Annotated in this window: 91 protein-coding genes and 1 pseudogene (1 of these 92 running past the window's edge); 30 read left to right on the forward strand and 62 right to left on the reverse strand. The window is 65.2% G+C overall.

Going from position 1 to position 115,343, the window contains the following annotated elements; all coding sequences use genetic code 11:
* The 4 genes and pseudogenes from ACOQFP_RS06600 to phoU all read left to right on the forward strand — a co-directional run.
* Window positions 1–157: pseudogene (locus tag ACOQFP_RS06600) on the forward strand (acyl-ACP desaturase); the annotation flags it as partial.
* A gap of 93 nt (window positions 158–250) precedes the next feature.
* On the forward strand, window positions 251–1,390 hold the full coding sequence (dusB, locus tag ACOQFP_RS06605) for a tRNA dihydrouridine synthase DusB (RefSeq protein WP_421583830.1): 1,140 nt from the start codon (window positions 251–253) through the stop codon (window positions 1,388–1,390).
* 118 nt (window positions 1,391–1,508) lie between these two features.
* Window positions 1,509–3,506, forward strand: a complete 1,998-nt coding sequence (locus ACOQFP_RS06610; protein WP_421583831.1) for an LCP family protein — start codon at window positions 1,509–1,511, stop codon at window positions 3,504–3,506.
* A 66-nt stretch (window positions 3,507–3,572) separates the two neighbouring features.
* On the forward strand, window positions 3,573–4,247 hold the full coding sequence (gene phoU / locus ACOQFP_RS06615; RefSeq protein ID WP_206487977.1) for a phosphate signaling complex protein PhoU: 675 nt from the start codon (window positions 3,573–3,575) through the stop codon (window positions 4,245–4,247).
* Between the two features lie 159 nt (window positions 4,248–4,406).
* On the opposite strand, the gene pstB is transcribed toward phoU, so the two are convergent.
* The 6 genes from pstB to ACOQFP_RS06645 form a co-directional block, all read right to left on the reverse strand.
* On the reverse strand, window positions 4,407–5,183 hold the full coding sequence (gene pstB / locus ACOQFP_RS06620) for a phosphate ABC transporter ATP-binding protein PstB (protein WP_206487975.1): 777 nt from the start codon (window positions 5,181–5,183) through the stop codon (window positions 4,407–4,409).
* Between the two features lie 37 nt (window positions 5,184–5,220).
* Window positions 5,221–6,129: a phosphate ABC transporter permease PstA gene (gene pstA, locus ACOQFP_RS06625; protein ID WP_206487972.1), complete on the reverse strand. Its 909-nt coding sequence runs from the start codon at window positions 6,127–6,129 to the stop codon at window positions 5,221–5,223.
* A 3-nt stretch (window positions 6,130–6,132) separates the two neighbouring features.
* The gene (gene pstC, locus ACOQFP_RS06630; RefSeq protein WP_206487969.1) at window positions 6,133–7,170 is read right to left on the reverse strand and encodes a phosphate ABC transporter permease subunit PstC; all 1,038 of its coding nucleotides are present in this window, start codon (window positions 7,168–7,170) and stop codon (window positions 6,133–6,135) included.
* 90 nt (window positions 7,171–7,260) lie between these two features.
* A complete protein-coding gene (gene pstS, locus ACOQFP_RS06635; RefSeq protein ID WP_421583832.1) occupies window positions 7,261–8,361 on the reverse strand; it encodes a phosphate ABC transporter substrate-binding protein PstS in 1,101 nt (366 codons plus the stop codon).
* A 203-nt stretch (window positions 8,362–8,564) separates the two neighbouring features.
* Window positions 8,565–9,488 carry a mycothiol synthase gene (mshD, locus tag ACOQFP_RS06640; protein WP_421583833.1) on the reverse strand — a complete coding sequence of 308 codons (924 nt, stop codon included), beginning with the start codon at window positions 9,486–9,488 and terminating at the stop codon, window positions 8,565–8,567.
* On the reverse strand, window positions 9,489–10,250 hold the full coding sequence (locus ACOQFP_RS06645; protein ID WP_206487963.1) for a winged helix-turn-helix transcriptional regulator: 762 nt from the start codon (window positions 10,248–10,250) through the stop codon (window positions 9,489–9,491).
* Window positions 10,251–10,379: 129 nt separating this feature from the next.
* Here ACOQFP_RS06645 and ACOQFP_RS06650 point away from each other — a divergent pair, with 129 nt between their 5' ends.
* From ACOQFP_RS06650 to ACOQFP_RS06670, 5 genes are all read left to right on the forward strand, one after another.
* A complete protein-coding gene (locus ACOQFP_RS06650) occupies window positions 10,380–11,159 on the forward strand; it encodes an LmeA family phospholipid-binding protein (protein ID WP_206487961.1) in 780 nt (259 codons plus the stop codon).
* Window positions 11,156–11,575, forward strand: a complete 420-nt coding sequence (locus ACOQFP_RS06655; protein ID WP_206487959.1) for a thioredoxin family protein — start codon at window positions 11,156–11,158, stop codon at window positions 11,573–11,575. The genes ACOQFP_RS06650 and ACOQFP_RS06655 overlap by 4 nt, the downstream gene beginning before the upstream one ends.
* Window positions 11,576–11,826: 251 nt before the next feature.
* Window positions 11,827–12,318 carry a DUF4395 domain-containing protein gene (locus ACOQFP_RS06660; RefSeq protein ID WP_206487957.1) on the forward strand — a complete coding sequence of 164 codons (492 nt, stop codon included), beginning with the start codon at window positions 11,827–11,829 and terminating at the stop codon, window positions 12,316–12,318.
* 47 nt (window positions 12,319–12,365) lie between these two features.
* The gene (locus ACOQFP_RS06665) at window positions 12,366–13,202 is read left to right on the forward strand and encodes a sulfurtransferase (RefSeq protein ID WP_206487955.1); all 837 of its coding nucleotides are present in this window, start codon (window positions 12,366–12,368) and stop codon (window positions 13,200–13,202) included.
* A 1-nt stretch (window position 13,203) separates the two neighbouring features.
* Complete coding sequence (locus ACOQFP_RS06670; RefSeq protein WP_206487954.1) at window positions 13,204–13,509, forward strand: DUF1416 domain-containing protein; 306 nt, start codon at window positions 13,204–13,206, stop codon at window positions 13,507–13,509.
* 77 nt (window positions 13,510–13,586) lie between these two features.
* On the opposite strand, the gene ACOQFP_RS06675 is transcribed toward ACOQFP_RS06670, so the two are convergent.
* Window positions 13,587–15,116, reverse strand: a complete 1,530-nt coding sequence (locus ACOQFP_RS06675) for a cutinase family protein (protein WP_421583834.1) — start codon at window positions 15,114–15,116, stop codon at window positions 13,587–13,589.
* Window positions 15,117–15,464: 348 nt separating this feature from the next.
* Here ACOQFP_RS06675 and ACOQFP_RS06680 point away from each other — a divergent pair, with 348 nt between their 5' ends.
* Window positions 15,465–16,106, forward strand: a complete 642-nt coding sequence (locus tag ACOQFP_RS06680; RefSeq protein ID WP_206488755.1) for an FABP family protein — start codon at window positions 15,465–15,467, stop codon at window positions 16,104–16,106.
* A gap of 208 nt (window positions 16,107–16,314) precedes the next feature.
* Here ACOQFP_RS06680 and cydC read toward each other — a convergent pair whose 3' ends face one another.
* The 6 genes from cydC to ACOQFP_RS06710 form a co-directional block, all read right to left on the reverse strand.
* Complete coding sequence (gene cydC, locus ACOQFP_RS06685) at window positions 16,315–17,925, reverse strand: thiol reductant ABC exporter subunit CydC (RefSeq protein ID WP_421583835.1); 1,611 nt, start codon at window positions 17,923–17,925, stop codon at window positions 16,315–16,317.
* On the reverse strand, window positions 17,918–19,618 hold the full coding sequence (gene cydD / locus ACOQFP_RS06690) for a thiol reductant ABC exporter subunit CydD (RefSeq protein ID WP_421583836.1): 1,701 nt from the start codon (window positions 19,616–19,618) through the stop codon (window positions 17,918–17,920). The genes cydC and cydD overlap by 8 nt, the downstream gene beginning before the upstream one ends.
* A complete protein-coding gene (gene cydB, locus ACOQFP_RS06695) occupies window positions 19,615–20,652 on the reverse strand; it encodes a cytochrome d ubiquinol oxidase subunit II (RefSeq protein WP_341243969.1) in 1,038 nt (345 codons plus the stop codon). Before cydB ends, cydD begins: the two co-directional genes overlap by 4 nt.
* 9 nt (window positions 20,653–20,661) lie before the next feature.
* Window positions 20,662–22,119 carry a cytochrome ubiquinol oxidase subunit I gene (locus ACOQFP_RS06700; protein ID WP_206487945.1) on the reverse strand — a complete coding sequence of 486 codons (1,458 nt, stop codon included), beginning with the start codon at window positions 22,117–22,119 and terminating at the stop codon, window positions 20,662–20,664.
* A 131-nt stretch (window positions 22,120–22,250) separates the two neighbouring features.
* Entirely contained in the window at window positions 22,251–23,117 is an 867-nt protein-coding gene (locus ACOQFP_RS06705) for an aminodeoxychorismate lyase (RefSeq protein WP_421583837.1), read from the reverse strand.
* A gap of 34 nt (window positions 23,118–23,151) precedes the next feature.
* Entirely contained in the window at window positions 23,152–24,450 is a 1,299-nt protein-coding gene (locus ACOQFP_RS06710; protein WP_421583838.1) for a dicarboxylate/amino acid:cation symporter, read from the reverse strand.
* 110 nt (window positions 24,451–24,560) lie between these two features.
* Here ACOQFP_RS06710 and ACOQFP_RS06715 point away from each other — a divergent pair, with 110 nt between their 5' ends.
* Both ACOQFP_RS06715 and ACOQFP_RS06720 read left to right on the forward strand, forming a co-directional pair.
* Window positions 24,561–25,682 carry a YgfZ/GcvT domain-containing protein gene (locus ACOQFP_RS06715; protein ID WP_421583839.1) on the forward strand — a complete coding sequence of 374 codons (1,122 nt, stop codon included), beginning with the start codon at window positions 24,561–24,563 and terminating at the stop codon, window positions 25,680–25,682.
* 341 nt (window positions 25,683–26,023) lie between these two features.
* A complete protein-coding gene (locus tag ACOQFP_RS06720) occupies window positions 26,024–26,218 on the forward strand; it encodes a DUF3073 domain-containing protein (protein ID WP_082073787.1) in 195 nt (64 codons plus the stop codon).
* Between the two features lie 88 nt (window positions 26,219–26,306).
* Here ACOQFP_RS06720 and purM read toward each other — a convergent pair whose 3' ends face one another.
* The 10 genes from purM to purL form a co-directional block, all read right to left on the reverse strand.
* Window positions 26,307–27,407, reverse strand: coding sequence for a phosphoribosylformylglycinamidine cyclo-ligase (gene purM, locus ACOQFP_RS06725; RefSeq protein ID WP_206487937.1), 1,101 nt, complete (start codon window positions 27,405–27,407; stop codon window positions 26,307–26,309).
* A gap of 93 nt (window positions 27,408–27,500) precedes the next feature.
* On the reverse strand, window positions 27,501–29,153 hold the full coding sequence (locus ACOQFP_RS06730) for an ABC transporter ATP-binding protein (RefSeq protein ID WP_421583840.1): 1,653 nt from the start codon (window positions 29,151–29,153) through the stop codon (window positions 27,501–27,503).
* Complete coding sequence (locus ACOQFP_RS06735) at window positions 29,150–30,118, reverse strand: ABC transporter permease (protein WP_421583841.1); 969 nt, start codon at window positions 30,116–30,118, stop codon at window positions 29,150–29,152. Before ACOQFP_RS06735 ends, ACOQFP_RS06730 begins: the two co-directional genes overlap by 4 nt.
* Complete coding sequence (locus ACOQFP_RS06740) at window positions 30,118–31,113, reverse strand: ABC transporter permease (RefSeq protein ID WP_206488754.1); 996 nt, start codon at window positions 31,111–31,113, stop codon at window positions 30,118–30,120. The genes ACOQFP_RS06735 and ACOQFP_RS06740 overlap by 1 nt, the downstream gene beginning before the upstream one ends.
* 100 nt (window positions 31,114–31,213) lie before the next feature.
* Window positions 31,214–32,854: an ABC transporter substrate-binding protein gene (locus ACOQFP_RS06745; protein WP_421583935.1), complete on the reverse strand. Its 1,641-nt coding sequence runs from the start codon at window positions 32,852–32,854 to the stop codon at window positions 31,214–31,216.
* Between the two features lie 140 nt (window positions 32,855–32,994).
* Window positions 32,995–34,557 carry an amidophosphoribosyltransferase gene (gene purF, locus ACOQFP_RS06750; protein WP_206487932.1) on the reverse strand — a complete coding sequence of 521 codons (1,563 nt, stop codon included), beginning with the start codon at window positions 34,555–34,557 and terminating at the stop codon, window positions 32,995–32,997.
* 138 nt (window positions 34,558–34,695) lie between these two features.
* On the reverse strand, window positions 34,696–35,082 hold the full coding sequence (locus tag ACOQFP_RS06755; protein WP_421583842.1) for a sterol carrier family protein: 387 nt from the start codon (window positions 35,080–35,082) through the stop codon (window positions 34,696–34,698).
* Between the two features lie 19 nt (window positions 35,083–35,101).
* A complete protein-coding gene (locus ACOQFP_RS06760) occupies window positions 35,102–35,698 on the reverse strand; it encodes a CPBP family intramembrane glutamic endopeptidase (RefSeq protein WP_421583843.1) in 597 nt (198 codons plus the stop codon).
* Window positions 35,695–37,422, reverse strand: coding sequence for an alpha/beta hydrolase (locus tag ACOQFP_RS06765; protein ID WP_421583936.1), 1,728 nt, complete (start codon window positions 37,420–37,422; stop codon window positions 35,695–35,697). Before ACOQFP_RS06765 ends, ACOQFP_RS06760 begins: the two co-directional genes overlap by 4 nt.
* 101 nt (window positions 37,423–37,523) lie before the next feature.
* Entirely contained in the window at window positions 37,524–39,815 is a 2,292-nt protein-coding gene (gene purL, locus ACOQFP_RS06770) for a phosphoribosylformylglycinamidine synthase subunit PurL (RefSeq protein ID WP_421583844.1), read from the reverse strand.
* A 103-nt stretch (window positions 39,816–39,918) separates the two neighbouring features.
* Here purL and ACOQFP_RS06775 point away from each other — a divergent pair, with 103 nt between their 5' ends.
* Window positions 39,919–40,683, forward strand: coding sequence for a nucleoside phosphorylase (locus tag ACOQFP_RS06775; RefSeq protein ID WP_421583845.1), 765 nt, complete (start codon window positions 39,919–39,921; stop codon window positions 40,681–40,683).
* Between the two features lie 195 nt (window positions 40,684–40,878).
* On the opposite strand, the gene ACOQFP_RS06780 is transcribed toward ACOQFP_RS06775, so the two are convergent.
* The 4 genes from ACOQFP_RS06780 to purS form a co-directional block, all read right to left on the reverse strand.
* The gene (locus ACOQFP_RS06780; RefSeq protein ID WP_206487923.1) at window positions 40,879–42,168 is read right to left on the reverse strand and encodes a M18 family aminopeptidase; all 1,290 of its coding nucleotides are present in this window, start codon (window positions 42,166–42,168) and stop codon (window positions 40,879–40,881) included.
* A gap of 75 nt (window positions 42,169–42,243) precedes the next feature.
* Window positions 42,244–42,594 (reverse strand): VOC family protein, encoded by a 351-nt coding sequence (locus tag ACOQFP_RS06785; RefSeq protein ID WP_421583846.1) that lies wholly within the window; start codon window positions 42,592–42,594, stop codon window positions 42,244–42,246.
* Between the two features lie 36 nt (window positions 42,595–42,630).
* Window positions 42,631–43,308 carry a phosphoribosylformylglycinamidine synthase subunit PurQ gene (gene purQ / locus ACOQFP_RS06790; protein ID WP_206487916.1) on the reverse strand — a complete coding sequence of 226 codons (678 nt, stop codon included), beginning with the start codon at window positions 43,306–43,308 and terminating at the stop codon, window positions 42,631–42,633.
* A complete protein-coding gene (gene purS, locus ACOQFP_RS06795) occupies window positions 43,305–43,556 on the reverse strand; it encodes a phosphoribosylformylglycinamidine synthase subunit PurS (RefSeq protein WP_128646288.1) in 252 nt (83 codons plus the stop codon). The genes purQ and purS overlap by 4 nt, the downstream gene beginning before the upstream one ends.
* A 100-nt stretch (window positions 43,557–43,656) precedes the next feature.
* Here purS and ACOQFP_RS06800 point away from each other — a divergent pair, with 100 nt between their 5' ends.
* Window positions 43,657–44,295: an MBL fold metallo-hydrolase gene (locus ACOQFP_RS06800; RefSeq protein ID WP_421583847.1), complete on the forward strand. Its 639-nt coding sequence runs from the start codon at window positions 43,657–43,659 to the stop codon at window positions 44,293–44,295.
* Between the two features lie 90 nt (window positions 44,296–44,385).
* On the opposite strand, the gene thiM is transcribed toward ACOQFP_RS06800, so the two are convergent.
* Window positions 44,386–45,195 (reverse strand): hydroxyethylthiazole kinase, encoded by an 810-nt coding sequence (thiM, locus tag ACOQFP_RS06805; RefSeq protein ID WP_421583848.1) that lies wholly within the window; start codon window positions 45,193–45,195, stop codon window positions 44,386–44,388.
* 32 nt (window positions 45,196–45,227) lie between these two features.
* Between thiM and ACOQFP_RS06810 the strand changes: the two genes are divergently transcribed.
* Window positions 45,228–46,046 (forward strand): DeoR/GlpR family DNA-binding transcription regulator, encoded by an 819-nt coding sequence (locus tag ACOQFP_RS06810; RefSeq protein ID WP_206487910.1) that lies wholly within the window; start codon window positions 45,228–45,230, stop codon window positions 46,044–46,046.
* Here ACOQFP_RS06810 and ACOQFP_RS06815 read toward each other — a convergent pair.
* Window positions 46,043–47,560 carry an FGGY-family carbohydrate kinase gene (locus tag ACOQFP_RS06815; RefSeq protein WP_421583849.1) on the reverse strand — a complete coding sequence of 506 codons (1,518 nt, stop codon included), beginning with the start codon at window positions 47,558–47,560 and terminating at the stop codon, window positions 46,043–46,045. The genes ACOQFP_RS06810 and ACOQFP_RS06815 overlap by 4 nt on opposite strands.
* A 403-nt stretch (window positions 47,561–47,963) precedes the next feature.
* Here ACOQFP_RS06815 and ACOQFP_RS06820 point away from each other — a divergent pair, with 403 nt between their 5' ends.
* The 6 genes from ACOQFP_RS06820 to glpD all read left to right on the forward strand — a co-directional run bounded on the left by ACOQFP_RS06820 (window position 47,964) and on the right by glpD (window position 56,313).
* A complete protein-coding gene (locus tag ACOQFP_RS06820) occupies window positions 47,964–48,923 on the forward strand; it encodes a hypothetical protein (protein ID WP_341245209.1) in 960 nt (319 codons plus the stop codon).
* 91 nt (window positions 48,924–49,014) lie between these two features.
* Entirely contained in the window at window positions 49,015–50,514 is a 1,500-nt protein-coding gene (gene glpK, locus ACOQFP_RS06825) for a glycerol kinase GlpK (protein ID WP_421583850.1), read from the forward strand.
* Window positions 50,511–51,368 (forward strand): HAD-IIA family hydrolase, encoded by an 858-nt coding sequence (locus ACOQFP_RS06830; protein WP_421583851.1) that lies wholly within the window; start codon window positions 50,511–50,513, stop codon window positions 51,366–51,368. Before glpK ends, ACOQFP_RS06830 begins: the two co-directional genes overlap by 4 nt.
* Window positions 51,365–52,762 carry an iron-containing alcohol dehydrogenase gene (locus tag ACOQFP_RS06835; protein WP_421583852.1) on the forward strand — a complete coding sequence of 466 codons (1,398 nt, stop codon included), beginning with the start codon at window positions 51,365–51,367 and terminating at the stop codon, window positions 52,760–52,762. The genes ACOQFP_RS06830 and ACOQFP_RS06835 overlap by 4 nt, the downstream gene beginning before the upstream one ends.
* Window positions 52,763–52,819: 57 nt before the next feature.
* Window positions 52,820–54,580: a thiamine pyrophosphate-binding protein gene (locus tag ACOQFP_RS06840; protein WP_206487899.1), complete on the forward strand. Its 1,761-nt coding sequence runs from the start codon at window positions 52,820–52,822 to the stop codon at window positions 54,578–54,580.
* Between the two features lie 50 nt (window positions 54,581–54,630).
* A complete protein-coding gene (gene glpD / locus ACOQFP_RS06845; RefSeq protein WP_421583853.1) occupies window positions 54,631–56,313 on the forward strand; it encodes a glycerol-3-phosphate dehydrogenase in 1,683 nt (560 codons plus the stop codon).
* Between the two features lie 223 nt (window positions 56,314–56,536).
* Here the strand turns inward: glpD and ACOQFP_RS06850 are convergent, their stop codons facing one another.
* From ACOQFP_RS06850 to ACOQFP_RS06860, 3 genes are all read right to left on the reverse strand, one after another.
* On the reverse strand, window positions 56,537–57,238 hold the full coding sequence (locus ACOQFP_RS06850; RefSeq protein ID WP_206492234.1) for a DUF2334 domain-containing protein: 702 nt from the start codon (window positions 57,236–57,238) through the stop codon (window positions 56,537–56,539).
* 55 nt (window positions 57,239–57,293) lie between these two features.
* Window positions 57,294–57,803, reverse strand: a complete 510-nt coding sequence (locus tag ACOQFP_RS06855) for a glutathione peroxidase (RefSeq protein ID WP_374222415.1) — start codon at window positions 57,801–57,803, stop codon at window positions 57,294–57,296.
* Window positions 57,804–57,933: 130 nt separating this feature from the next.
* The gene (locus tag ACOQFP_RS06860; RefSeq protein ID WP_206492232.1) at window positions 57,934–59,328 is read right to left on the reverse strand and encodes a cation:dicarboxylate symporter family transporter; all 1,395 of its coding nucleotides are present in this window, start codon (window positions 59,326–59,328) and stop codon (window positions 57,934–57,936) included.
* Between the two features lie 236 nt (window positions 59,329–59,564).
* Between ACOQFP_RS06860 and ACOQFP_RS06865 the strand changes: the two genes are divergently transcribed.
* Together ACOQFP_RS06865 and ACOQFP_RS06870 are read left to right on the forward strand one after the other, a co-directional pair.
* The gene (locus tag ACOQFP_RS06865) at window positions 59,565–61,058 is read left to right on the forward strand and encodes a sensor histidine kinase (protein WP_241257422.1); all 1,494 of its coding nucleotides are present in this window, start codon (window positions 59,565–59,567) and stop codon (window positions 61,056–61,058) included.
* Window positions 61,055–61,729, forward strand: coding sequence for a response regulator (locus ACOQFP_RS06870; RefSeq protein WP_206492230.1), 675 nt, complete (start codon window positions 61,055–61,057; stop codon window positions 61,727–61,729). Before ACOQFP_RS06865 ends, ACOQFP_RS06870 begins: the two co-directional genes overlap by 4 nt.
* A 476-nt stretch (window positions 61,730–62,205) precedes the next feature.
* Here the strand turns inward: ACOQFP_RS06870 and ACOQFP_RS06875 are convergent, their stop codons facing one another.
* Window positions 62,206–64,341: a S9 family peptidase gene (locus ACOQFP_RS06875; RefSeq protein WP_421583854.1), complete on the reverse strand. Its 2,136-nt coding sequence runs from the start codon at window positions 64,339–64,341 to the stop codon at window positions 62,206–62,208.
* Window positions 64,338–65,222, reverse strand: a complete 885-nt coding sequence (locus ACOQFP_RS06880) for a phosphoribosylaminoimidazolesuccinocarboxamide synthase (protein ID WP_341243427.1) — start codon at window positions 65,220–65,222, stop codon at window positions 64,338–64,340. The genes ACOQFP_RS06875 and ACOQFP_RS06880 overlap by 4 nt, the downstream gene beginning before the upstream one ends.
* A 63-nt stretch (window positions 65,223–65,285) precedes the next feature.
* On the opposite strand from ACOQFP_RS06880, the gene ACOQFP_RS06885 reads away from it, so the two are divergent.
* The 3 genes from ACOQFP_RS06885 to ACOQFP_RS06895 are packed head-to-tail and all read left to right on the forward strand — an operon-like array spanning window position 65,286 to window position 68,571.
* Window positions 65,286–66,689 (forward strand): MDR family MFS transporter, encoded by a 1,404-nt coding sequence (locus tag ACOQFP_RS06885; RefSeq protein WP_421583855.1) that lies wholly within the window; start codon window positions 65,286–65,288, stop codon window positions 66,687–66,689.
* 34 nt (window positions 66,690–66,723) lie between these two features.
* The gene (locus ACOQFP_RS06890; RefSeq protein ID WP_421583856.1) at window positions 66,724–67,941 is read left to right on the forward strand and encodes an MFS transporter; all 1,218 of its coding nucleotides are present in this window, start codon (window positions 66,724–66,726) and stop codon (window positions 67,939–67,941) included.
* Window positions 67,942–67,950: 9 nt separating this feature from the next.
* On the forward strand, window positions 67,951–68,571 hold the full coding sequence (locus ACOQFP_RS06895; protein WP_421583857.1) for a CG0192-related protein: 621 nt from the start codon (window positions 67,951–67,953) through the stop codon (window positions 68,569–68,571).
* Here the strand turns inward: ACOQFP_RS06895 and ACOQFP_RS06900 are convergent.
* From ACOQFP_RS06900 to ACOQFP_RS06985, 18 genes are all read right to left on the reverse strand, one after another.
* The gene (locus ACOQFP_RS06900; RefSeq protein WP_421583858.1) at window positions 68,568–69,623 is read right to left on the reverse strand and encodes an ABC transporter ATP-binding protein; all 1,056 of its coding nucleotides are present in this window, start codon (window positions 69,621–69,623) and stop codon (window positions 68,568–68,570) included. The two genes, ACOQFP_RS06895 and ACOQFP_RS06900, sit on opposite strands and share 4 nt — an antisense overlap.
* Window positions 69,620–71,200: an ABC transporter permease gene (locus tag ACOQFP_RS06905; RefSeq protein ID WP_421583859.1), complete on the reverse strand. Its 1,581-nt coding sequence runs from the start codon at window positions 71,198–71,200 to the stop codon at window positions 69,620–69,622. Before ACOQFP_RS06905 ends, ACOQFP_RS06900 begins: the two co-directional genes overlap by 4 nt.
* Before the next feature lie 4 nt (window positions 71,201–71,204).
* On the reverse strand, window positions 71,205–72,245 hold the full coding sequence (locus tag ACOQFP_RS06910; protein ID WP_206492224.1) for an iron ABC transporter substrate-binding protein: 1,041 nt from the start codon (window positions 72,243–72,245) through the stop codon (window positions 71,205–71,207).
* Between the two features lie 141 nt (window positions 72,246–72,386).
* Window positions 72,387–73,280, reverse strand: coding sequence for a siderophore-interacting protein (locus ACOQFP_RS06915; protein ID WP_421583860.1), 894 nt, complete (start codon window positions 73,278–73,280; stop codon window positions 72,387–72,389).
* 82 nt (window positions 73,281–73,362) lie between these two features.
* Window positions 73,363–74,169 (reverse strand): ABC transporter ATP-binding protein, encoded by an 807-nt coding sequence (locus tag ACOQFP_RS06920; RefSeq protein WP_206492222.1) that lies wholly within the window; start codon window positions 74,167–74,169, stop codon window positions 73,363–73,365.
* Window positions 74,166–75,233 (reverse strand): FecCD family ABC transporter permease, encoded by a 1,068-nt coding sequence (locus tag ACOQFP_RS06925; protein ID WP_421583861.1) that lies wholly within the window; start codon window positions 75,231–75,233, stop codon window positions 74,166–74,168. Before ACOQFP_RS06925 ends, ACOQFP_RS06920 begins: the two co-directional genes overlap by 4 nt.
* On the reverse strand, window positions 75,230–76,294 hold the full coding sequence (locus tag ACOQFP_RS06930) for a FecCD family ABC transporter permease (RefSeq protein ID WP_421583862.1): 1,065 nt from the start codon (window positions 76,292–76,294) through the stop codon (window positions 75,230–75,232). The genes ACOQFP_RS06925 and ACOQFP_RS06930 overlap by 4 nt, the downstream gene beginning before the upstream one ends.
* A gap of 5 nt (window positions 76,295–76,299) precedes the next feature.
* Window positions 76,300–77,571, reverse strand: coding sequence for a lysine N(6)-hydroxylase/L-ornithine N(5)-oxygenase family protein (locus ACOQFP_RS06935; protein WP_206492219.1), 1,272 nt, complete (start codon window positions 77,569–77,571; stop codon window positions 76,300–76,302).
* On the reverse strand, window positions 77,568–77,984 hold the full coding sequence (gene panD, locus ACOQFP_RS06940; RefSeq protein WP_421583863.1) for an aspartate 1-decarboxylase: 417 nt from the start codon (window positions 77,982–77,984) through the stop codon (window positions 77,568–77,570). The genes ACOQFP_RS06935 and panD overlap by 4 nt, the downstream gene beginning before the upstream one ends.
* Window positions 77,984–79,327, reverse strand: a complete 1,344-nt coding sequence (locus ACOQFP_RS06945) for a salicylate synthase (RefSeq protein ID WP_421583864.1) — start codon at window positions 79,325–79,327, stop codon at window positions 77,984–77,986. Before ACOQFP_RS06945 ends, panD begins: the two co-directional genes overlap by 1 nt.
* A 90-nt stretch (window positions 79,328–79,417) precedes the next feature.
* Window positions 79,418–81,310, reverse strand: a complete 1,893-nt coding sequence (locus tag ACOQFP_RS06950; RefSeq protein WP_421583865.1) for an SIP domain-containing protein — start codon at window positions 81,308–81,310, stop codon at window positions 79,418–79,420.
* A gap of 61 nt (window positions 81,311–81,371) precedes the next feature.
* Window positions 81,372–82,445, reverse strand: a complete 1,074-nt coding sequence (locus ACOQFP_RS06955) for an ABC transporter substrate-binding protein (RefSeq protein WP_421583866.1) — start codon at window positions 82,443–82,445, stop codon at window positions 81,372–81,374.
* Window positions 82,446–82,557: 112 nt separating this feature from the next.
* Window positions 82,558–83,835: an Nramp family divalent metal transporter gene (locus tag ACOQFP_RS06960; RefSeq protein ID WP_421583867.1), complete on the reverse strand. Its 1,278-nt coding sequence runs from the start codon at window positions 83,833–83,835 to the stop codon at window positions 82,558–82,560.
* Between the two features lie 106 nt (window positions 83,836–83,941).
* Window positions 83,942–91,567 carry an amino acid adenylation domain-containing protein gene (locus tag ACOQFP_RS06965; protein ID WP_421583868.1) on the reverse strand — a complete coding sequence of 2,542 codons (7,626 nt, stop codon included), beginning with the start codon at window positions 91,565–91,567 and terminating at the stop codon, window positions 83,942–83,944.
* Complete coding sequence (locus tag ACOQFP_RS06970; RefSeq protein ID WP_421583869.1) at window positions 91,568–94,930, reverse strand: non-ribosomal peptide synthetase; 3,363 nt, start codon at window positions 94,928–94,930, stop codon at window positions 91,568–91,570.
* Window positions 94,927–96,579 carry a (2,3-dihydroxybenzoyl)adenylate synthase gene (locus ACOQFP_RS06975; RefSeq protein WP_421583870.1) on the reverse strand — a complete coding sequence of 551 codons (1,653 nt, stop codon included), beginning with the start codon at window positions 96,577–96,579 and terminating at the stop codon, window positions 94,927–94,929. Before ACOQFP_RS06975 ends, ACOQFP_RS06970 begins: the two co-directional genes overlap by 4 nt.
* A 42-nt stretch (window positions 96,580–96,621) precedes the next feature.
* Window positions 96,622–100,170: an amino acid adenylation domain-containing protein gene (locus ACOQFP_RS06980; RefSeq protein ID WP_421583871.1), complete on the reverse strand. Its 3,549-nt coding sequence runs from the start codon at window positions 100,168–100,170 to the stop codon at window positions 96,622–96,624.
* Window positions 100,171–100,293: 123 nt separating this feature from the next.
* Entirely contained in the window at window positions 100,294–100,716 is a 423-nt protein-coding gene (locus ACOQFP_RS06985) for an HIT family protein (protein WP_206492211.1), read from the reverse strand.
* A gap of 68 nt (window positions 100,717–100,784) precedes the next feature.
* Between ACOQFP_RS06985 and ACOQFP_RS06990 the strand changes: the two genes are divergently transcribed.
* Entirely contained in the window at window positions 100,785–101,576 is a 792-nt protein-coding gene (locus tag ACOQFP_RS06990; protein ID WP_206492210.1) for an HAD-IIA family hydrolase, read from the forward strand.
* Here ACOQFP_RS06990 and purB read toward each other — a convergent pair whose 3' ends face one another.
* Together purB and ACOQFP_RS07000 are read right to left on the reverse strand one after the other, a co-directional pair.
* On the reverse strand, window positions 101,577–102,995 hold the full coding sequence (gene purB, locus ACOQFP_RS06995) for an adenylosuccinate lyase (protein WP_206492209.1): 1,419 nt from the start codon (window positions 102,993–102,995) through the stop codon (window positions 101,577–101,579). It lies immediately after the preceding gene.
* A gap of 24 nt (window positions 102,996–103,019) precedes the next feature.
* Complete coding sequence (locus ACOQFP_RS07000) at window positions 103,020–103,643, reverse strand: TetR/AcrR family transcriptional regulator (RefSeq protein ID WP_421583872.1); 624 nt, start codon at window positions 103,641–103,643, stop codon at window positions 103,020–103,022.
* Window positions 103,644–103,710: 67 nt separating this feature from the next.
* On the opposite strand from ACOQFP_RS07000, the gene ACOQFP_RS07005 reads away from it, so the two are divergent.
* On the forward strand, window positions 103,711–104,715 hold the full coding sequence (locus tag ACOQFP_RS07005; RefSeq protein WP_421583873.1) for a threonine aldolase family protein: 1,005 nt from the start codon (window positions 103,711–103,713) through the stop codon (window positions 104,713–104,715).
* Here ACOQFP_RS07005 and ACOQFP_RS07010 read toward each other — a convergent pair.
* From ACOQFP_RS07010 to ACOQFP_RS07030, 5 genes are all read right to left on the reverse strand, one after another.
* Window positions 104,702–105,856, reverse strand: a complete 1,155-nt coding sequence (locus tag ACOQFP_RS07010) for a pyridoxal phosphate-dependent aminotransferase (RefSeq protein ID WP_341243415.1) — start codon at window positions 105,854–105,856, stop codon at window positions 104,702–104,704. The two genes, ACOQFP_RS07005 and ACOQFP_RS07010, sit on opposite strands and share 14 nt — an antisense overlap.
* An 80-nt stretch (window positions 105,857–105,936) precedes the next feature.
* Window positions 105,937–106,773, reverse strand: coding sequence for a DUF559 domain-containing protein (locus ACOQFP_RS07015; protein WP_341243414.1), 837 nt, complete (start codon window positions 106,771–106,773; stop codon window positions 105,937–105,939).
* 155 nt (window positions 106,774–106,928) lie between these two features.
* Entirely contained in the window at window positions 106,929–108,179 is a 1,251-nt protein-coding gene (gene purD, locus ACOQFP_RS07020; RefSeq protein ID WP_206492204.1) for a phosphoribosylamine--glycine ligase, read from the reverse strand.
* A gap of 77 nt (window positions 108,180–108,256) precedes the next feature.
* The gene (locus tag ACOQFP_RS07025; protein WP_421583874.1) at window positions 108,257–110,248 is read right to left on the reverse strand and encodes a glycosyltransferase family 39 protein; all 1,992 of its coding nucleotides are present in this window, start codon (window positions 110,246–110,248) and stop codon (window positions 108,257–108,259) included.
* Entirely contained in the window at window positions 110,245–111,498 is a 1,254-nt protein-coding gene (locus ACOQFP_RS07030; RefSeq protein WP_421583875.1) for a glycosyltransferase, read from the reverse strand. Before ACOQFP_RS07030 ends, ACOQFP_RS07025 begins: the two co-directional genes overlap by 4 nt.
* 144 nt (window positions 111,499–111,642) lie before the next feature.
* Between ACOQFP_RS07030 and ACOQFP_RS07035 the strand changes: the two genes are divergently transcribed.
* The gene (locus tag ACOQFP_RS07035; protein ID WP_206492201.1) at window positions 111,643–112,068 is read left to right on the forward strand and encodes an HIT family protein; all 426 of its coding nucleotides are present in this window, start codon (window positions 111,643–111,645) and stop codon (window positions 112,066–112,068) included.
* Between the two features lie 7 nt (window positions 112,069–112,075).
* Here ACOQFP_RS07035 and ACOQFP_RS07040 read toward each other — a convergent pair whose 3' ends face one another.
* A complete protein-coding gene (locus ACOQFP_RS07040; protein WP_206492200.1) occupies window positions 112,076–112,600 on the reverse strand; it encodes a winged helix-turn-helix transcriptional regulator in 525 nt (174 codons plus the stop codon).
* Between the two features lie 74 nt (window positions 112,601–112,674).
* On the opposite strand from ACOQFP_RS07040, the gene ACOQFP_RS07045 reads away from it, so the two are divergent.
* Window positions 112,675–114,063 (forward strand): MFS transporter, encoded by a 1,389-nt coding sequence (locus tag ACOQFP_RS07045; protein ID WP_421583876.1) that lies wholly within the window; start codon window positions 112,675–112,677, stop codon window positions 114,061–114,063.
* Here ACOQFP_RS07045 and ACOQFP_RS07050 read toward each other — a convergent pair.
* Both ACOQFP_RS07050 and ACOQFP_RS07055 read right to left on the reverse strand, forming a co-directional pair.
* Window positions 114,046–114,702: a response regulator gene (locus ACOQFP_RS07050; RefSeq protein WP_421583877.1), complete on the reverse strand. Its 657-nt coding sequence runs from the start codon at window positions 114,700–114,702 to the stop codon at window positions 114,046–114,048. The two genes, ACOQFP_RS07045 and ACOQFP_RS07050, sit on opposite strands and share 18 nt — an antisense overlap.
* On the reverse strand, window positions 114,699–115,343 hold the final stretch of the coding sequence (locus ACOQFP_RS07055; RefSeq protein ID WP_421583878.1) for an ATP-binding protein. Its footprint extends 1,020 nt past the window's final position; the window shows 645 of its 1,665 coding nt (coding positions 1,021–1,665); its start codon lies beyond the right edge, outside the window; its stop codon occupies window positions 114,699–114,701. Before ACOQFP_RS07055 ends, ACOQFP_RS07050 begins: the two co-directional genes overlap by 4 nt.

Genomic DNA, 115,343 nt, shown 5'->3' on the forward strand with positions numbered 1-115,343 from the left:
GTTCGAGCGCAACGACTTCACCGGCCGCGGGGAGAACAAGCGTGAGGAACTGGCCGCGTTCCTCGAGGACCTCGAGCGTCAGGCCACCAAGTTCGAGGAAATGCGAGATCGCTCCCTCGCCCGCGAACGCGCGAAGGCCGAAGCACGCGCATCGTAGTGTCGATCAGCGACGTGCCCGGTACCGACTTCGGTGCCGGGCACCGCTGTTTTCGACCCTGATCTCCATCCCTCCGTTCCAAAGGCACTTCTCATGACCCTGCACATCGGCTCACTCGAGTTGCGCAGCCCAGTCGTCCTCGCCCCGATGGCAGGCGTCACCAATGTCGCGTTCCGCACCCTGTGCCGCGAACAGGAACTCGAGCGAGCAGGCAGCACGTCCGGGCTGTACGTCTGTGAGATGGTCACCGCACGCGCGCTGGTCGAACGGCAGCCCGCGACGATGCACATGACGACGTTCGGCCCCACCGAAACTCCCCGATCGCTTCAGCTCTACACCGTCGACCCGGACACCACGTACGCCGCGGCAAAGATGATCGTCGACGACAATCTCGCCGATCACATCGACATGAACTTCGGCTGTCCCGTTCCGAAGGTCACCCGCAAAGGCGGCGGTGCCGCTCTGCCCTACAAGCGGAACCTGTTCGGTCGGATCGTGGCCGCTGCCGTCAAGGCGACCGAGGGAACCGACATTCCGGTGACCGTCAAGTTCCGAGTCGGCATCGACGAGAACCACCACACGCACCTCGACGCGGGTGCCATCGCCGCCGACGAAGGCGCGGCCGCGGTGGCGTTGCACGCCAGAACTGCCGCTCAGCGCTACTCGGGCACTGCCGACTGGAACGAAATAGCTCGACTCAAGGAACATGTCACAGGGATCCCGGTATTGGGCAACGGAGACATCTTCTCTGCCGCCGATGCCGTCCGCATGATGGCCGAGACCGGCTGCGACGGTGTCGTCGTCGGGCGCGGCTGCCTCGGTAGGCCGTGGCTGTTCGCCGAACTCAGCGCCCGCCTCAACGGCAGGCCCGAGCCGACGCCGCCCACCCTCGGTGAGGTCGCGGCCATCATCGCTCGACATGCCGAACTGCTCGCCGAGCATCACGGAGAGAACAAGGGCCTGCGTGAGCTTCGCAAGCACGTGTCCTGGTATCTGCGCGGGTTCCCCGCAGGTTCGGAGCTGCGCGTCTCGATGGCGTTGGTGTCCAGCCTCGCCGAGCTGGACGACCTTCTGGCACAACTCGATCCGACCGTTCCGTTTCCCAAGGACGCCGAGGGACCCCGAGGCCGCCAGGGTTCACCGGGCGCGGTCTCGCTGCCCGACGGCTGGCTCGACGATCCGGAAGACCTCTGCGTACCCGCCGGTGCCGACCTGATGCACTCCGGCGGCTGAGCCCCAGCTCACCGAGCTCGACCTCGCACGAGGTGGACCATGCCGCTCGAGTCAGTACTATGGCTGGGATTGCCGAGTAGGCAGCGCATGCGTGTAATGGAAGGCCAGGTTCCAATCCGTGGGAGACGATCGAGAGTCGGGCCCGTCTGTGCCCGAGGGTCGCGCCCCGTGGGAGCGCCCACTGTCCTCAATCAGGCAAACCGGCGCATTCGGGCGATCCAGACAGCGCGGCCCCGGCAGCGACACTCCCGCCACACCCGACCAGGAACCAACCCGAGGCGACAGCGGCAGACCGGGCAAACGGTCTCCGCGCAACTCCGACACCGTGTCGGTCGCCGAGTTGGTGGACAAGATGTCCCGATCCGGATCGATTCGGCGGACACGCTCCGACGCGCAGGCCCCCGATCCCCAGTCTCCCGAACCCCGGCCTTCCGAACCCCGGCCTTCCGAACCCCAACCTTCCGAACGCCCGCTGGTCGAGGAACCCACCGAGGTGATCGCGCCGATCACCGACACCACTCCTGCACCTTCCCGAGCCGCGCAGCCGCACGCAGTACCGGAACCGGTGGGTGCGCCCGCCGAGGATCGCCCGGCGCTGACCCGCTTGGCGATGAGCCGAGTGCGACGTCGCCGTCGAATCCGGATGATCGGCCGAAGCCTGGTATCCGTGATCGCGATCCTGTCCGTGACGCTGACGGGGGTGGTCTGGGGCTACCTGCGGAACACCGACCAGGGATTTCTCCAGGTCGCCGCGCTCGATCCGGACTCGACCGACGTCGTCGACGCCGCGGGCCAGTACGGTGACGAGACCTACCTGATCGTCGGCACCGACACCCGTGCCGGTGCCAGCGGACAGCTGGGCGCAGGCACCGTCGCCGATGCCGAGGGATCCCGCTCGGACACCGTCATGCTGGTCAACATCCCCGCCGATCGCAGCCGCGTCGTAGCCGTCTCGTTTCCTCGCGATCTGGACGTGACCCGACCGGTGTGCGAGCAATTCGACAACGACACCAATACCTACACCGGCGAGATGTTCCCCGAGGCATACGGCGACAAACTGAACGCCACCTACGCGCTCGGTGGTCCCAAGTGCCTGGTCAAGACCATTCAGAAGATCTCGGGTCTACGCATCGGGCATTTCGTCGGCATGGACTTCGCCGGATTCGAATCCATGGTCGACGAGGTGGGCGGCGTCGAGGTCTGTACCGCACAACCGTTGATCGACTACGAGCTCGGTGCCGTACTTCCCAACGCCGGTAACCAACATATCAACGGCCGTACCGCGCTCGACTACGTGCGGGCACGCAACGTCGAGTCCGAGGGCAACGGCGATTACGGTCGCATCAAACGCCAGCAGCGGTTCCTGTCGTCTCTGCTGCGATCGGCACTGTCGAACAAGGTGCTCCTCGATCCGGGCAAGTTGAACGGTTTCGTCAACGCCTTCACCTCGGACACCTTCGTCGAGAACGTCAAGACCCAGGACCTGGTGACACTGGGACGCTCGTTGCAGAACGTCGACGCAGGCGCAGTCACCTTCCTCACCATCCCCACCACCGGAACCAACGACTACGGCAACGAGATCCCCAACGACGACGCCATCGGTGCAATCTTCCAGGCCATCATCGACGACGACCCGCTGCCCGGCGAGGAACGCGCGGAACCGGTGACCCCGGAATCCTCGGCCCCTGCCGCCGCACCCGATGCCCCGCTGTTGGCCGTCGACCCCTCGACGGTGTCTATCCAGGTGTCCAACGCCTCCGATGTCGCAGGTATGGCCCAGAGAGCGTCCGACGAGCTCGCGACCTACGGATTCCAGATCCTGACGGTCGGCAACTTCGCCGGCACGGCCGCCCAGACCGTCGTGCGCTACTCCCCGGATCAGGAAGCAGCCGCCGCTACGGTCGCGTCCTCGATCCCGGGTGCCGGGATCGAACTCGCGCCGAGCCTGAACAACGTGGTCGAGGTGGTGCTCGGCTCCGACTACCCGGGATACACCCAGTATCCGGCGGAATTCGGCACCGAGATCGATCCCACCGTGATGGAAGGGACCACCGAAAGCGCGCCGCTTCCGGAGAATCTTTCGTTCACCAATGCCGCCGACGACACGTGCGCCTGACTTCATTCATGCTCCGTTAACCCTCGGGACAGGGAACAGCCCGACGTGACCAACTAAACTTCGGTCATGCGCGTCGCCTACATTGAACAGATGAACGAGCTTGCCGATCTCCTCGGAGAGATGGCGAGCCTGGCTGGTGCGGCCATGGAAAAGGCCACCCAGTCACTCCTCCAAGCAGACCTCGTTCTCGCCGAGCAGGTCATTTCCGAGCACGACAAGATCAGCGAGCTGAGCGCGGTGAGCGAGGAGAAGGCCTTCACGCTGCTGGCTCTGCAGGCCCCGGTCGCAGGCGATCTCCGTTCGGTGGTGGCAGGCATCCAGATCGTTGCCGACATCGACCGCATGGGTGCGCTCGCCCTGCACGTCGCCAAGATCACCCGCCGCAGGCACCCGAACCACGCCCTTCCCGAGGTCGTCAACGGCTACTTCGCCGAGATGGGTCGACTCGCCGTTACGATCGGCGCTTCGGCCCGCGAGGTACTCGAGACCCGCGATCCCGAGCGAGCTGCAAAGCTGCAGGAAGAGGACGAGGCGATGGATGATCTGCACCGTCACCTCTTCACGGTGCTGATGGACCGCGAGTGGAGCCACGGCGTTGCCGCCGCAGTCGACGTGACGCTGCTGGGCCGCTTCTACGAGCGGTTCGCAGATCACGCCGTCGAGGTGGGGCGTCGCGTGATCTTCCTGGTCACCGGAGAGCTGCCGGCCGAACTCGGTCACGACAACATCGCGACCTCGTAAGACCGCCACTGTCGAGTGGCTCTCGGTGCCCTCCGCACCGGAGCCACTCGACATCCGGAACGGAACCGTACGCGGCCGACACGCACCGACACGAGAAAACCCCCGCCTCGCACGGCGGGGGTTTTCTCGTCTCAGGGGGCTGCCTCGAGAGGCCGGTCGCTATCCGAAGCGGCCCGAGATGTAGTCCTCGGTGGCCTTCTGCGACGGGTTGGAGAAGATCTTCTCCGTGTCGTCGATCTCGATGAGCTTTCCGGGCTTGCCCGTCGCTTCGAGGTTGAAGAAGCCGGTCTGATCGCTCACGCGCGCAGCCTGCTGCATGTTGTGCGTGACGATGACGATGGTGAAGTCCTGCTTGAGCTCCTGGATGAGGTCCTCGATCGCGAGGGTCGAGATCGGGTCGAGAGCAGAGCACGGCTCGTCCATGAGCAGCACATCGGGAGACACCGCGATGGCGCGCGCGATGCACAGACGCTGCTGCTGGCCACCGGAGAGGCCGCCACCGGGCTTGTCGAGACGGTCCTTGACCTCGGTCCAGAGATTGGCACCTCTGAGCGAGCGTTCGGCGATCTCGTCGAGTTCCTTCTTGCCGCGACCACCCTGCAGCTTCAGACCCGCGACGACGTTGTCCTTGATCGACATCGTCGGGAACGGGTTGGGGCGCTGAAAGACCATGCCGATGGTGCGACGCACGCCGACCGGGTCGACGCCGCTGCCGTAGATGTCCTCGCCGTCGAGCAGCACCGAACCCTCGACTCGGGCACCGGGGGTGACCTCGTGCATGCGGTTGAGCGAACGCAGGACCGTGGACTTACCGCAACCCGACGGTCCGATGAACGCGGTGACACTGCGCGGCGGAACGGCCAGGGTGACGTCCGAGACGGCGTGGAATTTGCCGTAGTAGATGTTGACGTCTTTGAGATCGAGACGCTTTGCCATGTTCTTCGTTCCTTAGGATTCGCTGGAGTCTGGTGGGTCAGGAGTTCTTGGGCGAGAAGAACTTCGAGACCAACTTGGCACCGATGTTGAGTAGTGCGACGATCAGGATCAGCGTCAGAGCTGCTCCCCACATGCGCTCTGCAGTGAGCACGCCGGTTCCTGCTTTCTGCAGGTCGACCATCATGAGCGGCAGTGACGTCTGCGGCCCTTCGAAGATGTTGAAGTTGATGGCGGTCGCGGATCCCACCAAGATCAGCACCGGCGCGGTCTCACCCATCACACGAGCCAAGGCGAGCATGATTCCGGTGACGATTCCGGACAGTGCCGTCGGAATGACGATCTTGGCGATGGTCTTCCACTTCGGCACACCCAACGCGTAGGACGCCTCGCGGAGGTCCTGCGGGACGATGCGGAGCATTTCCTCGGCCGAACGCACGATGACCGGAATCATCAGCAGAACCAAGGCGAAGGCCACGGCGACACCGGAGCGCTGGAATCCGAACGTCGCGATCCACAGCGCGTAGATGAACAGGGCCGCGACGATGGACGGCACGCCGGTGAGAATGTCGACCATGAAGGTCGTCACTTTGGCCAGCCGCGTGCCTGCCCCGTACTCCACGAGGTAGATCGCGACGAAGATGCCGATCGGGATGGAGATGACTGCGCAGAACAGTCCTTGCAGGAGAGTGCCGACGATCGCGTGGTAGGCACCGCCACCGGCGATGAACTGAGTGATTCCGGCCTGCGAGTTCTGCCACCAGGTCGGCGCGACGACGGCCGACAACCCGCGCGAGATCACGGTGTAGAGGACCCAGACGAGCGGTACGAGCGCGATCAGCACCGACAGACCGACGAGGATCGTCGCCGACAGGTTGGCCGCCTTGCGCCGAGGGCTGACACCCCGGAAAGTGGGTTCCTTGACGGGCTTGTCCATGGTTGCGGTCATGGCTCAGTCCTTCTTTCCGGCGATGGCAGCGCGGGCGCCGGCGTTGACGACAAAGGTCAGGATGAACAACACGAGGCCAGCCGCGATGTAGGCACCGGCCTGCAGCGGATTGTTGAACTCGCCCGCAGCCAACGCGATCTTCGTTGCGAAGGTCGATCCGCCGTCGAACAAGGACCCACTGAATGTCACCTGCGTGCTGCGAATGATGATGTAGAGCGCGATCGTCTCACCGAGCGCGCGGCCGAGACCGAGCATCGACCCCGACACGAAGCCCGACTTGCCGAACGGAATGACCGTGGTCCGCACAACCTCCCAGCGGGTTGCACCGAGCGCGAGTGCGGCTTCGACCTGCCCCTTGGGGGTCTGCACGAACACCTCTCGGGTGACCGCAGCGATGATCGGCAGGATCATCACCGCGAGCACGATGCCACCGGTGAAGATGGTGCCGCCACCGGCGATCGAGACCGACCCGGTGCTGAAGAGCGGGAACCAGCTCAGTGACGAATTGAGCCATTCGGCGAACGGGCTGATGGCGGGCGCCAGCACGTAGAGGCCCCACAGTCCGAAGACGATCGAGGGAACCGCGGCCAGCAGATCGATGACGTAACCGAGCGGACCCGCGACTCGCTTGGGCGCGTAGTTCGTCAGGTAGATGGCGATGCCGAGCGCGACGGGCATCGCGAGAACGAGGGCGAAGAGCGACACAGTGACGGTGACCAGGAAGAGATCGAGAACACCGAACGCCATCGCGGAGGTGTTCGTGGTGTCCCACGCACCGTTGTAGGTCAGGAAGTTGACTGTGTTGTTCGACAGCGCGGGGATCGCACGCCAGAGCAGGAACACACCGACGGCAGCGATCAAGGCGATGATGAAGATGCCCGAGCCCGTAGCCAGGCCGGAAAAGATCCGGTCACCGGGACGAGTGACGGTGCCCGATGTTTTCTTGTCTGACAATTGTGGTTCTTCCGGTTTGTGCGCGGTATCCGTGGTAGCCACGGTAGCCGCGGGGGGGACGCCGGTCATCGAGTGGGTGTCGCTCATACCGCTCACTGTCTCGTCGTGGTGGTCCAGAACGGTCCTGCTTCGACTCGCGAGAACACGCGAGTCGAAGCAGGATCATGTGTCATCGAATCAGCCGATTGCTTCGATGGCGGTGATCAGGCGCTCCTTGAAGGTCTCCGGCAGCGGCACGTAGCCGGCTGCCTCGAGGCCCTGCTGGCCCTCGTTGGCTGCGCTGACCAAGAACGACTTGATCGCGGCCGAGGTTTCGGCGTCGTAGCCGTTGGAGCAGACGATCTCGTAGGTTCCGAGAACGAGGGGGTAGGTATCTGCGGCGTTGCTGGCGTACAGCGCGTCGATGTCGATGACCAGGTCGTTACCCTGGCCCTGGAACTGCGCATCGTCGATGGCCTTGCCTGCGGTCTCGCTGTTCAGCTCGACGGCCCCGTTGCCGAAGTCGATATCGGCCGTACCGAGGCTCTCCTGATCGGCGAAGCCCTTCTCGACGTACGTGATCGAACCGGGGGTGGCTGCGACGGCCTGGGCGACGCCCGACGAACCGTTCGCACCTTCACCGACGCCACCGGCCCAGTCGGAGCTGTGGCTCAGCGTCCATGCCTGCGGAGCCGATGCGCTCAGGAAGCGCTGGAAGTTGTCGCTGGTACCCGAGGAATCGGAGCGGTAGACCGGAGTGATCGCCGTGGACGGCAGCGATACGCCCTCGTTGAGCGCCGCGATGGCCGGATCGTTCCAGGTGGTGATCTGGCCGGTGAAGATCTGTGCGATGACGTTCGGGTTCAGCACCACCCTGTCGACGCCGTCGAGGTTGTACGCCACTGCGACGGGCCCGAAGACCAAGGGCAGGTTCCATGCCGGGTTGTTGTCGCAACGAACGGCGGCCTGAGCTGCCTGATCGTCCTTGATCGCCGAGTCGGATCCGGCGAAGTCGACGAGGCCCGCGACGAACTGGGTGCGGCCGTTGCCGGAACCACTGGTGGTGTACTCCACGGCCTTGCCGGGGCAGACGCTGGAATAGATCGAGGTGAAGTTGGACATGGCGTTCTGCTGAGCGGAGGAGCCTTCGCCGGTCAGCGGAGACTTGCCCTCACACGTTGCCGAGGAGTCGGATGCGCCGTCTGTGGTTGCGACGTTGGCGTCGCTACCGCATGCGGTCAGCAACATGGCACTGATGGCCACCGCACTCATGAGAGCACCGTTGCGCTTGAGGTTCACCTGTTTCCTCCGAAGAATCTTGGGCCGTGTCCACGGCTCGGGGCCGAAGCGCCCGTGCTGTGGCTGTGTGGGTGCCGACTCGAGAACAGAACTCGACACCAGGCGACGTAGGTTGCCACCCACGGAGAAAGGTAGGGGCAGGCGGTGGACGTTTCCCCCCGCTCGGGTTAACGGAAGATGAACACCGAGGTGGATATGTCCGTTTAGACGCTGCGGGCGTACGCGGCGTCCACGTGGTAGTTCTCGAACCCCAGCTTGGTGTAGGTATGCACAGCGGCGGTGTTGTCCGCCTCGACGTACAACATGATCTCGTCCAACCCGCGGCTGTGCAGGTAATGCAGACCGGCCAGCGTCAGTATTCGGCCGAGACCACGGCCTTGAGATTGCGGATCGATTCCCACCACGTAGACCTCACCGATCGACGGCCCGGAGCCCTCGCCCGCATGAACCCCCTCGCCCGCATGAACCTTTGTCCAGTGGAAGCCGAGCAGCCGGTCACTGCCGGCCTCGAAAGCCAGGAACAGGCCGGCCGGGTCGAACCACGATTCGTCTCGTCGCGCAGCGATGTCGCGGTCGGTCCATCCACCCTGCTCGGGGTGCCAGGAGAATGCTGCATTGTTCACGCGCAACAGCTCTGCGTCATCCTGATGTCCGCGATACGTACGCAGCGAAATATAATCCGGCACAACGACATCGGGCAGAGCCGAACCAGCCGCTCCCCGACGCATCTGCAGTAGCTCCCGCACCACCTTCAGCTCGAGGTGCGCCGCGACCGACTGCGCCGCAGGAAGGTTACCGTGCGCCCAGATTCGCATATCGGAGCCGATATCGAGTGCGCGAGAGACCAATTCGCGACCAACGCCGCGGCCACGCGCCTCCGGATCGACCACAGCCTCGGCCATGCCATCGACGATTCCGACGTACCCGAGGACGCGATCACGCTCGGTGGCGAGAAGACGTACCACGTCCTCGCCCGCGTCGACTGCCTTCACAGCCTGCTCGGAGAGCGGAGCCGTTCCGTCGACTTCCGTTGCGCGAGCAAGGATCTGGTGAACCTCGTAAGAAACGCGCGAAGACGGTGCGTTGCCGTCGATCGGATGGACGTCGAACGCAGGATCCGAATTCATCTACGAGAGCGTACTCTGCTGCTCGTACTCCAGATCCGCATCGCCGGAATCCTCACCAACGGAATCGGCTGCGGTGAGACCGCCCTTGGCAGTGCGCGCAGGACGAACGGCCTTGTAGCCGACGTTACGCACCGTGCCGATCAGCGACTCGTACTCCGTGCCCAGCTTCGCACGGAGGCGTCGAACATGGACATCGACGGTGCGCGTGCCGCCGAAGAAGTCGTAGCCCCATACTTCCTGGAGCAGCTGCGCGCGGGTGAACACCCGGCCCGCATGCTGAGCCAGATACTTGAGCAGCTCGAATTCCTTGTAGGTCAGATCGAGCGGGCGACCCCGCAGTCGCGCGGTGTACGTTCCCTCGTCGATGACCAGCTCGCCGAGCGTGATCTTGCCCGATGTCTCCGGGCTCGCCACCCCGCCACTGCGTCCGACCAGTAGTCGCAATCGCGCGTCCAACTCCGCCGGCCCGGTACCGGGCAGCAGGATGTCGTCCAGACCCCAGTCCGCGTTGACCGCTACGAGCCCGCCTTCGGTGAGGACGGCGACGACGGGGATGGCCGATCCGGTGCTGCCCAGGAGCCGACACAGGCCCCGCGCCGCCGCCAGATCCGAGCGGGCATCGACCAAGGCGACGTCGGCCGAACCCGCCTCCAGAAGCGAGGACACCTCGGTGGGCACCGGGCGAACGTGATGCGCAAGAAGTGCAAGAGAAGGCAGAACGCCCTCCGGATTGGGATCGGAGGTCAGTAGCAGGAGCTCCACTGCGTCTCCGTTCTTACTGCTGGCCGGTCCAGCGAGGCTGGATTGGACTGATCGTCAAGGACACAGACTAGCTTGTCCGTACAACCGGCCGAAGAGGGCAGTACGCGATCCGTCGGTCACAATGGACGCGTGCGCACACTTCTCATCGGACTCGCCAGCCTGTTGGCCCTCGCGCTCGTCGTGGATTTCGGCGCTGCGGCCTACTCGGAGTATCGAGTCTCGCGCGCGATCCGCGCAGGCGGTGAGCTCACCTCCGACCCTCAGGTGATCGTGCACGGCTTCCCGTTCCTGACACAGGCGGCGAACGGGCGCTACCAGAACATCGAAATTCGAGCCCAGGACGTACCAACCGAGTACGTCGGGTCGACGACCATCGAAGCCAATCTTCGCGGCGTGCACATCGCACTGTCCGACTTGATCGACAACAACGTCCGGGAGATCCCGGTCGACGAACTGGACGGGCGCGTCCGCATCGAGGCGACGAACCTGGGGCAGTTCCTCGGCATCGTCGACCTGCAGGTTTCGGCACCGCCCGCCGACAAGTCCGACGGAACGGGCGGCTCGGGCGGGTCGGGCAAGACCACCACCGGAGGCGTCGTACTGACCGGAACGGTACCGGTCGGCCCCCTGCAGACCACGGTGAGCGTGCAGGCCGATCTGGTGTTGGAGGGCGACAGCGTGGCGATCGTGGCATCGGATTTCTACTTCGGTCCCGAGGGCCAGGCGGACTTCACCATTCCGGACTTCGCCAAGGCAACCGTTCTCGGCTTCTTCACCAAGACCATCGAGCGACAGAGCCTGCCCTTCGGGCTGCGTCCGACGGGCGTGTACGCGGAGGGCTCTCAGATCGTCATCGAGGGCTCGGGGGACGACGTGACCATCGACCTGAACGAAATAGAGAAGCCGTGACAGGAATCACAGTATTGGCTGTCGTGGCGGTCCTCGCCATCGCGACCGGACTCTACCTACGCAGCCGGTCCGGCAGCGTGCGTGACATCCGATCGACCGATTCCGACACCGACGCCCTTCGGCCACTTCTGCTCGAGGCGGGCGTGACGACCGACGGAGCAACCGTGCTGCACTTCTCCGCCGACTGGTGCGGGCCGTGCGCAGCCGTTCGACGCGTCGTCGGACAAGTGCTCAACGATCGCAGCGGTGCCCACGAAGTCGAACTCGACATCGACGCCTATCCGGTGCTCGCCCGCGAGCTCGGAGTGCTGTCGTTGCCCACCACGTTCGTGCTCGACAGCGAACTGCGCCGACGCTCCAGAATCGCGGGCGTGCCGTCGGCGGCAGCCCTGCGTTCGGCACTCGACGCCCTCTGATCGAGTCCGACCGGGACCGGCGGTGCGGCGCGACGCTGGTAGCGGGTACGATGCTCTTCGTGTTCTTTCGCCGCGAGCTGATGCTCACCAGTCGACGCACGGTTGATCTGTGCCGACTGGGCGGTTGTTGCTGTCGCTGCTGCTGATTTCCTCGCGCCGCCACGCCCATGCGTGATGCCGGCCCCAGACAGGAATCCACGCCCGAGCACTGCCCATTCGGTGTGCCCGGCCCCGCACAGGAGTACCTCTCGATGTCGACTTCCGACACCCGCACCATCGTCGAATCCACCACAAGCACCCCCCAGGTCGACGTCCGCGGTCCGCGCTTCGCGGCGTGGATCACCACCGGCGTGCTCGTCGCCGTCCTCGTCCTGACCACGTTCTCGATCCCCGCGGCGGCGATCCTGCTCGGGCTTCAGGCAACAGTGTTCGCCCTCGGAGCCGTCCGCGGACCCAAGCACAGTCCGTACGGCACGATCTTCGCGAAGTTCGTCGCTCCGCGGCTCTCCCCGACCAGCGAACGCGAGCCGGTGGCTCCGTTGAAGTTCGCTCAGTTGGTGGGATTCGTGTTCGCCGCGGTGGGGGTGCTCGCTCTTGCGCTCGGCGCTCCCGTCGTCGGAACCGTCGCGACAGGCTTCGCTCTGTTCGCAGCCTTCCTCAACGCCGCCTTCGCGGTCTGCCTCGGTTGCATGATCTACCCTCTCGCCGCGCGGCTGCGTGGCACCTCGCGCACCGCATCCTGATCCGCACTCACTACCGATCCGAAACCGGAAACACCGAAAGGAACACCATGGCTCGCTCCGACGTCCTGGTCTCTGCCGACTGGGCCGAGCAGAACCTGAACACACCGAAGACCGTCTTCGTCGAGGTCGACGAGGACGCCAGCGCCTACGACGGCGGTCACATCGAAGGTGCGGTCAAGCTCGACTGGCGCAAGGACCTCCAGGACCCGGTTCGCCGCGACTTCCTGGGCCAGGAGCAGTTCTCGGACCTGCTCTCGGCGAAAGGCATCAGCAACGACGACACCGTCGTTCTGTACGGCGGAAACAACAACTGGTTCGCCGCCTACGCCTACTGGTACTTCAAGCTGTACGGCCACCAGGACGTCAAGCTGATCGACGGCGGTCGCAAGAAGTGGGAACTCGACGGCCGCCCGCTGTCGAACGGAGTCGTGAGCCGCGAGACCACGCAGTACCGCGCCCAGGCACCCGACCTGTCGATCCGCGCGTTCCGTGACGAGGTCATCGACGCCATCGGCAACAAGAACCTGATCGACGTGCGTTCGCCGGACGAGTTCTCCGGCAAGATCCTCGCTCCGGCGCACCTGCCGCAGGAACAGGCTCAGCAGCGTGGCCACGTTCCGTCGGCGATCAACATCCCGTGGAGCACCACCGCCAACGAGGATGGCACGTTCAAGTCCGACGACGCTCTCGAAGAGCTGTACAAGGCCAAGGGCTACGACGACGACAAGGCCACCATCGCGTACTGCCGCATCGGTGAGCGTTCGAGCCACACCTGGTTCGTCCTCAAGGAACTGCTCGGCAAGGAAGACGTCAAGAACTACGACGGCAGCTGGGTCGAATACGGCTCCCTCGTCGGAGCACCCATCGAGTTGGAGGTTCACTGATATGTGCGGAGCACCAGTACAGGGCCAGACCATCCCCGCAGGCGTCGACGTCGAGAAGGAAACGGTCATCACCGGCCGCGTCCTCGGCGGTGACGGCGAGCCGGTGGCAGGCGCCTTCGTGCGGCTTCTCGACGGCACCGGAGAGTTCACCGCCGAGGTCGTCGCATCGGGCACCGGCGACTTCCGGTTCTTCGCAGCTCCCGGCCAGTGGACGCTGCGTGCCCTGTCGGCATCGGGCAACGGCGACACCGTCATCACACCCGAGAGCGCAGGCGTGCACTCGGCCGACGTGACCGTGGGTGTCTGACCGCACACTGCCGCATCGAACAAGACAAGAACCCCGCACCTGCGTAGGTGCGGGGTTCTTGTCTTGTAGGGCGGGAGTCAGTTGGTACCGGGTGCCTCGGGGGCGCGCTCGGGAACAGTCGAGTACTGCGGCGGGAACATCCCGGGCGGGAGCGGGATGCCTTGCGATTCGAGAAATGCACCGAGATCGCTCACCTGCGTGACCGTTCCCGGCTCCGGCAGCAGCCGGGGTTCGGGTGCAGGCTCGGGTGCCGGGGCCTGCGGCGTAGCTGTCTCGGGCGCGGGTGCAGCCTTCTTCTCACGTTCGGTGCGCGCGAGATCGGTCACCCAGGCAACGATCTTCTCGCTCTCCCAGTCGAATCCGTCGTTGGGATCGTTGTACCAGTACGACAGGTGCTGCAGGAATCCGATCAACAGGTACGGCCCGAGAACGATGTCGACGATGCCCTTGTTGTTCTCCACCAGCCCTTGCCCCTCGGCGCGCAGCTTGGCGTCGACGGTCTCGGCACCGGGCCCGAGAGCCCAGTTGAGGTCCTCGAGCAACTGATCGGGTGACAGTGCCGCGAGGGCGTCCTTGTCGTCGACCTGGTACTGCTGGTCGGATACCTTCACCAGCACCTGCAGCAGCGTCTCGTCCGATTCGAGCCAGGACTTGTTCGTCGCGATGTCCACGATGGCGCGTGCGGCGATCGTCGAGACCGTGCGAGCGAAGTCGGCAACCGTCTGAACCGGATCGAGCAGGGTGAACCGCATCTGTCCCAGCACCCCGAGCGCGAGCTGCAGTAGTTCGATCTTGTCCGGCGCGTCGCACGCCAGATCATAGGGACGACACGACCAGGTGACCTTGTCGGTCAGGGATCCGTAATCGCGAGGCGACTGGTCCATGAATCCGCCGTGCGACTCACCCGGCTCGTCCTCGAAGTTCGGCACCCCGGCCGGACGGTAGGGCGATCCGATCATCATCACCCCGGCGATGTCGTCCGCGGTGACCAACGCGTTCGGGTCGCCGTGGCCGATATCGACGGCCATCCGGTCCAGTACCTCGCCGCCGACGCTGTACCCGACGAGAACGAATTTCGTCCTGTCGCCGCACTTGGTCTTGTACTCCTCCATCAACCGGTTGGTCGAGGCGATGCCTTCGGCGATCGTTTGCTGATAGGTCGGCACGTCGTCGAGCACACCGACGCCGTACGTCGATGCATACGGAACATAGAGCCAACCGACGGTTCCTGGGCTGTCCGCGTTCATCTCGCCGACAGGAACTGTGACGTTTCCGACCCAGTTCGACGCCACTGTGGACGTTTCCTCGTTGAGGGGGTTTCGGTCCGCGTCCGAGTCCGTCGCACCGGACACGGCGAGCATCAACACGTCCGGGCAGTCTTGGGCATAGTTGTTGGGATCGATGTTCGGCCCCTGAGCGGACCCGGTGCCCGATCCCGTGTCCGCGGATCCCGTATCGGGGGCCGCGAGTGCGGCTGCGGGAGCTGCGAGAGCGAGCGTCAGCGTGACGAGCGCCGATTTGAACAGAACGGATCCGAACGGCGATGTCAGAGCCCGTGTACGACGCAGCATTGTTGCGGAGACCTCCCCAGCCTTCGATACAGTCACAGTGACAACGTCGGCTGTATCGCGGTCGAGGTGCCGACGCCCCCGGGAAGAAGGTACCTGTTCGCGACCGCATTGCCATTACTCACCTGTGATCGGGCGCACTATCGCCTCGTACAGGGCGTACTGTCACCAATGACACAGGCCGGATTCGGGCCGATGGTCTCAGCGGGAAACCACGCGGGTTAAACTCGCTCTCGTGGTCATCTTCTTCGAGGTATTGCTGGCGCTCGCGGCAATTGCCATCATCGCGTTCTCGCTGTACGTCGTCTACCGACTGGTCAACGACGAGTCGTGACGGATCCGGTCGCGGGGCAGCCCGGCGGTGCTGACGAGGGAGGCACCACTCCCATCACCAGTGGCGACGAGGCGATAGCGGCTGCCGAGCAGAAGTTCGCCGACGCGTCGGCGCGCAATATCCCGGTTCTGCCGGATATTCCGCACCCCGACGACACGGCCAACCTCAGACTCGGCCCCGATCTGCACCCGTCGATGCTGGCTCTGCTGCCTCTCGTCGGGGTGTGGCGCGGCCAGGGTGAGGGCCATGATCCCGAGTCCGGCACCGACTATCCCTTCGGTCAGCAGATCGTCATCACCCACGACGGGGGCAGCTATCTGAGCTGGGAGTCGCGCTCGTGGCGGCTCGACTCCGACGGAAACTATGCGCACCCCGATCTCCGCGAAACCGGCTTCTGGCGGGTGAGCGGCGGCCATGGCGTCAAGGGCTCGGACAACGAAGAGATCGTCGAGCTGCTGTTGACCCACAGCACCGGAGTCGTCGAGCTGTACTACGGGCACGCACTGACAAAGTCGTCCTGGGAACTCGCCACCGACGTCGTCATCCGTAGCACCTCCGGAGCGCTCGTGGGCGGTGCAAAGCGTCTCTACGGCATCGTCGAAGGTGGAGATCTCGCCTACGTGGAAGAACGTGTCATCGCCGACGGCCCGCTCGCACCGCGTCTGTCCGCGAGATTGTCTCGCTACATAGGCTGAGGCCCCCAATTTCTCATCGCAGGACTGTCACCGCATGCGAACGGCCCCCGAGCCATACCTGCTTTCAGGTCCCGACCGGACAGGTCGGGGGCTCGGGGGCCGGGTAGCTGCCTGGGATTCGCCGTGCCGCTCGCGCGGTCTTCGCAGGAATCCGTCAGCGATAGCGGCTAGCTGACAGCCACCTCACGCGTCCTAGAGTTCTTCAACTTCAGACCACCTCCTCTCTCGTGTACTTGTCAACGTACGCCCGAGATTCCGAGTCGGCAAAGGGTTTTTTCGCGTCGTCTCGGCCCAGATCGATCACCTGGTCGGCGTCGGTGTCCTCGGGCAGCTGGTGGGTGACGACCACCACGATTCGATCCGCACCGAACAGGCCGCCGTTCGTGGTGAGCAGCTCTCGCAGAATCGTCTCACCGGAGACTCGATCGAGGTGCTCGGTCGGCTCATCGAGCAGCACGATCGGCGCGGTACTGAGCAGGGCCCGGGCAAGCAGCAGCCTGCGCCGCTCGCCGCCGGACACCGCCTGCGCGCCGCCGACCAAGGTGGTGTGGACGCCGAGCGGCAACGCGTCGAGCCACCGGCCGAGGCCCACACGCTGCAGTGCCTGGATTGCCTGCTGCTCGTCGACATCGCCGCGCACCACTCTCAGATTCTCCAGAATCGAGGTGTCGAACAGATGCGCGTCCTCGGCGAACAGCGCTGCATCGGAACCGAATTCGCGAGCAAGTGCACGCAGCATCGTCGTCTTCCCCGATCCGCTCGGCCCGATGAGTGCGCTACGTGTATGTGCCCGCACGTCCAATGCTCGGACGCAGTGCCCACCGATCGACCCGTCGAGATCGACCCGCACGTGCGGCGAGGCAGCATCGAGCATGGCCATCACCCGGGTCGCCGCGATGCGCCCACGCATCAAGGCAATGGCGGCACCGGGCAGTGCCGCCGTCGCCTCGAAGGCAGCCAACGGAACCAGCACGATGATCGCCAGCGCCATCGGTGTCATTGCTCCTGCGGTGCCTCCGGCAGGTCCGTATAGCCCGATGCCCACGAGCAGCGAACCGATCACCGACGCTCCGATCGACAGCGGCAACGCGGCATCGGCCAGCGCCGACGGTCGGGCCGCACGGTCCCGGGCGGTCACCGAATCCTCGGCAGCACGTCGGGCCTGGACGAGTGCGTCGTCGAGTCGACCGGCAACACGCAGTTCCGGGGCGTGATCGAGTGCGCGGACAGCAGCCTCGGCGAACCGCGCATCCGCGTCGGCTCCGGCCTGTTCGGCAATCCGTGCCGACCGCGCCGCCAGCATCGGTGCGCCCACCCCGGCAATCAGCAACGACACCGCCAGGATCGACGCGGCCGCGGGCGCGATACCTGCGATCAGGCCAACGGCTGCGAGCATCATCACGACACTGACGCAGATCGGGACGATCGCGCGAACGACGACGTCGCCGAGCACGTCGACGTCCGCCCCGGTGCGAGCGAGGACGTCACCGCGCCGCAGAGCGAGTGCACCGTCTCCGCTCGCCAACTGTTCGTAGATCCTCGTACGCGCTGCCGTCGTGCCACGCAGCGCAGCGTCGTGCGTTGTCAATCGTTCGAGGTAGCGAAACACGCCGCGGGAGATACCCAGCGCTCGCACGGCCACCACTGCCACGGTCAGGTCCATCACCGGCGGCATCTGCCAGGCTCGGGTGATCAACCACGCCGACAGTGCGGCCAGAGCCAGTGCGCTGCCGAGGGTTGCCACGCCGGCCGCCACCGCCGACGCGATCCGTCGCGGCGAGAGCTCCAACAGGGCCAATGCCCGGCGCAGATCAGACATGATCGAGCTCCGCCGACATCGGCGCAGTTCCGAACACCTCGACGATGCGGTCACCTGCGTGCAGCACCGAACGCCGGTGCCCGACCATGACAACGGTGACGCCTCGGTCTGCGGCCCCGCGAACGGCCTGCAGCACTGTCTTCTCACTCGCCGAATCCAGATGTGCGGTCGGCTCGTCGAGCAGCATCACAGAGGCGTTCGAGACGAAGGTTCGGGTCAGCGCCAGACGCTGCAGCTCGCCGAGAGACAGGCCAACTCCGCCCTGTCCCACGCGGGTGTCCCATCCCAGCGGATGGTCCCGGAGAACTGAGTCGAATCCAGCGGCCCGGCAGGCTGCGACCAACGCGTCGGCGTCGGGTACCCCGTGCAGTGTCACGTTCTCGTAGAGAGTGCCAGGGATCAGTACCGGCCGCTGCGGGAGCCAGGCGACCTGCGCCCACCACTGTTCGAGGTCGAGATCGGCCACCGGCACTCCCCCGATGCGCACACCCCCTTCCGAGGGGGTCGTCAATCCCAGAATGGCATGCAGTGCTGTCGATTTACCCGAGCCGTTCGTTCCGGTCAGAACCGTGACGGTGCCCGCTCGGCAGCGGGCAGTCAGCCCCGCCGGAGCGGCCCCGTCCCGACTCGCGACGGTGAGCGCGTCGAGTTCTATATCCGCGGACGAGGCGTCGACGGTTCGGCCGTGGCTCGGCGCTACTGTGCGCCGGTCCAGCACCGAGAACGCTCGGTCTGCGGCCTCGACACCGTCCTGCGCCGCGTGGAACTGGGTGCCGACGGCTCGCAGCGGCAGGTACACCTCGGGGGCGAGGATCAACGCGATGATTCCTGCTTCGAGCGTCATCTCCCCGAACACCAGCCGCAGCCCGATCGCAACGGCGACCAGTGCTACACACAGGGTGGCGAGCAGTTCGAGCACCATCGACGAGAGAAAGGCGACCTTCAACGCGCGCATGGTCGTTCGTCGGTGGGCCTCGCCCAGTGCGCGGATGCGTGTGGCGGGTCCTCGTTCGCGGCCCAGTGCGCGCAGGGTCGGCAGGCCGGCCAGGAGATCGAGCAGCTGCGCGGAAAGTCGGGTCATCGTGGTGAGCGTCGCCTTCGCTCGGCCCTGAGTGAGCAACCCGATCAGGATCATGAAGATCGGGATGAGCGGCAGCGTCACCGCGATGATGACCGCCGATGTCACGTCCTGGGTGACGATGACGACCAGCACCAACGGGGTGACGGTGACGGCCAGCACGAGCGCAGGCAGATACCCGGTCAGGTACGCCCGGAGGCCGCCGATGGCGCGGGTGACCACGACGTTGAGCTCCTCGCGTTCGGCGTCGAGCTCGCGTGGTTCGAAACGAGATGCCGCCGTGAGGACTTCGACCTCCAGCTCGGCCACGACGCGTGACGCCGACCGATGCGCATACCTCGACTGGGCCCCGGCCGCGAGCACGCGAATCACGGTGACCCCTACCAACACCGCCCATTCCGTCGTCCAGGCGGACAGTGTCCTGGCCGAGGGGTCGGTGATCACTCCCGCCAGGACGCGTCCGATCGCCAGTGCACCGATGATGATGCACGCGGTGACGACGATGGACAACGCCACCGTGACGATCAGGTAGCCACGGGCGGAGCGAGAGTACTTCCACAGCCGAGGATCGATCGGCCCCTTCGCCCGCGTGCGCGGCGCAGCGGGGGCGGTCACGATTTCACCGTCAGTCCGATCGAGTCGGGAATCTGGGCGCTCGAGATACGTTGCCGGAACACCCAGTACGTCCAGGCCTGGTAGCCGATGACCACGGGAGCCGCCAGCGCCGCAGCCCAGGTCATCACCTTCAAGGTGTACGCACTGGAGGAGGCGTTCGCGATGGTGAGGTCGAAGGCGGCGTCCGTCGTGGACGGCATCACGTTGGGGAACAGCGATGCGAACAACAGCACCACGACAGCGACGACGGCAATGCTGGTGAACACGAATGCCCAGCCCTCGCGCACCTTCGCGGTGAGTGCGACCACGAGGAGCAGGGCGACCGCAGCCACGGCGACCAGGGCCCACGTCCAGGTCTTCCCGTACGCGAGTTGCGTCCACAGCGCAAAGGCTCCACCGACGAGAACTGCCGGAATCGACAGTCGCGCTGCGATCTTCACCGAGTCCTCGTGCACATCGCCCGCGGTCTTGAGCGCGATGAACACTGCGCCGTGCAGTGCGAACACCAACGCCATGGTGGCTCCGCCGAGCAGCGCATAGGGATTGAGCAGGTCGAGCAACCCCGCGGTGACCTTCTTGTTCTCGTCGATGGCGACACCGCGCACGATATTGGCGAATGCGACCCCCCACAGCACGGCGGGAACCCACGAGCCGATGCCGATGCCGAGATCGCAGCGTCGACGCCACACCGGATCGTCGATCTTTCCGCGCCATTCGATGGCACAGATGCGCAGGATCAGCGCCACCAGGATGAGCAGCAGCGGCAGGTAGAAGCCCGAGAACAACGTGGCGTACCACTCGGGGAAGGCCGCGAACAGCGCCCCGCCCGCGGTGATGAGCCATACCTCGTTGCCGTCCCAGACGGGTCCGATCGTGTTCAGGACGGTCCGCCTGCGCCTCTCCCCCGTCGCCGCATCGGGGTGCCTGCCCAGGATGGGCATGAGCATCCCGACACCGAAGTCGAAGCCTTCGAGCACGAAATAGCCCACGAAGAAGAACGCGATGGCGAGGAACCAGAATTCGGGCAATGACATGACTATCCCCTAGTAGGCGAACGAGAGTTGTTTGGGCTCATCGTCTTCCGATTCCGGCGGGTCGACGTGCGGATGCGCGTCGTGTTCGAGAGGTCCTTCGACCACATAGCGTCGGATCAGATAGAACCAGACACCGCCGAGTGCGGCGTAGAGCAGCGTGAACGTCACCAGCGAGGCGACCACGAGGCCGACGGGATGGTCCGACACGCCCTGATCGACGGTGAGCCGGATCTGATCGACTCCCGAGAGGTTCGGTGCGACAACCCAAGGCTGCCTGCCCATTTCGGTGAAGATCCAGCCCGCACTGTTGGCCAGGAATGGCGTCGGAATAGCCAGGATCGACAACCACGAGAACCATTTCTGGTCGGGGACCCGACCGCCTCGGGTGACCCACAGACCTGCGATGGCGAGCAACGCAGACCCTGCGGCCAGTCCGATCATCATCCGGAAGGCCCAGTAGGTGACGAACAGATTCGGTTTGTAGTTGCCCGGGCCGAATCGCTGTTCGTACTGATCCTGCAGCTGGTTGACCCCTTGCACGGTGGCACCGAAGTCGTTCTCCGCCAGGAACGAGGTGAGTCCGGGAATCGAGATGAGGTGGACCACCGATTCGCAGTTGTTGTGCGTCCCGACGGTCAGCAGTGAGAAGCTGGCACCGGTCTCCGTGTCGCACAACGATTCTGCGGAGGCCATCTTCATCGGCTGCTGCTCGAACATGAGCTTGCCCTGCACGTCGCCGGTGAGGGCGAGTGCGCCGCCCGCGACGATCATGACGACGAAGGACATCCGCGCTGCCGATCTGAACATCGGGAGCGAGTCGGAGTTGCGTGTGCGACGAGCTTCGCGGACCATCCACCAGCCGGAGACTCCGGCGACGAAGGTCCCGGCGGTGAGGAATGCCCCGGAGACGGCATGCGGGAAGGCCGCCAACGCAGTGTTGTTGGTGAGCAGTGCCCAGATGTCGGTCAGTTCGGCTCGGCCGGTCTCCTCGTTGTAGATCGCGCCGACGGGATGTTGCATCCAGGAGTTGGCCGCGATGATGAAGTACGCCGAGGCGTTGACGCCGATGGCGACGAGCCAGATGGTGGCCAGGTGAACGAGTTTGGGGAGCCTGCTCCACCCGAAGATCCACAGGCCGAGGAAGGTGGACTCGAGGAAGAACGCCAGCAGACCTTCGAGCGCGAGGGGAGCGCCGAACACGTCGCCGACGAACCGCGAGTACTCACTCCAGTTCATTCCGAACTGGAACTCCTGCACGATCCCGGTCGCGACGCCGAGGGCGAAGTTGATGAGGAAGAGCTTGCCGAAGAACTTGGTGAGTCGGTACCAGGAGTCCTTGCCGGTGATCACCCACATGGTCTGCATGGCGGCCACCATCGGCGCGAGGCCGATGGTGAGAGGTACGAGAATGAAGTGGTAGACGGTGGTGATACCGAACTGCCACCGCGAGACATCCAACGCGTCCATCAGTACTCCGAACTCTTCCGCCCGTGCTGTGACGGGAAACACCGCAGGTCAGGGCATTGGCCCTCGACGAATTCGACAGTACTACTACAAGTAGTAGTAGGGAAGAGTCTTTCGGCAGGGTCGTTGGTCCCCTACCGAGTTTCGACCGTCTCCACGGCCGCATCGACCATCGCTCGAACCTCGTCGGCAAGACCTCGCGTGCCGAGAGCGACGCCGTTCATCGCCGTGACCCGAGCCGCGAGGGTGACGCTCGAGACGAGCCAGACACCATCTGCCGCAACGAGATCCGCCGGATACAGGTGGCCGCGTTCACACGTCCAACCAGAGGACTCGGCCACCGAGAACAATCCTGCGACCGTGGTGCCGGCCAGAATGCCCTGTTCGGCCGATGGTGTGACGAGAGTCTTACCGCGCGCGAGCACCACCGTCGAGCGAGGACCTTCGAGCACACGCCCCTCGCTACTGAGATAGATCACGTCGTCGGCACCCTGGGCTGCGGCATGACGCAGCGCGGCCATATTGGTCGCATACGACAACGTCTTGGCCCCGGCGAGCTGCCACGGCGCACCCGAGGAGAAGTCCACCGAATACCCTCGATCGAGGGTGATCACGGACACCCCGTTCGTGCGGGCGGCGCGCACCCGTGCGGGCAAGGGCCCCACCGTCACGTACGCCGTCGGGCCGCCGCCGCCCTCGCGTCCTCGGCTGAGTACCAATCTGAGCACCGCCTCGTCCTCGGACTGTCGCGCCCACAGACCGACGGACCGTTCGACGACGGTGCGCCACTGCTCGAGATCGGGCGCGGGCAGGTCCAGTGCCGTCGCGGACGCTGCCAGCCGGGCCAGATGCAACTCGACTGCACAGGCCGCGCCGCCGCGCACGAGCAGCGTCTCGAACACCCCGTCGCCGCGCACCACAGCCAGATCGTCGGCGAACAGCAACGGCCGATTCGCGTCGTGCACTCGGCCGTCCAACGTCACCACTACCGACTCCGACATGAACGTCACACTAGAGGGCAGCGGACGCGATCGATCAATCCGCTCGGTCGGCCACTGCCATCGCGGCGGCGTGCTCATCGAGGTCGAGATCCTCGGCGACGACGACCTTGGTGCCGTTGTAGACCTCGCGGTCGATCTCGCCGTCGGGCTCGGCGACGAGCATCGCGACGAACGTGTCTCCGTTCACGTTGAGGAAGGTACGGAAGATCCCGGCGAACCAGTCCACCGCGATCAGCAGGCCGACGGCCGCGAAGGGAAGGTCCAGCGAGGTCGCGAGGAACATCGCGACGACGGGGAATCCGCCGGGCACGGTGATGGTGCCCATGTTGAGCAGCACCGCCAGGCCCATGCCCAGCACGATCTGTCCGAGGCTCAGATCGATGTTGCCCGCCTGCGCGAGGAACATCACCACGATCATGTAGTTGAGAACGGCACCGTACGAGCCCATCGTCAGCCCGATCGACAGCGTGAAGTTGGCGACCTTCTGACTGACGCCGACCTTCTCGACGGTGTTGCGCAGCACCGTGGGGAACGTGACGGCCGAGCTCGTGGTCGTCACCGCGACCGCCGTCTGTTCGGTGAGTTTGCTCGGCAGCTTCCACGGGCTCAATCGAGTCCGCATCGTCACGACCACGACGAAGAGCGCGAACAGAATCAAGACCCCGAGCAGTGTCGTACCGAGGTAGCTCAGCGCGGTGGACACCACGGAGAAGCCGACATCACCGGCGAGTGCGGCGAGCAGGCAGAACACACCGACCGGGGCGATGACCATGACGAGGCGGATCATCGTCAGGACGATCTGCTGAATCTGGTCCATGAACGAGAGCACCTGGGTGTTGCCGGTCTTGGTGATGTGACTGCGCAGCGCGATGCCGAAGAGCAACGAGAAGACGATGATCGGCACCATCGTCGCCGTCGACATGGCGTCGAAGACGTTGGTGCTGACGAAGTTGAGCAGCGTGTCCTGCCAGCCGAGTGTCTCATTCGCCGATTCCTCCAGCGAGGGATCGAGCTGCTGGGTGAACACCATGCCCGCGCCCGGCCTGATGATGCTGCTCAGCACCCAGGCCAGTACTGCCGCGACGACCGAGAACCCGATCATCCATTTGAAGGTGCGGAAGGCGATCTTCCCTGTTCCCGCCCCGGCCATCGATCCGGTGGCGACGATCACCGAGGCCATCACCAGCGGCACGATCGACATCTGGATCAGTCTGATGAACAGATCGCCGATGAACTTCAGGTTTGCGGCCCACTCGCCGACCACCAGCCCGAATACGATGCCGCCGATCGCGGCGAGGCCGATCTGCGCGGCCGGATGCGCCAGTTTCTTCATGGGTCGACACGCTAGGTCCGTGTGTTCGCGCCGCTGTGTCGTCGCCGTTTCGGGGGTGTAACGCGACCGGTCACCGAGTTGCCGCGCCGACGGGCTCCTAGTATGGAGATGTGTCCGACACAGTCACGATCAGCCCGAGCCCACTTCTGACACTCCCCGGCGCAGTGCCCTCCCCCGACGACACCGTCGATGCCGGGGTGGCCTGGCACTACGGTAATCCGTTCGCCGAGCAACGCGATGCGGTCAGCGGTGCTGCTGTCATCGATCGATCCCACCGTTTCGTGCTGGCCATCAGCGGAGACGAACGCCTGAGTTGGTTGAACACGATTTCGAGCCAACTCGTCTCGGATCTGCCCGACCGCAGCTCGGCGGAGAATTTGAGTCTGGACGTCAACGGCCGCATCGAGCATCACTTCGTCCAGACCGATCTGGCCGGCGTCACGTACATCGACACCGAGCGCGCGGCCGGACCGGATCTGCTCTCGTTCCTGCAGAAGATGGTGTTCTGGGCCAAGGCCGAACCCCGTCAGGCGGACGAACTCGCCGTTCTCACCGTCCTCGGTTCCGACGCGGCGGCGGTGCTCGCGAAGGCCGGGCTGCCGGTTCCGGGCGAGATCTACGGTGCGTCGCCGGTCGATGGCGGCGGTTTCGTTCGACGGATGCCCTGGCCGGGCAAGAACTCGTACGACGTGGTGATTCCCCGCGCGAACTCGAGCCACTGGTTCCTGCACCTGCGCGACTCCGGGGCCACCCCGGCCGGAACCTGGGCGTTCGATGCGTTGCGGGTGGAATCGTTGCGTCCGCGCGTGGGCGTGGACACCGACGAGAAGACCATTCCGCACGAAGTTCGCTGGATCGGCAGCGCCGCCGAGTTCGGCGCTGTCCATCTGGAGAAGGGCTGCTACCGCGGCCAGGAGACGGTCTCCCGCGTACACAATCTGGGCCGCCCGCCCCGGCACCTGGTGCTGCTGCATCTGGACGGTTCTGCCGACGGCCGTCCCAGCACCGGGGATCCGGTGACCGCAGGCGGACGCTCGGTGGGTCGGCTGGGCACCGTGATCGATCACTTCGAGCTGGGCCCGATCGCGTTGGCTCTGCTCAAGCGGACCGTTCCGGCCGACACCGCCCTCGAGGCCGGTCCGTGTGCCGCGTCGATCGATCCTGATTCGATCCCGTCGTACGACGACGTCCAGGCCGGTCGCGCTGCGGTGGACCGCCTGCGCGGCCGATGAGCGGGGACAGTTGTCGCCGGGTGCGTCGGTGTACGGCACCTTCGATGGGCCGCGAGGCGGCAGCGGCACATCGAATCCCGACGGAGACCATGACGCGCAGCACGTAGATTTTCGTGTCGCGGCACAAAAATAGTTTGCTTGTGCACGGAAATGCGCAGGTACAGGCGGCGCAGGCCCCAACTCCGGGCGTGTCGAGTGGGCGTGCCCGCCGCCAACACGTGGCGCCGTCTGCGCATCGCGGCGATTCGCGCGCTAGAGTGTGTGCCAGGAAGAAATACCAACTCTAACGGGGCCGCCAAATTTCCCCAGGCCGCCCCGCAAGTCCGCGAGGGGGCACCGCCATGGGCCGAGGTAGGGCTAAGGCAAAGCAGACAAAAGTCGCTCGTGAGCTCAAGTACAGCTCGCCGACAACGGACTTGGAGAGTCTGCAGAGAGAACTCTCCGGTGGTTCGTCCAACTCCCATCGTGGCATCCACTCTGACTCGGACGTGCATTCCCGAGTCGAGGAAGACGAGTACGAGGACTGGCGACGCTAGTTTTGTGCACTGAACGACTGAGGGGGAGCCGCTGAGCGGCTCCCCCTCACTTGTTCGTCCGGTGCTCGGACGATCGGCACCTTGCCGATCAGAACCTCGGGTGGTTGCCCAGCATCAGTGCACGCTCGTCGGCCACGTCCTTGGCGGTGGCCTTCTTCACCGTGCCCAGGGTCCAGCACTCGATGTGCCGTGCCGTCAGCACGGCCAGCGCACGATCGACGTCCTCGGGTGCCACGATCGCGACCATGCCGACGCCCATGTTGAACGTCTGCTCCATTTCGGCGCGCTCGACGCGTCCGCGCTGCGCGATCAGCGAGAAGATCGGGGCCGGGCTCCACGTGGTGCGGTCCAGTTCGGCTACCAACCCTTCCGGCATGACCCGGGAGAGGTTGTTGGCCAGTCCCCCGCCCGTGACGTGGCAGAACGTGCGCACATCGGTCTCGGCGGCGAGGGCGAGGCAATCCTTGGCGTAGATCTTGGTGGGTTCGAGCAGTTCCTCACCGAGGGTGCGGCCGAATTCCTCGACGTGTCCACCGAGATCCATGTGGTTGATCTCGAGCAGCACCTTGCGAGCGAGGGAGTAGCCATTGGAGTGCAGGCCGGACGATCCCATGCCGATGACGACGTCGCCGGGACGCACCCGCTCGGGGCCGAGGATCGAATCGGCCTCGACGACACCGATGCCGGTGGCCGAGAGATCGTAGTCGCCGTCGGCCATCAGTCCCGGGTGCTCGGCAGTCTCGCCGCCGAGCAGCGCGCAGCCGGCGATGACGCAGCCTTCCGCTATCCCCTTGACCAGTTCGGCAACCTGCTCGGGAACCACCCGACCCACAGCGATGTAGTCCTGCAGGAACAGTGGCTCGGCTCCGCAGACCACGAGATCGTCGACGACCATCGCCACCAGGTCGAGGCCGAGGGTGTCGTGCTTGCCGAGGGCCTGTGCCACCGCGACCTTGGTGCCGACGCCGTCGGTGGACGCGGCCAGGACGGGCTCGCGGTAGTCGCCCTTGAGCGCGAAGAGACCGGCGAAACCACCGAGACCGCCCATGACCTCGGGCCTGCTGGCCTTCTTGGCGAGCGGCGCGAACAGCTGCACTGCTCGATCTCCTGCGGCGATGTCGACCCCGGCCGCCGCATAGGAGGCACCGCCCGAGTGAGTTGCGCTCGTGGGTTGGGATTCCTCGGTCATTCGGCTCCAGCCTGTGTACTCGTTCATGTCAGCGCCCGTTTCAGGCGCAGATAGCGCCCTAACGGTACCGGAGTGCCCGGTGACGAGAAGAATTCACGTGTGCAGGCGCTTGCCCGGAATCGCCGCCAACAACTTCTTGGTGTAGTCCGCTTCCGGGGATCGCAGAATCTTCCACGGGGTTCCCACCTCGACGACTCCCCCGTCACGGAGCACCACCACGCGGTGCGCGACGCGATCGACCACCGCGAGATCGTGACTGATGAACAGGCACGCGAACCCGAATTCCTGTTGCAAGTCCTCGAACAGGTCCAGGACGGCTGCCTGGACCGATACGTCGAGTGCACTGGTCGGCTCGTCTGCGACCACCAGATCCGGGCCCAACACCAGTGCGCGCGCCAGGCTGACCCGTTGCCGCTGACCACCGGACAACTCGTGTGGGTAGCGCTTGTCGGTGCCGGACGGCAGTTGGACGGCGTCGAGCAGTTCGGTCGTCCTGGCCGCGATCGCATCCGCGGAGCCGTACTTGTGCACGATCATCGGCTCGGCAATGCACTGTCCGACGGTCAGCCGGGGGTTCAACGACGCCGACGGGTCCTGGAAGACGAAACCGAATCGCTTGCGCAACGGCTTGAGCTTGCGTTCGCTCATGCCGGCAATGTTGCGTCCCATCACCGTCACGGTTCCATCGGTCGGCTTCTGCAGTGCGGCCACACATCGGCCGATCGTCGACTTGCCCGAGCCGGATTCGCCCACCAGCCCGAGGGTTTCCCCGCGGTGGATGGTCAGCGAGACATCGTCGACCGCGCGGAACGCCGGTGAGCCGACACCGCCGGAGAACTGCACCACCAGATGCGAGACGTCGAGTACCGGCTCGCCCGAGGTGTCGACGGTCTTGTCGGACTCCACCGCGGCGAGAGTAGGCACGGCGGCGAGCAACTTCTTGGTGTAATCGTCGGCTGGTGCGTCGAACAGTTGCGCCACCGGGGCTTCCTCCACGACGCGGCCGTTCTGCATCACGACGACGCGGTCCGCCAGATCGGACACCACACCCATGCTGTGGGTGATGAGCACGATGGCGCAGCCCAGCCGATCCTTGAGATCGCGTAGCAGTTCGAGGATTTCGGCCTGCACAGTGACGTCGAGTGCTGTGGTCGGCTCGTCGGCGATGATGACCTTCGCCTCGCACGAGATGGCGATGGCGATCATGACGCGTTGCTTCTGGCCACCCGACAGTTCGTGCGGGTAGTACGAAAAGCGTTGCTCGGGGCTGGGCAATCCCACCATCGTCAACAACTCGACGGCACGTGCCTTCGCGTCCTTGCTGGTCATCCGCTTTCCGTCGCTGCCCGGATGCGCCCGCAACGCTTCGACGATCTGATACCCGATGGTGAACAACGGGTCGAGGGCGCTACCCGGTTCCTGGAACACCATCGAGATCTTGTTGCCGCGCATCTGCGCCCAGGCCTTGCTGCTCAGCGTTGTCACGTCCTGCCCGCCGAGTATCACGTGCCCTTCGACGCGGGCCGTGTCGGGCAGCAGCCCGATGGCCGAACGGACGCTGACCGATTTACCCGATCCGGATTCGCCCACCACCGCGAGCACCTCGCCCGGGTACACCTCGAACGAGACCTCGGAGACGGCATCGACCTCACCCGCGTCGGTGAGGAACGTGACGGACAGCTTCTTCACCGACAGAGCGGACTCCTCGGGTGCGTTCTCGTGCGAGGCAGCGACGCTCGTGGTCATACCTTCACCGCCTTCTTGAACTTCTTGCGGGTGCGCAGCAGCGGATTGAGTGTCTCGCTTGCACTTTCACCGACCATGGTCAGACCGAGCACCACCAGTACGATGCCCAGGCCCGGGAACACCGACGTCCACCAGATGCCGTTGGAGATATCGGGCAGGGCCTTGTTGATGTCGTATCCCCATTCCGAGGCCGAGGTCGGTTCGATACCGAAGCCGAGGAAACCGAGTCCGGCCAGCGTGAGAATGGCCTCTGCACCGTTGAGGGTGATGATGACCGGCAGCGTCTGCACCACGTTGGCGAGGATGTGGCGGAACAGTATTCGAGGAGTGCCTGCCCCGGTCACCCGGGCGGCGTCGACGTACGGTTCGGTCTTGACCGCAACCGTGGCGTTGCGTACGACACGGAAGTACTGCGGGACGAAGATCGCCGTGATGGCAATGGCCGCGGATGCGATACCGCCGAAGCTCGACGACTGTCCGCCCGCGACGACGATCGAGATGACCACCGCGAGAAGCAGAGACGGAAACGCGTACATCGCGTCCATGAAGAGCACCAACACTCTGTCGAACCAGCGGCCGATATAACCCGAGGCCAACCCGAGTGGGACACCGATGATCAGCGAGAGCAGCAAGGAGGACGCGATCACCATCAATGCTGTTCTCGCGCCGTAGATCACGCGTGAGAACACGTCCTCGCCGCGAACCGATGTGCCGAACCAGTGTTCGGCGGACGGAGCCGCCTGCCGTGCGAAAGCCTGCCCGGCATCGCTGGTCTGGGAGAACCCGTACGGTGCGAGCAGCGGAGCGAACACCGCCGCGATCACGAAAATCACCATCAGGGCCAGGCCGACGAGCAGCGTGACGCGCTGCAACCCGGAGGTGGACTTGACGAACGCGACGCCGGGAAATCCTCGACGATGCGGACGGGCGGCAGGTTCTTCCGACAGCACTACTTCGGTGGTCATCAGAACCTCACTCTCGGGTCGATGAGGGCGACGATCGCGTCGGTGAAGAAGCTCACCACTGCAACCACCACGGCCAGGAACGTCACGATGCCCTGCACCGCAACGAAATCGCGGGCCTGCAGGTAACGGGCGAGTTCGTATCCCAACCCCTGCCACTCGAAGGTCGTCTCGGTGAGGACCGCACCTCCCAGTAGTACGGCTATCTGCAGGCCGATGACGGTGACGATGGGAATCATCGCGTTGCGGAACGCATGGCGGCGCGTCACGGTGCCGTCGCCGAGTCCGCGAGCACGTGCAGCATCGACGAACGGTGCCTGCAACGTCTGAATCAGGTTGACGCGCACCAGCCTCAGGAAGACCCCGGCCGTGAGCAGGCCGAGCGCCAGAGCGGGTAACACGGCGTGTTCGAGTACATCGATGGTGTAGCCGGTGTCCCCGTAGAGGAAGGAATCGACTATCAGAATGTTGGTCTTGGGCGAGACGTTCTGCAGTGCCAGTTCGACATTGGTGCTGGCTCGCCCGGCGACGGGCAACCAGCCGAGCTTGACCGCGAACAGCAACTTGAGCAGCATGCCGACGAAGAACACCGGGGCGGCGTACGCCAGGATCGCGAAGATCCGCAGCGAGGCGTCTCCGAATCGATCGCGATGGGTCGCGGCGAAGAAGCCGAGCGGGATGCCGACCGCGAAGGCGACCAGCAAGGCCCAGAAGGCCAGCTCCAACGTGGCGGCCCCGTTGACGAGCAATACATCGCTGATCGCTCGGTTGTCGGTGGCGGACCGGCCGAAGTCGCCGCGCAGCAAACCGGTCAGGTACTCCCAGTACTGGGTCAGAATCGGCCGATCGTAGCCGGCCTCTGCCTTGCGCTGGGCAATCTGTTCGGCGGGCAAACGGCCGCCGAGAGCGGCGGTGATCGGATCACCGATCACCCGCATGAGAAAGAAGACGACGGTGACGAGAATCCAAGCAGTCGGGATGATCAGCAGAAACCTGATTCCGAGATAGCGGGCGAGCGCGCCGTATCGGGACGGCGCGCTCGCCTGCTGTGCGTGCTTCTCGCCCGCTACCGTGGTGCTGTCGGTAGTGGGCACCGGTTCAGCTCTTGGCGAGCGTGACGAACCGGAACTTGAACGAGGCGTCGAGGGTCTCGTCCACACCACTGATCGAGTCGGTGGCCACGGCGATCTGCTTGCCTTCCAACAGCGGAAGCGTCGGCAGGAAGTTCGTCGCGAGTTCGTTCTGGATCTGTCCGATGATCTGCATCCGAGCATTCTCGTCCGCGGTGGTGCGCTCGAGATCGAGGAGTGAGGTGATCTCCGGGCTCTCGAAGTGCGACTGCAGGAAGTTGTCCGGCGCGAAGAACGGCGTCAGGTAGTTGTCCGCATCGGGGTAGTCCGGGAACCAACCGAGCTGGTACACCGGGTATGCGTCGGCGACGCGTTCCTTGGTGTACGTGCTCCATTCGGTGGACTGCAGGTTCACATCGAACAGGCCGGTCGAGTCGAGCTGGTTCTTGATCGCGGCGTACTCCTCGCTCGAGCTCGAACCGTAGTGGTCCGGGTTGTACTGCAGGTTGACCTGAACCGGGGTGGCGACACCTGCTGCAGAGAGGAAACCTGCTGCCTCGTCGCGGTTGGGCGTCGTGCCGTACACATCGCCGTACGCGGTGTTCGATCCGGCCAGGCCGGTGGGAACCACGGAGTAGAGCGGGGTGTAGGTGCCCTTGTACACACCGTCCGACAGCGCCTGACGATCCACCGAGGACGCAATCGCCTTGCGGACGGCCAACTTCTGCTCGGGAGTGTTGCCGGGCATCGTGTCCAAGTTGAAGACCATGTAACGCGTTTCGCCGCCGGGGCCCTCGTGCACCGTCAGACCGTCGACGCCGCCGAGAGATTCGATATCGGTCGGTGTCAGCGAACGCCAGGCGACGTCGATCGCCTTGTTCTGCACGTCCAGCTTGAGATTGTCCGAGCTGGTGTAGTACTTCGCGTTGATCGATGAGGTCTTCGGCGTTCCGAGGATGCCGTTGTAGTCACCGTTCGCGGTGAAACTGACGAGGGAGTTCTTGGCGTAACTCGAGATCGAGTACGGACCGGCGAACGGAGTAGCCGCCACGATGGCGTCGTCGTCGAGGACCTTGTCCGCCGGGAACACGGTCTGGTCGACGATCGGCCCTGCCGGAGTAGCGAGAATCTGCGGGAAGGTCTGGTCGTTGGCGGACTTCAGGGTGAACTCGACGGTCTTGGCGTCCGGGGTGGCGACGCTGTCGAGGTTCGTCAACAGCGATGCGGGCCCGTTGGGATCGTTGATGGCCACCACGCGATCGAAGGAGAACTTCACGCTCTCGCTCGTCAACGGGTTGCCGTTCGCGAATTTCAGATCATCTTTGAGCGTGCACTTGTACACGGTCGGCTCCGCGAAATCGCAGCTCTCGGCGATATCGGGCTCGAGCTCGGAGCTGCCCGGCGCGAAGTTCATCAGGAAGGGATAAACCTGATTCATCAGCATGAACGAGCCGTTGTCGTACGAGCCCGCCGGATCCAGCGAGGTCACCTGGTCGGTGGTACCGACCGTGATGGTCTCGCCGCCGCTGTCGCCGGATCCACCGGCGTCGGTGCGTCCCGAACCGCAGGCTGCGGCGGTCAGTGCAAGTACCGACAGTGCTGCCACTGCAGCGGTCTTCTTGCCGTGCTTACGCGCGGCTGTCCTCGATGCGGCGCTGTAGCGCTGCATGCGTCCGTCGTCGGGCGACAGGGTCATCTGAGCCTCTATCCAATTCGGTGTGTCCTATGTAACTCGGGACAGTACCGATGGACTGTTTCGAATATGTGGCATTGAGAAAACCCCGCTGTTCCGTACCGGAAAAACCCAGCTCAGGGACGACTGAGAGCGCTCACGTTCGCGTCGTTGTCCACAGGCTGCCCGGCCGCCGAGGCCAGCAGGCCCTCGAGAACGTGTTTGCCGAGCGCGTTGTCGGCAGGCAGATCGATGGGGTACTTGCCGGTGAAACACGCTGCGCACAGCCGCGATTCGGGCTGTTCCGACGCCGCGATCATGCCGTCGATGGAGATGTACCCCAACGAATCGGCACCGATCGCCTGCCGAACGCCCTCGAGAATGCCGTCCTCGGATTCGACGCCGTTGGCGATCAGCTCTGCGGGAGAAGCGAAGTCGATGCCGTAGAAGCAAGGCCAGCGCACCGGCGGGGAGGCGATGCGTACGTGAATCTCCAGTGCGCCCGCTTCTCGCAGCATCCGGATCAGCGCGCGCTGGGTGTTGCCGCGGACGATCGAATCATCCACCACCACCAGCCTTTTGCCCCGAATGACCTCTTTGAGAGGATTGAGCTTGAGCCGGATGCCGAGCTGGCGGATGGTCTGTGACGGTTGAATGAACGTGCGGCCCACGTACGCGTTCTTCATCAGCCCCTGGCCGTACGGAATACCGGACCCCTGGGCGAAACCGACCGCTGCCGGAGTTCCGCTCTCGGGCACCGGAATCACCAGATCGCCCTCGGCCGGATGTTCCTTCGCGAGGCGTCGTCCGATCTCGACCCGAGTGGAGTGCACCGAACGCCCCGCGATCACACTGTCGGGCCGGGCCAGATACACGTACTCGAAGACGCACCCCTTGGGCTCGGGTGCGGCGAAACGTGAGGAGCGAACGCCATCGGCATCGATCGCCAGCAGCTCACCGGGCTCGATATCGCGGACGAACGCAGCACCGACGATGTCGAGGGCAGCGGTTTCGCTGGCGACCACCCAACCGCGGTCGAGGCGGCCGAGGCACAGCGGCCGAACGCCGTGCGGATCACGCGCCGCGTACAGGGTGTGCTCGTCCATGAACGTCAAGCAGAACGCACCTTTGAGCTGCGGCAGCAACTCCATCGCCGCCTGCTCGACGGTGCAATCGGCCGCCTTGTGCGCCATCAGCGCCGTCACCACATCGGAATCCGAGGTGCCATTGCCCTGCAGCCGATCGCTGATCAGGCCCGCCTCGCGGGCCTTGGTGGCGAGCTCCGCGAAATTCACGAGGTTTCCGTTGTGGCCGAGCGCAATCCCGGTGCCCGCAGGTGTGGTGCGGAAGATCGGCTGCGCGTTCTCCCACGTCACCGAACCACTGGTGGAGTAGCGGCAGTGCCCGATGGCCACGTGCCCGGGCATCGCTCCGAGCGTCTGCTCGTCGAACACCTGGCTGACGAGGCCGAGGTCCTTGAACACCAGCACCTGGGAACCGTCGGACACCGCGATTCCGGCTGCTTCCTGGCCGCGGTGCTGCAGTGCATACAGGCCGTAATACGAGAGCTTGGCCACATCCTCGCCCGGTGCCCAGACTCCGAACACTCCACATTCTTCGCGTGGCTCGGTCTCGGGTTCGTCGAGGGGTGTGCCTAGCAGAAGATTCGGACTGTCGACCGACAAATCGGCGTTGGTCACGGGCATTGCTCCCTTGGGGGACGGGGCGGGGGGCCGCGCCCGAGTCTACTGGCACACGACCCCAGTAGCCGCATCGTGTGGACGGCAGATTCCCGAGAGGTGAACAGGTGACCGATTCGCCCGGATATCCGGGCAGGCTCACTCGATGGACAGCAGCGGCAACCAGCGGCCGACCTCGGCTGCCCGGTTGCCCGAGGCATCGATCGATCCGTCGGCAAGTGCGTCGGCGAAAGCACGGATTCCGGTCACCACCTGCAGCCAGGTCAGCGCGTCCGTTTCGACCACATTGGGCGGGGTTCCCCGAGTATGACGCGGCCCGACGATGCACTGCACCGCGACGAACGGCGGAACTCGGACCTCCACCGAGGATCCTGGCGCATTCTGGCCCAACGTTCTGGCGCTGGTACGCACCGCCGCGGCGATCCGGGCGCGAGCCGGTGCGTCGGCCTGGCCCTTGATCCAGTCGCCGACCGCCAGCACGGCCTCGCGTACCTCGGCGGGGCTCACTTCCTTGTGGGGCGGCACTATCTCTCGTTCCTGTCGTTCACGGCTCGTTCCTGTCGTTCACGGCGAGATGCGCCAACACGGCCCCGCTCGCATTCAGTGCGTAATGCAGCAGCGCAGGGGCCAGCACACTGTGGCTTCGGGCCCGTAGCCACGAGAAGACGAGACCGGCTGCGGTCGTCGCAGCCACCGTTGCGATCACCGGGTCGCCCGCGGCGCGGGCCGGGTGAATGTGCCACATCCCGAAGAAGATCGGCGACAGGGCGGGCGAGGCGGCGTCGAGCACCCCGCGGAACAGCAACTCCTCGGTGAGCACCGTTCCCACCGGGATCCGAAACAGAACCCACTCGGCCAGGTCCTCCTCGGATGGCCGGACCCGTCGACGCAACGCCGGAATCGCAGCGACGACGACCGAGCCGAGCACCGGAACTGCCGCCGCCGCAGCGCCCCACTTCAGCCCGCGAGCGGTGTTGCGTAGGCCGAGTTGCTCGGCGCTCGACCCGCTGAGGGCAGCGATGCCGACTGCGAACGAGGCGTTGGCCACCGCACGGCCGCGAGCTCCGAGTCCTACCGAGGGCAGGACGACGGTGCTCCATGCGGTCGTCGACAGTCCGATGACGGTCGCGGTGGTTCTCACTTCTCGGGACCGTCGCGGCCGGCGAATTCTTCGATGACCCCACGAACGCGCTCGGTGTCACGATCGGTCCAGCCCTCCGGTGCCGCGACCGCCACCCAGCCGTCGAGCACGAGGGTTCCGTAGTTGTGGCCGTGACCGTCGGGAACGCCCGCGGCATTGGTGAGATCGGCGGCCACCTGCCAGAACGTCACGATCGGGAACCACCGCATGCTGGGCAGTCGGTCCGGCCCGGGCGGTTCGGACAGCCAATCGGGACGTTCGAAGAGCAGATCGGGTGACCACCAGACCACCGGATCCGAGGCGTGCTGGACGTAGAGGATCCGCGGCTCGAACCAGGGCTGATCCTCCGGCGGGATGCCCGAGGAATTGTCGGCGAATCGGACCGTCAGGCCATCGGAGTACACCGGCCGAACTTCCGGAGTTCCCGGATCGCGTCGGGTGACGAACTGCCGCCAGATGCGATTGTCGTTCGGCGGTCCCACCCACAGCACTCCGTCGGTGGTGGCTCGGATGTCGGCCAGGCCGTCGAACGCGCCCTCCGCTGCCTTCGTTCCGAGGCTTTCGCCGTAGACGTAGAACTTGGGGCGAGTGTCCTCCGGCTCCTGCAGCCACCGAGCATGGACCTTGTCGATCAGCGCCTTTCCTGCCTGCGCGGCTTTGTCGCCCTCGGCGAGGAACGAAATCCAGCTCGGCAGATAGGAATACTGCGACGCGACGGTGGCCACATCGCCGTCGAACATGAGCTCCTCGGCCTCGATGGCGGTGGGGTTGACCCACCCGGTGCCCGTGGTCGGTACGACGACGAGCGCCGCGCGTTGGAACGCACCGGTGCGCTCGAGTTCCGCAACGACGATGTCGAGTCGCTCGGCCTGGGTCGGTGCCGTTTCCAGACCGGCATAGGCCCGTATGGGCTCGCGGCTCGGACGCCCCGTGGCCCGTTCCATCTCGTCGGCGCGCAGACCGCTGGAGACGAAGTTCCTGCCCTCGAAGCCCAGAGTGTCCCAGGGAGCAAACGAGTTCGGACTGCCCGATCGCTCGTCCACTATGGGTTGCTCTGCGCCGTCCCGGGTTTCGTCGTTCTGCAGACTGAACACCGAATTGGTCACCTCGGAGACCGCACGCAGCAGCACACCTTGGACCAGAGCCACGACCAGCACGACCAGAAGAACGACGCCCAGCGCGTTGGCCACTTCCCGCGGCATCTTCACGATGCGATTGAGCTGACGGGCCAGCAGTCGAACGAGGTCGCGCAGCACCCGCCACACCGAAATGAGCAGAGCCGCAACGGCGATGCTGAGCGCCCCGGTTCGGAGGTATCCCGTCGTGGTGGTGCCCTCGGCGTTCATCAATGCGGCGAGCTCACGCTGCCATTCCGCCGAGACCGCCAGCATGATCATCGAGGCCGCGATCGCCGCAACGGGCACAGCGACCTTGACGGCGCGGTCGACTGCGGGTGGTAGCGGCCACCACGATCGCGACGACAGCCACCACCGACTCACCGCCCACCCCAGTGCGACACCGAAGGCGTAGCCGATGGCCGCGTTGATGCCGCCGATGATGCCCTGGAACAGCCATCCGCGCGGAAGCAGCGAGGGAGTCAACGACCAGCAGAAGAACAGCGCGCTGAACGCGATTCCGGTGAAGTCCAAACGCAACAGACCCCACGCCCACATGACGAACGGGTGCTTCTCGGGTGAGGGAACCGAGAATTCGAGGGACGGCAGGTGGTAACGGTGATGCTGGTCTTGTTCGAGGGCCGCGTCGCGTTCGACGCCGGGCCCATCCGATGCCCGATCCCCGACCGACGTCCGACCCCCCACCTCGATCAGCCGAAAAGTCTGGGAAGAGTGTCTTCGAACGTCTCGCGCAGCTCCGCCATCGGGACGGAGAACTGCCCCTGCACCTCGATGGAGTCCGATCCCTCGTCGACGACGCCGATGCGCACCCACGGCAGGCCGCGAGCGGTGCACATACCGGTGAACCGGATCTCCTCGGTGCGCGGGACCGCGACCAGTACGCGGCCCGAGGACTCCGAGAACAGCGTCACGAACGGATCCGCGCCTTCGGGAACGATGATGCGGCAACCGGTTTCGCCGGCCAGAGCTGCCTCGACGACGGCCTGAGCCAGGCCACCCTCGGACAGGTCGTGTGCCGCAGAGATCAGGCCGTCGCGCGAGGACGCGAGCAGAATATCGGCCAACAGTTGCTCACGGGCCAGATCGACCCGAGGCGGCACGCCGCCGAGATGGTCGTGCTCCACCTGCGCCCAGATGGATCCGTCGAACTCGTCGTGGGTATCGCCCAGCAGAATCAGCGTCTCGCCCGGTTCGAGGCCGAGACCGGTGGGGATGCGGCGGTGCACGTCGTCGATGACTCCGAGGACACCGACGACAGGCGTCGGCAAGATCGGCTCGGCACCGGTCTGGTTGTAGAAGCTGACATTGCCTCCGGTCACCGGGATGCCGAGCGCCACGCAGCCGTCGGCCAGACCACGTACGGCCTGCTCGAACTGCCACATCACGCCCGGGTCCTCGGGCGAGCCGAAGTTGAGGCAGTTGGTGACGGCCTTCGGCGTCGAGCCGGTGACCGCGACGTTGCGGAATGCCTCGGCGAGCGCGAGCTGCGCCCCGCGATACGGATCGAGGGCGGTGTACCGACCCGACGCGTCGGTGGCCAAAGCGATTCCGCGACCGGTCTTCTCGTCGATGCGGATGACTCCGGCATCGGCATGCTCGGCGAGGACGGTGTTGCCGCGCACGTAGCGGTCGTACTGCTCGGTGATGAAACGGCGGCTGCACAGCTGCGGCGATCCGATCATCTTCAGCAGCGTCGCCCTCAGCTCGTCCGGGGTGCCCGGACGTGTCAGCGACGCTGTGGTGTTCGCGACCAGATCGTCCTGCGTGGCCGGACGCTGCACCGGGCGGTTGTACACCGGGCCCTCGTGCGCAACGGTCTTCGGCGGAACATCGACGACGGTGTCGCCGTGCCAGGTGATCTGCAGGTGCTCACCGTCGGTGACCTCACCGATCACGGTGGCCAGGACATCCCATTTCTTGCAGACGGCCATGAACGCATCGACGTTCTCCGGCGTGACCACCGCGCACATACGTTCCTGGGATTCGCTCGAGAGCACCTCGGCGGGAGTCATCCCGGTGGCACGCATCGGCACCTTGTCGAGTTCGATGTGCATTCCGCCACTGCCTGCAGATGCGAGTTCCGAGGTGGCGCACGACAATCCGGCACCACCGAGATCCTGGATGCCGACCACGAGCTTGCTCGAGTACAGCTCGAGGCACGCTTCGATGAGCACCTTCTCGGTGAACGGATCGCCCACCTGAACCGCGGGCAGCTTCTTGCGGCCCCCTGCGCTCTCGTCCCCGTCGAAGGTCTCCGAGGCAAGCACGGACACCCCGCCGATGCCGTCGAGCCCGGTACGCGCACCGAACAGAATGATCTTGTTGCCCAGGCCCGAGGCGAACGCCAGATGCATGTCCTCGACACGCATGACACCGGCACACAGAGCGTTGAGCAACGGATTACCCGCATAGGAGGCGTCGAACACCGTCTCGCCGCCGATGTTGGGTAGGCCGAGGGAGTTTCCGTACCCGCCGACGCCTGCGACGATGCCGCTCAGGACGCGGCGCGTGTCCGGTGCATCGGCCGCACCGAACCGCAGCTGGTCCATCACGGCGATCGGGCGGGCGCCCATGGCCATGATGTCGCGCACGATGCCGCCGACGCCCGTCGCCGCACCCTGGTAGGGCTCGACGTACGACGGGTGATTGTGGCTCTCGACCTTGAACGTGACAGCCCAGCCGTCGCCGACGTCGACGACGCCTGCGTTCTCACCGATACCGGCGAGCATGGGCTTGCGCATCTCGTCGGTGGTGGTCTCGCCGAAGTACTTCAGATGCACTTTCGACGACTTGTACGAGCAATGCTCGCTCCACATGACCGAGTACATCGCCAACTCGGCGTCGGTGGGGCGACGTCCGAGGATTTCCTTGATGCGAACGTATTCGTCGTCCTTGAGTCCGAGTTCCTTGTACGGCTGCGCGACGTCCGGGGTGGCGACGGCGTTGGAGACAGTGTCTGTGGGTACAGAGCTAGCGGACACGAGGAATAGGTCCCTTCGATGGAGCGAAATGCCAGGGAGAGTCTATAAGGTGCGGCCGACATGTACGGCATCGGACGTACGAGCCTCGTGCGAACATCAGCGGATGGACATCGCATTGACCGAGGACGATCTGAACGAAACGGGCGTCATCGACCCCTCGATGGTGGCCCAGGGCATCGACGTCCCGACCAAAGCCGTCGTCTGCTTCTTCTCCGAGGTGATCGAGAGCATATGCGCCAAGGGCGACGCCAGGGTCGTATCGGTCATGCGCTCCGAGCACGGCGAACACCCCGTCTACGAGATCGAGCGGGCGGGGCACAAGCTCGCCGTGTTCCACCCGGGAGTCGGCGCACCGCTGGCCGCGCTGTTCCTCGAGGAGGCCATCGCGCTGGGCTGCACGCAGTTCGTCGCCGTCGGCGGCGCGGGAGCACTGTCCGACGACCTGGGCATGGGACACGTGATGGTGGTCGACAGCGCCCTGCGCGACGAGGGCACCTCGTTCCACTACCTGCCGCCGGGCCGAGTGATCGACGCCGACCCAGCGGGCGTCGCCGTACTCCAGTCGGTACTGACCGATGCCGGAATCGACTTCGTCACCGGCCGCTCCTGGACGACGGACGCGCTCTACCGCGAAACCCGTGGCCGCGTCTCGCGGCGGGTGGCGGAGGGCTGCCGCACCGTCGACATGGAGGCCTCGGCGTTCTGCGCCGTGGCCCAGTTCCGCGGAGTTCGATTCGCACAGCTGCTCTACGCAGGTGATTCACTCGCCGCCGACTGGGACCACCGAGGCTGGACCAAGGCGACTACCGTCCGCGAGCAGTTGTTCTGGCTCGCGGCGGATGCGTGTGTGCAGCTCGACCCGATCTAGGTCGCGGGGGCGTGGGGTCGCGGGCTCACCTCCGCGCTTCCGCAAACGCGCGCGCGTTTGCCAAACGCGAGCGAAATAGCTCCGGATTCGACACTATTCCCCGCGCACCTGACGAATGCGCGCGCGTTTGCGGCCGGTCATGGGGGGACGTTTGCGGCCGGTCATCGGGGGGGACTCTTGCGACCGGTTATGGGACTACTGCGCGGGTGCCAAGAATGCCGCGAGCGCGTCGGCGTAGGCCTTCACGTCGTTGGCACCCATCAACTCTCGTGACGAGTGCATCGCCAGCTGCGCCGCGCCGACGTCCACCGTCGAGAGCCCGGTACGTGACGCGGTGATCGGCCCGATGGTCGACCCGCAGGGAAGGTCCGCACGATGCACGTAGCGCTGCATGGGAACTCCGGCCTGATCGCACGCCAGCGCGAAGGCACCTGCGCCGGCGGAATCGGTTGCGTACCGGAGGTTCTGGTTGACCTTGAGCACCGGTCCCCCGCCGAGTTCGATGCGATGGGCGGGCTCGTGCCGATCCGGGTAGTTGGGGTGCGTCGCGTGCGCCATATCTCCTGAGGCACAGATGGATCCGGCCATGGTGCGCAGAAATTCCGCACGACCGCCGCCGCGTCCGAGCACGATGCGCTCGAGCACGGTGTTCAGCAGATCCGAGAACGCACCGCGGTCGGACATGCTGCCGACCTCTTCATGATCGAACAGGGCAAGTACCGGCGTCATGTTCGTCGGGTTGTCCACTGCCGCAAGCAAAGCCTGCGTTCCGGCGTAGCAGGTCCCCTGATTGTCCAGACGCGGCGCACTGACCAGTTCGGACTCGACACCCACGATGGCACTGGGCGCGAGATCGTGGGTCATCAACTCCCAACCCAGTACCGAATGCGGGTCGACGCCTTCTCTCTCGGCGACGTATGCGATGAACGACTTCGGCGAATTACCCACTCCCCAAATGGCATTGACGTGTCGTTGGGGATCGAGGGTGACTCCCTTGCGATCCTCGGAGAGGTGAATCGCGAGTTGCGGCACCCGCAGGATGGGCTCGTCCACCTTGACGAGCACCTCGCGCGCAGCATTGCCGTCACGCACACTCAACCGCCCGGAGATGCCCAGATCGCGGTCGAGCCAGGAGTTGAGCCACGCACCGCCGTACGGTTCGAGACCCACCATCTGCCAGCCAGCCGATTCGAGATCGGGATGCTGCTTGACCCGAAGGTTCGGGCTGTCCGTGTGCCCGCCGACGATGCGGAAGGGGCCGTCACCCGAACTACTGCTCTCGGTACTCCAGGCGACGAGCGAACCGCCACGAACGAGGTAGTAGCGGCCCGGCTCCGTCGGCCAGGCGTCGGTCTCCTCGAGCCGAACGAATCCGGCCTCCTCGAGCTGCACCGACACCGTATTGCAGACATGGAACGGCGACGGCGAGACGTCGACGAAGTTGCAGAGACCGGTTGCGGAAGCGTGAGTCGACATGGGAACCATTGTGGCAGCCGCCGCGTCGGACACCCCCAGTGCACACCGCCCCGGGGGAACCGACGCCGGGCAACATGCGAGAGCTCAGTGCGAACCGGACACGCAGAACACGTTGCCGTCGGGATCGCTCAGTGTCACCCAGCGGAAATCGCCCATGGTGTGCTGCGCGAGCTCACTCGCTCCGGCCTCGATCAGCCGCGCGACCTCACCGTCGAGATCCTCAGTGGTCATATCGAGATGGACGCGATTCTTGCCCGGCGTCGGATCCTCGATCTTCTGGAAGGCCATCCGGTACGGGGCCTCGGCCAGAGCGACGACGTAGAACCACCCGTCGTTCTCCTCCACGATCGATCCGTTCGCTCGAGCCGCCCACCAGTGCGCGAGCGGTCCCGGATCGGTCGAGTCGAACGTGATCATGCCCAAGGTGAGTGTCATGTCGGCACAGTAACCGCCACCACCGACAGCTTCGAGTCAGGCGTTGACGATGGTGTCCAGCGCCGAGTAGAAGATGCCGAGTCCGTCGTCGCTCGGACCGGTCAGCGGCTCGGTGGCGTGCTCGGGGTGCGGCATCAAACCGACCACTCGACCGTTGGCCGAGGAGATACCGGCAATTGCGCGCTGCGATCCGTTCGGGTTGGCACCGCGGTAGCGGAATACGACGCGGCCCTCACCCTCCAGCTCGTCGAGGGTCTTCTGCGGTGCCTGGAACCGTCCCTCGGCATTCTTGACCGGAATCAGGATCTCGGCACCGGGCTCGTATCGCGAGGACCAGGCGGTGTCGGTGTTCTCCACGGCCAACCACTGATCGCGGCAGACGAAGTGCAGCCCTTCGTTGCGGGTCAACGCGCCGGGCAGCAGTCCCACCTCGCAGAGCACCTGAAAGCCGTTGCAGATTCCGAGAACCGGCATACCGCCCTCGGCCGCCTTGACGACGGACTCCATCACGGGTGCGAACCGAGCAATGGCCCCGGCCCGCAAGTAGTCGCCGTACGAGAAACCGCCGGGGACGACGATGGCGTCGACGTTCTTCAGATCGGCGTCGGCGTGCCACAGGCCGACAGCCTCGCCGCCTGCGAGGGTGACCGCGCGGGAGGCGTCGACGTCGTCGAGGGTTCCGGGGAAGGTGATGACACCTATGCGGGCGCTCATGCGGCAGGCTCTACCGACACACGGGTGACCGTCCAGTCCTCGATGACGGTGTTGGCCAGCAAGGATTCCGCGATCTTGTCGAGCTCGGCATCATCGACGGTGTCGTCGACCTCGAGCTCGAATCGCTTGCCCTGGCGCACGTCGGACACGCCGGAGATACCCAGCCGACCGAGCGCACCTGCGATCGCCTGACCCTGCGGATCGAGAATCTCGGCCTTGGGCATGACATCGACAACGACTCGGGCCACGAAAGCGCTCCTTGAAATACGTACAGCAAGACAGTTACCGGCAGGTGGGAGTCTACGCAGCCCTGGCGGGAGGCGCGAAACCGCGCTTACTGTGGAGCACATGCAGCTGACACACTTCGGACATTCCTGCGTTCTCGTCGAGCTGAACGGCACCACCGTGTTGTTCGATCCGGGCAGCTTCTCCCACGGGTTCGAGGGCATCACCGGACTCGATGCCATCCTCGTGACGCATCAGCACCCCGATCATGTCGATCTGCAACGACTTCCCGCCCTCCTCGACGCGAATCCACGTGCGGCGCTGCACGCGGATCCGATGACGGCGGACCAGCTCGGCGGCCAGTGGACCGCAGCTCCCGCAGGCGAGGCGTTCACCGTCGGCGGCATCACCGTCACCGGGGTCGGCGGCACCCATGCGGTCATCCACCCCGAACTGCCGACGATCGACAACACCGGCTATCTGCTCGGCACCCCGGAGAACCCGGGCCAGCTCTTCCACCCGGGCGACTCACTGTTCGTCCCCGAGCAGCGGGTCGAGGTGCTGGCACTTCCCGCTGCGGCACCGTGGTCCAAGCTGTCCGAAACCGTGGAGTTCCTGCGTGCGGTGGCTCCCACCATGGCTTTCCCCATCCATCAGGCAGTGATCGCCGACATCGCGACCGGGGTGTACTACGGGCGTTTCAAGGACATGTCCGACGCGGAATTCCGCGAGCTTCCCGAGGAATCTGCGGTCTCGATCTGACCGGTGAGCTCCGGCGGGGCCGGCGAGCATCACGGCACCCGGGTCGGCGATAGTGCACGGCGGTGGCAGCTCACGGGCCCGTCGGTGGCGTCAGGCTGCGTCGAGCAGCACCAGTTCTCGCAGTGTGGACTCGTTCACGGCATCGAGTTCGTCGAGGAACGCCGCAGCGAAGGATCCGGGCCCGGACGTCGACCGCGCCGCGATCTGCGATGCCACCGCAACATGGGCATGGGCAGCGACGGCACCGATCACGGTGGTCGGGGCCACGGAGCAGTACGCTGCCGTGAGCGCACCGAGCGCGCAGCCGGTTGCGGTAACTCGTTGCAGCAGTGCACTTCCGCCGCCCACCCTTATGACGCCATTCGAGCCGACGATGTGGTCAGTCTCCCCCGACGCCGCCACGATCTCGGCTCGATCCAGCAGTGATCGGGCCGCATCCACCGAATCTGCCGCCTGTGCAGACGAATCGACTCCCCTCGATCCGCCTCCCGCTCCTGCCAGTCCGATCACCTCCGACGCGTTCGCGCGAACGACGTTGGGCCGGTTGGCGAGTAGCTCGACTGCCACGCCGGTGCGCCACGGCAGACCGCCCGCTCCCACCGGATCGAGCACCCAGGGCTTGCCCGCTGCTCTCGCGGCAGCCGAGGCGAGGCGGGAGCTCGCCACCTGAGCGGCGGTCGGAGTCCCCAGATTGACCAGCACCGCGTCGGCGATCTCGGCGAAGCCGGCCGCCTCCTCGGGGTTGTCCACCATCGCCGGAGCGGCTCCGGCTGCCAACAGTGCGTTGGCGACGAATTGAACGGACACGGTGTTGGTCAGACACTGCACCAGCGGATTGCCCTCGCGGAGAAGACGGTGCGCGGCAACGATGTCGTCGAGGGTGGGGCACGAAGCACTCATCGTTGCGAGTCTACGACCGATACGATGCCCTGGTGGCCACCCTTCTCAAGCCCGAGCGGCACTTCCGCATCCTCGAGCTGTTGCGCACGACGGGCAAGATCCTCTCGTCCGAGCTCGCCGTGTCGTTCGATGTCTCCGAGGACACCATTCGTCGCGATCTCGACGAGCTCGGATCGGAAGGAAAGCTCAAGCGTGTGCACGGCGGTGCCTTGGTCGTCTCGACGTTGCATCAGGATTACCGGGACCGGCGGGGGCAGGAAACCTCGGCGAAGTCGCTCGTAGCCCGCGCTGCTGCGAGTCTGCTTCAGGACGGCCAGGTGATACTCATCGACGGCGGTACGACGGCGATCGAGGTCACGAAGCAGTTGGACCCTGCTCTTCGAGCAACCTTCGTCACGCACAGCCCGTCCACGGCGGTGAATCTGGCCGAGCACCCCCATTGCGAGGTCGTCGTGGTCGGGGGCCGTCTGCTCAAGAACGCGATGGTGACGGTGGGAGCCCAAACCCTCAAGACCTACGAGTCGATCAATGCAGATGTCGCGATCGTGGGCATCCTGGGTATCAACGTCGACTCCGGGATCACTCATTTCGAGTACGAGGAGGCACAGATCAAGCGCGCGATGATCGAGGGTGCCCACCGCTCGATCATCCTGTGTACCAGCGACAAGCTGGGGTACTCCGGCGCATTCCAGGTTGCACCACTGGGCGCGATCACCACGTTGGCGGTCGAGCCAGGGCTCGACCCCTCGCTGCTGCGGCAGTACCGCGACAGCGGTGTCGAGTGCATCTCGGTCGACGACATCGCTCCACTCGCTCAGGTATCCGCACCGACGACGGATCGATCGCACTAGCGATCGTCCGCTGAGGTCCAGACCGCTGCCAGTGCCGCCGTCAGCGCGTGGTGGCGGGAGTATCGGCCGTTCATCACTGTCACCTTGTGCGGGTCGGGTTCGTAAGACCGCATCGAGGGTGTGAATGCTGCTGCAGCGGAATCGAAATCCGGAAAGATCCCGAGGGCGACGGCGGCGGTGATCGCGGCGCCGCGAACCCCGATTTCTCCCCGTTCGGCGACGTCGACGCGTAGTCCGAGGACGTCGGCGAACATCTGCGGCCACACGGGACTGTGCGAGGCACCTCCCGACATTCTCACCACCGACGGCCGAGCTGCATCGTCGCCGCTGAGAAGCTTGTCGATATCTGCTTTGTGCGCGAACGTGATTCCCTCGTACACCGCAAGCGCCGTGTCGTCGAACTCGTCCTCGGCGACGGCACCGAGCACACCGGCTGGAGCGCCGCTCGGTCCGCCGAATACGTAGGGGAAGAACATCATGCCGCTGAGGCGTTCTCGGCCGTACGCTCGCAACACGGCGTCGTTGCACATCTGGTAGATGTCACCACCGTCATTCGTGGCCTCGGCTCGGAACAGATGTCGACAACACCATTCGAGGTTGCTCGCGGAGGTGATCCCACCCTCGCTTGCGAGGTACGCCTCTCCCGTCACGTATCGGCACTGGAGCAGTGGGACCGTGCTGGTTCTCGGCTGGGGGTGCAGTGTTTGATCTATTCCGAATGTTCCTGCGACCACGGACATGTGCCTCTCGTCGAGAACTCGTGATGCGAGTGCACACGCGGCGACGTCGACCACTCCTCGAATCACCGGGGTGCCCTCCGACAGGCCGGTGAGTTCGGCGGCTGCAGCGGTGATGCCGCCGACCGTCTCGGCCCCTGGACCGATCGCCGGAAGCGTGTCGCGCCACTGGGCGATTCCGAGCAGGCCGAGCGCATCCTCCGACCACGAATTCCGCTCGATGTCGCACAGTCCGGTCAGCCCGGCATCGGTGTAATCGGTGGACATGTCTCCGCACAACCGTGCTCTGATGTAGTCCTTGCAGGCGAGGACGCGGTGCACCCGCGATCGCATCGTCGGTTCGTGCTCGTCGAACCACCGCAGCAGTGCGGCGGTCTGGCCGCTCCACATCCGTTGCGAGACCAGTCGTTCGATCTGCACTGCGGTCTCGTGGTCCGGCGCGGATGCGGGGTCGAGTTCCACCCGGCCGTCGGTCGAGAGAATTCCGTTGCCGACTGCGCCGGCGTTCTCGTCGACGAACCAGAGCCCGCTGCCGTATCCGGTGACCGATACCGCGAGGACGTCGCAAGGATGCGTGCCCGACGCGCGAAGCAGCTCCCGGGTGGAGGAACAGACCGCATTCCACAGCGCGTCCGGGTCCTGTTCACGCCTGCCGCCGCGCCCGTCCAGGTGCGGACTGCGCTCCTTCGCGGCCGCCAGCTCGCGCCCTCCGGCGTCGAACAGACCCGCTTTGACGAAGGTTCCGCCGGCGTCGATCCCGAGGATGTATTGCTTCATGACCACCATTCTGACTGCGGGTTAATGCAGATCTCACAGTCCCGATCCGCCCAGGAGGCCTCCGGGATTGCATGACAAGGATCACACAGTTTCTGCTACGAGCCTAGTGGAATGGGTTTTCGGTCGTTAGATGTTACTGATGGGTAGTTGTTGACTGCCACTCCACACTGAGTTAACTTCGTCACTAAGCCGCACAAACCGGCATAAACACGAAGCGCCTCCTCTTACCCCGAAGCCGCTCGAACACGAGCTCCTGGGTCACCTCCCGCACGCAGTGCGGCCGGTGGCGATCGAAGAGGTTTCACCCGCGTTCCCGCCCGTCACCTCGGGCCCGGACTGGGCGGGCTCGACCACGAGGACCCACTCGAATGGGCCTCACCGTCTCGAACAAAGGACTCTTGTCGTGGATCTTCAACTGGTCGCCTACATCGCCGCCTTCGGAGGTGGTTTGGTCGGGGCCGCACTCGGCGGACTGTTCGTCTTCAGCCTCTGCGGCATCTTCTGCATCATCGGCGTGGCGGTAGCGCTGGCAGGCGTCGACTACGACTTCCTCGGGCAGTTGGCATTCGGACCGTTCCTCGGCCCTCAGGTTGCTTTTGCCGGAGCCGTCGCGGCAGCGGCCTACGCCAAGCGCACCGGCAAGCTGGACGACGGGAAGAACATTCTCGCGCCGCTCGTCGGGCTCGGCAGCAGCAGCGTGCTGCTCGTCGGCGGAGTGTTCGGGGTCATCGGATTTGCACTCGAGAAGGCGCTGAAATCCGTGCTGAGTATCGACTCCACCATCGCCTCGACAGTCGTACTCACCGACACGGTCGCGCTCACTGTCGTCATTCTTGCTGCGGTAACGCGTCTTTCGTTCGGTCGCACCGGACTGGTGCCATCGAATCACGGTGGGCCGGGCGCGCAGATCGCCACCCGGTGGCATCCGACCGCGACGCAGGCCTGGCTACCGTTCCAGTCTCACCGGTTGCAGGTCGGCACCGTGGCCATCGGGTTCGGACTGGCCGCCGGATGGCTGATCGTCAGCCTTCCGGACTCGGCACGCGCCCTCGGCCCCGTCCTGCTCTTCGGTTTCAGCGCGACAACTCTGCTGCTCCTCCAGATCGGCCTGTCCGGTCCGGTATCGCACCACATCACATTGCCCGCCGGGTTGGCAGCCGTCGCGCTGCTGTCCGCAGGTGCGGCCGGCCCGATCGCGCTGTTGGGGGCCGTCGTGGTTGCACTGTTCAGCGCGTTCCTGGCCGAACTCAGCTCCAGAATCTTCCACACGCTCGGCGACAGCCATTTCGATCCGCCTGCATGCGCCATTGCCGTCACGACCTCGCTGATCGTCGGCGCCCAACTCGCCTTCGGACAACTCTGACCCGGGCCGCCGACCCCAGCGCCGCCCCTCTTCCGTTCACCACGAAACACACACCCCTATCTCGCCATTACGACAGAAAAGAGCGTCAGCCATGACTCAGTACATTCTCGGAATCGACGAAGGCACCACCAGTGCAAGAACTCTCATCTTCGATGAGAAGTGCGAGGTCCGCGCGGTCGCTCAGCGCGAGATCACCCAGATCTACCCCAACTCGGGTTGGATCGAACACGACCCGCTCGAAATCCTCACCGCGCAGCTGGAAACGATGCGCGAGGCGCTTCGAAGTGCCGATCTCGAACCGACCGACATCACTGCTATCGCGTTGACCAACCAACGCGAGACAGCGGTGGTATGGGACAAGGAGTCCGGGCGTCCGATCCACAATGCGGTGGTCTGGGCGTCGCGGCAGAGCAACGGAGTGATCGAGCGCTGGCGCGAACGTGGACTCGACCCCGTCATCCGCGAGCGTACGGGCCTGAACTCGGATGCCTACTACTCGGCCTCGAAGATCGCCTGGATCCTCGAAACCGTTCCAGGAGCGCAGGAACGAGCGGAGAAGGGGGAACTGCTGGCGGGCACCATCGATACCTGGCTGATCTGGAATCTCACCGGACGTTGCGCACATGTCACCGACTACTCCAATGCCTCGCGAACGATGATGTTCAACATCCACACCCGCGAATGGGATCAGGATCTACTCGACGCCTACGGCATTCCGCGTTGCATGCTCGCGAAAGTCGTCTCCTCGGACACGATCGTGGGCGATGCCGGTGCCACGTTCGGGGCCCCGATTCCCATCGCATCCAACATGGGCGATCAGCAAGCCGGGCTTTTCGGTCAGGTCTGCTTCCGAGCCGGTCAGGCGAAGATGACCTACGGGACCGCGGGAGTCCTGACGATCAACTGCGGCGACACCCCTCAGATGGTCGAGGGTGCAACGACTTCCGTTGCCTGGGGAATCGGCGATGAAGTGCGCTACGAGAACGAGGGCGTGTTGTTCAGCATGGGCAAGACCATGCAGTGGCTGCGCGACGACATGAAACTGATTCACGGAGCAGCGGATTCGGAGTGGTACGGCGGCCAGGTGGCGAGCACCGACGGGGTGTATCTGGTACCCGCCTTCACCGGACTCGCGGCTCCGAACTGGGATCCCTACGCCCGCGCCTGCATCGTGGGGATGAGTAGCTCCACCAACCGACTACACGTCATCCGCGCAGCCGTGGAGTCGATGGTCTACCAAACTCGCGATGTCGTGGAGGCCATCACTGCCAACGGCCAGGTCACTCTGCCCGAGCTTCGGGTCGACGGCGGAGCGGTCAACAACAACATGCTCTGCCAACTCCAGGCCGACATTCTCGGCATCCCGGTGATTCGGCCTGCCATCACCGAAGCCACCGCGCTCGGCGCGACGCTGATGGCCGGGCTCAGCACCGGGGTATGGGAATCCCTCGACGAGATCGAGGCACTGTGGTCGGTCGACCGCACCTTCGAGCCCCGGATGGACCGCAGCAAGGCCGAGGAAATGTACTCGGGATGGAACGAGGCCGTCGAACTGTCGAAAGGCTGGGCGCGCAAGGTGACGGCCCGATGACATCGACCGCGACACTCGCGCAGTCGACCCTGCGAGAACCGACACGGCTGTTCGAGTCCTACGTGTTCGATCTCGACGGGACGCTCTATCTCGGCGACGAGCTGTTGCCGGGGGCAGCGCACCTGGTGCACGAGCTGCGCAACCACGGCAGGCGGGTTGTGTTCTGTAGCAACAACCCAACCCGCACGCCGCAGCAGTACGCCGACAAGCTCACGGCCCTGGGGATACCGACGCAGCTCTCGGATGTGATCACCACATCGATGACGACGGTCCGCTGGCTCTCCGAGAACGCGGCGACCAGCAAGATCTTCGTCATCGGTGAACAACCGCTGAAGGACTCGATCTCGGCGGCCGGCCTCGAACTGAGCGAGGACCCGCGCGAGATCGAGGTCGTGGTCGCCAGCTACGACCGCGGGTTCGACTACCGCAAACTCAAGATCGCATTCGAGGCTCTCGCCGTCTACCGTCGGGCAATTCTGGTCTCCACCAACCCCGACCGGTTCTGCCCGCTCCCCGGCGGATTCGGCGATCCGGACGCGGCAGCGGTGACGGCTGCAATCGAGGCGAGCACACGCGTTGTCGCAGTGGCACAGCTGGGCAAACCCAGCACGTTCATGTTCGAGACCATCAGCGCACTCACCGGAATAGATCCGGCCACCACCCTCGTCGTCGGCGATCGACTCACCACCGACATCGCGATGGGGGTCAACGCCGGGACCTCCACGGCGCTCGTTCTCACCGGCGAGTCGACCGTCGCCGATGTCGACCGGACCGACCCTGACGATCGGCCCACGTACATCGTCGAATCGGTCGATGACCTCCTGCCCCCGTCCTCGAGTAGGAGCGCACGGTGAGCCGGCCACAGATCGTGAGCGCGACGGGTGCTACCCGTTATCTCGCGAACATCGGCATCGATGACGACACGTCCACCCTCCGTACGGTCGTCAGCGCTCCGGGGGCGCTGACGGAGTTGCCTTCGGTATTGGCAGATCTCGACACCTCGGGAACAGCGGTCGTCCTGCACGACGGCACGCCGATCTCGGTGGGCTCGCGAGATGTCCTGGCCGAAATCCGTGAGATGGTTGCCTGCCACTTCACCACTGCCGAGCTGATTCCGAACGCACAGCACGGCGCGGTCGTTCTCGACGAAGCAACGGTGGACAACGCCAATGCGGCGAGTACGGGGTGCGCGGCCATCGTGGCCGTGGGCGGCGGGACGGTCGTCGATCTCGGCAAGGTGCTCTCGCAACGCCATCAGGTGCCGTTGGTGGTGGTCCAGACCTGCGCTTCGGTGAACGGCTTCTCCGATCCGCTGTCGGTCCTTATTCGCGGTGGGGCCAAGAGCACGGTTCCCACCGCATGGCCGGTCGCGCTGATCATCGATCACGAGGTCATTGCCCATGCGCCTGCCGCATTGACCAGAGCAGGATTCGGAGACGCGGCCGCGATCTGGTGCGCGCCTGCGGACTGGTATCTGGCCTGCACACTGGGCATGGACAGGGAGTTCGACAGCGAGGTTCTGGCCGTGATCGGTCAAGCAGCACAACGACTTCGAGATGCACCCTCGCTCGAGGAGCTCGACCTCGACGCCCTCCTCGATACGCTCACCTACGGTGGCCTCGGAATCGGCGTCACCGGAACGACGGCTGTGGTGTCGGGATGCGAGCATCTCATCAGCCATCTCATCGACATGGCTGCGGTGGCGCGGGGCGAGAGCCACGATCTGCACGGCGCTCAAGTCGGCGTCGCCGCGGTGCTCTCGGCTGCGTTGTGGGAGAGTGCAATCGAATCCTTCGACGCAGTCCCCATCGATGTCGAGGTCGCCACGACACCGATACCCGATCTCGAGAAATCGGTCACCCAGGCATGGGAATCGATCGATCCTTCGGGCAGGGTCGGTGCGGCGTGTGCGCGCAATGTCGCAACGAAGATGGACAGATGGTGCGGGGTCCGATCCGAACTGGGTTCGTTCGTCGCCCACTGGCCAGAGCATCGCCGCGTGCTGACCACGCTGTTGCGTAGCGCGTCCGACATCGCGTCGGATCTGGCCGCAATCGGTGCACCTACGACGTTCTCGCAGCTCACACCTGCCGTCGATCGCGAGACGGTCCGATGGATCTTGCGCACGTTGCCGCTCATGAGAGATCGATTCACACTGTGCGACCTCTTGCTCGTGACCGGCCGCTGGACCGACGAGTTCATCGACATCGTTCTCGACCGGGCGACAGCATCGGGCGGCGGACCCTGAGATCGAGTTCCGTTACTCACCAATAATTTTCGACCCCAACAACAAGGAGCGTGTCTCATGCCACACGGTGGCGATCTCGTCGCAGAAATTCTGCGCAAGCACGGAGTTACCCAGGTCTTCGGTCAGCCCGGCGGGCAAACCGCCGCGTTCTATCAGGGCCTGGCCAATCGCAAGGACATGTCTCATCTGGGTTGCCGGGACGAGCGCTCCGCGGCCTACGCCGCCGACGCCTACGCACGAGTGAGCGGCAAGCCCGGCATAGTCGACGTCACGGTGGGCCCCGGCACGACCAAACTGCCCGATGGCCTCATCGAGAGCATGAACGCCTCTGTTCCCATCGTTGCCGTCGTCGGCGAGCTTCCTCGGTCCTGGGTTCCGCTGCGCGACGGTGGAGTCGGGTCACAGGGTTTCGACCAGATGCCTTTCTTGCAGACGATGACCAAACAGTCCTGGCTCGCACCGGATCTCGAGACCGTCCCCGATCTGATGCGGGCGGCCTTCCGCACCGCCACCACCGGCAAGCCCGGACCGACGGCCGTGGTGATTCCACACGATGTGATCGACGAGGAGTGGGAAGAAACCGATCTCCAGGTAGAGGAGAGATTCAATTCCGCACCCGCGTACCGGAGTCGGCCGTCCGACGACGAACTACGCACGGCCGCAGCCCTGATCGCGAAGGCCGAGCGCCCGTACATCATTGCCGGCGGCGGAGTCCTGGGTTCGCGAGCGACCGCTGAGCTGGCCGAATTCGCCACGCTCGTCGGGGCCGCCGTCGGCACCAGCTTCACCGGCAAGGGCTCGGTCACCGAGACCGAGAGCTACTCGGTGGGCGTGTTGAACCCGCTCGGATCACAGTCCGCGCGGGAGCTCGCAGGCGAGGCCGACCTGATCGTCTGGTTGGGATCGAAGGTGGGACAGAACACTTCGCTCAACTGGGCGCTCCCTCGCCCCGAGCAGATGACCATCCAGGTCGATGTCGACGGCAGCCAGCTCGGTCGAACGTTCGGCCCGTCCGTCGGTCTGCTCGGCGATGTCAAGGCCACCCTGGAGGCACTCATCCCCCTCGTGACGGCCAAGTCGGTTCCGGAGTGGCAGAAGCGAATTGCGGAGTCCAAGGACGCGGCATGGGCATCGACGGAACCACTGAGGCTGAGCGAGGCGAGCCCGGTCATGCCGCCGCGGGCGATGACGGAACTGGCCAAGCATCTGCGTCCGCACGACATCGTCGTCTCCGACGCCAGCTTCAGTGCCGGATGGATATCGAACTACCTGAAGAACCCGGTTCCAGGACGCAACTTCCTGTTCGCACGCGGTCAGGGCGGGCTCGGGTACTCGACTCCGGCATCCATGGGTGCTGCGAAGGCCAGGCCGGAGGCACGCATCGTCACCGTTTCCGGTGACGGTGGATTCAGCTACTCGGTAGGCGAATTGGCCACCCAGGCCGCACACGGGATGAACATCGTGCACGTCGTGCTCAACAACGGAACCTGGGGCTGGCTCCGGATGTGGGAGCACCTGCACTACGAAGGTCTGCGCTATTCGGTGGACCTCGAGAGCGAGAAGGCCAGCACCTCGTATGCCGCAGCCGCAGCGGGGCTGGGTATGCAGGGCATTCTGGTCACCTCCGCCGACGAGCTGGCCAGTGCATTCGACAAAGCCTTCAGCACCGAAGGACCAACGGTGGTCGAGATCAGAATCGATCCCGACGCGACACCGATCGACAGCTACACCCGGCGGTTGGCGTCGGGCAAGTTCTATCCACGTCCCGGAACGGTCTACCAGGCTCGCCCGTGGCAGCAGTCCGCAGGACGAAAGTAACTGCACTCCAACGAGCCTGGTGGCCGAGCGGAACGACGAGAAGGACAGAGATGAGTAACACCACACGACTGGAACTCGACGAGGTGGCCGCGCAGGATTACGACCTCGTGGTGATCGGAGCGGGCATCAACGGGGCGGCGATAGCCCGCGAGGCAGCGCTGCAGGGCACCCGAACTCTCCTGATCGACAAGGGAGACTTCGGCAGTGGGACGTCGAGTTGGTCGAGCAGGCTGATGCACGGCGGACTGCGCTATCTCGAATTCATGGAGTTCGCGCTGGTTCACGAATCACTACGCGACCGCGAGGCACTGTTCGGCATCGCCTCGCATCTGGTCAAACCGTTGCCGTTCGTCGTTCCGCTCTACGGCCACAACCACAAGCCGGGTTGGATGATGCGGGTCGGCATGGCGATGTACGACGCGTTGTCATGGAACAAGTCGGTTCCCCGACATCGCAAACTGAACAAGAAAGCCATGGCCGTCGAGCTCGGCGGTCTGGACACCACATCGCTGGGCGGAGGTCTGCACTACTACGACGGTCAGGTCGAGTTCGCCGAACGGTTGGTGATCGAGAATGTGATCGACGCGGCGCGTCACGGCGCGACCGTGCGCAACCACACCCAGGCAGTTGCGTTGACGACACAGGGATCGACCGTCACCGGCGTCGAGCTGCAGGACGTCCTGACCGGCCGCACGGCCTCGGTCCGGGCCAGGGTGGTCGTCAATGCCGCCGGGCCCTGGGTGGACGAGGTTCTGGTCGGTTCCTCGCCGTCGATGTCGCGATTGATCGGTGGCACCAAGGGAACTCACGCCGTCGTCGGGCCGTTTCCCGGTGCGCCGACGTGTGCGGTGTATTACGAGGCCCGCTCGGACAACCGCGCGGTTCTCGTCATCCCGTGGCGGGGGTACTTCCTCATCGGAACCACCGACGACCGCTTCGAAGGCGACCTCGACACCGTCGCAGCAACACAGGACGAGGTCGATTACATCCTCGCCGAGACCAACGAACTGATCCCCGGTGCCGGACTGACCCGAGAATCGGTGGTGATGACGTACGCGGGTGTGCGGCCTCTTCCGTTCCAGGCGGACGGCGACACTCGAGCCATCTCGCGTAGCCACGACATCGTCGACCACGGCGAGTTGGAGGGTTTGATCTCGGTGGTGGGCGGCAAGCTGACGCCGCATCTGTCACTGGCCGAGGAAACCCTGACGATGGCCTACCGCAAGATGAAACTCGGGAAGCCGACCTACCACGCACGCAACACGCCGCTGCCCGGTGCGGGACCGGATCCTGCTCGCGTACTACGTTCGGCCGCAGCCGATCTGGGCTTGCCCGAATCGCTCGTCGAACGATTGGTGGACGTGTACGGCAGCCGAGTCGACGTTCTGCTCGAGCTCGCTCGCTCGAACCCGGAACTCGCAGAGGTGGTGGGCCGCGGCCGCGGCGCGTTCCTGGCCGCGGAGGTCGTCCTGGCGCTCACGGAGGAGTATGCGGTGACCCTCGGCGATATTCTGCACCGCCGCATGATGCTGGGTATCGAACCCGGCGTGCAGGATGATGTCGCGGAGGCCGTGGGCAGAATTCTCCAGCGCAATGCCGGCTGGTCCAGCGACCGGGTGGCGCGGGATATTCGGGAGAATCAGCAGTACGTCGAGCGGTTGACGTCGTGCACGGGCACACAAGTATCGACTGCCCGTCACAATGAGCCGTCGTACTCGACGACCGGTAGCTGACCGCCGCCCGCGCCCGCCGCCCGCCCCGTTCGCGTCAATGGACCCTTGCATGCGTCTGAACCGTGCAAGGGTTCATTCACGCGGCCACCCCGCCCGCGTGAATGGCACTTTGCATACGTCTGGGCCGTGCAAGGGTCTATTGACGCGGCGGGGGCGGGCGGGCGGGGGTGGGGCGGGTGGGGTGGGTGGGGCGGGCGATTCCGAAGCAGAGCGAAAGAAGGACCTAGGCCACGCGGGACTTCGGGCGCGGAATCCATTCGTAGATTCCGGCCTCGGCTCCGTGGTGCAGGGACAGGTCGATGGCATCGAGGATGGCCTGGCGCGGTCCGGGTCGTCCGAGTTGCTTGGCACTGATGGCGAGGCGCACCACGCCGTCCCGTCGGGCAGTGCGGCCCGCGCCGAGTACCAGTGCCTTGAACCACCAGGGTTCGGCTTTGAATCCTTCGCCGATTCCCCACACTCGGGCGCGGACGACGCCGTCGCGGTCGAGGTCGTGCATAGCGTTCAGTGCGGCGAGCATTCTGAATCCGGCGTCGGGTAGAGCTTCTACTGCTCCGGGTGAGGCGATCCAGCGCGGAGCAGCGAACACTCGGGTGCGTAGGCCGGTCTGTTCCATCACCCGGTCGGCTGCCATCAGGCGCAGTCTGGCTTCGTGACGCGGCAGCGCGGAGAACTCGGAGCGTCGACGCTTCGTCGCGGCCTGGTCGTAGCCGTGCAGCACGATCGCGTCGCCTCCGTCGCGTCGGGCGCGCAACCATTCCTGGGTGGGGGCATCGGCTGCGAGACGGTATTTGTCTTTCAGCCGGGGAGCGACGAGCAATGACAGCGGAACGCCTCGTCCGTCCAGGATTCGCGCGAACTCGGCGGCATGCTCGTAGGTGTCGTTCTTGATTCCGCTCACCGATACGATCAGGCGTCCAGACATGACTCGAGCCTCGCACACCAGCGTGAACGAGGCTCGACGTCGATGCAGACGGAAGCTAAACGGCCATCGTTTCCTTCGGCAGGATCTTGTCGATCGCGTCGAGTATCTCGGGGGCGTCGGGCTCGGTGCGCGGGCGGAATCGGTTGGTGACGACGCCGTCGGGCGAGATCAGGAACTTCTCGAAGTTCCACTGGACGTCTCCGGCTTTGCCTTCGGCGTCCTCGACCTTGGTCAGTTCCGCGTACAGAGGGTGCTGGTTGTCACCGTTGACGTCGACCTTCTCGGTCATCGCGAAGGTGATGCCGTAGGTGGTGGAGCAGAAGGTCTCGATTTCTTCTGCGGTGCCGGGTTCCTGGCCACCGAACTGATTGCAGGGCACTCCGACTACCGACAGGCCACGCGAGGAGTATTCGTTCGCGAGCTTCTCCAGCTTCTCGTACTGCGGAGTCAATCCACACTTCGAGGCCACATTGACCACGAGGACAGCCCTTCCGGCGTACTCGTCGAGCGAGGTGGGTGCACCACCGAGCGTGTTGATGCCGATGTTCTGAACTTCAGTCATCACCCGAACTTACCCGTGGGTCAGCCGCTAAGGGGAACCGACGTACGAAAGCAAGTACGACCCCGCTCCTGGCGAGGTCGTACTTGCATTTTCCGAACCGGGCGACGGGGGTATACGCGGCGCCCGGCAGGCTCTACGCCTTGGCGGCGTGCTTTTCGATGACGACCTGCTTGTCTGCAGGTGCGTCCTCGGGGAGGTGGTCGTCGACCATGGTCTCCTCGTCGAACGGCAGGTGGCCGTCGAGCACTGAGTTGACCCGGTCCCGGTCGATCGTCTTCGTCCAGGTGCCGACCAGCAAGGTGGCCACTGCGTTGCCCGAGAAGTTGGTCAGTGCGCGGGCTTCGGACATGAACCGGTCGATTCCGACGATGAGCTGAACGCCGTCGAGCAATTCGGGACGGTGGCTCTGCAGGCCGCCTGCGAGGGTGGCCAGGCCGGCTCCGGAGACTCCGGCTGCGCCCTTGGAAGCGATGATCATGAACAGCAGCAGCGAGAACTGCTCGGGGATCGACAGCGGCATGTTCATGGCGTCGGCGATGAAGATCGAGGCCATCGTCAGGTAGATCGCGGTGCCGTCGAGGTTGAAGGAGTAACCGGTGGGGACGACGATGCCGACGGTGGTGCGCTCGACGCCGACGTGCTCCATCTTGGCGATCAGACGCGGCAGGGCCGACTCGGACGAGCTGGTGGCGACGATGAGCAGGTATTCCCGGGCCAGGTACTTGACCAGCTTGAAGATCGAGAAGCCGGAGACGAAGCGCAGGATCAGGCCGAGGAAGAAGAAGACGAAGATGAAGCAGGTGATGTAGAACGCCAGCATCAAGGTGCCGAGCTGAATGACCGCGTCGAATCCGGTCTTGCCGACGACACCGGCGATGGCGCCGAATGCACCGATCGGGGCGAGCCACAGGATCATGGTCAGGATGCGGAAGACGAGCTTCTGGATGGACCCGATGCCCTTGAGGATTCCTTCACCGCTCTTGCCCATGGCTTGCAGCGCGAAGCCGACGAGGATGGCCACGAACAGCGTCTGCAGGACGGATCCGGCGGTCAGCGACGACAGCAACGACGTCGGGATGATTCCGGCGATGAAGTCCATGGTGCCGCCGGCCTCGTGCGCGGTGTCAGCCAGCTTCATGCCCGCATCGTTGGGCGAGATGTTGAGGCCGTCACCTGGCTTGATGAGGTTGCCGACGACCATGCCGATGCCCAGAGCGATGGTCGACATACCGAGGAAGTACGCCAGTGCCATTCCGCCGACGCGTCCGACGCTGGCTGCTGCCCGAACCGATCCGATGCCGAGGACGATCGTGCAGAAGATGACCGGGCTGATCATCATCTTGATGAGAGCGACGAACAGTGTGCCGAGGATCGACAGGTCGGAGGCGAAGTCCTTGGCCACCAGTCCGACGATGACGCCGGCTATGACGGCGATGATCACGGCAATGTAGAGCCAGTGAGTCTTGTCGCGCTTCTTCTTGGGCTCCGAGGGCGGATTGTCGAACCGCTCGGCATCGATGGTTGTCATTGGTTTTCCTTCTGGTTTCTCGTGAAGTGCGAGTGAGAACTACGGACTTCGTGACTACTAGGAGGGGAGTGAGGTGGATCACGCCTGCTGAGAGATGATGTTGCTCGACGCCGTGATCGGAGTCACCTATACGTTCATTTCGTTCACATCGAATCTTCTTGCTCGAAAGGAATGCGTTGTCCTCGAAGCGCCCGCTCAGCGTCGCCGGCCAGGTCCTCGTGCTGCAGCTCGTCGTCATGGCGGTCGTCGTGTTCGCCGGCGGCATCCTGACGGTGCTCAACGAACGGGCCAACAGCGATGACGCCACCCGACGCGAGGTCACGGCGATCGCCGTGAGCATCGCCAACGAACCGTCGACGCCTCTTGCGATCGAATCCGACGATCCGACCTCGCGTCTGCAACCCGAAACGGAAAAGATCCGGCAGATCACCGGTGTCGATTTCATCGTCGTCATGGCACCGGATCGCACCCGGTTCACCCACACCACAGTCGCTCTGATCGGTAAACCTTTCAGCGGCAACATCGATCGCGCGTTGCATGGTGAAACGTTCACCGAGACGTACGTGGGCTCTCTCGGACCGTCGATCCGAGCGGTCACTCCGGTGTACAACTCCGCCGGCGACCTGGTCGGTCTCGTTTCGGCGGGCGTCACCAGGGCCAAGATCAGTGACCAGTTCTTCCGGGGGCTCCCGCTCATCATCGGGGTGGTGCTCGCCGCCTTCGCCGTCGCTGCAGCGGGCTCGACGCTGCTCAGCCGCCGACTCCGACGTCAGACGCTGGGAATGGCCCCCGCAGAACTGCGGACGATGTACGAGCATCACGACGCCGTCCTGCATTCGATCGGTGAAGGTCTGCTGGTGTTCGGCCGCGGCGACGAGGCGGAGCTGGTCAACGACGAAGCCCGACGCCTCCTCGACCTACCGGACGGGCCGGTATCGTTCGAGTCGTTGCCGGAGTCGATGCAGCAGATGGACACCGGCATCGTGCGCGGCGAGTTGCATCTGACGAAAGATCGCGTGCTCGTCGTCAACCAGGATCCGGTGATGTGGGAGGGCAAGCGCCTCGGCAACGTTCTGACGATTCGCGATCAGACCGAATTGCGTTCGTTGATGGGCGAATTGGACTCTGTGCGCAGTTTCGCAGAGTCGCTGCGTTCACAGGCCCACGAAGCCGCCAATCGCCTGCACACGGTGATCACGATGGTCGAACTCGGGCGGCCCCAGGAAGCCGTCGAGTTCGCCACGGCCGATCTCGAGCTCTCGCAAACTCTGATCGACCGACTGATGAACGCCGTCGGCGAACCAGCGCTTGCTGCGCTGCTGCTGGGCAAGGTCAGCCAGGCCGCCGAGCAGGGAGTGGAGCTGACCATCACCGACGACACCGCCATGGAACACGAGGGGATCCTGACGGCTCGCGAATTGGTCACGCTGGTAGGCAATCTGATAGACAATGCCATCGATGCCTCGAAAGAATCCGATCAGCCCTGGGTCGAAGTGACCGTCCGTGACGCCGACGGTCACCTCGTCGTCCGCGTGGCAGACAGCGGTCCCGGAATGCCGCCGGAGACCTTGAAAGCCGCTCTGCGGCGAGGCTATTCGACCAAATCCGGCTCGCGCGGACTCGGCCTGGCCCTGGTCGCCCAAGTGATCAATCGCTATCGAGGGACGCTGAGGTCGGAAGTGACGTACGGATCTGTGATCGTTGCCGATATCCCGGGATCGACGTCGTGATCCGGGTACTGATCGTCGACGACGAACCGCTGATCGCCGAGGCCCACACGACCTACGTCGAGCGCACCCCGGGGTTCGAGGTGGCAGGCGTCGCCCACAGCGGCGCAGCTGCGATGCGGTTCGCCAGCACCGAAGCGGTAGATTTGGTGCTCCTCGACATCGGGCTGCCCGATGCCAGCGGCATCGACGTCGCTGCCGCGCTCGGCGGTCTGCGTCCGAGCCCCGACGTCATCGCCATCACTTCCGAACGGGATCTGTCGGTGGTGCGTTCGGCGGTGGCGCACGGCATCGTGCTGTATCTGCTCAAGCCGTTCACATTCGCCGCGTTCCGCGACAAGCTCGAGCGTTATCGCGAATTCCACGCCGCGTTGCCCGCGGGCGAGAATGCGTCGAGTCAACGCGATATCGACCGTGCGATGGCGCATCTGCGTACCGCCGACGAACGCGTCTCGACGCCGAAAGGAATTGCCCCGCAGACCATGGACGGCATCACCGCCTGCGTCAAGGAGGCTGCCGACGGACTCAACGCATCGGAGGCCGCCAGGGTCGTCGGGGTCTCCCGAGTGACGGCCTGGCGCTACCTCGAACGCCTCGCCGACGACGGCCTGGTCACCCGGCACACCGAATACGGCAAAGCCGGGCGACCGCAGGTTCGTTACGTGTGGCGCTGACGCGCCGACGCGCGACCCAGGCATACTAGACTAGACGGGCGAATCCCTACCACGTATGAGTCAACTCCTGGACACGAAATCACTACCTTGTTAACGTAACGGTCGTTAGGTTTTCTACCGTTACACATCACGGAGGTCGTTCAGATGCTCAGTGTCCGAAGGATTACCACAATCGCAGCAACAAGTCTGGCGTGCGGAGCCGCATCGGCCTTGATAAGCACCGCGCCTGCATCGGCAGCCGGTTGGGTCATCGACTACTTCCCGACCAAGCAATCCTGTATCGACGCGGGCACCGCCAGGTACGGGGCACAAACGAATCCGATTATCAGCGGTTGGGGTTGCGGAATAACTCCGTCGCCGAAAGATCCGAACGATGCCTGGCTCCTGTGGTTCGACCCCGGCTTCCAGGACTGACCATAATCAGCGGTGAAACTGTGGCCGGACCATAGGTCCGGCCACAGTTTCACCGAAGGCAGCTACTCCCCGACAACGTGCGCACCGGATTTCTCGACGATCCACGCGTACTCGAAGGCCGCTTCTTTCCACTTCTCGTAGCGACCACTGACTCCTCCGTGTCCAGCGCTCATTTCGGTCTTGAGCAGTAGGTCGGAGTCACCGGTCTTCGTTGCCCGCAGGGCGGCAACCCATTTGGCGGGTTCGACGTAGAGCACGCGGGTGTCGTTGATGGACGTGATCGCCAGGATCGACGGGTAATCCTTGGCCTCGACGTTCTCGTAGGGACTGTACGACTTCATGTACTCGTACACTTCTTTGTCTGCCAACGGGTTTCCCCACTCGTCCCATTCGATGACCGTCAGGGGTAGCGACGGATCCAGGATGGAGGTGAGCGGGTCGACGAACGGAACGTTGGCGAGAATGCCGTTGAACAACTCCGGTGCGAGGTTCGCCACCGCCCCCATCAGCAAACCGCCCGCGCTGCCGCCGTCGGCGACCAGATGCTTCGGCGAGGTGCGTCCGGTGGAGATCAGATGCTGTGCGGCAGCGATGAAGTCGGTGAACGTGTTCTTCTTCTTCAACGTCTTGCCGTTGTCGTACCAGTGCCGACCCATCTCGCCACCACCGCGTACGTGCGCGACGACGAACACGATGCCCCGGTCCAGTAGGGAGAGCCGCGCCACCGAGAACGACGGATCCATCGAGGCCTCGTACGATCCGTAGCCGTAAAGCAGCGTCGGTGCGGGGCCGTCTGGTACGTCCTTGCGCGCGATGACCGACAGTGGGATCTGCGTGCCATCCGGCGCGGTGGCCCATTCGCGGTGCTGCACGTAATCCCCGGCATCGAACTCACCGAGAACCGGCTGCGATTTGCGGAGCAGCAGTTCGCCACTGGCGATATCGAGGTCGTAGACCTGAGCGGGTGTGATGAACGAGGTGTACACCATCCGTAGCAAGGGCTGATCCCACTCGGGGTTCGAGCCGGCTCCGACGGAATAGAGCTCCTCGTCGAACTCGAGCTCACGGCATTCGCCGTACCCCTGGTCGGTCAGCGGCCAGATCGCCATGCGGGTCAACGCTTCTCGCCGGTACGTGAAGATCAGGTGGCCGGCGAAGGCATCGATGTCCTCGACCCGCACGTCCTCGCGATGCGGCACCAGGATGCGCTGATCGAGTGGATCGCTCACCGGAGCGTCGGCCAGAAGGAAGTTCTCTGCCTTCTCCCCCTCGGTGCCCCAGCCGTTCACCGAGCCGTTGTGGGTGATGAGGAAGCGATCCTCACCGGCCACCACCGCATGTTCGATGCTGTATTCGACGCCGTCCGTGCGGGGCAGAACGACGCGGAACTCCCCTTCCGGATCGGAGGATTCCAGGACGAGGCACTCGGAGGTGATCTTGGAGCCGACCCAGATCATCAGGTACTTCTCGCTTCGGGTCGATCCGAAGCCGACCCAGTAACTTTCGTCCGGTTCGTGGAAGACCTTCACGTCCTCGGCCTGCCCGAGCGTGTGTCGCCAGACGGTATCGGGACGCCAGGATTCGTCGACCGTCAGGTAGAAGACGTGCAGGCCGTCGGCGGTCCAGGTGGCTCCCGGTGCGACGTTCTCGATGGTGTCGGCCAGCAATTCGCCGGTGTCGAGGTTCTTGAAGCGCAGTGTGTAGCGCTCGTCGCCCTCGGTATCGGTGGAATAGGCCAGCAACGTGCCGTCGAGGCTGACGGAGAACGCGCCGAGGGAGAAGAAGTCGTGGCCCTGCGCTTCGAGATTTGCGTCGAGCAGGATCTGTTCACCCGGCACGTCGACGTCCGAGGACAATGTGGGCGGCGTCCAGTTCTCGTCGGAGACCACAGGGCACCGGCACTGCAGACCGTAGGACTTTCCCTCGACCGTGCGTGAGTAGTACCACCACTGCCCCATGCGCGTCGGCACGGACAGGTCGGTTTCCTGGGTTCGTGACTTGATCTCGTCGAAGATCGCCCCGCGGAGCGATTCCAGTCCGGCGGTCTGCTGTTCGGTGTATGCGTTCTCGGCCTCGAGGTAGGCGATCACCTCGGGGTCGTCTTTGGCGCGCAACCACTCGTAGTTGTCGATGAACGTGTCGCCGTGGTGAGTGCGCTCGTGCGGCACCTTCTTGGCTACGGGCGGGGTGATCGTCATGGCGTGACCCAATCGTCGAAGTTCAGACCCGAGATGCGCTCGTAGGCCTCGATGTAGCGGCTGCGTGTCGCGGCGACGATCTCGTCGGGCAACGGTGGAGGTGGGGTGTCGGAGCTGCGATCCCAGCCGGATTCGCCGGTCAGCCAGTCGCGGACGAACTGCTTGTCGAAGCTGGGCTGAACGCGTCCTTCCTGATACGTATCGGCAGGCCAGTAGCGCGAGGAATCGGGAGTGAGCACCTCGTCGGCGAGTACGAGGTTGCCATCGGAATCGGTTCCGAACTCGAACTTGGTGTCCGCGAGAATGATTCCGCGTTCCAGAGCGAAGTTGGCCGCGCGGGAGTAGATCTCGATGGTGTCCTCCCGCAACTTGAAGGCGAGATCGGCACCGAGCATCTCGACTACTCGATCGAACGTGATGTTCTCGTCGTGGTCGCCGATGTCGGCCTTGGATGCGGGGGTGAAAATTGCCTCGTCGAGCTTGCTGGATTCGATCAGCCCGGAGGGCAGCGGCACGCCGCACACCTGTCCGGTCGCGTTGTAGTCCGCCAACCCGGAACCGGTGAGATAGCCACGTGCGACGCATTCGACCGGGACCATGTCGAGCTTCTTCACCACCAGTGCGCGGCCGAGCAGTTCGGCTGGAATTCGTTCGTCGCGCGGATCACCGGCCAGATGGTTGACGCCGCCGAGTTCCTCGAAGAAGAACACGCTCATCGCCGTCAGCACGCGCCCTTTGTCCGGGATCGGGGTGTCGAGGATGTGGTCGTATGCCGAGATTCGGTCGCTCGCGACGAGCAGTAGGTGCGCGTCGTCGATAGTGTACAGGTCGCGGACCTTGCCGCCGGCCAGATGCTCGTAGCTACTCAGTGTTGGTCGCACGGTGTTCAACACTATCTGGGCCGGTGCCGCGTCGTCGTGGGGTAGGGATCACAATGAATAGCAATGGCAACGACCGATTCATCCACTGACGTCGGATTCCGCTCCGAGCGGGGACCGATCCTGATCGCGTTGATGCTCAGCTCGGCCCTGGTGGCCCTGGACGCGACGATCATTGCCACCGCCGTGCTCACCATCGTCGGCGATCTCGGTGGATTCGCCCAGTTCCCATGGCTGTTCTCGATCTACCTGCTCGCGCAGGCGGTCTCGGTACCTCTCTACGGCAAACTGGCCGACCTGTTCGGACGCAAGAAGATCATGTTGTTCGGAATCGCGGTGTTCTGCCTCGGTTCCATTCTGTGCGGGCTGGCCTGGAGCATGCCAGCGCTGATCGTCTTCCGCGCAGTGCAGGGGCTCGGTGCCGGCGCTGTGCAGCCGATGGCCATCACGATCGCCGGCGACATCTACACCCTCACCGAACGCGCGAAAGTGCAGGGCTACCTGGCCAGCGTGTGGGCTGTGTCCTCGGTACTCGGGCCCGCGCTCGGCGGTGTGTTCTCGGAGTACCTGTCGTGGCGATGGATCTTCTTCATCAACATTCCGCTGTGCGCACTGGCCGCATTCATGCTGTTGCGCAAGTTCGTCGAGGGCGCTGTCGAACGCTCCGAGTCCAAGATCGACTACCTCGGTGCCGGGCTCCTCACCGTCGGCGCGACGATGGTGTTGCTCGGGTTGCTCGAGGGCGGCCAATCCTGGGCGTGGGGTTCCCCGATCAGCTTCGCCATCTTCGTCGGCGGATTCGTTCTGCTCGGCATCTTCGCGTGGGTGGAGTCCCGCGCCGAGGAACCGATTCTGCCGCTGTGGGTGTTCACCCGCCGCGTTCTCGTCGTCAGCAGTGTCATCTCGATGCTCGTCGGTGCGCTGATTCTCGGCCTGACCTCGTACGTGCCGACGTTCGTACAGGGCGTGTTCGGAACGGGCGCGATCGTCGCCGGCTTCTCGCTGTCCACGCTGACTCTCGGTTGGCCCATCGCCGCCTCCCAGTCCGGGCGGGTGTATCTGCGCTTCGGCTTCCGCAGGACGGCTCTGATCGGCGGTTCGATCGGCGTCGTGGGGACAGCACTGACGACGCTGCTCGACGCCCAATCGCAGATCTGGCACGTAGCGGCGATGTGTTTCGTCATCGGCCTCGGAATGGGGTTGATTGCGAGTCCGACGTTGATCGCCGCCCAGTCGAGTGTCGGGTGGGCCGAGCGCGGCGTCGTCACCTCCACCAACATGTTCGCCCGTTCCCTCGGCAGCGCGGTCGGCGTCGCCGTGTTCGGTGCCATCGTCAACGCCCGCGTCTCCGGCAGTCGCGAACCCGAACAGCTGTCCGACGCCATTCATCTGGTCTTCATCGGCGTCCTGGTTGCTGCCGTGATCATGACCGTGACCGCGCTGCTGATGCCGAAACCGTCGACGCCGTAACGTCGCTGCCGAACTGGTGTCGAGGAGGGTTGCCGTGGCGTCGATCGATTCCGAGGGCTACTCGTCGATACTACGAATACCCTGGGCCCGAACAGTTTTCGCTTCCGCTCTGCTCGGCAGGTTCGCCTTTGCGGTGATTCCACTGTCCGCAGTCTTCGCCTTTCACGAACGAACCGGGTCCTTCGCCACTGCCGGTCTCGCGATCGCCGCATACGGCCTGACCACGTTCACTCTCCCGGCGAAAGCCCGCCTGGTGGACCGCTACGGGCAGTTCCGAGTTCTCCTCCCCCTCGCTGTGATCGCGGCGGTGTGCATCGGCGGCGCGGGCGTCATCGCTGCGTTCAGCACGGTCTCGGCGGCACTGCCTATCGCTCTGTTCGCGGCAGGTGGGGCAGCGGTTCCGCCGTTGGGCCCAGCGATGCGGTCGAACTGGCGGGCGATGACTGCCGACTCCAGTGCGCGCAAGCAGGCGGCGTACGCCCTCGATTCGACATGCGAGGAGGTGCTGTTCCTTGCCGGACCACTGACCGTCGGGCTCATGATCACCGCATTGCCTGCGTGGATCGGCCTGGCCGGGGCGGCGGTGCTCCTGGTCCTGGGCACATCCGCGATGGTCTGCACTCTGCCGATCAGGGAGGGCCGGTGGGCAGTGCGGGACGCGGGTGTCCACGTCCGCCGAAAGCACACCACCTCGGTCGTTCGTATACCGAGACTCTCGGTGGTTCTGATCGCGATGTTCGCACTCGCGGCTGGAGTGAGCATCGTCTACCTCAGCGTGGCCGAACTGGCCACCGCCAGCGGCAACCGCGGAGCGGCGGGATACATCGAGTCCGCGATGGTCGCGGCCAGCGTGGTCGGTGGGCTGATCTGGGGGAAACTGAATCTCGCAGCGATTGCGCGGCCGATACAGCTGGGCGGGCTGCTCGCTCTCCTGGCCGCCGCGATTCTGGCGACCGCAGCACTGGCCGACACGCTCTGGGCCGTCGGAGTGGGTGTGTCCGTTGCCGGTCTCGCGATCGCACCCGCATTCGTCACCGCGTACCTCGCCACCGACGACCTCGCGCCCGACCACCGCGAGGCGGAGGCCAGCAGCTGGGTCAACACTGCCTACAACCTGGGAGCTGCGTCGGGTGCCGCCGTTGCCGGTGTACTCGTGAGTTCGGCGGGTGGCCGGGCGGGCTTGCTCCTCAGCGCTGGAGTCCTGGCTGTCGGCGTCATCGTGACCCTGTCGGGTGCGTATCGGCTTCGGTAGCGTCACTGCATGGCTCTCATTCATCGCGCGACGCTCGTCCCCTCGAAACTGGAGGCGATCGTGGCCTGGATTCCGGCGCAGCCGTGGGCACTCGACATCGACGGCCTCGAGGCAGTCGGTGCCTATCGCTACGACGATCCCGATGGTGAAGTGGGCGTCGAAACCCATCTCCTACGGTCGGCATCGGGCACGGTGTTGCAGGTGCCGCTGACTTACCGCAGCGCGCCACTGGAGGGGGCGGAGTCGTATCTGGTTGCCACGATGGATCATTCGGCGTTGGGCAAGCGCTGGGTCTACGACGGCGTCGACGATCCGGTGTACGTTGCGGTCACTGCAGCCGCGATTTCGAACGGCACCACTCGAGCCGAACTGTATGTCGAGGAACACGATGGAACCAGGTCCACGCGCGAGCAGACGACGTCGGTGTCCGGAACCGGCACCGACTCACTCGTGGAACCGCTCGGCGAGCGGACGGTCGAACAGATCGACACCGCCACCCTCGTCCGCACCGAGCACGCCACCCTGCTCGTCCGCCGCGTCATCGATGCGGCCTCGACCCGGCTGCCGCACCTGCGCGGAACCTGGCCCGGCCAACCCGAGCCTGTTGTGCTGGTGGAACTGCGACTCTAGGTCGACGAGCCCTCGAACCAGTGCACCGGAGACGTCACCGACACATCCACGGCGGTGCCGGGAGCGAAACGGTCCGAGGTCCGGGCGATGGCGCGCAGTTGCAGCCCGGTATCGCTGTGTCGGAGGGTCACCGAGGATTCGGGGCCGGTGAAGTACTCGTGTTCGACGACGAATGCGCCGTCCTCGCGTTCGGAGACCAGCAGCTGCTCCGGCCGGAGCAACGCCTGTCCGTTCCCTGTCGCCCTGGTGGTGGATTCGAGACGACCGAGAACGGTGTCGACGTGGCCGCCGCGGGCTGTCGCGTCGACGAAATAGGCGTCGCCGACGAATCGCGCGACGGCGGGTGTGGCGGGCCGCTCGTACACCTGCCTCGGTGTGTCGATCTGCGCGCAGCGACCTCCCAGCAGCACCGCGACCCGATCGGCAGTTCCGAGCGCCTCGGCCCGGTCGTGGGTGACGAGGATCGACGCAGTCTTGCTCGACTGCAACAACTCTCGTACGTCCTGACGAATCGATGTCCGCAGACCGGCGTCGAGGGCGGCGAACGGCTCGTCCATCAGCACCACCGACGGAGCCGGAGCCAGTGCACGCGCCAACGCGATGCGCTGCTGCTGACCGCCCGAGAGTTCGCTGGGCTTGGCCCCTCCGGCGTCGGGCAGTCCGACGAGCTCGAGCATCTCCTCGACGCGTCGTGTGCGCTCTCCGCGGCCGGACAGGTAGGGCCGCAGAAACCCCGCACGCACACCGAATTCGACGTTTTTTCGCACCGTCAGGTGTGGAAACAATCCACCTTCCTGGGGCATCAGGCCTATCCCTCGCTTCTCCGGAGGAACCTGAATCTGCCCCGCCACCGAGATGTCTCTCCCGTCGCAGGTGATCCGGCCCGCGTCGATGCGATGCAGTCCCGCGACCGATCGCAGCAGAGTCGTCTTTCCGCAGCCGGAGGGGCCGAGCACGGCCAGCATCTCGCCGTCACCGAGATCCAGATCGACCCCGTGCAGCACGGCGGTGCTGCCGTACGAGGCAACGAGACCGGCAATCACCATGCTCATGGCAGGTCTACTCGCTTCCGCGTCGCGCGCCCCAGCGCCCGGGTCAGAACGACCGTCGGGACCACCGAGATCAGGATCAGAGCCAGGGCGTACGGAGCCGCCTCGCCGTATCGAAACGCCTCGGTGGTGGACCACAGCGTGGTCGCGAGCGTGTCGACTCCCCGTGGGCGCAGCATCAACGTCGCCGGTAGCTCCTTGGCGACGGTCAGGAAGACCAGAGCAGCCCCCGCAGCGATGCCCGGTGCGGCGATCGGAATGGTCACCCGAAGGTCGGTGCGCAACCGCCCCGCGCCCAGGGTCCGTGAGACATCTTCGAGGACAACAGGAGTGGCGTCGACGACCGCTCTCGTACTACCGACGGCCAACGGCAGGAACAGCACCACGTACGCCAGTATCAGCAGCACCGCCGTCTGGTAGAACGACGGCAGAAACCTGATTCCGAGGAAGACGGTGGCGAGCCCGACGGTGATACCCGGTAATCCGTGCGCGATGTACGTGGACAACTCGGCACCGCGGGCCGTCCGCGAGGTGGATCGGGCGGCGAACAGTGCGACCGGAAACGCGAGCACGGCCACCACCACGGCGGCGGTCGCGGAGTACTGGACGGTCTTGGCTGTGACGGCCACCACGTCTGCCCAGTCGACGGTGAACCGGAACGATCGACTCAGCCATCGCCCCAAGGCCAGTATCGGTACCGCCACCGACAAGGCCAGTGCGACAGCGACAACGGCGCACGCCGGCGTGCGCCACCGGCCGAGGACGACAGGCTCGGCCTGCCGGTCGGTTCCCGATCCCACTCTCGCAGTGGCACCGCGTCGGGCACGTCGTTCGAGGAGGGTGAGCACCAACGCGCCCACCACGAGCACCAGTCCGAGGACGGCCGCAGCGGTGCGATCGAGTCCCCCGCGGTACGCACTGTAGATGCCGAGCGTGAACGCGTCGTATCGCATCAGAGCCACCGCCCCGAAATCACTGATGGTGTACAGCGCGACCAGCAGCGCCCCCGCCGCAGCAGCCGGAACGACGCGCCGACACTCGACGGTCAGTGCCGTGCGCACCGCGCCCCGACCGAGGGTTCGCGAGACCTCCGCCAACGATGGGTCCGCGGTGGCGAACGCAGCGGACACCGGCAGCATCACCAGCGGGAAGCAGGACAAAGTGAGTACCAACGCTGCACCGGAAAAGCCTGCCAACGAAGGGAACTCGGCGATCCACAGGTACCCGGACACGTAGGACGGGATGGCGAGTGGAGCTGCAAGAGCCATCGCGAACACTCGTCGCCCCGGCAGATCGGTACGGACGGTCAACCACGCCAACAGCGTCCCGACCACGACCGACGCGACGAGCACTGTGAGCGTCAGGGCTGCCGTGCGGATGGCGAGGTCGAGGGTGCGTTGCCGAAGGAGCAGTCCCAGCACCTTCTCGGTTCCGCCGTCGAACGCTCGAACGAACAGGTACACCAAGGGCGTCAGCGTCAGCGCTCCCACGCACACCGCGGCCGTCCCGAGAACGGGACGACCGTCGAAGTGGCGCCGCCGAAGCGGGTGGAGTGCGGAGCCGAGCCCGGAGTCGAGCACCTGCCTAGATGATTCCGACGTCGGTGAGCAGGGTCTGGGTGTCCTGGAGCGACGAGAGCTGGCCCAGATCGAGATCGGTCGAGCCCAGCTCGGACAGCGGCGGCAGGTCGTAGTCGGAGGTGACTCCGTCGATGACGGGGTATTCGGCGGTCTCGTTCGCGAAGTACGTCTGCGATTCGGTCGAGAGCAGCTCGCGCACGAAGTCGAATGCCGCTTCCTGATTGTCCGAGGCAGCGAGCACACCGGCACCGGCGACATTGATCAACGCACCGGGGTCGCCGGGCTCGAAGTAGTGCAGCTCGACCGGGGCGTCGGCACCGTTCTCGTCCTTGAAGGGGTACCAGTAGTAGTGGTTGAGCAGGCCGGTGGCCACCTGTCCGTCGTTGACGGCGGTCAGCAACGGCCCGTTGCCCTCGAAGGCAACCGGCTCGTTGGCGACGAATCCTTCGAGCCAGGTGCGCGCACCGTCCTCGCCGCGCTGCACGCGCAGAGCGGTGACGAAGGCCTGGAACGATGCGTTGGTCGGTGCGTAGCCGATCTGTCCGCGCCAGCGCGGGTCGAGCAGTCCGTCGATACCGGTGGGCAGGTCTGCTGCCTGCACCGAATCGGAGTTGTAGGCCAACACGCGGGCCCGCGCGGAGGTGGCGACCCAGGTGCCGTCGGAACCGCGGTACTGCTCGGGAACGAGCGACAGAATGTCCTCGGGCAGCGGCGCGAGAGCGCCCGCTTCGTCCAGGGCACCGAGTGCGCCTGCGTCCTGGCCGTAGAAGACGTCGGCCGGGGTCGCGTCGCCCTCTTCGAGGATCTTTGCGGCTTGGGCGTTGGTGTTGCCCGAGTAGTCGACCTCGATTCCGCCACCGATTCGCTCGATCAACGGGTCGACGAGCTCTTCACCGCGGCCGGAGTACACCACGAGAGCGGACTCTGCGGTGGCGGACTCGGAGGTGGACGTGCCTTCGTCGGTGGAGCCGGAGCTGCAGGCGACGAGACCGAGGGCGAGAGTTGCGCTGAACGAGACCAGCGCCAGACGGCGAACGGTGAACACGGTTCTCCTGACGAAAACGGGTTATTCGGACAATTCGATGAAAGTACACCACAAAGGTGAGGCTCAGCTACTTTCCGTCCCGGGATCGAACGGCCGGCCCCCGGACAGTCGAGCGCCGGACCACGAGTTCGACAACGCCGACTAGAGCCCCACCCGCTCGAGCAGCGCATCGAACGCCTCACTGGCTTCCTGCTCGGAGCGGCCGGATTCGATGACGCCGTTGTACACCGCAAGCGCCTCTTCCTGATATTGCTTGTATTTCTCCAACCACTTCTCGGAATCCGCGCGCCAGTATCCGATGATGTCGAAGTACGCGATCTCGTAGCCCAATTCCTTGCGGAAGTGCTTACGCACCCGACGTGAGGACGACGCCTCGCCGGCGAACCACACGTACCCCCGCCCCTCGGGTAGTGGGTAGGCCAGCGCTGCGTCATCGAGAACGCTTGCGCTGTCGCCGTTTCCGGATCCGATGCGCCAGTCGAACGTGACGTCGGCCGCGGTCTCGAGGGATTGGATGTCGCCGCGTTCGAGAACCTCGACGATCGCGTGGGCCTTCACCCCGGCGGGCAACTGTTCGACGAGCCTGCCGAGCGCAGGCAACCCGGTTATGTCCGCGACCAGCAACAGCCATTCGACATCGGCCGGCGGTGAGTACCAGGATCGTGGACGAGTGAACAGCAGCGTCTGCCCAGGCGCGGCCTGCTGCGCCCAGGTGGCCGCTACGCCGCCCTCGTGCGCGAAGAAGTCGATGGTCAGCTCACCGCGCTCCGGATCGAGGCGGCGAATGGTGTAGTTACGGCCCTCCGGGGCGTCGTCGATCCCGTGGAACCACCAGACGCCGTCGACCTCGGTCATCGGTGGCGGCGTCGCCTCGCCCGATCGTGGGAAGTAGAGGCCGACACATTCGTCGGGTACACCGAGCGTGCGGTAACCGGCAACATGTTCGCCGCCGAACGTCACCCGCACCATGTGCACCGTGAGCTGTTCCACCGCAACGACATCGGCGTAGTAGTAGCCACGCGGTTGTTCGTTCATCTCGATCCTCGATACATGTCTCGTCGTAACTCGTGCGAGAACGTTCCGACCGTCTCGACGGCCATCCTCTCCCGATTCTAAACTAAGCCTTGCCTAGCTTGCGACCAGCCACCTTGGGGATCACCAACGGAGTATGCGATTCCGGATCGTCGATGATGCGGCACGGCAGCCCGAAGACCGCCTCGACCAGCTCGGCGGTGACGACGTCGGCGGGCGCGCCCTCGGTGACCACTGCGCCGTCCTTCATCGCGATGATGTGATCGGCGTACCGACACGCGTGATTGAGATCGTGCAACACGGCGACCAGAGTGTGACCGTTCGCGCGGTTCAGAGTGGCCAACAGGTCGAGAAGCTCGATCTGGTGGGCGATATCGAGAAAGGTCGTCGGCTCGTCCAGCAACAACAACGGCGTCTGCTGCGCGAGAACCATTGCCACCCAGACGCGTTGCTGCTGTCCGCCGGACAGCTCGTCCACCGGACGAGCGGACAGCGACATCACTCCGGTGGCATTCATGGCCTCGATCACCGCAGCCTCGTCCGTCGTCGACCACTGCCGGATCAGCTTCTGATGCGGATAACGTCCCCGCGCAACGAGATCGGCCACCGAAATACCGTCGGGCGCGATGGAGGTCTGCGGGAGCAGGCCGAGGCGTCGGGCAACCTCCTTCGCCGGATACGACGAGATCGCCTTCCCGTCCAGCAGAACGGTTCCGCGAGAGGGTTTCAGCAGCCGCGAGAGTGCCCGCAGCAGAGTCGATTTACCACAGGCATTCGGTCCGACGATGACGGTGAACTTGCCGTCGGGAATCTCGACGGACAGGTTCTCGCTGACGACGCTCCTGTCGTATCCGACCGTGATGTCGTCGGTATGCAATCGGGGCTCGGTCACTGCTTCCTGCCTTCCCACGCCAACAACCACACGAAGTACGCGCCGCCGACCGATACCGTCACCACACCCACCGGCAGCTGTGTGGGAGCGAAGAGACGCTGCGCACCGACGTCGCTCACGACCAACAACAGCGCCCCCATGCACGCGGCAGGGACCATCGCCACTCCCGAGGTGCCGGTGAGGCGGCGCGCCAACTGCGGCGCGGCCAGCGCGATGAACGAGATGGGCCCCGCAGCCGCGGTGACCATCGCGATCAGCGCAACCCCGAGGAACACCAGCATCAGCCGGGTCGGCTCGGCGCGCACACCGAGCGCCCGCGCCGCGTCGTCGCCCATCTCCAACATCGGCAACCGGCGCGCGAGCACCGCCAGGCACGACGCGATGACGACCGATACGGCCAGCACGGGCCCCACCTGCGACCACCCCAGACCGTTGAGGGTGCCCGCACCCCACACCGCCGCGGCGATCGCGTCGTCCAGGTCGGCCCTGATCACGAGCCAGGTGTTGACGGAGGCCAACACTGCGCTGACGGCGATCCCGACGATGATCAACCGAAAGCCCTGCACCCCGCGCCGGTACGCGAGCAGGTAGACCACCGCAGCCGCCGCCAGTCCGCCGACGAGCGCGCCCGCTCCGGTCCGGTAGTAGCCACCACCGAGAGTGAGGATGACCACGAGCGCGCCGGTGTACGCGCCGGTGCCGAAGCCGATGATGTCCGGGCTGCCCAGCGGATTTCGCGTCAAGGATTGAAAGACCGCACCCGACACACCGAGGGCGGCTCCGAACAAGAAGGCCAGTGCCACCCGGGGAAAGCGCCACTCCATCACCACTATTTCGGTCAGGCGCGGCGCGTCGCCGAACACCGCGGCGAGCACCTCCTTCGGCGGAATGTAGTAGTCGCCGGTACCGATCGTGAGAACGGCGACCGTTGCCGTCACGAGAAGCAGCGCCCCGCAGACGCCAACCGTTCGGATGTCGATGCGGCCGTCCACTCGATCCCGCAGTCGCAGGATCCACAGCTTTCGGCCGAAATCGATATCGCCACCACGCTGTTCACGGGTCACAGTCCGCTCGCCTTCTTGCGGCGAACCAGCACGATCAGCACCGGCGCGCCGACGAACGCGGTGACGATGCCCACCTGCAGCTCCCCCGGCCTGATCACGATGCGTCCGACCACGTCCGCGAGCAGCAGCAGGCTCGGTGCCGCGAACACGGTGTAGATCAGAATCCACCGCTGGTCCGGTCCGACGAACCAACGCACCATGTGCGGAATCATCAGTCCGACGAATCCGATGGGCCCGGCTGCCGCCGTCGCAGCACCGGCGAGCAGAGTCACCGCAACGACGCCGACGATTCGCGTACGAATCACGTTCGCCCCCAGCGACTGGGCCAGATCGTCGCCGAGTGCGATGGCATTGAGGGGACGAGCGATCAGGGCTGCCAGGAAGAGACCCAGCGCGATGAACGGGGCGACCTCGGATGCGATGTCGAGACCTCGACCGGCCAACGACCCCGCTCCCCAGAACCTCATCTGGTCGAAGGCATCCGGATCGAGCAACAGCATGCCCGAGGTGACGCCGCCCAGCACCGCACCGAGCGCAATTCCGGACAGTGTCAACCGAATCGGTGTGGCTCCCGCTCGGCCCAGCGACCCGAGCGCGTACACCACGATCGTGGCGACCACTGCCCCGGCGAACGCGAACCAGATGTACGACCGGATGCCGGTGACACCCAGCGCGCCGACGGCGATCGCGACGAAGAACGCCGCCCCTGCATTGACGCCGAGAATTCCCGGGTCGGCCAGCGGATTTCGCGTCATCGCCTGAATCAGCGCGCCGGCCACCCCGAGGGCGACTCCGACGAGCAACCCCAGAACGGTACGCGGAAGCCGTAGTTCGCGGATGATCACCGATTCGGTGGATCCATCGGCGGAGAACAGCCCTCGCCACACCTCACCGATCGGGATGTACTCGGTGCCCACCGAGATACTCACCAGGCACATCGCTGCCAGAACACCGAGGACGACGAACAACCCCGCGGCCCGACGCGCATCGGTGCGAGCGAGACCACCGACTTCAGCCGGAACATGTCGATGTTCCGGCTCCTCGCCCGTCCTGGTGCTCACCCGATTCACACCACCGATCGCACCCTCGCGCTCACAGCGGACTTCACGATCTCACCGCTGCGAACAGCGATGTTCGACAGCAACGACGAGGTCAGGCCGTGCGTGTGTTCCGTGCCGCCCTGCAGGTAGATCGAACCCACGCTCGGTTCACGCGTCACGAGTCGGTAGTCACGCGTCACGCGAGGACCGCCGGAGTCGTTTTCGACGGCGTCGAACAGCGGACCGAGTATCTCGGGTAGATCGAGGGACGTGAAGCCGGTGGCATAGACGACAGCGTCGCACAGTATGTCCTCGGCCAGACCCGTCGGGCCGTGCTCGACGGCGGCCCGCACACCCGATGGTTCCTCGACGGCGTCGACCAATCGAGATGCTCCGTGCACGAACAGCCGGCGCCGACCGCTGACCCGCTCGGCGTACTCGCGGGCGTACAGCTCCTCGATCAGGGGCAGGTCGACGGCGGAGTAGTTGGTGCCGCGGTGGTACTGCAACAGCTGCTCGCGCAGCGTGTGCGAGGACGAATAGAAGTCGTCCACGGCCGCCGGATCGAAGATACGATTGGCGTAGGGGCTGTCGTCGGCCGGGCTGTACCCGTACTTGCGCAGCACCGCGTGCACCGATGCATCCCCGTACGTCGAGTGCAGGTAGTCCACCACCTCGGCGGCGCTCTGCCCGGCACCGACGACGACGAACGTGCGATGCGTCCGCGACGGCAACCGATCGAGATGGCCGAGGAGATCGTGGTTGTGGAACTGCCGCGCCGACGCTGTGACTCCGTCGGGCAGGGTGGCGGTCAGTCCTCCGGCGAGCACGATGTTACGTCCCCGCACGGTCCCGCTTCGTCGGCCTTCGGTGCGGACGCCGTACCCGTCGCCGGTGTCGACGACGTCCACCGCTCGGGTGCCGTAGTGCACTGTCGCATCGACCTTGTCCGCGGCCCACGCCAGGTAGTCGTGGAACTCGAGTCGGCTCGGGAAGAACGTCTGCAGGTTGATGAAGTGGTTGAGTCGGCCCTGCTCGGACAGATAGGCCAGAAAGGTGTACTCACTGCAGGCGTTGCGCTGGGTCGCCAGGTCCTTGAGGAACGAGATCTGCATCGACGTCCCCGGCAACAACATGCCGGGGTGCCACGCGAACTCGTCCTTGGACTCGATGAAGCAGGCCGTCAATCGTTCTGCTGGAGTGCAGGTTCGATTGTGCTCCTCGATCGCGATTGCCAGACCGAGATTGGAGGGCCCGAATCCGACTCCGAGGATGTCGTAGTTCTCGTGTGAGGTCATCGAACGCTCGCCCCTGACCTCTGATCGAGTGCACCCGGAACCGGCTCGGACGGGTCGACTCCGAGGCCCAGGATCTGGTTGGCAGAGTCGACGTGCACCACCGAAGGACTGTGCGCCGACAGTTCCGATTCTTCTGTCTGTCGGAACGACATGATGATCACCAGGTCGCCCGGGGAGACCAGGTGGGCTGCGGCACCGTTGATTCCGATCACACCAGACCCAGCGCGGCCTTCGATCACGTACGTCACCAGGCGGGCGCCGTTGGTGATGTCGACGATGTGGACCTGCTCACCCTCGATCAGATCGGCGGCGCGCATCAGAGTGGCGTCGATGGTGATCGAGCCGACGTAGTGCAGATCGGCATGAGTGACTGTGGCACGGTGGATCTTTCCACCCAACATGGTGCGATGCATCAGGCGTCTTCCTCCTTCTTGCGGACCAGATACGGGGCAACACTGGCGAGCTTCTCGCAGGTTTCGTCGAATTCGCGATCGGGTGTCGACTGGCCGACGATGCCGGCTCCGGCACGCAGCCACGCGGAACCCTGCTGCTCGTAGACAGCTCGAAGTACCAGCGCCGCTTCGAGTTCCCCTGAGGACGATGCCTTCACGACGGCACCCGAATACAGACCACGGGAAGGATCGTCGAGCCTCCCGATCGCCTCGATGGCCTCACGTTTGGGAATTCCCGAAGCCGTGACGGCCGGGAACAGCGCCCCGAAGGCGTCCCAGCAGGACAGGTCCTCGCGCAGGCGTGCTCGCACCGTCGAGGCGAGGTGTTGGACGCTTCCGCGCTCGCGCACACTCATGAAGTCCGAGACCGCTGTCGACCCGGGGCGCGCAATGGATTCGAGTTCCTCGAACGAGGTGCGGACGGACACAGCGTGCTCGGTGATCTCCTTGGGATCCTGCTCGAGATCGGTTCTGGCGACGGAGTCGGCCTCGGAGCCGAGACCGAAGGCCCGCGTCCCTGCCAGCGGTTCGGTCGTGACCACACCGTGCGCATCGACCGAGGCCACCAACTCCGGACTGAAACCCGCCGCTCGCAGGTCGCCCAAGTGCAGCAGAAACGAGCGAGCCGGGGTGTTCGCCGCGCGCCCGGCCCGGTACGTGCCCGGCATGTCCAGATCGAACGGAATGCGCACCGTGCGAGACAGAATGACTTTGGCGTAGTCGCCGCGGTGAATTTCCGTGACGGCCTGCTGTACTCGAGCCCGATAGTCGTCGAGATCGCCGCCGACATCGAGAGAGTGCACGGTCGTCTCCCCCACGGAGGCGGCCGCGAGTGCGGCCAGCACGCCGGCGCGATCCTCCTCGCTCCCGGTGACCTCGACGTCGTGGTGGTCGACACCGAATCGGACCTCGACGCGGGGCACGACCAGATGACCGAGCACCTCCTCGGAGTCGCTCGGGCCCGTCACACCATGCAGGTGAGCCGCGAACCCGAATCCGATGAACCCGTATGCATTCCAGGATTCTCGTCGCAGACCGTCGCAGGCTTCTCGCAACGCTGTCGACGGATTACCGGACCACCGACGCACCGTCGGCTCGTCGGTCCCCCACGTGGTCGTGACGACATTCGGTTGCAGGACGATGCGAGCGATCACGCCGCCCGCGAATACCCAGCGCCCTCTGTCCTCGTACACGACGTACTCGTCGAACAAGCCCGACTCGGCCAATGTGACCACAGTCTGCAGTCCGTGCTGCAGGCTGGTGGTCTCGGCCGTGCTCGACGCCGTTTCTTCGACAACGGTCATTGTGTGTGCACTCCTGATGGTGATTCGGTCTCGGACCGCGCATCGCGTAACCGACATGCTGCGCGCCTTAGATAGGCAACGCTAACCTAACTAACTCTGGCGCACAACGGCTTCGAGTGCAGGCTGCAGGTCGAGAACCGCGATACCCCAGCCGACGAGACGAGACGCGGTCACCACCAAGCCCACTGCGGTTGCCACCGACTCGAACTCGGCTCTGGTTCGCACTCCGCTGCCATGCATACAGAGCATCAACAGATCGAACTCGGCCTGATCCTCGGTGATCGCGCCGTCGTCCGACAGGCGTTCCACCACAATCAGTCTCCCGCTCTTCGACAGGCCCGCTGCCGCATGTGTCAGCAGCAACGCCAGATCGTCGTCGCGGTAGTGGCCGGTGACCTCGAGCAACAGATATGCGTCGAACCCACCCCGGGGATCGGCGCGCGGTTCGGACACGACACTCTGAGCGCATTCGGTCACGCGCCCGCGCAGTTCCGGCCACTTCTGCAGATCTCGTCGGACGAGGTCGAGTTCGCTCGGCAATCCGAGAACGGTCGCCGACATCGCGTCGTACCCGGTCAGGATCGAGCCGAGCACCACCCCGGCTGCGGCACCGGTCACCGCCAACGTCGACACACCTTCGAACGAATAGTCCTGTACCAGAGCAGGACCCAGAAATACAGCCTCGTCTGCGATGTGGTTGTGGTGCAATTGCGTCAGCCGTGGCGAGCCGGCGAGGTCCTCGCTCAACGTCTTGCCGGTGAGCGCACTGGCACTGGCAACGCCGGTGCGCAGACTCTCGACGAGTCCGGTGATCGACAATTCCACTCGCGCCTCGATGCCGTCGAAATCCAGCCAGTGCGAGATCCAGTCGTCACCGAGCATGGCTTCTCCGATATCGGCGAGGATCACACCTCCGTCCGAATCCTCGGTGAGCACATCGACAGACCGCAGGTAGCGAACGAATTTCGCCAGGGCTCGCGGATCGGTGCCCGTGGCCGTGGCCAGCTCGTCCACGGTGCGGATGCCGCGGGAGACATGCCACGGGATGCGCAAGGTGTTGGCGGCCCTGATCGCGAAGGGGGAGAACATCTCCGCACGTTCGGCGAGTCTGTCGAAGGGCTCGGATTCGCGGGAGTTCAGATCCGGCACCTCCGGATCGTCCACGCGAGTGAGAACCTCTGCCCGACGCCAGTAGCCGGTGACCTCGACCATCTCCGGTGCCAGCGCGCGATCCTCGCGCAGGTATCGCCTGATGCCCTTGAGCGTTGTGGATTCGCCTGCTACCCAGGCGAACACGGTTCCCTCCCACCAGGGCGCACCACGCACGGCTGTTTCCAGCAGGTCTCCGATGCTTGCAACCGCACCGTCGCGGTGGACCCAGGTGATCTCGACGTCGGCGGCCGTCGGCAGCGGTAGTTCTCGTTCGGCGTCGGCCACCTCGACGAACACCCGGATTCGCTCACCTGCTCCGGCTTCGTCGAGATAACGAGCAACAGCAGGCAACGCGGTCTCGTCTCCGACGAGCAACACCCAATCCACCTCGGCAGGTGCGTGACCCGAGCGCACCGGACCGAGCAGCGGGATGGAATCCCCCACCGAGCAGCGACGCCCCCACGTCGAGGCGATTCCGGTGTCATGAGTGACGAAATCGAGAGTCAATTCTGCTTTCTGAGCGTCGACGCTGCGCACGGTGTAGTTGCGCGTCAGTGGCCGCGGCTCCCGCGGCCATTCCACCGTGCGCTCGTGCTGCACCGGTAGAACCATCGTGCCGTTGTCGTCGACAGGAAAGAACAAGCGGACGAAGTCGTCGAATCCCTCGCTGCGCAGCGCCGGAAAGTCGAATCCGTCTCGCGAGAATTCGCGCAGCTGCGGCCCACCCAACACGATCCGGCGCATTCCCGAACCGAGTTGCCGCGTATCGATCACGGTCGCCGTGCGGATGACTTCGGGAAAGACGACCTGAAGTCGATGAGACCTTGCCACGGTGGAACACGCTCCTTCGCGAATGCAGAGATGTGGTGCGTCGGGTCGGCCTGCGCTCGGATCAGTCCTGAACGTTCTCGGCGGCAGCGTTCAGCGCCGAGGCCACGTCGTCGAGGATGTACGGAATCGTCAGTACTGTCAGGCCCCCGAACGCGAAATTCTTGTCGGCACTCAGGTTTTCGGTCGACGCGGTACGTCCCTGCGCCAGTACGGGCTGGGAGGCCACGGCGGGTTCGGCCAGGAACCCTGCGAGAGATTGTTTGTCGTACGCCACGACGAACAGCACGTCGGACTTCAGCAACGAGGCCTGTTCGAGACTGAGCTCGAAGTACACGGCCTCGGGGTCCTTGGCCGGGTCTGCCTCTTGAATGGTGGGCTCGTTGACCAGACCGAGCTGCTCGAGGAACTCGACCCGTACGTCGTCGTCTTTGCTGACTGCGAAGGTGCCGGGAGCGTTGGGAAGCGCGATGGTGACGGTCTTGCCCTGCAGCGCAAGATACTTCGCAGCTGCATCGGCGATGGAAGCGTCCACACCGGACACCAGATCTGCGGCTTCCTTCTCCTTACCGAGGGCCTTGCCCGCGATGGTGAGCTGGTCCTCCCACGAGGTGGTCCACTGCTCGTCCGGGTACGCGACGACCGGGGCGATGTCGGAGAGCGTGTCGAACTCGTCCTGGCTCAATCCCGAGTACGGCGCGAAGATCAGATCCGGTGCGGCGGCGGCGAACTGCTCGACGGGGACCGCGCCGGTTCCGTCACCGGTGAGCAGTGTGGGCGCGTCGCCTCCCAGGTCGGCGAGCGCCGTGGCATCCCACGGCAGAACTCCGCGATCGTCGGCTCCGTACTGGGCACCGTCGAATGTGGGCATGGCAACGGGTACGACACCGAGGGCGAGAATCGCGTCCTGATTGGACCAACCCCAGGTGGCGATCCGCTTCGGTGCCTCGGGGATCGTCGCGGATCCCAACGCGGAATCGATGGTGACCGGAAATGCGGACTCCTGCGTCGACGTGGTGGAATCGGCCGCAGGTGCCTGCTCGGCTCCGCTACTGCAACCGGCGGCGAGGCCGATCGTCAACCCACCGGCGAGCGCGATCGATGCAGCGCTCCTCATCCACTTCGTACGAACCTTCATCGTCTCTCGGAACCTCTCGACTCGACCGCGCTCAGTGCGTCCCCACCCGATTGGGAGTAGGCGATTGATAAGGTAACACTAATGAGGTAACCCTTGCCTCACTAGTGCTGCGCTATACGAGTTCCACCAGCGTGGAATACACCAGATAGAGGTTGAGCGCGCTGATCACGACGGTGATCGACGCCATCACCGCGGTGGTGAGGCGGCGGTTGACCATATCGGTCATGACCCGGGGATCGCGGGTGATCAGCAGTAGCGGCAGCAAGGCGAACGGAATACCGAACGACAGCACGATCTGGGAGTAGATCAATGCCTGGGTGGTATCCACGGACAGGCCCAGCACGATCAGAGCCGGCAGCATCGTCAGTGTGCGCCGAAGAAACAGGGGAATCCGCCAGTTCATGAACCCTGCCATGACGACCTGGCCGGCGTAGGTACCCACACTCGACGAGGACAAGCCCGACGCGATCAACGCCACGCCGAAGGCCAGGGCGGCACCACCACCGAGCAGCACGCCCAGGTGCGAGTGGATCGATTCCAGATCGCTCACGCCGGTCAGACCAGGTGTGTGGAACAGCGCGGCCGCGATGCACAACATCGCCAAGTTCACCAGACCGGCCAGCCCCAACCCGACGATGCAGTCCCACTTGTTGTATCGGAGCAGGACGTGTCGCTCCCGCCGGTCGACGGTGCCGATGCGGTTCGTCTGCAGTGCCGAATGCAAATACACCACGTGCGGCATGACCGTCGCCCCGATGATGCCCACGGTCAGGCTCACGGTGTCGCCGCCGTCCAGACGCGGAATCAGGCCGTCCGCCAACTGAACGTAGTCCTGTCCACCGGAGGCGATGAACACGTAGAGGAATCCCGCACCGACGAGCATCAGCAACGCCACGATCGCCAACTCGAAACGGCGATAGCTGCGCTGCTGTAGCGCCAGGATGGCGAACGCCGTCACCGCCGTGATCAGCCCCGCCGGCAAGAGGGGCACCCCGAACACCAAATTCAGTCCCACTGCGGCACCGACGAATTCGGCCAGATCGGTGGCCATCGCCACCACCTCGGCCTGCAACCACAATACGACGTTGATGCGCCTACCGAATCGACGCCGACACAGCTCCGGGAGACTGCGGCCCGTGGACAAGCCCGTCTTCGAGGTGAGGTACTGCACCACCATGGCCATGGCGTTGGCCATCACGATCACCCACACCAGCCTGTAGCCGTGCTCGGCACCGGCAGCGAAGTTGGTGGCGAAATTCCCCGGGTCGATATAGGCGACCGATGCCACGAACGCCGGCCCCAACAAGGCCACAGCGGCACGTCCACGGCCCCGGGACTGCACTTGCGCCAGTGTGACCGGCACGTCACCGGAGGTCCCGGTGTCCGTCATCGACCTACGAGACGGGGCAGCGAGGACGCGACGGCGAGGAACACCTCGTCACTCTAGAAGAAGGACACGCATTATTCAACAGATCCAACAAATAGTTTCGGGTAGCCTAAACCGCCCTCGTGGTGCATTTGTCCGGGTCGACAGCGAGGATTCGGCAGGCCGAGGTCAAGGCCCCACGCCACAGACGCGCGAGTTCCGCCGCACCCTCGAACACACCCTCCGGCCAGGAGATCGTGACGCCGAGAACAGCCGCCGAATCCCGATCGTGGATGTAACTGTCCACGACCAGTGCATACCCACAGGGCGTACGCTCCCCCGGAGAGGAATCCAGGCTGCTGCGTAGCCTGCTGGCACCGAACAGACCGCCCGTAGCCGCATCGAACCGCCCGAGGTAGTTGAATTCGATGGCGGCAGAAGGCTTCCGACGAATCACCTCACAGGCTTCGATCTCGGAGAACCGCAGCATGCCATAGGTGGATCCGTCTCCCGGCACCGACTCCCTGGACGTCCTGGCAGCCGTCACGAGTTCATGCAGAACAGCCTCTGCTGCAGCGGGATTCGACTCGTACTCGGCAAGGATCCTGCGATCCTGAGGCTGTGCAGTGAGGCGCAGCGGGAACACCGCAGTGAGCCATCCGACCACCGACGATCCATCCACTCGGTCCGAGGCCACTCCCGACCGACCGTGGCCCTCCATGTCGACGACGAACGACTGTGGCGTCGACGCCTCGCCATCGAGCCAGCCCGCGGTAGCGGCAGCGAAGGTCGCCAGCAGGAGGTGTTCGACGGACGCACCGAGGCGGCCGTGGGTCGCCGACATCAACGGTGCCGTCTCGTCCGTCGACAACGCGAACGTGCTGACGCGCATGCGAGCACCGGTGTCCACGGACGGGTCGAGGGGCCGCGCGAGCGGAATCGACACTGCGCCGTCACCGACGCTCGACCAGTAGTCGAGATCGGCGAGTACCTCCGGCGAGGATGCACGACGGCGCATCTCGAGCGCCCACCGCCGCATCGAGTGTCCGGCAGCTGCGCCCACGGCCGAACGCCCGCGCTCCCAGAGCTCCGTCAGATCGGGCAACAGAATCCGCCAACTCACACCGTCGACCACCAGGTGGTGCAGGGTGATCAACAGCTCCCCTGCAGACTCGGGGTGTAGTCGATTCCGCAGCCAGACGACATCGACCATCCTGGCGGCCGCCGGATTCAGTCGGCCACGTGCAGCTCGTGATTGCTCTGCCACGCGGTTCGCCAGCTCCGACTCGGTCAGTGCGCCGCAGTCCTCGACCCGAATCCAGGAACCGACATCGGCACTCCCCTGCGCCAACACCGTGAACGTGGACTCCCCTTGGGGATTGCGCTCGAATCGTGAATGCAGAATCGGATGCCGGTCCACCAACAACCGAAGGAGTTCTGCCAGCGAATCCTCGGCGAGCAGTGTCGGAGCGTCGAGCAGCACCGCCTGCGAGATCTCGTCGACAGGCCCGTCGAGGGCGTCCATCCACCGCATGATGGGTGTCAGCGGTACCGTTCCGCAGGGATCGACGATGCTCGATGCGCTCGATGACGGCCCTGACTCCAGCTGCTCGGCAACACCTTCCGGCGTCCGAAGAGAGACGATGAGCCGCGGCGGCACCGTCAGGCCGGCCGACCGGAGCCTCGCGGACAGCTCCATCGCCATGATGCTGTCGCCGCCCAGATCGAAGAAGTCCTCGTCGGCACCGACCTCGGTCACGTGCAACACCGCGGCCGCGGCCGCGCAGATCTGCCGCTCCACCTCCGAATTCGGGGGACGCCCGCAGTGCGTCGCGAGCTCGGGCTCGGGCAGTGCGGAAGCGTCGAGCTTGCCGTTCGGCAGGACGGGAAATGCATCGAGCACGGTCAGCGACGCCGGCACCAGGTACGACGGGAGCAGACCGCGCAGGCGGGTACGAACGGCATTCGGATCCAGTGATTTACCCTGTTCTGCCACCACGTAGCCGGCGAGCACGGCATTCCCGTTCTCGGATCCTCGCACCACCACCCGCGCGTCTGCCACGGCGTCGAACTCGCGCAGCCGAACCTCCACCTCGGCCACTTCGACGCGGTGACCACGAATCTTCACCTGATCGTCCGTCCGGCCCCCGTACCGCAGTGTGCCGCTCTCGGTCCACGCGGCGAGGTCCCCGGTCCGGTACAGCCGCGTGCCACCTGCGCCGAAAGGATCGGCAACGAATCGGTGTGCCGTGCGCCCCGGCGCATTCCGGTATCCCCGCACGACGCCGGGCCCGCCGAGATAGAGCTCGCCGAACACGCCGGGCGGCACCAGTCGAAGGCTTCTGTCCAATACATAGGCCCGCATGTTGGTCACCGGTCGGCCTATCACCGGATCACTCGACAGTTCGGTAGAGGTGTACACCGCGTCCACCGTCGCTTCGGTCGGCCCATAGAAGTTGTACGCCACCAGTGTCTGCCTGCTACGTAACCGATTCCACAGCTCGGCGGACACCGCCTCTCCTCCGACGCCGACCGTCGAGAGTGTGTCGATCGAACCCGATCTCAGCATCTGTTCGAGCAACGAGGGCACGACCTCGATGAAGTCCGCCGACACCGCAGTCAACCGAGCAGTCAGTTCCACCGGGTCCAGGACGGTCTCGGGATCGATCACATGCACCGTGTGCCCGCCGAACAGCCACAGCTGCGGCTGCCAGGACGCGTCGAAGGCCATCGACCAGGCGTGCGCCACGTTCAGAGTCGACTTACCCGCGCGTCGGGCAGCCGGTTCGTGCACGTTCTCGCGATGCGAGTGGTACAGGTTGATCAGGCCACGATGTGGGACCAGAACGCCCTTGGGCGCGCCTGTCGTGCCCGAGGTGTAGATCGAATACACGGGGTGGTCGGGATGCAACGGTGCTCGCCGTTCGGCATCGGTGATACCTACCGAGTCGATGGATGAAGCCGTAAGTGAGGCAACGGAATCCGTGGTCAATGTCATCACCGGCTGCGCCTCGCCGAGAATTCGGCTGGTGCGGTCGGCCGGCCAGTTCGGGTCGATCGGCAGATATGCGGCCCCGGACTTCATCACCCCGAGGATTGCCGCAATCGAGATCACTGTGCGTGGGGCCAGAACGGCCACGAGATCCTCGGCCCCCACGCCTGCACCGATGAGCCACCGTGCGGTTCGGTTGGACATGCGGTCCAATTCGGCGAACGTCAGTGCCGCGGCGGCGTCCTGAACGGCGATCGCATCGGGCTGCAGCGCCACCTGTTCGGCAAAGAGCTCGACCAACGTTTCGCTCGGATAGGGGCGAGCGCCGCCGGCATGCTCGACGGTGAGCCGGTGCGCCGTTGCTTGATCCACGAGGGGCACCGACGCAATGAGCGGATCGTCCGCCTCGGCGAACCTCCGAAGCACCGCCGTCATGGCCGAGGCCACCGCCCGTGCACGCTCGGCCGATACTGCGCCGCTTCGATATTCCACCACCAACCGCAGTTCTTCGCCCGGAAACACCGTCAGCGTCAAGGGGTAGTGAGTCACCGTGTGGAACCCGGCAACCGAGACCGAGAAGTCCTCGGTATCGACACCGGAGGTATCGGCGGCAGCGAAGTTCTCGAACACCACGAGGGTGTCGAACAGCGTTCCCCCGCCGAGCGCTTTCTGGATGTCCGCGAGACCGACGTGATGATGCGCGGCCACGGCGACGGAGAAATCCCGGAGGCCTGCGAGAACCGACGACACGGTGGCGTCGGGCTCGATGTCGACGCGCACCGGGATGGTATTGATGAACAGCCCGACCATGTCGCCGACGCGGTTCAGGTCGGTCGGGCGTCCCGACACCGTGGATCCGAACACCACCGATCGGGAATCGGTGAACGCCGAGAGCACCACGGCCCATGCCGCATTGATCAATTCGCTCGCCGTCACCGATCTACACCGAGCGGAATCCACCAGGCGGGCAGAGTCCTGCACATCCCAACGAATCTCGATCTCGCGCGACTCCGATCGCACCTCGGACTCTGAGGTGGTCGAGGCCAGGATGGTCGGCACCACGTCGGTGCCGAGCGCTCGACGCCATACCTCGATCGACGAATCGTCTCGCCGCGACAGCCAGCGAAGATAGTCGTCGAACGACGCCGGAGCCGGTAGATCCCGGCCACGATAGAGCATGAACAATTCGGTGCCGACGGTCCCCATCGACCAACCGTCGACGAGGAGGTGATGCACGGTCAATACCACGCGATGTAGCTGTTCTCCGCAGTCCAGCAGAAGAACTCGCACCAGGGGGCCGTGCTCGATGTCGAAGGTCCCGCGATCCTCGGAGACCAGGGTGCGCACCGAGGGCGCATCCGGATCCTCGACGGCCCGCCTGCGCACGTGCACTCGTTCCGTGTCGCGGACCGCAACGGTGGTCCCGGAATTCAGCGTGAGAAAGCGTGAGCGCAGAGCCGGGTGGCGCTCGCACACTGCGTCCAGTGCGTCCTCGAACCTTCCGAGGTGTAGCTCGCCTCGTATCTCGAACTCGGTGGCGATGACGTAGATTTCCTCGAGTCCGTCTCCTCCCGCGAGCGACTGGAATGCCAGCCCTTGCTGCAACGGAGTTGCCGGACGTGCGAGTTCGGTATCGATTCCGAGTGTGCGTAGCTCGGTCAGGTCCCGCGCGTCCAGTAGCGGCGCGCTGCTGTCAGGTTCTGCTGCAGCGCGGAATGTTTCGGCGAGCCGGGCTCGCTCGACCAGCGCAGCGACAGTGCGGCACTCGAAGACGTCGGCGGTCGTGATCGCCAATCCGGTACCGCGTGCGTGATGAACCATGCTGATGGCGGTGATACTGTCGCCGCCCAACGCGAAGAAGTCGTCGTGTACCCCGATCGACTCTGCACCCGTACGAGTCGCATCTGCGAAAAGGTGTACGAGGCACTGCTCGTCGTCGCTCGCAGCTGCTCGTGACCGGCTCGGTCCGTTCTCGGGAATCCCGCGCTGGGTCAAAGTGACCAGGTCCGTCTTGCCGTTGGGAGTGCGCGGTACGTGGTCGATCGCCACCCAGAACGCCGGCACCAGATAGTCGGGCACCCGCCCTCGCAGGACGTCGCGCACCGCGGCGGCATCGACATTACCGGGGGTCACATGTGCGACGAGCACGGTTGCGCCCCCGTCGTCGGTCACCGCGACCACTGCACACGCGTCCACGGATTCGATGTCGGCAGTGAGGTTTTCGATCTCCCCCAGCTCGACGCGATGGCCCCTGACCTTGACCTGCCGGTCGGCGCGTCCCAGGAATTCGAGCGCACCGTCGTCGAGGATGCGGGCGCGATCACCGGTGCGGTACATTCGGCCGCCGTCCCCGCCCGGGTCTGCGACGAACCGTGCGGCGGTCTCGGCCGGTCTACCGACATATCCACGCGCGAGCTGCACCCCCGCGACGTAGAGCTCGCCGCCGATCCCTGTTCTCAGCGGGCGCAGTCGGTCGTCGAGCACGCCGAGGACAGTGTTGTCCACCGCCGTTCCGATGACGGCCGGGTCGCCTGCGACCCTGTGCACGGCAACGTCGCCCGCCACCTCGGAGGAGCCGTAGGAGTTGTACACCGCCGCCTCGGGCGTCGCTGCTCCGATCGCAGCGATCGTGTTGCTGGTCAAAGGTTCTCCGCTGAGTATCCAACTGGTCAGCGAACCACATTCCTGCGGCGAAGTCGTCGCCAATGCCGCGGCGAGCGACCCGACGGCGGTGATCTGCCCGGCCCCGGATCGAGCGAGGAGCTCGACCAGCGCCCTCGGATCGGCATACTCATGATCTTGTGCGAACACCACGTGTTGGCCCGCGAGAATCCCGGTCAGCAGTTCGGTTGCTCCATCGATGAACGACAATGAGCTCTTGGCAATCCGGCTCCTCGGACCGCCCCAGTGCAGCGTCGCCCAGTGCAGACGATGGGCCAGCGCGGCTCTGGTTCCCAGCACTCCCTTGGGCATTCCGGTCGAACCGGAGGTGTACACCAGATAGCACCCGCAGTCACCCGGGATGCTCCGGGCAAAGGGTTCTTCCACTGTCTCGGTAGCCGACATCGAATCGATTCTCGCCGCGGTCTCGAGCGCGGTCAGCACTGTGGGAGTGGCATCGTCGACCAACAGAATGTCGTGGCGAGAGTCTGCGAGCACGTAGTCGATGCGCTCACGCGGATAGCGAATGTCGATGGGTACGAACACCGCACCCACGTCGATGGTCGCCAGCAGCGCAGCCACCATGTCGACTCCCCGGCCCAGCGCGATCGCGACACGGTTCTCGGTCCCGATACCCCTGCTGCGGAGCCGCGTCGACACCTCGGCCACCCGGGATCGCAGTTCGGCATAGGTGATCGCGTCGCCACCGACCGTCAACGCGACGTCCTCGCTCGACTGCGCGAACCTGTCGGCGAGGGCCGTCTCCAGCGTCGACACCTGCCGAGACGCTCCGACGCTGTATCCCTGGCCGTCGGGGGCCGAGAGGAGCTGCGGCACATCGACGTCCGGACGGCTCGTCAGCCTGTCCAGCATCTCGACGAAGGTCTCGGCGCACACCGTGGCCGAACGGTGATCGACGGCTGCCTCGTCGTGCAGCACGAACGCCCACAGAGCAGGGTCGGGACCGACCATCAGAGCCATCGGGAAGCTCATGTGAGCGCCCAGTACGGTGACCTGGTCGACGGCCGCGCTCGCTTCGGAGGGCAGTGTCGGATAGTTCTGATACACGACGATCGTGTCGAACAGTGCACCGCCGCCGACGGTTCCGGCGATCTCGGACAGGCCGAGGAACCGGTGCTCGTCCAGGTCGAGATGGTCGGCCTGTAGGCCGTCGACCACATCGGCCACGGCCTTGCTCGTATCGAATCGAACCCGAACGGGCACGGTGTTGAGCAGCAGACCGACCATCGCCTCGGCCCCGTCGAGGTCGAACGGCCTGATGGAGCTCGCCATTCCGAAGGTCACGTCGCCTGCTCCGGTCCGAGCCGCCAGCATCGACGCCCAGGCCATCTGCACCACCACATTCGTGGTCACGCCGCGGGTCCGCGCGTAGTCGGCGACACGCCCTGCCATCTCGTCGGCGATGTCGAGGTCGATACGGGAGCACGAATTGGTCTGTGCCGGTGCGCCGTCTGCGATCAGTGTCGGAGAGTCGAAGCCGTGGAGATAGTTCGCCCAACGCGCCAGCGCAGCATCACGATCCTGACCGGCCGTCCAGGCCAGGTAGTCGCGATAGTCGGGAGCAGGTGCCAACACCTCTGTCTCCCCCGACCGGTAGAGGGCGATCAACTCGCGAACGAAGATGGCCTCGGACCACCCGTCCATCAGGGCGTGATGGTAGGTGATCAGTACCCGTGGCGACCGAGGATCGGTCGAGTACGCGCAGCGGATCAACGGCCCTTCGAAGAACGCGAATCCGGCGGACCTGTCGCGGACCAGATGATCGTCCCAGTCTCCGCGGACAGGCGTCGGTTCCGGTGTCGATGCGCGCGGAATCACCCACACCAGGTCACCGTTGCGGCGCTGGCGCAGTAGCGCCTTGATGTTCGGATGACGTTCGAAGAGCTGCTCCAGCGCCCGTGTGAGGCGGTCGATTCGAACCGGAGCGGACAGGTCGAGCACCGTCTGAGACAGATACGGATCCTGTGTCGCTGCAGCCAGACTCGACTGCAGATACATTCCCACCTGCAGCGCCGTCAATGGCAGAACAGCCGCGATCTTCGATTGCGGAGTCGCCGGGGTACCGGTCGTCGTCTCGGTCACTCACATACTGCTTTCGAATTCGTCGAGCTCGTCCTGGGACAGATCCACGGTGACCGCCGCAGCGGAGGCTGCGGGCCGGACGGTCTCGTCGGTGACGAGTTCCGCACCGAACATCCGTATTGTTCGCTTGCGCATCACCTCCCGTGGTGCCAGCGGAATCGCTGCCTTGCGCGCCCGCGATGCCACGGCGAGGGAGGTGATGCTGTCACCGCCGAGGGCGAAGAAATCGTCGTCGATTCCCACCCGACCGACCCCGAGTACCGCCTCGACGATCTCGCACAGCATCGTCTCCACCGGTGTTCGCGGCGGCACGAACGTGCCGGTGCCCGCGGCATCCACGGTCGGCAGAGCCCGAACATCGAGCTTGCCGTTGATCGTCATCGGAACGCGTTCGAGCGCAGCGAACAGCGTGGGCACCATGTACTCCGGCAGTACGGCCGCGAGCTCGTCCCGAATGGATCCGAACAGCGCGCCATGGTCCTCGGACGCAGCGGCGTGCAGGGGGACCACGTACGCGGCGAGCGCCCGAGTGCCCGCACCTCTGTCCACCGCCCGCACCACCGCCCCGGCAACCGCGGCGCAGTTCTTCACCGCCCGTTCGACTTCCGCGGTCTCCACGCGATAGCCGCGGATCTTGACCTGGTCGTCTGCCCGGCCCAGATAATCGAACTGGCCATCGGGCCTGATCCGGACCAGATCGCCGGTGCGGTACATTCGCTCGCCCGGCGACCAGGGATCGGCGACGAAACTGGTTGCCGTCTGCGCATATCGGTGCAGGTAACCACGAGCCAGTCCCACACCCGACAGGTGCAGCTCACCGACAGATCCCACCGGAACCGGCCGCAGCCACTGATCCAGAACGTACGCGCGGGTACCGAGAATCGGTGATCCGATCGACGGGGTGTCGCTGTCACGGGTACCGGCACCGAGCGCGTTGATCGTGTACTCGGTGGGTCCGTAGAGGTTGTATCCGACACCGCCGAGCTGCTGCCACAACGACTCGGGAACCGCCTCCCCGCCGAGAAGTACCAGCGGAATCCGATGTCCGTCATGCTCGTTCAGCAGTCCCAGATCCAGCAGGTGCTCGGCGTACGTGGGCGTCACGTTGACTACGTCGATCAGGTTCTGCTCGCAGTATCGCGCCAATGCGTCACCGTCACGGCGCAGTTCCTCGTCGCAGACGTGCACCTCGTGGCCCTCCACGAGCCACAGCAGCTCTTCCCAGGACATGTCGAAGGAGAACGAGACGGTGTGCGCGATCCGCAGAGTCCGATCCCCGGCCGCGGCGATGGTGGGGCCGAAGATCTCGTCGCGGTGATTGATCAGCATGTTCGTCAGGCCCCGGTACGGGGTGACGACGCCTTTGGGTGTGCCGGTCGAACCGGAGGTGTAGATGATATAGGCCGGGTGCTCGAGGCGGCCGGGCGTCCCAGGCGCGAACGGACCCGTGTCGAACTCCGACGGCTCGACGCGTTGCGCCAATTCGGCAGCCACACGGGGATCGTCGACGACCATCTCGATGGCGTCGGTCGTCAGTGCACGGGACTGCGTCTCGGTGTTCGTCACCAGGATCGTCGGCTGTGCGTCGGCCAACATCAGGTCGAGGCGATCGCTCGGGTAGTCGAGTTCGAGAGGCAGATAGGCCGAGCCGGTGCGCAGCACCGCGAACAGCGCCACCACCATCTCCACCGACCGCGGCAGCGCGAGCGCAACGATGCATTCCGGACCGGCACCTCGGCGCAGGAGTGCCCGTCCGCACGCGCGGACCCGCGCGTCCAGGTCTGCGAACGTCACACGTTCGGCCCCGAATACCAGCGCGGTCGACTCGGGGACGGCCGCGGCGCGGTCGGCCAGTAACTCGGCGATCGTGGAATCGGGCAGCCGCTCGTCCCTGTCGTCGAAGCCGTTGTTCGCGATGCTCGTCGATTCGGTTGCCGGGGCAGGCCACCGCGATATCGGCAGATCGGATTGTTCGGCAACGGCGTCGAGGGCGGTTTCGAAGGAGTCGAGCAGGTACCGTGCGCGATCGTCGTCCACGGAGTCGGGCAGGTACGTCACCGACAGATTCAGCTCGCTACCCGGGTCGACGGCAATCGACACCGGGAATTCCGACCCGTCGACGGTCGAGATGTGTCGCACCTGCCGCCCCGGCGCGGCATCTGTGTCGGCTGCAGGACCGGCTGCGTTGCGCAGCACCAGCAGGGTGTCGAACAGTGCACCGGCACCGATCGCCTTCTGAATCCCGCCGAGACCGAGCGAGTCGTGCGCCATCAGATCCAGGCGCTGATCCTGCACCCGGACGGCGATGTCTGCGGCTGTATCGGATCCGCCTGCCGCGACCCTGAGCGGAACGGTACTGATGAACGGTCCGATGGCTCGCTCCGAGCCCGGCACCTCCATCGGTCGTCCGGCCACTGCGGTACCGAATACCACGTCGGACCGACCGACCACGCGCATCAGCACGCTCGCCCACGCGGCAGCCAGCACGGTGAAGAGTGTCGAGCCCGCTTCGTGCGCAACCGAATCCAGTCGCCCGGACCGGGCCCGCGACAGTCTGCGTTCGACCCGCCGGGGAGCCTGGCCGACGCCCTGACCCGAATCGGCCACCAGTGTGGGGGTGTCGACATCGCCGAACCACCGCTGCCATGCCCGCTCGGACTCGGCCCGGTCGCGAGAGGTCCACCAGCGCAGGTACTCCCGGTAGCCGTGATCGAGGTTCGGGCTCGCGCCGTCGTACTGCTCCAGGACACGAGAGACCAACAGCGCCGAGGAGCCACCATCGAAACACCCGAACCAGTAGGTCGTCAGCAGGCGGTCGACCCCGTCGGGCAGGTGGACGAGTGTGACCCTGAACAGGGCAGGCACGGCGATGTCGAACGACCGCTGCCGGTCGTCGGCGAGCATCCGGTTCCACTGTTCCTCCAACTCGCTCGCCGAACAGCGACCGAGGTCCACAACCGTCAACGGTGCCTGCACCGTCGACAGCACCACCTGCACCGGCATACCGCCGTCGGGAGTGACGAACGCCGTCCGCAACGCCGCAGTGGAGTCGACCACCGACTGCAGAGCGTGCCGAACCCGGTCGCCGTCCAGAACTCGGTCCACCTCGACCACGGTACGAACGGTGTAGAGGTCGGTGGCGTTCGCATCCACCCCGATCTGGTAAACCAACCCCAGTTGCAGCGCAGACAGCGGCCACACATCATCGATGGTCTCGAATCGCGTCCTCAGCGAGTCGAATTCGGACGATGGGAGATGTGCGAGAGGACCGCGCTCGACCTCGGCGGTCTCACCACCCCTGCTGCGCCGCAGACGATCTGCCAGCAACCGGCGCTTGATGTCGTCGAGATCCGAGGGCTTCATGTTCTCACCTGTCGTTCGGTTGCCTGCCTGACGAGCAAGGACTTGTCCACTTTGCCGATCGCGGTGACGGGAAGCGTCGTTCGTGTCACCACACGATCGGGCAAGGTGAACCCGGCGCAGCCTGCGGCGGTGAGAAATGCTCGCACCTCGGCAAGGTTCGGAGCGCTGCCGCTCGGCACGATCACCGCGCAGATGCTTTCGCCCACAGCGGGATCGGGTACGCCTATCACCGCAACTCGGGCGATTCCGGGATGGGTGAGCAGCAGATCCTCCAGCTCGTCGGCCGCGACGTTCTCACCGTTGCGGGTGACGACGTCCTTGATCCGGCCGGTGACGACCAGATGACCGGAGGCCAACCGTCGAACCTGGTCTCCGCTCCGATAGAAGCCGTCGGGGGTGATGGCTTTCGTATTGTGCTCTGCTGCAGAGTAATAGCCGTTGATGGTGTACGGGCCGCGGGTGAGCAGCTCGCCCGTCTCCCCGACCGGCACGTCGTCACCGTCGGCATCGACGATTCGGATCTCGTCGTGCTCGGACAGCGGGCGCCCCTGGGTGCCGATGACCAGATCCGGTGCGTCGCCTGCCCGTGTGTAGTTCAAAAACCCCTCCGCCATCCCGAACACCTGCTGCAACCGGCACCCGAGCGACGGCTCGACGAGCTTGGCGACCTCGGGCGACAGCTTCGCGCCACCGACCTGCAGCAGCCGCAGACTGGACAGGTCCGCCTCTTCCCAGTCCGTCGCCTCACACCACAGATGAGTCAACGTCGGAACCAGTGCGGTGACGGTGACCCGATGCCGCTCGATCACCGCGAACACCTGATCGGGACTGGGTACACGAGCGAAGACCACGGTCGCTCCGACCCCGAGCGCCCCGAGCACACCTGGACACGCCAGCGGAAAGTTGTGTGCAGCGGGAAGAACCGCGAGATAGACATCCTTGGCCGTCAGTTCACAGACCTCCGCGCTGGCCCGCGCGTTGTACTCGTAGTCGTTGTGGGTACGCGGAATCAACTTCGGCAGACCCGTCGTTCCGCCGGACACCAACAGCACTGCCATATCCGCTGGAGACGCAGGCGGAAACTCCCGTGGCGCACCGACGACACCGGACAACGGGGTATGCACCCCGCCCCGATCTGTCGGGCCATCGACGAAGACCTCCCGAATGCTCGGCACCGCCGCCATTGTCTCGTCGGCGAGCGCTATACAGTCGAAGTTTCCGTCCCGCTCCGCGATCACGTACGCCACGGCCTTCGATGTGGCTGCCAGATGGACGATTTCGCGTCGACGGTGCGCGGGCAGGGTGAGCACGGGAACCGCGCCGCACTCGAGCAACGCGAACAGCACCACCGCGAAACACACCGAATTGGGTAATTGCACCAGCACCCGATCACCCGGCCCGATTCCCCGGTCGGCAAACCCCGCTGCGGTCGCTCGAACTCGCGAATTCAGCTCGTCGTACGTCAGCTCCTCGGTGTCGTCGACGATCGCGCGACGAGAGCCGAACCGGTCTACCCACGAGGCGAACACCTCGGGAAGTGTTGTCTCGCGCCAGAGTCCGGCGTCGAGGTATGTCCGGGTTCGGCTGTCGTCGAACGGTACGAAGTCAGCTGGGTTCTCGATATCTGGGTGCTCGATGACTGGGTGCACTGTGGATTCCCGATCTTCGAAGGAGGGAGTGGGCATATCGAGTCAGGGAGTGTGCTGGTGGTCGAGTGCGGCCACCAGTTGGTCCTCCGACATGGATTCGATCGATACGTAGATCTCTGCGGTCGCCTCGAGCAGTTCGCCGTTGCCTTCGGCTGCGATCATCGACTCCGCCAGACCCGACACGGTCGGCGCGGCGAACAGCATCCGCACCGTGACGGAGGTGATGTCGAACGCCGCGCGAATTCGGGCGACGATGGTGGTCGCGAGTACCGAGTCGCCGCCCAACGCGAACAGGGTGTCGGTGACTCCCACCTCCTCGGCACCGAGCACGCTCTGCCAGATCAGGGCGAGTGCGCCCTCGAGTCGGGTTCGAGGCGCAACACGCGCTCCGGCTCGCTCGGAATCACCTGCAGCTCTGCACTGCTGTGCAATTGCCGCGGAATCGATCTTGCCGTTGACGGTGAGCGGCAGGGTGCGCAGTGCCACGATCCGGTCCGGCACCATGTGGGCGGGCAAACGGTCGGCCACCCTGCCGGTGATGCCCGCCACGCTCTGATCGGGGTCGGCGGCGGAATCGCCGAGAACCACCGCTGCCATCACCGCAGCAGAACCCGAGCGGTCGACGACTGCGGCGGCGGCAACGACCTCGGGATCGCTGGCCAGGACGGACTCGATCTCCCCGAGCTCGATGCGAAATCCGTTGATCTTGATCTGGTTGTCGACGCGGCCGATGAATTCGACCATCGAGTCCGTGCCGTAGCGAACCAGATCGCCGGTGCGGTACCAGCGGTAGCCATCGGCCTCGACGAAGCGCTCGTTCGTGCGTTCGAGATCGTCCAGGTAACCGTCGGCCAATCCTGTTCCTGCCACCCACAGCTCGCCGGGTATCCAGTCCGGCACCTGGTGGCCGCGCGCATCGACGACCCGCAGCGCCATGGACCCGAGCGCAAGCCCGAACGGTACCGTGCGCCAGTGCGGATCGACGTCCACGACCTCGCAGATGCTGTTGTGGATCGCCGTTTCGGTTGCGCCGCCGAGTCCGGCGAACCGACATCTCGGCACCGCTGCGTTCAGCCGGCGGTAGAGGTCGAGACCCACCTTGTCCCCGCCGAGCATGACGACCTCGAGCGAGTCACCCAGATCCTCGCCGGTCGACAGGATCATGTCCAATAGCGGCGGTACGCAGCTGATCACCGTGACTCGATGCGCACGAATCAGCGCGACCCAGCGCTGCGGGTCTCTGCGCTCGTGTTCCTCGATGAGCACGGCCGTACCGCCGGCCTCGAACACCGAGAACAGGTCGAACGTGCACAGGTCGAAATCCAACTCCGACATGCACAACGGGCGATAGCGCTCGTCCAGTGAGAATCGTTGGACCAGATCGCCGATCGTGTTCATCGCCGCGCGATGCGGGACGACCACACCCTTGGGCTCCCCCGTCGAACCGGAGGTGAAGATCATGTATGCGGGAGCGGTGTCGGGTCCGAGGTGCGGGACGGGCATCGGCTCGGTCAGGACCGCGTCGGACACCGCGAGGCCGTCGTCACCCGATCCTCCGATCGTCACCGCGAACCCGGCCTTTCGGGCGATCAGTGCAGCTCGACTCGCCGGTTGGTCGACGCCGATCGGTACGTACACGCCGCCTGCGGCGAGCACACCGAGAATTGCCGCCACTTGATCCGGCCCTTTCGGCAGCGTCACCCCGACCGTGTCGCCCACTGCCACGTCCCGATCCGTCAGTGCCGCAGCCACTCTCATCGCTCGATCGCGCAGATCGCCGTACGTCATCGACTCGCCATCGCCCCATGCAAGCGCCACCGCATCGGGGTTGCGCGATGCGCGATCGAAGAAGGCGCGGTGCAGGGCCTGGTTCCCGGCGGTCGGCAATGCATCGATCCGCGGTACATCGGCGGCCGGGGTTCTCGGCGCAAGCTGACGCGACGGAACCAGCTGCCCTACCGGTTCCGACCACACGCTGTCACCATCGACCACCAGTGCACGGACCAGCATCTCGAAGGCGTCGAACATCGCCTCGGGAACCCCTGGCAGGAACTCGTTCTCACGAATGTCCCAGTTGACCAGCACGCCGCCGTCGAGTTCGGTGATCTGGGCGTCCAGAACCACCTGCGGCCCCTGCGAGATCATCCACACCGGGTCTCCGAACACCTCCCGAGCACGTGCGTCGAACAGCTCACCCAATCCGAGCGCACTGGTGAAGACCACGGGCGCGAGTACCGGCTGTCCGCGACGACGACCGAGATCGCGCAGTACCTCCACCCCGGAGTAGTCGACGTGCGAGGCGTCCTCGTGCAGTCGAGCCCGCAGCCGCCGGGACCGCTCGGCGAACGACAGACTTTCCCGCAGATCGACGTCCAACATCACCGAGGACGAGAAGTCCCCGACGAGCTCTCCGACGGCCGGATGCGTCGGGGCACGGTCGAACATCGGAACGTTGAGCAAAAATCGCTGCTCGACCGACCAGGCCCCGACCACTTCGGCGAAGGCCGCCGCCACCGCCACCGCCGGAGTGACGCCCTGTGCGCGAGCCCGCGACTGCAAGAGCGAATAGTGCTGCGAGTCGAGGTGAAACGCCCGACGCGTCGCCGAGGGAGAGCCCGAATCACGTTCCACCAGAGGCAGAGTGGGCGCTCCGGGCAGAGAATCCAATCGATCGGTCCAGTAGCGTTCGGCCTGGGCCCGAGCCTCTCGGCGATCCTGCGGACGGTCGGCCAGGTAGCGCGCGTAGCTGTAGTCGACTGCCGGCAGCTCCTGGCCGTCGTATGCCCTCGCCAGATCTGCGACCAGAATTCTGAAGCTGACGGCGTCGCCTGCAATCATGTCCACGTCGAGATGCAGCCGAGTTCGTCCGCCCGGCAACAACGACAGATCGGCCGAGAACACCTCTCCGGCTTCGATATCGAGCATCTGATGCGTCAGGCGTTGCCGAGTTCGTTCCAGCTCGACCACTGCGTCGCACTCGCTCTGCAGATCGTGCACCGTCAGTCCGCGCCACCCAGGGTTGGACTCGATCACCTGCTGTCCGTCGTCGGTGATCCGAGCCCGCAGCATGTCGTGCCTGCGGGCCACGGCGTCGAGTGCGGCGCGTAGCCGTTCGGGATCGACGGCTCTGCCGTCGAATTCGGTGTAGAGGTGCGGGGCGACGCGGCCGTACCGCTGCTCTGCGCTGCGGCCGATCCAATAGGCGTGCTGCAGTACGGCGAGATCGAAGCTGCCGGTGTCAGGCCGGTTCGGCTCCGGGGTGCGAGCGGTGGCCGCGGGTACCGGCTCGATTGCTGCGCCGACCAGTTCGGACCAGGCCGAGACCGTGGGCTGCGCAGCAAGATCGGCGAATGTCACCGCCCTGCCCTGCTGACGGAATCTGCCCACCAACCGCATCAGCACGATCGATTCCAGACCCAACTCGAACAGGTTCGCATCGATCGGCACAGCCTCGGGCTCGGAGCCGATCAGTTCTGCGACCTGTGCCCGCAGTTCTTCGGTCCCGATTCCGTGCGGATCCATCCGGTGCCCCTTCGATCGGCTGCGCTCTGCGTCGTACTGGGTGCGAACAGAAGGCTGCCTCCAGTTCATAAGGGCAGGCTACCCTCTGTTAGCCGACCCTGGGGACGCTAGCATCTGTCGGCACCAGGACCGTCGACCTCAGCGCGCACCCGGCCGCGGATGGCACAGCTCTATCTACAGCGCAGAAGGTCACTACCGAGGCAGCGCGGCTGCGATCTCTCCGGCCTGCCGGTCGAGTTCGGATCGCTGCGGGGACGACGGCCTGGCACGGAGCCCGAAGCCGTCGCCGATCATGCGCGGGATGACGTGCAGATGCACGTGGAAGATTTCCTGACCGGCCACTGTGCCGTCGGCGAGAAAGAAGTTGACGCCGGCCACCCGCGGATTGCTGGCACGCACAGCGGCGGCCACCTTCTGCCCCACCACGAACAGGTGCGCCCCGATCTCCGGCGGCAGCTCCGCCAGCGTCCGATACTGCTCCTTGGGCACCACCAACACATGTCCGCTGGTGAGCGGCCTGATGTCCATGAACGCAATCGCTGTCTCGTCCTCGTGGACCCGAGAAGCCTCGGCCGTCCCGGCAATGATCTCGGCGAAAATCGTGTAGGGGTTCACAGCCTCCGAGCGTAGGCGCTCGACGCGCTGAGGCTGCGAGGCCCGGGCCCGGCGACTACTGTTTGCCGATGGGTATCGGCGGGGTTCTCTTCGACATCGACGGCGTCCTGGTCACGTCGTGGCAGGCGGTGCCCGGTGCCGCGGAAACTCTGAAGTATCTCGACAGCAGAGATATCGCCCGCGCGTTTCTGACCAATACCACCTCGAAGACCCGCGAGCAGATAGCTGTTGCGCTACGCGAGGTGGGACTGGACGTGCACTCCGACGAGATCGTCACCGCCGCGTCGCTCACCGCCGATCATCTCCGCGAGAACTATCCGGACGCCCGCGTGGTACTGATCAACAACGGTGAGATCGCACACGATATGCCGGGTATCGAGTTCGTCGACGAATCCTCCGAGGATCCGGATGTCGTGGTCGTCGGCGGTGCAGGCCCGGAGTTCACACACGAGCGCCTCAGTCGCGTCTACGACTGGCTCTGTCGCGGCATACCGGTCGTCGCGATGCATCGCTCGTTGATGTGGAGCACCGGGGCCGGGCTTCGTATCGACACCGGTATGTATCTGGCCGGGATGGAGCAGGCCTCCGGACACACCGCGAAGGCCATCGGGAAGCCGGCACCTCTCGGCTTCCGAACAGCGTCCGAGCGGATGGGCATCGACCCTGAGGACGTCGTGATGGTCGGCGACGACCTGGACAACGACGTACTGGCCGCGCAGGTCGTCGGAATGACCGGAGTCCTGGTCCGCACCGGCAAGTTCCAGCAGGATGTGCTGGACCGACGTATCAAGGACGAGTTCGCGATGGAACCCGACTACGTGATCTCCTCCGTCGCCGACCTCCCCGGCGTCCTGTCCTGACTAGAGAATCGGCGACGGGCTGTAGGACGCGCCGGCCGGGAACTTCTCCATCAGCCGCTCCACTGCCGACACCACGGAACCGACCTGCGCATCGGCAGCACCGATGAAGGCCGTCTTGTCTGCCAGTGCCGCGTCGAGTGCGGCGCGGTCGAGCGGCAGGCGATCGTCGGCGGCCAGGCGGTCGAGCAGATCCGGTTCGAGTCCCTGCTCGCGCATCGCCAGCGCGACAGCTACGGCGTGTTCCTTGATCGCCTCGTGTGCGGTTTCGCGTCCGACGCCTGCGCGCACGGCGGCCATCAGCACCTTCGTCGTCGCGAGGAACGGCAGGTACCGGTCGAGTTCCTTGGCGATGACGGCCGGGTAGGCCCCGAACTCGTCGAGCACCGTCAGGAAGGTCTCGATGAGGCCGTCGATGGCGAAGAAGGCGTCGGGCAGCGCGACGCGGCGCACCACGGAGCAGAAGACGTCGCCCTCGTTCCATTGCGCGCCGGCGAGTTCGGCTGCCATCGATCCATAGCCGCGGAGCACCACCTGCAGGCCGTTGACGCGCTCGCACGAACGGGTGTTCATCTTGTGCGGCATCGCCGACGAGCCGACCTGCCCGGCCTGAAAACCTTCGGTGACGAGTTCGTGGCCCGCCATCAGGCGAACGGTGTGCGCGAAGGACGACGGACCGGCACCGACCTGGACCAGGGCGGAGACGACCTCGTGGTCCAGCGAGCGGGGGTACACCTGGCCGACGCTGGTGAGCGTGTGACGGAAGCCGAGGTGATCGGCGACGATCCGCTCGAGCGCGACGAGTTTGGCCGAGTCGCCGCCGAACAGGTCGAGCATGTCCTGCGAAGTGCCCATCGGGCCCTTGATTCCGCGCAGCGGGTAGCGCGCGATCAGTTCCTGCAGGCGTGACAGAGCCAGCAACAGTTCGTCGGCGGCAGATGCGAAGCGCTTACCGAGAGTCGTGGCCTGAGCTGCGACATTGTGGCTGCGCCCGGCCATGACGAGCGAGGAGTACTCGGCTGCGCGTTCGGCCAAGCGCTTGGCCACGGCGACCCCGTGCCCGTGGACGTGTTCGAGTGAACGCAGAATCTGCAGCTGCTCGACGTTCTCGGTGAGGTCGCGGCTGGTGAGGCCCTTGTGGATGTGTTCGTGGCCGGCGAGGGCGTTGAACTCCTCGATCCGAGCCTTGACGTCGTGCCGGGTGATTCGTTCACGCTCGGCGATCGACGCAAGGTCCACCTGGTCGACGACCGCTTCGTAATCCGCGACGGCGGCGCTCGGGACGTCGACTCCGAGGGAGGACTGCGCGCGCAGCACCGCGATCCACAGTTGACGTTCCAGGACGATCTTGTGCTCCGGTGACCACAGCTCCACCAGTTCGGGACTTGCGTAGCGGGTGGCCAGGACATTCGGGATGCTCACGAGCGACCAGCTTACGTGGCCCTGTCATTCGGCTGGTGCGACGACGTCGATGACGGCCAAGAGCATGCTGCGCGCCATGCCGCGCGGATCGGGGTCCACCTCGCTGAGGGCACCGACGACCGCACCGTCGACCACGGCCACCAGCCGACGAAGCTGCTCTTCGCGCACGCTTCGTCCGGACCTGCGCAGCACGTCGGTGAGTAGATCGTCGATCTGTGCGCGCAACCGCAGTTGCACCTCACGCAGTTCTGGATGCCGGGCGGAGGCGATGAAACGCTCGTATCTCGCGATCAGGTGCTCGTGTCCGTCCTGTGCGCCGATGAGCAGGTCGACGATCAGATCGACCGTCGACTCCATCTTGCGTGAGCAGGTGCCCTCGTCGTCGATCCGGCCGCGCATGACCTCGATTTCGCGGGTTCCGACGATGTCGACGGCCGCAGCGACCAGGTCGCCGAGGGATTCGAAATAGTAGGTCGTCGATGCGAGCGGCAGCCCGGCCCGTGCAGCAACCGATCGGTGCCGAACCGCGTCGAACCCACCCTCGACGAGGAGGTCCGCAGCCGCCGACGCCAGTGCCTGGCGGCGGCGCACCCCCTTGGGAGTCGCACCCGACACCTTGTGCTGCGACTCGGTCGGACCTGCGGACATTCAAGTTATCGTGCCAGCTCGAGGCCCTTCGTCGGACTGCTTTGGCGCTATGGAATTGTCAGTGCTCGTGGCACATCGAACGATCGACCTCCGCTCCGACACCATCACCCGTCCCGATTCGGTCATGCGCAGAGCCATGGCCGAGGCCGATGTGGGTGACGATGTCCTCGATCACGATCCGACGATGGCGGCACTGGAAGAAGCGGTGGCAGGGCTGCTCGGTTTCGAGTCGGCACTGTGGGTCCCCTCGGGTTCGATGGGAAACATGATCGCGCTGATGCTGCATCTGCAGCGCGGCGATCGATTCCTGGCACCCGAGCATGCGCACGTCCTCGGTTCCGAACTCGGTACCGCCGCGTGGTTGGCGGGCGGGATGCCCGACGCGCTCCCGCACGACGGTGGGCCCGGGCGTCCGCTGGCGTCGACGGTGCGCGCGAAGGCAGGCGGTGCCGGACCGTACTTCACGCTGCGGACGACGCTGCTGTCACTCGAGAACACTCACAACTTCGCAGGCGGCGCCGCCTTCGGTCCGGCCGAGTGGGCCGAACTCGTTGCTGCCGGACGTGATTGCGGACTGAGCATTCATCTGGACGGCGCACGACTGTGGAATGCCGCTGTGGCCCTCGATGTTCCGATCGCGTCGTTGGCCGCCGGCGCCGACACGGTGCAGGTGTGCTTGAGCAAGGGCCTCGGCGCACCGGTCGGGTCGGTGCTGGTCTCCGACGCCGATCGAATTCACGAAGCACGACGGGTCCGAAAGATGTTGGGCGGCGGCGTTCGTCAGGGCGGAGTCCTGGCCGCGGCCGGATTGGTCGCCCTCGATCGAATCGGCGATCTGGCCGCCGATCACGCCAACGCATCGGCACTCGCCGGTGGACTGCGCGAGCGGAATTGGGATGTGGCGGAGCCCGAGACGAACATCGTGCTGGCATCGGTTCCCGATCCGGCGGCGACGGTCGCGGAGTTGGACGCGCTCGGCATCGCCGCAGTGACGGTTGCCGGCAAGGTGCGCTTCGTCACGCACCGAGATGTCAGTGCCGCCGATATCGACGAGGCACTCAGTAGGTTGTGAACCCGCGCAGCCGCGTCAACGCCGCCTCGACATCGGCAGTGGTCCCCGCGAACGAAAAGCGCACAGTCGTATGGCCGCGCACGGTGTCGAAATCGACACCCGGCGCCAACGCGACTCCGGTCCGCGCCAAGACCTGCGCGCACCATGCCCGCGAATCGTCGGTGAGATGCGCGATGTCGGCGTACACGTAGAACGCGCCGTCGGCCGGTGCGAGATCGGTGATGCCCATGGCCGGCAGACCGTCGAGCAGAATCTGCCGGTTGACGGCGTAACGCCGGACGTGTGAATCCAACTCCGTGCGCGATTGTTCGGTGAACGCCGCGATGGCGGCAACCTGGGAGATCGCGGGCGGGCACACCGTCATGTTCGAGGCCAATCGCTCGACGGCTCTTCGCAATCGAGACGGCAACAGCATCCATCCCAACCGCCACCCGGTCATCGAGAAGTACTTCGACACCGATCCGATCGCCACGGATTCCTTCGAAGTCTCCCAGGCACTGGAGGTGTGCGCGCCGTACGAAATGCCGTGGTAGATCTCGTCCGAGATCAGCAGCGTTCCGTGCTCGTCGCACCAGCGAGCGATGGCCGCGAGCTCGTCCGCATCGATGATCGTGCCGGTTGGGTTGGCAGGGCTGGCGATGATGAGGCCGGCGGGCGGCTCGGGCAGCTGCTCGAGCATGGCGACGGTCGGCTGAAACCGCGTGCCTGCCAGAGTGTCCAATTCGACGACCCGGCAACCCAAGGCCGCCAATGTGTTTCGGTACGCCGGATATCCCGGCCTCGCCATGACGACGGTGTCCCCCACGTCGAACGCCGCGAGAAACAGCAGGGTGAACGCGCCGGAGGATCCGGTGGTGACGACCACGTCGTCGGCGTCGACGGTGATCCCGTATCGCTCGCTGTGATACTCGGCGATCGCCTGCCGCAGCGGCAGGATGCCCAGCGTCTCGGTGTAGCCGAGCAGGTGCGCATCCAGTGCATCACGAGTGGCGCGCAACACCGGCTCGGGCGCGCGGGTCGACGGCTGCCCCGCTGCCAGGGACAGCACGTCGCCGTGGGTGCGCGCCCGCTCGGCAGCTGCGGCGAACACATCCATGACATGGAACGGCTCGACCCTCGATCGCTGGGATTCACTGTGCATTGTCTCGACACTACTGATGTGAATGTCCACTATTTCGCTCGCCAGACGGGATCGCGATCGTGACTGCACAATGTGGACACTCAGGTCAGTGCCTTCCGCCGACGTCGCACGGTCTCGATGATCTGCCGCAACACGTAGTCCAGATCCGTCATCACCATCGCAGCCGAGTAGCGCAGCACGAGCCATCCGTCGAGTGTCAGAGCGTTCTGCCGAACCCTGTCGTTGGTGAACACTTCCGGTGCGCTGTGGAACTCACGTCCATCGATTTCGACGATCACGCGCGCCCGGCGATCCAGCAAATCCGCATAGTACGGCCCCACCTCGGCGTTGATCTCCAGAAAGTAGCCCGCGGAGGTGAGTGCCCGTGCCACCAGGCGTTCGGGTTCGGACAGAGTGCGCGGGCACCCCAGGCGTAGCTGCCTCCTCACCTCGGTGATGCCGGCCATCCCCGCTGACTTCTCGCATTGGATCGCCACTGCGCGCCAGCTCACCGCGCGACTGAGCGCAGAGTCGAAGAATTTCTCCAGCGCGGGACGGGTCAGCGATACGGCGACGTCGATGACGGACTGCTCGATGGTCACGACCGGCAGACCGTGGGCGAAGCTCGACTCGTCGAGACTGCGACGATACGCCCGCAGCCACTTCGGACCGCGCGGCCTCGAGCTGCGGGGAACGGTGATCTCCACCTGCTCGGGTTCGTGATCGAGCAGGTTCCACCACCACGCCGCAGTGCGGTGACTGAGCACTGCGTGCGGCTGCCACAGTGTCGCGGCAACGCAGCGATCGCGAAACGTCGGTTCGCCCGTGCAGTAGATACTCGGAAGCAGACGGGTCAGTGTGCCGACCCCGGTCCGGTAGACGATTGCGCCCTCGCTGACGCCGTCGTCCAGCAACTGTTGCCTCGTGTAAACCCCCACGGGTGACAGCCTGGCGTCGAACAGCTCCCCGTTGGCGGGCGATTCGAGAAATGTGGATGGCGCTGCTACCTGTGGACTACTGACCTGAGTGTCCACTTTTCGACCCGGTGCACGGTATCGGGTGTGCTAGGCGAAATTGTGGACACCGACCGCATCTACAGCGAGATACGACCCTCGACTGCAGCCAATCCGATATCGGTACGGAAGTGGCTGCCCGGCAGTCGGATTCCTGCGATCCGGGAGTAGGCGTCGTCTCGGGCGGCGGTGAGATCGAATCCGGTACCGACGACGCTCAGTACTCGGCCACCGGCGGAGACCACAACGCCGTCCTCGACGGCAGTGCCTGCGTGCAGGACGCCTGCTCCGTCGGAACCGAGAATCTCGTCGCCGGTGCGCGGACGTCCGGGGTAGTTCTCGGCGGCGATGACGACAGTGACGGCGGCACCGTCTGCCCATTCCAGCGCGGGCAACGACGCCAAAGTCCCGGTGGCGGTTGCGTTCAACACGGTACCGAGAGGTGTCTTCAGCAGAGCGAGTACGGCTTGGGTCTCGGGATCACCGAAGCGACAGTTGAATTCGACCACCGCCGGGCCGTCGGCCCCCATCGCCAACCCGGCGTACAGCAGACCGGAGAATGGCACACCGCGCTGGACCATCTCGGCGGCAACAGGTTTCACCACATCGCGGACGATCTCGTCGACAGCGCCTTCGGGCAACCACGGCAACGGGGTGTATGCACCCATGCCGCCGGTGTTGGGCCCGGTATCTCCGTCGCCGACGCGTTTGTGGTCCTGCGCGGGCAGCAGCGGCACGACGGTCTCGCCGTCGACGAGGCAGAAGAGGGAGACCTCGGGGCCGTCGAGGAACGATTCGAGGAGCACCGGGTGGCCGTTCTCGAGGAGTTCGGCGGCGTGTGCGCGGGCGACGAGCCGATCGGTGGTGACGACGACGCCCTTGCCTGCGGCCAGGCCGTCGTCCTTGACCACCCAGTTGGGACCGAAACGGTCCAGGGCTGCGTCGAGCAGCGCGGGCGAGTCGACGATTTCGCTGTGCGCGGTCCGCACACCCGCAGCGGTCATCACATCCTTGGCGAACGCCTTGGAGCCCTCGATGCGAGCGGCATCAGCGGACGGGCCGAACGCAGCGATACCTGCCTCACGAAGTGCATCGGCCACGCCGAGCACCAGGGGGACCTCTGGTCCGATGACAACGAGATCGACGCCGAGTTCCTTGGCCAGCGCGGTCACCGCCTCACCCGAGGCCACGTCGACCGCGTGCTGCTCGGCGAGCTTTGCAGTGCCTGCGTTACCGGGAGCCACGAAGAGCTTCTCGACCGACGGGTCGGCCTTCAACGCAAGGAGAAGGGCGTGCTCTCGAGCACCGGAACCAATGACTAGTACGCGCACAGTGCATCAGACTATCTGCTCGACGCAAAAGCGCCCCGCACCTGACATGGTGCGGGGCTCTTTCGTGGTGGTCCGTGTTACTTCGAGAGGTCGTAGAACGTCACGCTGTCGACCGTGGTCGCGGTGAAGTTCTCGGCGACCCAGGCCGATATCGCAGCCGAGGTACCCGACTGCATTCCCGGGACGGCACCGCCGATGAAGTAGTGAATCCGTCCGTCGGCGACGTACTGCTCGAATTCGGCGAGTGTCGGCGAGGGGTCGGTACCGTTGAATCCGCCCACGGGCATGACGGGATCCTCGGTGGCCAGTTGGTACCCCGCGGCGGTGTTGGCTCCGACGGTCGCCGCCACCCAGGTGTACGAATCCGCGTTCTGCTCGAGCATGGCTGTGATCGCTGCCGTGGGTGTGCTGGCCTCGAGCAGACCACCCATCCCGCGGCCGATCTCCGACACATGACCGGCTGCGGGTGCCTGCCCGGGAGCCCCGGTGCGACCGGGGAATCCGGCCGGCAGTTGCATACCGGCAGGAATGGCACCTCGGCCTCCGTGGCCCTCGCCCATGCCCTTGCCCATGCCCATGCCGCCGAATCCGCGCATGCCGGTGCTCGGCCCGGCCGAGACGATCGATCCGGTGTGCGGGGTGACGATCGTGTCGGCCGCGTACGCCGTCGGACCGGCCAGACCGGCGAACATCACCGCAAGGATCGACACTGCCGCCAACCGGCCACGGGTCAGGGCGGGGATCAGCAGGGCCGTCGCGGCGAGCACTCCGACGACGACGATCGTCCACTTCAGCCACGGCACGAAACTCGCACTGCGCCCGAGCAACACCCAGGCCATCGCAACCGTCGCCGCCACCGCGACCGCCATCGCGATCCGCACCCACCACCTCTCGCGCCGACGCCACGCCATCACACTGCCGATGCCGATCAGCGCGGCAATGGCAGGCGAGAGTGCAACTGTGTAGTACGCATGGAAGATCCCCGCCATGAAGCTGAACGTCAGACCGGTGACGAGCACCCACGAACCCCAGACGATCAACGACGCACGCCGACCGTTCGATCGAGGAGATCTGCCGCACAACACGAGTCCGACCACCAGCAGGATCAGCGCCGCCGGGAGCAGCCAGGCGATCTGGCCTCCCTGGGAGGCGTCGAACATGCGGGAGATGCCGGTTTCGCCCCACATCGAGCCGCCACCCGCACCCCCGAAGCCACCGCGGGTGACGCTTCCGGTCTCGTCGCCGCTGAGCCGGCCGAATCCGTTGTAGCCGAACGTGAGCTCGAGGATCGAATTGTTCTGCGATCCACCGACCCACGGCCGTGAGGATGCGGGCCAGAATTCGACGATCAGCAGCCACCATCCGGCCGAGACGATCATCGCACCGAGCGCGCCGAACAGCTGCAGCACTCGGGTGACGAGCTTGGGCGGTCCGGCAATCAGGTAGGTCAGCGCCAGCGGCGGCACCACGAGCATCACCTGGAGTTGCTTGGTGAGGAATCCGAATCCGACGAACATCCCGGTGAGCAACAGCCACGTGGTCTTTCCGGTCTCGACACCGCGCAGCAGGGCCCAGACCGCCGCGATCATCAGTAGTACGAGCAACGCATCGGGGTTGTTGAACCGGAACATCAGTGCCGCGACCGGGGTGAGGGCCAGTACCAGGCCGGCGAGCAAGCCTGCGGCGGCGCCGAAGTGGCGCTTGACGGTGGCGCGGAGCAGTGCCACCGAGGCGACGCCGAGCAGTACCTGCGGCACCAGCATCGCCCAGGTACTGAGCCCGAACAGACGCACCGACAGCGACATCAGCCACAGTGACATCGGCGGCTTGTCGACGGTGATCGAATTGCCGGCATCGGAGGATCCGAAGAAGAAGGCCTTCCAGGACACCGAACCTGCTTGTACGGCAGCAGAATAGAAAGAATTGGCCCAGCCCGACGCTCCGAGGTCCCACAGGTAGGCGACACCGGTGCCGACCAACAGCGCAGCGGTGGCGATCCATTCCCACCGGGGGGAGGTCGCGGGCGCGGATTCCGCGGCCGGTGAGGGCCGCTCGATCGTCGTCGTCACCGGCTCGGCTCCACCGTGGCCGGTGCGAGCGCCGACTCCGGGTTACGGAAGACCCATCGCAGAGCTACGAATCGGCACACGGTGGCGACGAGGTTGGCAACGATGAGGACGGCGAGTTCGACGTGCCGGTCGACGCCGGGAGCCCAGGCATGCAGTACTGCGAGCGACCCGCTGGTGACGACGAGGGCGAAGCCGAAGATCACCAGCCCTTGCAGTTGCTGCTTGCCTGCCCCGTCGGAGCCTCTGACCCCGAATGTGAAGGCGCGGTTGGCCGCTGTATTGAGTACCGCGGTGATCAGCAACCCGACGAAGTTGGCGGCCTGGGCCCCGATCAACGGGTGCAGCACGAGGTACAGCAGAGCGTAGGCGACGGTGCTGGCGATACCGATGATGCCGAATCTCACCATCTGGCTGATCATTCCGTGCGGCACACCGGGTACGAGCGGTTCCCGGCCCAGGCTTCGGCGTAGTTCGGCGACGGGCAGCACTCCGGTGGCCAGCGCGCGGCCGACGCGCCAGCATCCCCGCAAGTCCTCGACGGCGGTGTCGACGATGTCGACGCTGCTGTTCGGATCGTCGACCCAGTCGACGGGTACTTCGTGAATCCGCAGCCCGACTTTCTCTGCGATGACGAGCAATTCGGTGTCGAAGAACCATCCGGTGTCTTCGACGAGCGGGAGCAATTGCCTGGCCACGTCGGTGCGCATAGCTTTGAACCCGCACTGGGCATCGGAGAATCGCGCGCGCAGCGAGGTACGCAGAATGAGATTGTAACTGCGCGAGATGAATTCACGTTTGGCTCCGCGGACCACCCGAGACGACCGGTTCAATCGCGATCCGATCGCGAGGTCCGAGTGCCCGGACATCAGGGGTGCGATCAGCGGCATCAGCGCGTTGAGGTCGGTCGAGAGGTCGACATCCATGTAGGCCACGACATCTGCCGTCGATGTCGACCACACTGCCTTGAGTGCGCGTCCGCGGCCTTTCTCGTCCAGATGACGGACTCGAACTCCGTCGATCTGCTCGGCGAGACGATGCGCGACGGTGAGGGTGCCGTCGGTGCTGGCGTTGTCGGCGATGGTGATGCTCGACCGAAACGGGATCCGGTCCTCGAGATGCTCATGGAGACGACGAATGCACTGTTCCAGGTCGGCCTCTTCGTTGTAGACCGGGATGACCACCTCGAGCGTGGCAGTGGTGTTCGAGCCGGGCCGCGGGCCCGCTGCTCGGGCGAGGGAATTCGTTGTCATGTCGACAAGGCTCGGGTGCAGAGCTGGACCCTGCCTGCGATGAACCTGGCAATCACCTGGGAGGGCAGCAGGGCAGCAGGGAGTCAGGAGCGCAACCTGTGGAGTGACCGGTGAACAAGACCTTGTATGAGGCATCCTGTTCCCATGGCTTCCATTTTCAGCAAGATCATCGCCGGCGAGATTCCAGGTCGCTTCGTCTGGCAGGACGACGATGTGGTCGCGTTTCTGACGATCGCCCCGGTCACCCAGGGCCACACGTTGGTGGTGCCGCGGGAGGAGATCGACCAGTGGCAGGACGTGGACGGTGCCGTGTTCGCCAAGGTCACTGCCGTCGCGCAGATCGTCGGCCAGGCCGTCCGGACGGCGTTCGACGCGCCCCGCGCCGGACTGCTGATTGCCGGGCTCGAGGTGCCGCATCTGCACCTGCACGTGTTCCCGGCGTACGAGATGGGGAACTTCGACATCTCCGGTGCGGATCCGAACCCTTCACCGGAGTCGCAGGACGAGGCCGCGAGCACGCTGCGGGCGGCCCTGCGCGATCTCGGCCACGCGGCACACGTGCCGGACTGACTCTCGCTCAGCGCAGGGGCTCGAGTAGCCGTCGACGCGTTCGTAGTTGCATCGACACCTCGTCGGATCGAGTGTCGGGGTCGTAACCGGGTCCGATGTCGGTGTCGATGTCCTGCGGGCCCGGTGCCACGCCGCATTCGGGGCACAGTCCCAGTGGTCCGAGGTCGGTTCCGCAGGGAGCGTGCAGGAATCGCCGACGCCGCCCTTCGGGTTTCGCGGTCTGTTCCTCACCCCAGTAGGTCAGGGCGAACAGAGCGGGCCACAGTCCTTCGAGGGCGGCTGTGGGGACGTAGTCGTCGTGTCCGCCTTCTGCGGTGCGGGCTCGTTTCTCGAGGATCCCGGCGTCGACGAGTGCTCCGAGTCGTTGAGTGAGGACGGCTTTGGAGATGTCGAGGTGGACCAGGAAGTCGCCGAAGCGCCGGATGCCGAAGAAGCAGTCACGCACGATGAGCATCGTCCATCGCTCGCCGACGAGTTCGAGGGCGCGGGCCAGGGAGCAGTCCTGGCGGGCATAGTCGATTCCGAGTGCCATGGCGTGATCCTACAGTCTGTTGACCGAACCAAGTTGGGCGTTTACAGTTCGATCACCAGACCAGAAGGACGAAGATGACCCACTCCGCGCCCTCACCCACCGGCACAGCGAACAGCACCCGAGCTCTGTCTGTCGCGGCCCTCGGCACGCTGCTGACGCTGATGGCGTTCACCGCGCCGCTCGCGACCATCAACAGCACCGCGGCCGATCTGATGTCGGACGCCGCAGGACGAACGTGGATTCTCAGTTCCATGAGCATCGGTCTCGCAGCCGCGTTGCTCACCACCGGAACGGTCGCCGACGATTTCGGTCGTCGCCGCACGTTCGTGCTCGGTGCCGCGGTGCTTGCCCTAGGCGCGGTCGTCTGCGCCGTCGCCCCCAACACACTGACCTTCGTGCTGGCCCGCATCCTGCAGGGCCTCGGCGGCGCTGCCGTCATGGCATCGAGCCTGGGCATCATCGCGCACACCCACCCGGCCGGTCCCGTTCGCGCCAAGGCAAGCGGAGTATGGGGCGCAAGCGTGGGTGCCGGCATCGCGCTCGGCCCGTTGCTGGCCGCCGTCCTGGATCGCTGGGCGAGTTGGCGCGAAGCCTACGTGGTGCTGGCCGTGGCCACAGCCGTGCTGACCGTGGCCGCACATGTGCTCGTCGAGGAATCCACGTCCGACGCACCCAGAGGGCTCGACCCACTCGGCGCACTGCTGTTGGCGACGGGCGTCGGTGCATTGTTGGCCGCATTGGTCGAGGGCAGGCAGGGGTGGACCACTCTCGTCCCGATCCTGCTGTTCGTTCTCGCCGCACTCCTGCTGGTCGGCTTCGTCGTCTTCGAATTGCGAAGCACAACAGCGATGCTCGACCTCGCTCTGTTTCAGCACCCGCCGTTCGTCGCCGCGACGGTTGCAGCGCTGGCCACGGGCGGCGGGATCATCGCATTGATGTCGTACATGTCAGGATTTCTCGGCATCGCGCTCGGCATCGATGCGCTCGGTGCCGCCCTACTGTTGTTCGGCTGGTCGGCCACGTCCGTGGTCACCGCCTTGCTGGCCCGCAGACTGCCCGCCTCGGTCGGTGGCCGCACGCAACTTGCCGTCGGTCTCGTGGGCGTCGCCATCGGGATGGTGATGCTGACGGGGTTGTCCGAGAACGCATCCTGGCCACGGCTTCTCCCCGGCCTACTCGTGGCCGGAGTCGCCAGCGGGGTACTCAACGCTGCACTGGGACGCGAGGCCGTGGCCGGAGTCCCCGCTGGGCGAGCAGGGATGGGCAGTGGCGCGAACAACACCGCGCGCTACGTGGGCTCTGCCATCGGTGTCACCATCGTCGCGGTGGTCGCAGTTCCTGTAGGCGCGAGTGCCAGCGGCGTTGTCGCACTCGTACACGGCTGGAATACCGCAGCCCTGGTCACCGCAGCGATCTCGGTGTTCGGAGCCGTGGTGGTGGCGGCGTCACGAACCAGGAACTGACGAATACTCCTGTTCCGGTCGACCGGTGGACCCGTAGCGCAACTGCATGCGCAGCCGTCCCTTGGATACCAGTGTTGCCAGGTAGCGCTGCGCCGTCGCCCGCGAAATCCCTATGGCGGCTGCAACTTCGCCCGCCGACATCGGCTCGGACGTACCGCGGACGGCGTCGAGAACCAGATCGCGGGTGACCGACTGCGAGGTCGGCGTCGGGGCAGATGGGCGTGGGCGCAGCGCGTCGAGTCCACTGTCGATATCGGCCTGACCGAGCTCCTCCGAACGATCGAGGGCGGCGCGGTAGGCAACGTAGCCGGTGAGACGGTCGACCAATGCCGAGCGCGGAAACGGCTTCACCAGATACGTCCAGGCACCCGCGATCATCGCAGCTCGCACCGTCGGCTGATCGGCGGCGGCCGAAAGCACCATTGCCTCGCACGGAAGTTCGCGCACCAGTTCGATGCCGGAGCCATCGGGCAGGTAGACATCGACCAATGCCAGATCGAACGACCGGGTCGCCAACAGCTCACGCGCCTGCGCGATACTCGTCGCCACCGCGACCACCTCGTAGCCCTCGATCGAGTTCACCAGTGCCGCGTGCAGATCCGCCACCCGAAAGTCGTCGTCCACCACCAGAACTCTCATTGCGATACCTCGTTGTCGTGTAGCGCACCCGGTATCGACGCGATGAACACCGCGCCGCCTCTGCCGTTCTCCGCGGTGATCCGCCCGCCGACATCGGCCAGAGTCACATCGCCGCCGCGGGTACGTGCGATCTGACGACTCAGTGCCAGGCCCACTCCCCGGCCGCCGGGCGTTTCTGCGGTCGATTTCGTCGACACACCCTCGACGAACACCTGATCCGATGGCATGTCCACGCCGTCGCCGGAATCGAGGACCACGATATGGAGCGTCGAATGATCCTGCACCAGTTCCACTTCCACCTCCGCAGGCCGACGAACCCCCAACCGTGCCGCATCGATCGCATTGTCGACGAGATTTCCCAGCACCGTGGTCACGTCCACCGGAACGGCCAGCTCACCGCCCACCCAGGTGTTCTCGCCCAACACCAACCGCACTCCGCTCTCACGCGCATGTGCGGCCTTGGCTGTCAGGAACGACCGAAGATAGGCATCGGAGACGGCATCGATGCCCTCGATCGATTCCGACCTCGAACCGATTCCGAGGATATCGTCGATGTATTGCGAGGCCCGATCCGGGTGCCCTTCGTGCAGCAAGCCACTGACCAGATGCATCCGGTTCGCGAACTCGTGACGTTGTGCGCG

The organism is Rhodococcus sp. MALMAid1271, assembly GCF_049195265.1.
In the GTDB taxonomy this organism is placed as follows: Bacteria; Actinomycetota; Actinomycetes; order Mycobacteriales; family Mycobacteriaceae; genus Rhodococcoides.

Bases quoted from the DNA above. Each gene is read 5' to 3' on its own strand.
- ACOQFP_RS06730 (WP_421583840.1), bottom strand. From the start codon at position 29,153: ATGACCACGAGCGTCGCTGCCTCGCACGAGAACGCACCCGAGGAGTCC.
- ACOQFP_RS06815 (WP_421583849.1), bottom strand. From the start codon at position 47,560: ATGAAGCAATACATCCTCGGGATCGACGCCGGCGGAACCTTCGTCAAA.
- purM (WP_206487937.1), bottom strand. From the start codon at position 27,407: ATGACCGAGGAATCCCAACCCACGAGCGCAACTCACTCGGGCGGTGCC.
- purQ (WP_206487916.1), bottom strand. From the start codon at position 43,308: ATGAGCGCCCGCATAGGTGTCATCACCTTCCCCGGAACCCTCGACGAC.
- panD (WP_421583863.1), bottom strand. From the start codon at position 77,984: ATGCATCGCACCATGTTGGGTGGAAAGATCCACCGTGCCACAGTCACT.
- ACOQFP_RS06945 (WP_421583864.1), bottom strand. From the start codon at position 79,327: ATGACCGTTGTCGAAGAAACGGCGTCGAGCACGGCCGAGACCACCAGC.
- ACOQFP_RS07000 (WP_421583872.1), bottom strand. From the start codon at position 103,643: ATGTCCGCAGGTCCGACCGAGTCGCAGCACAAGGTGTCGGGTGCGACT.
- cydC (WP_421583835.1), bottom strand. From the start codon at position 17,925: ATGTCTGATCTGCGCCGGGCATTGGCCCTGTTGGAGCTCTCGCCGCGA.
- ACOQFP_RS07035 (WP_206492201.1), top strand. From the start codon at position 111,643: ATGGCTTCCATTTTCAGCAAGATCATCGCCGGCGAGATTCCAGGTCGC.
- mshD (WP_421583833.1), bottom strand. From the start codon at position 9,488: ATGAATTCGGATCCTGCGTTCGACGTCCATCCGATCGACGGCAACGCA.
- ACOQFP_RS06745 (WP_421583935.1), bottom strand. From the start codon at position 32,854: ATGCAGCGCTACAGCGCCGCATCGAGGACAGCCGCGCGTAAGCACGGC.
- ACOQFP_RS06840 (WP_206487899.1), top strand. From the start codon at position 52,820: ATGCCACACGGTGGCGATCTCGTCGCAGAAATTCTGCGCAAGCACGGA.
- ACOQFP_RS06700 (WP_206487945.1), bottom strand. From the start codon at position 22,119: ATGGACGCGTTGGATGTCTCGCGGTGGCAGTTCGGTATCACCACCGTC.
- ACOQFP_RS06785 (WP_421583846.1), bottom strand. From the start codon at position 42,594: ATGACACTCACCTTGGGCATGATCACGTTCGACTCGACCGATCCGGGA.
- ACOQFP_RS06660 (WP_206487957.1), top strand. From the start codon at position 11,827: ATGTCGACTTCCGACACCCGCACCATCGTCGAATCCACCACAAGCACC.
- phoU (WP_206487977.1), top strand. From the start codon at position 3,573: ATGCGCGTCGCCTACATTGAACAGATGAACGAGCTTGCCGATCTCCTC.
- ACOQFP_RS06800 (WP_421583847.1), top strand. From the start codon at position 43,657: ATGCAGCTGACACACTTCGGACATTCCTGCGTTCTCGTCGAGCTGAAC.
- thiM (WP_421583848.1), bottom strand. From the start codon at position 45,195: ATGAGTGCTTCGTGCCCCACCCTCGACGACATCGTTGCCGCGCACCGT.
- ACOQFP_RS07050 (WP_421583877.1), bottom strand. From the start codon at position 114,702: ATGAGAGTTCTGGTGGTGGACGACGACTTTCGGGTGGCGGATCTGCAC.
- ACOQFP_RS06780 (WP_206487923.1), bottom strand. From the start codon at position 42,168: ATGGTTCCCATGTCGACTCACGCTTCCGCAACCGGTCTCTGCAACTTC.
- ACOQFP_RS06990 (WP_206492210.1), top strand. From the start codon at position 100,785: ATGGGTATCGGCGGGGTTCTCTTCGACATCGACGGCGTCCTGGTCACG.
- ACOQFP_RS07010 (WP_341243415.1), bottom strand. From the start codon at position 105,856: ATGCACAGTGAATCCCAGCGATCGAGGGTCGAGCCGTTCCATGTCATG.
- ACOQFP_RS06860 (WP_206492232.1), bottom strand. From the start codon at position 59,328: ATGACAACCATCGATGCCGAGCGGTTCGACAATCCGCCCTCGGAGCCC.
- ACOQFP_RS06935 (WP_206492219.1), bottom strand. From the start codon at position 77,571: ATGACCTCACACGAGAACTACGACATCCTCGGAGTCGGATTCGGGCCC.
- ACOQFP_RS07045 (WP_421583876.1), top strand. From the start codon at position 112,675: ATGACCCACTCCGCGCCCTCACCCACCGGCACAGCGAACAGCACCCGA.
- ACOQFP_RS06665 (WP_206487955.1), top strand. From the start codon at position 12,366: ATGGCTCGCTCCGACGTCCTGGTCTCTGCCGACTGGGCCGAGCAGAAC.
- glpK (WP_421583850.1), top strand. From the start codon at position 49,015: ATGACTCAGTACATTCTCGGAATCGACGAAGGCACCACCAGTGCAAGA.
- ACOQFP_RS06850 (WP_206492234.1), bottom strand. From the start codon at position 57,238: ATGTCTGGACGCCTGATCGTATCGGTGAGCGGAATCAAGAACGACACC.
- pstB (WP_206487975.1), bottom strand. From the start codon at position 5,183: ATGGCAAAGCGTCTCGATCTCAAAGACGTCAACATCTACTACGGCAAA.
- ACOQFP_RS06900 (WP_421583858.1), bottom strand. From the start codon at position 69,623: ATGAGCATGGTGATTGCCGGTCTCGTTGCCTCGTACGGCAGCACCGCC.
- ACOQFP_RS06705 (WP_421583837.1), bottom strand. From the start codon at position 23,117: ATGTCGGAGTCGGTAGTGGTGACGTTGGACGGCCGAGTGCACGACGCG.
- pstC (WP_206487969.1), bottom strand. From the start codon at position 7,170: ATGAGCGACACCCACTCGATGACCGGCGTCCCCCCCGCGGCTACCGTG.
- ACOQFP_RS06830 (WP_421583851.1), top strand. From the start codon at position 50,511: ATGACATCGACCGCGACACTCGCGCAGTCGACCCTGCGAGAACCGACA.
- ACOQFP_RS06865 (WP_241257422.1), top strand. From the start codon at position 59,565: ATGGCGGTCGTCGTGTTCGCCGGCGGCATCCTGACGGTGCTCAACGAA.
- ACOQFP_RS06895 (WP_421583857.1), top strand. From the start codon at position 67,951: ATGGCTCTCATTCATCGCGCGACGCTCGTCCCCTCGAAACTGGAGGCG.
- pstA (WP_206487972.1), bottom strand. From the start codon at position 6,129: ATGACCGCAACCATGGACAAGCCCGTCAAGGAACCCACTTTCCGGGGT.
- ACOQFP_RS06915 (WP_421583860.1), bottom strand. From the start codon at position 73,280: ATGAACGAACAACCGCGTGGCTACTACTACGCCGATGTCGTTGCGGTG.
- ACOQFP_RS06885 (WP_421583855.1), top strand. From the start codon at position 65,286: ATGGCAACGACCGATTCATCCACTGACGTCGGATTCCGCTCCGAGCGG.
- ACOQFP_RS07040 (WP_206492200.1), bottom strand. From the start codon at position 112,600: ATGGCACTCGGAATCGACTATGCCCGCCAGGACTGCTCCCTGGCCCGC.
- dusB (WP_421583830.1), top strand. From the start codon at position 251: ATGACCCTGCACATCGGCTCACTCGAGTTGCGCAGCCCAGTCGTCCTC.
- ACOQFP_RS06720 (WP_082073787.1), top strand. From the start codon at position 26,024: ATGGGCCGAGGTAGGGCTAAGGCAAAGCAGACAAAAGTCGCTCGTGAG.
- ACOQFP_RS06875 (WP_421583854.1), bottom strand. From the start codon at position 64,341: ATGACGATCACCCCGCCCGTAGCCAAGAAGGTGCCGCACGAGCGCACT.
- ACOQFP_RS06735 (WP_421583841.1), bottom strand. From the start codon at position 30,118: ATGACCACCGAAGTAGTGCTGTCGGAAGAACCTGCCGCCCGTCCGCAT.
- ACOQFP_RS06710 (WP_421583838.1), bottom strand. From the start codon at position 24,450: ATGAAGAAACTGGCGCATCCGGCCGCGCAGATCGGCCTCGCCGCGATC.
- cydB (WP_341243969.1), bottom strand. From the start codon at position 20,652: ATGTCATTGCCCGAATTCTGGTTCCTCGCCATCGCGTTCTTCTTCGTG.
- ACOQFP_RS06970 (WP_421583869.1), bottom strand. From the start codon at position 94,930: ATGAAGCCCTCGGATCTCGACGACATCAAGCGCCGGTTGCTGGCAGAT.
- ACOQFP_RS07030 (WP_421583875.1), bottom strand. From the start codon at position 111,498: ATGACAACGAATTCCCTCGCCCGAGCAGCGGGCCCGCGGCCCGGCTCG.
- ACOQFP_RS06670 (WP_206487954.1), top strand. From the start codon at position 13,204: ATGTGCGGAGCACCAGTACAGGGCCAGACCATCCCCGCAGGCGTCGAC.
- ACOQFP_RS06980 (WP_421583871.1), bottom strand. From the start codon at position 100,170: ATGAACTGGAGGCAGCCTTCTGTTCGCACCCAGTACGACGCAGAGCGC.
- ACOQFP_RS06955 (WP_421583866.1), bottom strand. From the start codon at position 82,445: ATGAAGGTTCGTACGAAGTGGATGAGGAGCGCTGCATCGATCGCGCTC.
- ACOQFP_RS06960 (WP_421583867.1), bottom strand. From the start codon at position 83,835: ATGACGGACACCGGGACCTCCGGTGACGTGCCGGTCACACTGGCGCAA.
- ACOQFP_RS06775 (WP_421583845.1), top strand. From the start codon at position 39,919: ATGGACATCGCATTGACCGAGGACGATCTGAACGAAACGGGCGTCATC.
- glpD (WP_421583853.1), top strand. From the start codon at position 54,631: ATGAGTAACACCACACGACTGGAACTCGACGAGGTGGCCGCGCAGGAT.